Source organism: Leifsonia sp. 563 (genome assembly GCF_040545055.1).
In the GTDB taxonomy this organism is placed as follows: domain Bacteria; phylum Actinomycetota; class Actinomycetes; order Actinomycetales; family Microbacteriaceae; genus Leifsonia.
Window position 1 is genome coordinate 1 of sequence record NZ_JBEPLE010000005.1, and the last position, 115,343, is coordinate 115,343.

Sequence of the window (115,343 nt, forward strand, 5' to 3'; positions counted from 1 at the left end):
GCCCTTCCAGGGCGTGCTTGGCGGTGACGTACGCCGACTTGAACTCGGACGCCCGCAGGCCGTGGACGCTGGAGATGTTGATGTGCGCTTTCGCGGCGCCGAAGCGCACATTCGGCACGAATCTGCGGGCGGCTCAGAGCACGAACGGGAGGAGAGCGCGCCGCTCAGAGGGGTAGTCCGGGAACGTCTCGCGGTACCAGCGGTGGTTCGCGAACGCCCGGGGCGCCAGGTTCGCGAACGTGTACAGCGCGAATGCGGTGCCCGCGAGAGACCAGGTGGCGATCGCCCATCCCGTCCACTCGATCATCTCGCCGAGGTAGTTGGGGCTGGAGACGTACCGGAAGCCGCCGCCCTGAGGGATGCGGTACCCGCCTCCCGACCGTCGCAACAGCCGCAGCGTGCGGTCGGAGCGCGCATTCAGCGTCAGCCCACCCGCGAACAGGACGACGCCCGCCCAGAACCGCCAGTCCCCCAGCCACGACACGGGATAGCTCCCGTACTCCGAGATCCATCGCGCGTTGACCCACGCGTTCAGCAGGTTGAAGCCGATCGCCAGCAGCATCACGAGCACGGGCATGCGCGACCCGGAGCGCATCAGGAACGGGTAGACGAACGCCCGGTAGACGTAGTGCACGAGCCAGAGCGCCAGGAACAGGAGCGGCACGAGATCGAAGCGGTGCGATCCGAGCAGGTAGAACACCACGAAGAGGATGGACGCGGGCGCCTCCATGACGACCCAGCCGACCCGCGCGGGCACCGTGGGGCCCCATCCACCGCGCCCATGGCGCCCGCCGTACGGCGCGACGATGAACAGCAGCGCGACGAACGTCACGACAGCCAGCGCGATCTCGGCGTAGACGAACCAGCGGTAGGGTCCCTCGGGCATGCCGCCAGCCTATCCACGCGGCAGCCCGGCAGGACGATGCCCCGGTCCGCCGAGCTGGACTCGACGGACCGGGGCCGGCGTCACTGCTGCTGCGCGTTCGCGGCGGCGAGCAGCCCGTCGATCATGTCGGGCGTCACCTGGCCACCCGACATCATGCCGACGCGTCCGATCGGGAACGATGCCATCATCCGCTCCATCGACACGCCTTCCGGCATGATCGACGACGCGCCGTCGAACAGTTCCGACATCCCCGCCAGCGCTCCCTGCACCATGGGACCGGCGACGGGATGCGCGAGCACCTCGCCGAGCGACGACTCGCGCGTGAGCGGCAGCCGCACCTCGTCTCCGTCGACCGCCGCAGACACCGTGGCCCGCAGGTCACGAATGGAGGCGCCCACCTCGATCGTGTACTCGCCGCCCTCGACCACCCAGCGGTCGGCGCGAACATCCCAGTACGCCAGGTCCTCTCGCCGGACCGTCACCGCGACCTCACCGGAGGCGCCCGGCTCGAGCTCGATCACCCCGAAGCCCTTGAGTTCCCGCGGTGGACGCTGCACGTGCGACCCCGCCAGTGACGTATACACCTGCACGACCTCGCGACCGGAGCGCTCCCCCGTGTTCGTCACGGTGACGCGAACCTCGATGTCGCCGGATGCGGTCACGGATGCGCTCGCATCGCCGTACGAGAAGGTCGTGTACGAAAGGCCGTGACCGAACGGGTACTCGACCTCCATCCGGCGCGCGTCGTACCAGCGGTAGCCGACGAACAGGCCCTCGCCGTACCGGACGTGTCCCTCCTCGCCCGGGAAGTTGAGGAACGCCGGGGTGTCCTCCAGCCGCAGCGGCACGGTCTCGGTGAGCTTGCCCGACGGGTTGACCGCGCCGAACAGCACGTCCGCGGTCGCGGAGCCGCCTGCCTGGCCGAGCAGCCAGCCCTCCACGATCGCCGGCACGGTCCGCGAGAACGGGAGCGTCACCACGCCGCCGTTGGACAGCACGACGACCGTGCGCGGGTTGGCCGCGACCACTGCATCGATGACGGCCAGCTGGTCCGCCGGCAGGTCGATGTCGTCGCGGTCGTAGCCCTCGGACTCCAGCCGTGCGGGCAGCCCGGCGAAGACAACGGCGACGTCGGCGGTGGATGCGGCCGCGACCGCTTCCTCGCGCAGTCGCGACGACTCGTTCGCATCCACCTCGGCAGCGAGCGAGAACCCGGAGGCGTAGGCGACATCCCCGGCGACCGCGCGGATGGCGGTGAGGGCGTCGTCGAGCCGGGTGGGGCGGATCATCGACGAGCCGGCGCCCTGGTACCGCGGCTTCTCGGCGAACGCGCCGATGACCGCGATCGACCGGTCGGCGGGGAGCGGGAGAAGCGGGCGGTCATCGGATGCCGGGACGTCGTTCTTCAGCAGCACGATGGAGCGGCCGGCTGCCTCCCGGGCCAGCGCGTGGTGGGCGTCCACGTCGAGCGGACCCTCCACGCGCTCCGTGTCGGCCCACCGGGTCGCGAGCTCGGCCACCCGGGCCGCCGACGCATCCAGCACGGACTCGTCGAGCGAGCCGTCGCCCACCGCCGCGACGACCGCGGCATCGCTCAGCCCGGCGTTGCCCGGCATCTCGAGGTCGAGCCCGGCGCGCAGGGCGGCCACGCGGTCGCTGACCGCACCCCAGTCGGAGACGACGAGGCCCTGGAAGCCCCACTCGTCGCGCAGCACGTCGGTGAGCAGCCACCGGTTCTCGGACGCGAACACGCCGTTGATGCGGTTGTACGAACACATCACGGTGTGCGGCTGAGCGTCCTCGACGACGCGCTGGAAGCCGCGGAGGTAGATCTCGCGCAGCGGCCGCGGGTCGACGTCGGAGGAGGAACGCATCCGGTCGTCCTCCTGGTTGTTGGCCGCGAAGTGCTTCAGCGACGCACCGACCCCCTGCGACTGGATGCCGCGCACGAGTGCAGCGCCGAGAACGCCGGAGACGATGGGATCTTCACTGAGGTACTCGAAGTTGCGGCCGCACAGCGGCGACCGCTTGATGTTGATGCCCGGTCCCAGGAGGACGGCGACGTCCTCGATGGACGACTCGACCCCCAGCGCGGTGCCGACGCGCTCGACCAGCTCCACATCCCACGAGGAGCCGAGGGCCACCGCGGGAGGGAAGCAGGTCGCCGGAACGCTGTCGCCGATCCCCAGGTGATCGCCGCCCTCCCGTTGCTTGCGGAGGCCGTGCGGGCCGTCGGTGAGCATGACGGACGGGATGTCGCCGACCGCCTTCGTGCGCCAGAAGCTCTCCCCGCTGGTGAGCGAGGCCTTCTCCTCGACGCTGAGCCCGGAGATGTCGGCGGCGGTGGCCGCCGTGGTCGTGTCTGTCATGTGTTTCCTTCCGTGTGGTGCGTGGAGCAGTGAGACTGAGAAGCGGTGAGGTCGGTCGGGGTCAGCGGGTCGCCTTGATGGGCCAGACGGCCAATGCCCCCAGGATGCCGAGGACGATCCCGATGGGGAAGAGCCCGGCGTATCCGAAGGCGAGCACGATCGCGCCCGCGACACCGGGGGCGAGGGTCTGCGGCAGCGTCGCTGCGATGTTGACGACCCCGAGGTCCTTGGCGAAGGACTTCGCCGACGGCAGCACCTCGCTCATCAGCGCCGTATCCACTGCCTGGAACATCCCGAAGCCGAATCCCGAGATGGCCGTCATGATGAACCAGGCGGTCAGATCGGGCCAGAGCCACGGCAGCAGGAAGGCGACGCTGACGACGGCGGCAGAGGCGAAGACGAAGGGCTTGCGGCGGCCGAAGCGGTCGGAGAGCGGGCCGGAGATCACAGTCGAGATGATGATGCCGGCGAGGCTGATCAGCCCGAGCAGCGGGATGACCTGCTCCGGGTGCGCGACATGGAAGTAGTCGGTGAGCAGGAACAGCTGGTACCCCGTGACGGCGAAGTACCCGGTGTAGAGCAGCAGCCGTCCCGTGAACGCCCAGAAGAAGTCGGGATGCGCGATCGGGTTGACCCAGAACGTCCGGAGGAACTCGCCCAGGGTGAACGGCTCCCGTTCCAGTGCCCGGCTCGAGTAGTCAGGGTTCGCCAGTACGAAGAGGGTCAGGACGACGAGCGAGAACACGGCGAAGAAGACGTACCCGACCGCGATGCTGTTGAAGAACAGCGAACCGACGATCTGGCCGCCGAGCGCGCCGACCATCAGGCCGATTCCGGAGAGGGCGGCGAACGTGCCGCGGCGCTTCAGCGGCACCCGGTCGGGCATGACCGCCGTGAGCGGGCCCTGGGCGAAGTTGTAGCAGATCTGGACGAGGGTCCAAGCGATGATCACGCCGACGAGCGAGTTCGCGAACGCGAGGCCGATCAGCGACAGTCCGCCGGCGAGGGAGCCGAGGAGGATCCACGGTGCTCTGCGCCCGAAGCGCGAACGGGTGCGGTCGGAGATCTGGCCGGCGATCGGCTGCGCGACCATGGCCGCGAACGCGCCGATGGTGGCGACGATCGTGAGGTTGGCGACCTTGTCCTGCTCGCCGAACAGCTGCGTGATCTGCTGCGGGAGGAGGATGCCGGGCAGCGCGCCCCAGATCAGATAGATGCCGAGGTTGGCGGGGATGATCCACACCATCAGCCGGCGGAGGCCCTTGATGGGTGCGGGCGGATCGTCGTTGCCGGAGGCGGTGCCGACGAAGGTGTTGGTCGTGATCGGTGTCGGCTCGGCGGCGGGTTCGCCGAGCGGGACGGAGGTGTCTGACGTCATTGTCGAAGGGGTTCCTCTCACCATCCACCGTGGACGGTGGGAAAACCATACGTCACTCGGTTTTCAGAAAGCAAGCGCTGTTCGGTTTATGGTGGAGGCATGGCACGACGAGGTTCCTACGCGAAAGGCGTGGCGAAGCGGGATGAGATCCTGGAACGCGCGCTCGAGGTGATCGCCCGCGAGGGCATCCGCGGAGCGTCGGTGAAGGAGCTGGCGGATGCGGTGGGCCTCAGCCAGGCCGGCCTCCTCCACTACTTCGACAGCAAAGAGGAGCTGTTCACGGCGATCCTCCGCAAGCGCGACGAGGTCGACAGCCGCCGCTTCGGCGACGTGGACGAGGAGCCCTCGCTCGACCGCATCCGCGACGGGTATGTCGGAATCGTGCGGCACAACGCCGAGGTTCCGGGTCTGGTGCAGCTGTTCTCGCGCCTGGCGGTCGACGCGGGCGACCCGCAGCATCCCGCCCACGACTACTTCGTCGAGCGCAGTGCGGCCCTCCGGCAGACTTTCGCCGCGGCGCTGGCGGACCGGCAGGCCGACGACGCCGTCGGGAGCCGGGTCGACCCGGACACGCTCGCGCGCATCCTGCAGGCGGTCTCCGACGGCATGCAGCTGCAGTGGCTGCAGGACCCATCGGTCGACATGGCCGCGACGGTCGACGCGCTCTTCGAGCTGCTCGCGCCCGCGGCGCCTAAGGCCTAATCACGGGTTGTCGGACGACGACGACCCGGGCAAGGAGCATCACAGCGCCACAAGAGATCAGCGCGAAGACCGCGTTCCAGAGGTCGAGCCCCCAACACATGATCGCGAACGCCGGGAGGAAGACGCACGCAGAGGCCAGGTGGATGCGCCAGCGGGCGATTCGCGTGACCGTCATGCCAGAGGCGCGTGCCAGCGACGGAGTGCGCTCGAACCGGACGACGAGGAGGGAGAGGGCTCCGACCAGAACGGCCGCCGCGATCAGCACCAGCGGTCGGCTCGACCACCAGGCCGGGCTGCCCGGCTGCGGCGTCCAACCCGGCACCAGAAGGCACACCCCGATGATGACCACGATGCAGGTCAGGTGCCAGAGGTACACGGTCATCAGGCGGCTTCCGATGAGGAACGTCACCGCCTGGGCCGCACGCCCACGCATGACAGCCGTGAGTGCGGGATGGAGCAACGCGAGTACGCAGAGCTGCGTGACGCCAAGGAGACCGAGGGCGAACAACGGAGGGTATTGGTTGCGCAGCATGTCCGGTGAATAGATATCCGACGCCATTCCGGCGACGAGGAGCGCGGCCGTGACAGTACCCGCGGCCGCGAGCAGCACACGCGGTGCGCGAAGGAGGCGCCCATCGGCGTAGAAGAACCCCAGCTGCTGGGCGAACAACCAGACGAATGCGGTGTTGAGGAGCCCGATCGCCTCGATCCCTGTCGCCGAACGGGCGGCGTCGACCGTGAGTGCGGCGGCGGCCAGCGCGGCCAGTGTTCGATAGGGCGCCCGTTCGTGCAGTGCGATCATGGCCGGCGCCGCCCACTGACACAGCACGAAGGCCGCCAGGAACCAGAGGGGCGTGCCCACGCCCGCGGCGACCGCCCGGACGAGGGCCGTGGGTGCACCGGCAAGCGCGGCGATCGAGAGCGTTGCCGCGAAGAAGGTGAAGAGCGGCAGGCTGGGCCGGGCGAGGCGGAGGACGCGTGCCCGGACGAACTCCGTCCACTCTCCTCCCCGCATGCGCAGAGACCGCCACCCCGTGTACGCGGTGAACCCCCCGAGCGCGAAGAAGAGCGGCATCACCTGCCCGAGAACGGAGACCACAGGAAACCACGGCTGTTCAGCGAGAGGCTTCGTAATCGTCAGCGAGCCGTCGGCGTCCCGTCCGACACCGATCAGGAGAAGATGGGCGACGACCACGACCACGACGCTGGCAACACGAGCGCCGTCAACGACGAGGTCACGCCCGCGCAGATCGAGTGGGGCGCCCCCGGGGTCCGATTTCATGCGACGAGCATAAGTGGAGAGCGAAAGCCGCCCGGAAGCGATGGCCGCAATGGCTCGACGACCGACGACAGGCTTACAAAGTGTGGGCCCTGCCTTTGGGTACAGCATCGAACCGACGATCAATCAGGAAGTGTGGGCCCTGCCGGGATCGAACCGACGACATCCACGGTGTAAACGTGGCGCTCTACCAGCTGAGCTAAAGGCCCCTAACGCCCCTCCACCCTACCGAACCCGTCGCCTCGCGAGAGATTTGCGCCAAATCTCTGTTATGCGTGTCTCATAACCGAGATTTGCGCCAAATCTTCGCCACGCGGAGGGCGTAAGGCGGGTCAGACGTGGGCGGGGAGGCGGTCGAGCGCGGCGCGGTACGACTCGATCGAGCGGGCCTCGCCCGGCGCCGTGATGAAGGACGCGCGGATGATGCCGCGCTCGTCCACCAGGAAGGTCGCGCGATTGGCGAAGCCCTTCTCGGCCAGGAAGACGCCGTACTCCTTGGCGATGTCGCCGTGCGGCCAGAAGTCCGCGAGCAGCGAGAAGCCGTAGCCCTCCTGCTCCGCCCACGCCCGCAGCGTGAACTTGGAGTCGACCGAGACGCCCAGCAACTCGACCCGGTGGTCCTCGAACAGGGAGATGTTGTCGCGCAGAGCGCACAGCTCGCCGGTGCAGGTGCCCGAGAAGGCGAGCGGGAAGAAGACGATCGCGACGGCCTTCCGGCCACGGAAGTCGCTCAGTCGAACCGTCTCCCCGTACTGGTTGAGCAGTTCGAAATCGGGTGCGAGCGTGTCGTTCTCTAGAGCCACGATGACACAGCCTAGACCTCGGTTCTCGCAGCACCAAGTGACGGTCAACGACGGCGTCGGAGTGAGGCTAGGCTGGACGATGGTGCCCGCGCTTGTCGAAACCCGACAGCGCTCCGGCTTGTCCACGATCCATCCGACACAAGAAAGAGGTCGAGGGTGACTGTAAACGACCAGGACCCGTACTCGATGAATAACATCGATTCGGACCCGGAGGAGACCGCCGAGTGGCGCGAATCCCTCGACCAACTGGTTGCGGCCCATGGCCATGAGCGTGCTCGCGAGATCATGCTCAGCCTGCTCAAGCGCTCGAAGGAACTGCACGTCGGCGTGCCGATGGTTCCGACGACGGACTACATCAACACGATCTCCCCGGAGAACGAGCCCGAGTTCCCCGGCGACGAGGAGATCGAGCGCCGCTACCGCGCGTGGATCCGCTGGAACGCCGCCGTGCTCGTCCACCGTGCGCAGCGCCCCGGCATCGCCGTCGGCGGCCACATCTCGACCTACGCGTCGAGCGCCGCCCTCTACGAGGTCGGCTTCAACCACTTCTTCCGCGGCCAGGACCACCCCGGCGGCGGCGACCAGATCTTCGTCCAGGGCCACGCCTCCCCCGGCACCTACGCCCGCGCGTTCCTCGAGGGGCGCCTGAGCGCCGACCAGCTCGACGGCTTCCGCCAGGAGAAGTCGCACGCCGGCGGCGGCCTCTCCAGCTACCCGCACCCGCGCCTCATGCCGGAGTTCTGGCAGTTCCCGACCGTGTCGATGGGCCTCGGGCCGATCAACGCGATCTACCAGGCACAGCTCAACAAGTACCTCACCAACCGCGGCATCAAGGATGCCTCCGACCAGCACGTCTGGGCGTTCCTCGGCGACGGCGAGATGGATGAGGTCGAGTCGCGCGGTCAGCTCCAGGTCGCGGCGAACGAGAAGCTCGACAACCTCACGTTCGTCATCAACGCGAACCTGCAGCGCCTCGACGGCCCGGTCCGCGGCAACGGCAAGATCATCCAGGAGCTCGAGAGCTTCTTCCGCGGCGCCGGCTGGAACGTCATCAAGGTCATCTGGGGCCGCGAGTGGGACGACCTGCTCGCCCGCGACGCCGACGGCGCGCTCGTCAACCTCATGAACGAGACCCCGGACGGCGACTACCAGACGTACAAGACCGAGAGCGGCGCCTACGTCCGCGAGAACTTCTTCGGCCGCGACCCGCGGACGCTGGAGCTCGTGAAGGACTACAGCGACGACCAGATCTGGAATCTCAAGCGCGGCGGCCACGACTACCGCAAGGTGTACGCGGCCTTCAAGGCGGCCGCAGAGCACAAGGGGCAGCCGACCGTCATCATCGCCAAGACCATCAAGGGCTACGGGCTCGGCCCGTCGTTCGAGGGCCGCAACGCGACCCACCAGATGAAGAAGATGACGCTGGACAACCTGAAGACGTTCCGGGATGCCATGCGCATCCCGATCACGGACGCCCAGCTCGAGGAGAACCCGTACCTCCCGCCGTACTACAACCCCGGCGCGGACGACGAGGCGATCCAGTACCTGCACGACCGCCGCCGCGCACTCGGCGGCTACGTGCCGGAGCGCCGCGCGAAGTACACGCAGCTCAACCTGCCGGACGACTCCGCGTACGCGATCTCGAAGAAGGGCTCCGGAACGCAGGAGGTCGCCACGACCATGGCGTTCGTCCGCCTCCTGAAGGACCTGCTGCGTTCGAAGGACTTCGGCCACCGCATCGTCCCGATCATCCCGGACGAGGCGCGCACCTTCGGTATGGACGCCTTCTTCCCGAACGCGAAGATCTACAACCCGAACGGCCAGCACTACACGTCGGTCGACCGCGAGCTGCTCCTTGCCTACAAGGAGAGCCCGCAGGGCCAGATCATCCACGTCGGCATCAACGAGGCCGGCGCGCTGGCCGCGTTCACCAACGTGGGCACGTCGTACTCGACCCAGGGCGAGCCGCTCATCCCGGTCTACGTCTTCTACTCGATGTTCGGCTTCCAGCGCACGGGCGACGCCCTGTGGGCGGCGGGCGACCAGATGGCGCGCGGCTTCCTCGTCGGCGCCACCGCCGGTCGCACCACGCTGACCGGTGAGGGCCTGCAGCACGCGGACGGCCACTCGCCGCTGCTCGCATCCACCAACCCGGCCGTCGTCCAGTACGACCCGGCGTACGGCTACGAGATCGGCCACATCGTGCGCGCCGGCCTCGAGCGGATGTACGGCGGCAACCACCCGGACCCGAACGTCATGTACTACCTCACGGTGTACAACGAGCCGATCGTCCAGCCGGCCGAGCCGGAGGGCGTGGATGTGGACGGCATCGTCCGCGGCGTCTACAAGCTGCGCGCCGGCGAGGGCGACGGGCCGAAGGCCCAGCTGCTCGCGTCGGGCGTCTCGGTGCCGTGGGCCCTGGAGGCCCAGCACCTGCTCGCGCAGGATTGGGGCGTCTCCGCCGACGTGTGGAGCGTCACCTCGTGGGGCGAGCTGCGCCGCGACGGTCTCGCTGCCGAGGAGCACAACTTCCTCTACCCGCAGCAGGAGAAGCAGGTGCCCTACGTCACCCGCAAGCTGCAGGAGGCGGAGGGCCCGTTCGTCGCCGTCACCGACTACTCGCACGCCGTGCCGGACATGATCCGTCAGTTCGTCCCGGGCGAGTACGCGACCCTCGGAGCCGACAGCTTCGGCTTCTCGGACACCCGCCCCGCGGCTCGACGGTTCTTCAAGATCGACGGACCGTCGATGGTGGTGCGGACGCTGGAGCTCCTCGCCGCGCAGGGCAAGGTCGACCCGAACGCGCCCGCCTGGGCGATCGAGAAGTACCTCCTGCACGACGTCAACGCCGGCACCACGGGCAGCGCGGGCGGCGAGGCGTAACGGCTCCCGTGGCAGGCGGCCAGGTGGAGAGGACGAAGCCCGAGACGCTCGCGTGGCTGCGCAAGATCTCGGGTGAGCTGGCGACGACCACGCTCAAGCGGCTCGAGGACACCCTCCCCTGGTACCGCGACATGCCACCGGGCCGGCGCAGCGCCGTCGGCCTGGTGGCCCAGGCGGGCATCTCGTCGTTCATCTCCTGGTACGACGACCCGCGCTCGACGCCGTGGATCGCCGCCGACGTGTTCGGCGCGGCCCCCCGCGAGCTGCTCCGCAGCGTGAGCCTGCAGCAGACGCTGCAGCTCATCAAGATCACCGTCGAGGTGGTCGAGGAGCGCGTGAAGACGGCGGGAAGCGAGGATCTGCGGGAGGCCATCCTGCTGTACTCCCGCGAGATCGCGTTCGCGGCGGCCGACGTCTACGCGCGTGCCGCTGAGGCCCGCGGCCTGTGGGACGCACGCCTCGAGGCCCTGGTCGTCGACAGCATCCTGACCGGCGAGTACGACGACGAGCTCCCCAGCCGCATCGCCGCGCTCGGCTGGCACGGGCACGGCGAGGTCAGTGTCCTCGTCGGCACCGCGCCGAAGATGCTCGACGTCGACCAGCTGCGCCGCACCGCCCGGCACATGTCGGCCGATGTGCTGATCGGCGTGCAGGGCAGCCGGCTGGTGCTGGTGATCGGCCGCGCCTGGCCGAGCAACAGCACGCCGGAGGAGGCGATCGGCGCCGCCCCTGTCGTCTCGTTCATGGAGATCGCACAGCAGCTGGAGCCCGGCTTCGGCCCCGGCCATCTGGTACTCGGCCACGAGGTCCCGAGCCTGGTGGATGCGTCCAAGAGCGCGAAGGCGGCCCTCGCCGGTTTCGCGGTCGCCCGGGCCTGGCGCAACTGCCCTCGCCCGGTGCACGCGGACGACCTGCTCCCGGAGCGCGCCCTCGCCGGCGACGGCCTCGCCCGCGCGACGCTGATCAGCCGCATCTACCGCCCGCTGCAGGGCTACTCCACCGAGCTGCTCACCACGCTGTGGTGCTACCTCGACAACGGCCGGTCGCTGGAGGCGACGGCGCGCGAGCTGTTCGTGCACCCGAACACCGTCCGCTACCGCCTGAAGCGCGTCTCCGAGGTCATCGGCTGGGATGCGACCGGCGCGCGCGAGGCCCTCATCCTGCAGGCGGCGCTGATCGTCGGCTCCATCAACGAGCCCGACTCGCCCCGCCGCGGCGGCTGAGTTGTAGACAACCACAAAGCATCTTCGAATAGTTCGTATCCATCCGACACATCCGCCTGGCGGAAGATTGGCAGACTGGAAACCGTGATCGTCATCGTGTGCCCGGGTCAGGGATCCCAGACCCCCGGCTTCCTGGAACCCTGGCTCAGCGAGTCCTCGTTCCGCGACCAGCTCACCGGCATCTCCGACGCGGTCGGCATCGACCTGGTGGCGCACGGCACCGTGAGTGACGCCGACACCATCCGTGACACCGCGATCGCTCAGCCGCTCATCGTCTCGGCCGGACTGCTGACTCTGTCCGCACTCTTCGCCGACGGGCGCCGCGACCGGGTCGGCGGCATCGCCGGTCACTCGGTCGGCGAGCTCACCGCGGCCGCCGGAGCCGGTGTCCTCAGCGAGACCGACGCGGTCGCCTTCGTGCGCGAGCGCGGCGCCGCCATGGCCCGCGCGGCCGCCGAGGCGCAGACCGGCATGAGTGCCGTGATCGGCGCCGACGAGCCCGAACTGCTCGCCCGCCTCGACGAGCTGGGCCTCTCCCCCGCCAACTACAACGGTGGTGGCCAGATCGTCGTCGCCGGCGCTCTGGATGCGCTCGCCCAGCTGGCCGAGAACCCGCCGGCCCGCGCGCGTGTCATCCCGCTGCAGGTCGCCGGTGCATTCCACACCCGGTACATGGCGTCCGCCGTCCCGGCGCTCGAGCAGTTCGCCTCCACCCTGACGACGAACGACCCGACTCTGCGCCTCTGGACCAATAACGACGGCTCCGAGGTGACCGACGGTGCCGAGTTCCTGCGACTCCTCGTCGGCCAGGTCTCGTCGCCGGTGCGCTGGGACCTCGACATGAAGGCCTTCGAGGAGGCCGGCGTCACCGGTCTGATCGAGGTCGCCCCTGCCGGCGCGCTCGTCGGCCTCGCCAAGCGCGGCCTGAAGGGCGTGCCGACCGTCGCCATCAAGACCCCCGACGACCTGCCGGCCGCCTTCGACCTCATCGACCAGGCCGCGTAAGGCCGCAAGGAGCTCCCCCGATGACCCACCCCACCCTGCAGCAGTCGCACGGCCCGCAGTACACCCGCATCCTCTCGATCGGCGCCGCCCGCGGCGAGAACGTCGTGCCGAACGACGACCTGGTCGGGCCGATCAACTCCTCCGACGAGTGGATCCGGCAGCGCACCGGCATCATCACCCGGACGCGCGCCGGCCGGGACGTGCTCGCCGTCGACCTCGCCACCGAGGCGTCGAAGGAGGCCATCGCGAAGTCGGGCGTCGACCCGAAGCTGATCGACGCCGTCATCGTCGCGACCGTCTCGAACGTGCAGCAGACGCCATCCATCGCCGCCGTGCTCGCCGACCGCGTCGGCGCCAACCCGGCAGCCGCGTACGACATGAACGCCGCCTGCGCCGGGTACGCCTACGCGGTGGCCCAGGCGGATGCGCTCATCCGCACCGGCGCGGCGCACTACGCGCTCGTCGTCGGCGCCGAGAAGCTCTCCGACGTCGTCGACCCGACCGACCGCACCATCTCGTTCCTGCTCGGCGACGGCGCGGGAGCCGTCGTCATCGGCCCGAGCGACTACCCCGGCATCGCCAAGACGGTGTGGGGCTCGGACGGCTCCAAGGCCGACGCGGTCGGGATGGGCAACACGCTCCTCGAGTTCCGCGACGGCGAGAAGCCGTGGCCGACCCTCCGCCAGGAGGGCCAGACGGTCTTCCGCTGGGCGGTGTGGGAGATGGCCAAGGTCGCCAAGCAGGCGCTCGACGAGGCCGGGGTCTCCCCCGACCAGCTGGCCGCGTTCATCCCGCACCAGGCCAACATGCGCATCGTCGACGAATTCGCCAAGCAGCTGAAGCTTCCGGAGACCGTCGCCATCGCCCGCGACATCGAGACGACGGGCAACACGTCGGCCGCATCCATCCCCCTCGCGACCCACCGACTGCTCCAGGAACACCCGGAGCTGAGCGGCGGCCTGGCGCTCCAGATCGGCTTCGGGGCCGGTCTGGTGTTCGGCGCGCAGGTCGTCGTGCTGCCCTAGACTGTTTCCCGGTCACAACGACACCCCCCTCAAGGAGAGAAAAACCATGGCATTGTCCACCGAAGAAGTTCTTGCCGGCCTGGCCGAGCTCATCAACGACGAGACCGGCATCGCGACCGACACGGTTGAGCTGGACAAGTCGTTCACCGACGACCTCGACATCGACTCGATCTCGATGATGACCATCGTGGTCAACGCCGAGGACAAGTTCGACGTGAAGATCCCCGACGAGGAGGTCAAGAACCTCAAGACCGTCGGAGACGCGGTCGAGTTCATCGTCAAGGCGCAGAACGCCTAGGCGCAGAGCCAGGATTCTTCCGCGCGGGCGGCGCGCGACCGTGTCGCCGCCCGCGCGTGCGGCAGCGCTCTGACCGAGCGCCGCCATCCTCATTCAGGAGAGTTGCCGTTATGACCAAGAAGATCGTCGTCACCGGTATGGGCGCGTCCTCGCCCCTCGGTGGCACCGCCCCCGAGAGCTGGAGTGCCCTGCTCGCCGGCGTCTCCGGCGCCCGCACCCTCGAGCACGACTGGGTCGCCCAGTACGAGCTGCCGGTCACCTTCGCCGCCGAGGCCAAGGTGCGCCCGGAGGAGGTGCTGGAGCGTCCCGTCGCCAAGCGTCTCGACCCGTCCAGCCAGTTCGCCCTCATCTCCGCCATGGAGGCGTGGGAAGACGCCGGCCGTCCGGATGTCGCACCCGAGCGTCTCGGTGTCGACTACGCCACCGGCATCGGCGGCGTGTGGACCCTGCTCGAGGCCTGGGACACGCTGCGCGAGCGCGGCCCGCGCCGTGTCCTCCCCATGACCGTCCCGATGCTCATGCCGAACGCAGCATCGGCCGCGGTCTCCATGCACTTCGAGGCGCGTGCCTACGCCCGCACCGTCGCCTCCGCCTGCGCCTCCAGCACCGAGTCGATCGTCAACGCCTACGAGCACCTGCAGCTGGGTCTCGCGGACGTGGTCATCGCCGGCGGCACGGAGTCCGCCATCCACCCGATCACCGTCGCGTCGTTCTCGTCGATGCAGGCGCTCTCGCGCCGCAACGACGACCCGGCGCACGCCTCCCGCCCGTACAGCGTCGACCGCGACGGCTTCGTGATGGGCGAGGGCGCGGCCAGCCTGGTGCTCGAGACCGAGGAGCACGCCCTCGCGCGCGGCGCCCGGATCTACGCCGAGCTCGCGGGCGGCGGAGTGACCGCCGACTCGTACCACATCACCGCGAACGACCCGGAGGGCCGCGGCGCCAGCCGTGCTCTGCGCATCGCCCTCGACCGGGCCGGTGCGGTGCCGGACGACGTCACCCACATCAACGCGCACGCGACCAGCACGCCGGTGGGCGACCCGTCCGAGTACGTGGCGCTGCGCGAGGTGTTCGGTGAGCGCGTCCACGGCATCCCGGTTTCCGCCACCAAGGCGTCCACCGGACACCTGCTCGGCGGCACGGGTGCGCTGGAGGCCGTGTTCAGCATCCTCGCGATCCGCGACCGTCAGGCCCCGCCGACGATCAACATCACCGAGATGGACCCGGCCATCCCGCTGCAGGTGAAGGGCGAGCCGCAGCCGCTCGGCGACAGCGCACAGCTCGTCATCAGCAACTCCTTCGGCTTCGGTGGCCACAACGCCGTCGCCGCGTTCCGCAGCTACTGAGCCGACGCAGGACACAGGAAGGCCCCGCTCGTCATGAGCGGGGCCTTCTCTGTTTCACCGCAGGCGGGCGGCCGTGCCAGGCCCGCCGCGGGAGTCGGTGCGTCGTTCAGCCGACGTTGTGCAGCCAGATGACCGATGTGTCGTCGTGGGCGTGCCGGAACGGCTCCAGCTCGTCGTCCCACGCCTGACCGAGGGCCAGCCGGAGCTCGCGGTGCAGCTCGAGCGCGTTCGCTCCGGCGATCTCCATGGCGTAACGGATGCGATCCTCCGGCACGACCATGTTGCCGGCCGTGTCGACCTGGGCGAAGAAGATGCCGAGATCGGGCGTGTGCATCCACCGGCCGCCGTCGGTGCCGTGACCGGCGTCCTCCGTCACCTCGTAGCGCAGGTGCTCCCAACCGCGCAGGGCGGACGCGAGGCGCGCGCCGGTGCCGGGCGGGCCGTCCCAGAAGAACTCCGTGCGCTGGGAGCCCTTGAGCACGGGCTGCGACTCCCAGGTGAAGTTCACTGCACGCCCGAGGGCACGACCTGCCGCCCACTCGATGTGGGGGCAGAGCGCGCTGGGAGAGGAGTGCACGTAGAGCACCCCTCGAGCGACGTGTGCCGACATGGTTCTCCTCCGTTCGTTGGTGCGTCTTCCCCTACGACCAGGAACGGATGGAAATCTTCGGCGTGTGAAGTTGCGGTAGCGCTCGCGCGCGTTGCCACGATTATGCCCGAGAACCGCGGGGAGTTACAAGATTGTGATTCGGCGATTCGCTCGCCGGGCGAACACCGGACGGAATAGCATACCGAGTATGTCGGTCCAGAACGGTTTCCTCGCGCTCCTCACCCAGGGCGCTGCCTACGGCTCCCAGCTCCAGAGCGAGTTCCTCTGCCGTGCCGCACACCGACGGCAGCTCAATCCCGGCCAGGTGTATTCGACGCTCGACCGGATGACGGATCAGGGTCTCGTCGCTTCCGCAGGCGCCACCGACGACGGCCTTCCCCTCTACGAGCTGACCGCGGCGGGACGGGAGGCAGCAGCAGCCTGGCTCGGCGGTGCGCCCGCCGACGGCCGCCCGGACTGGGACGAGATGCAGGACCAGGTGCTGATCGCCGCCTCCCTGGAGGGGGTGGATGCGCTGGTCGTCGTCGACGGCTATCGCGCCGCCTACGCCGAGAAGATCCGCTACCTCACCCACGAAGCGGACTCGCGCGCCCTGCTCGCGGCGAACCGCGCGGCCGAACTGGGCGCGAAAGCAGCCATCGAGTGGCTGGACGAGGTCGCGGCCACCCTGCGGTCACATCCCGGCGCGCTGGTGCAACCGCGCTCCCCCGAGCGTCCGCGGCGCGGCCGTCGGCCGGCCTCCGAGGCGGCTGCTCCGTCGGCAGCCGCAGCGCAGGCGGAGAGCCGCAGCGCGACCTAGTGCAGCAGCTCGCCCTGCGTGTTGAGGACGTTCTTCTCGCCGGCCTCGATCGGCACGGCGAAGCGGTTCTGCGCCGGCGGCAGCGGGCAGTTGAAGTTGTAGCTGAACGCGCACGGCGGCAGGACCGCGAGGTTGAAGTCCAGCGTGACCGTGCCGTCCTCGTTCGGCACCACGAAGAGGAACCGGCCGACCGAGTAGGTGCTGTCGCCGTTCGTGGTGTCCGCGAAGACGAGCTGGAGGGCGCGTCCGGCCTTGAACGCGGCGAGGTTGTAGTCGACGCCGTCCTTGGTGAAGGTGATCTCGCCGGGGATGACCATGTCGCGCGTTGCGCCGTCGTCTTTGAGGTGCTCGAAGCCGACGGTCTTGCCGCCCTCGATCGGGGTGAACGCGGCCTGGATGATCCACTCCGGGTTGAACGGGAAGGCGTCGATCGAGCCGAACTCCTGGATCGCCTCGGAGTTCGCATCCCACACGCGGAGCGCGTAGTCGCCGTCCTCGCTGGCGATGACGAATCCGCTGACCGTGTCGCTGAAACGGATCGTGCCGGGGTTGGGGTCATCCTTGCCGCGGACGATCGCCGAGCCGTCGACCAGCACGTCGTCGACGAAGATGTTGTCGGTCGCCGCGGCGGTGACCTTGAGGCCCGACTGGCCCTTCGGCAGCGGAGACCAGAGACCTGGGACGCCCCAGATCGGCTGCTCCGAGTCCGGCTCTCCCGTGATCCACTGGGTGTTCACCAGCGCCAGGTTGCCCTGCGGCGCGGTCACGGCCTGTTCGCGGCGGGCGCGGTAGCGGGCCAGGACGGCGTTCGGGTCGGTGGGAGCGGCAGCGGCGGTGTCGGTCATGGTTTCCATCCTCGGTCAGGTCGGAGGTGACAACCAACTCCGACACTCGGGCATTCCGCGGGCGACGTCATTTCGCCTCAGCGTAGCTGTCGACGATCGCGGCCGTCACCGGGAACTCCACCGGGAATGCGCCGAACAGCAGCCTGCCCGCCTGCTGCGCCGCGGCGTGCACGGCGGCAGCGACCTCGTCCGCCAGCGTCTCCGGGGTGTGGACGATGACCTCGTCGTGCAGGAAGTAGACGAGATGCGGGGATGCGGTGAGCGGTGCATCCGGCGCGAGGGCGGTCAGGCGGTTGCGGAGCTCGGCCATCCAGCACAGCGCCCACTCGGCGGCGCTGGCCTGCACGACGAAGTTGCGGGTGAACCGGCCCCAGTCACGGGACAGGCCGCGGGCGCGCCGTTCGTCGGCCTCGGTCGCGTCGGACGCCGACGCCGCCGATTGAGCCGCAGCCCATCGGCCGCCCGGAACCGGCGAACTGCGGCCGAGCCGGGATGTGACCTTCTCGCCGCGCTCCCCCGCCCGCGCCGCCTCCTCCACGAGCCGGACGGCCCGCGGGAAGGCGCGCGTGAGTCGCGGCATCAAGCGACCGCTCTCCCCCGTCGTCGCCCCGTACATCGCGCCGAGCATGGCGACCTTCGCCTGCGCGCGGGCTTCGACGGCGCCGGACGCGACGATGCCCTCGTAGAGGTCTTTGCCCCGGCCGGCGGCGGCCATCGCCTGGTCGCCGGAGAGCCCAGTGAGGACGCGCGGCTCGAGCTGGGCGGCGTCCGCCACCACCAGCTTCCAGCCCGGGTCGGCCACGACGGCCCGGCGGACCTGCCGCGGCAGCTGCAACGCGCCGCCGCCGCGGGTCGCCCAGCGGCCGGTGACGACGCCGCCGGGAACGTAGTCCGGCCGGAAGCGGCCGTCGTGCACCCAGGCGTCGAGCCACGTCCAGCCGTTCGCGGTCAGCAGCCGCGACAGCTTCTTGTAGCGCAGCAACGGGTCGATGACGGGGTGCTCGATGCGCCGGAGCTCCCACGACCGCGTCGAGGTCGCCATGATGCCGGCGCGCTGCAGGGCCTTGAGCAGGTCCGGCGGACTGTCGGGGTTCAGTTCGGGCGCATCCAACTGGTCGCGGAGTTCCCGTGCGAGGTTCTCCAGCACGGCGGGACGACCGTACACGGGACGGGGGCCGAGCAGTCCGGTCAGCAGTTCGTCGTGCCGCTCGGCGCTGTAGGGCAGGCCGGCGTGCTGCAGCTCCACGCCGATGAGCGCGCCTGCGGACTCGGCCGCGAGCAGCAGCCGCAGGCGGCGCGGGTCGGCGCTCGCGGCGACGGCCTCCTCCTGCGCTGCGAACTCATCGCGAATGGATGGCGTGGTCGCGTTCGCCGGCTCGGCCGGCTCCTCAGAATCAAAGAGGGCCTCGTCGAAGTCGAAGAGGGCCGTGTGCGAGGCCGGGGACTCGGTCTCGGGCTCGACCGCCACATCCCACGCGCCGGGCTCGGCACGCGCCAGAGGTGTGGATGCGGTCAGCGTGGAGTTGCGGAGGATCACGTGGCAGAGCCGCAGGTCGACGCAGCGCTCCACACGCACCCCGGCGGAGAGGAGCGCGGCATACCAGGCCCGCGTGTCATCCCACACCCAGCGCGGCCGATCGCCGCCGCCTCCCGCGCCCGTCTCCTCCGTGCGCACGAACTCCGGCAGGGCGTCGAGCGCGAGCGTCTCGCTCCGCTCGACCTCACCGCCGCGCGACGGATCGAGCCACGTCGCGCGGACGTCGCCGCGCCCGACGCGCTCGAGGAGGATGTGCACCCTCCCATTCTCGCCGCGACCGCCGACACGGACCGACGCCCGAATGCTTGCGTGCGCGCCCGCAGCTGAGGATAATTCACGGAACGACGATGCCGACCCGAAAGGCATGATCGACGATGACCGTCTACCTGCACGACAGCCAGGGGGTCTGGATCGCGTTCCGAAGCGACCTGACCTCCCGCGACCTCTTCAACCCCGATGGCGACTGGATCGGATGGTTCCCCTGGGGCGACGACGACGCCGTCACGCCCGAGGGCGACTATCTGGGAACCGTCCGCGGCGACCGGCTGTTCGCCCGCGCCGACGCCCCGTACCGCGGCCGTCCCGGCTATCCCGGGGCACCGGCGTACCCGGGCACGGTGCCGTATCCCGGTGCCGCGTCGTACACGGGTCTGCCCGACGGCTGCGAGGACGTCGCCGGCGCCCTCCTCTGGCCGCGCGTCGCCTCCTGACCCACGCCCCCAGCCAACAGCTCCTGAGTTTTTCCGGCGCGGACCCGCGTGTCGACCCGAAAAACTCAGGAGCTGTTGGCTGGGGCGTCGGGTTGGCTGGGCGGTCAGTCCGAGAGGGCGGTGAGGCGCGCGCGGAGCTGGGGCCACGACGCCGCGAAGCCCGGATGCAGCGGGAGCGCGTTCACCTCGTCGACCGGCACCCAGCGCAGTTCGATGCTTTCCACGTCCGCCATGTGCGGCTCGAACGGACGCACGGCCTGACCGACGACGGTGGTGTACGACCAGAAGCCGAGGTCGAGCACGCTCTCGAACAGCACGTGCACCGCGTCGGGCGGCACGGCGGCCTCCTCCGCGGCCTCCCGCAGCGCGCCGTCGACAGCACTCTCACCGGCGTGGCGCGCTCCGCCCGGGAGCCCCCAGGTGCCGCCGAAGTGACTCCAGTCGGCCCGGTGCTGCAGCAGGATGCCGCGCCGCAGGTCGTGCACGAGCAGCCCGGCGGCGCCGAACCGACCCCAGAACCGCTGGCCGTCCGGCCCTTCCACCCACGCGTCTCCCGAGTCCACAGCTCCACGTTAGTCGCCGCCGGCCGCCGCTCTCGCCGCGCTGTCATACGGAGACGCGGCGTGGGAGGCTGGACGCATGCCCGTCCGCAGCGCCGCCCTCCTGCTCTACCGCCGTCGCGCCGCCGTCGAGGTGTGGATCGCCCACATGGGCGGCCCGTTCTGGGCGCGCAAGGACGAGGGGGCGTGGTCGCTGCCGAAGGGCATCGTAGAGTCCGACGACCTGGGCGACGAGCTGGCCGCCGCGCGCCGCGAGTTCGCCGAGGAGATGGGCTCCCCCGCGCCGGATGCCGACTACGTCCCGCTCGGCGAGTTCCGTGGTTCGGGCAAGACGATCGTCGTGTTCGCCGCCGAGTCGGAGTTCGAGCCGGACGCGATCGACAGCAACACGTTCGAGCTGGAGTGGCCTCCGCGATCGGGTCGGATGCAGGAGTTCCCGGAGATCGACGACGCCCGGTGGTTCTCGGTGGACGACGCGCGCCTGAAGCTGACGAAAGCCCAGCGGCCCATTCTGGACACGCTGCTCGCCCGCCTGGAGGAAGACGCGGAAATCCACTAGTCCCCACAGCTTCCCCGCACCGTAGGGTAAGCCCCAGCAGGGCGGAACCCGAAGGAGGGGCTGTGGCGAAGAGCAAGGCCGAGAAGGCCGCCGAGAAGGCACTCGACGCGGCGCGGGTCGCCGTCGGCGAAGCGGAGCAGGCGGTCAAGAAGCTCGACAAGAAGACACGGCGCGAGGCGGAGGATCTTGCCGATCGCCTCCAGCAGGCCGCGAAGGATGCGAAGAAGGCGGTGCGCCGGGCCAAGAAGACCGCGGACGACGCACGGACCTCGGCGAAGCAGATCGTCGAGCACGTGGCGGCGCCCGCGTCGAGCACCGGCATCCCGACGTTCCGCGAGCTGCGCGACCGGGCGAAGGCGCGCGGCATCCAGGGGTACTCGCGCATGAACAAGGCCCAGCTGCTGCACGCGCTGGGCGAGGGGTGATCGGGGCGTCCGTTCACCGGCGCTTTACCGGGCACCCGTAGCGTGCGGCCGTGGCCGATGCTCCCCTGACCGATGTGTCCGACGGCGACGTGCCGACAGCCGGCAGCCCGCGCGCCGGTCTGCTGCTGCGGTCGGAGGATGCGCCTCCCGCGCGAACGCTGATCGACATCCTGACGGAGACGGCGCGCCGTTTCCCCGACGCGTCGGCGCTGGAGGACGCCGCGGGAGCGCTGAGCTATCGCGAACTCCTGGCGCGGGTCGCGGCCGGCGCAGGCCGTCTGCGCGAGCACGGCGTGAGCCGGGGCGACCGGGTCGGCGTGCGGATGAGCTCGGGCAGCCGGGAGCTGTACCTGGCGATCCTCAGCGTGCTCGCGGCCGGCGCGGCGTACGTGCCGGTGGACGCCGACGACCCGCAGGAGCGCGCCGACCTCGTCTTCGGCGAGGCCGGCGTCCGTGCGGTCCTGACCGATGCCGGACTGGTCCTGGCGGGCGAGGACGCGCCGCAGCAGGTGCTCCGCGACGCGCCGCATCCCTCAACGGCTGCGCTCCCCGTCGTCGCCCCTCCGGAGCCGGAGGACGACGCGTGGATCATCTTCACGTCCGGCTCGACGGGGACGCCGAAGGGCGTCGCCGTGCGCCACCGGTCCGCGGCCGCGTTCGTGGACGCCGAATCCCGGCTGTTCCTGCAGGAGGAGCCGATGGGCCCGCAGGATCGCGTGCTCGCCGGGCTCTCGGTCGCGTTCGACGCATCCTGTGAGGAGATGTGGCTGGCCTGGGCGCACGGCGCCTGCCTCGTGCCCGCACCGCGCGCGCTCGTCCGTACCGGGATGGACCTCGGTCCCTGGCTCTCCGCTCGACGCATCACAGTGGTCTCCACCGTCCCGACCCTCGCGGCGCTGTGGCCGGTGGATGCGCTGGACAACGTCCGGCTGCTCATCTTCGGCGGGGAGGCGTGCCCGCCGGAGCTGGTGAGCCGGCTCGCCGTACCGGGGCGCGAGGTGTGGAACACGTACGGGCCGACGGAGGCGACCGTCGTCGCGTGCGCGGCACCGCTGGTCGCGGGCGAACCCGTACGCATCGGGTTGCCGCTCGACGGCTGGGATCTGGCGGTGGTGGATGCGGAGGGCCGCCCGGTCGCGGACGGCGAGAGCGGCGAGCTCGTCATCGGAGGCGTCGGCCTCGCCCGCTACCTCGATGCGGCGAAGGACGCGGAGAAGTACGCGCCGATGCCCACGCTCGGCTGGGAGCGCGCGTATCGAAGCGGCGACCTGGTGCGGTTCGACCCGGCCGGGCTGTTCTACCAGGGCCGTGCCGACGACCAGGTGAAGGTCGGCGGCAGGAGGATCGAGCTGGGCGAGGTGGAGTCGGCGCTGCAGCAGCTTCCCGGCGTCTCCGGCGCCGCGGCCGCGGTTCGCCGTTCCGCCGCGGGCAACGACATCCTGGTCGGCTACCTGGCCGTGCCGGATGCCGCATCCTTCGACCGCGCGGCCTCGCTTGCCCAGCTGCGCGAGACGCTGCCCGCCGCGCTCGTTCCGCTGCTCGCCGTGGTCGACGAGCTTCCGGTGCGCACCTCCGGCAAGGTGGACAAGGCCGCGCTGCCGTGGCCGCTGGAGGACACCGCGTCCGACGGCGCGACCACGGACGACCCCGTCGCGGCCGCGTTGGCGGACGACTGGCGCAGTGTTCTCGGGCTGCCGGTCACCGGCCCTGACGACAACTTCTTCGACCTCGGCGGAGGCTCGTTGGCGGCGGCGCAGCTGGTGTCGTTGATCCGCCGGCGGCATCCCGACATCACCGTCGCCGACGTGTACGCGACGCCGCGCTTCGGGGCGATGGCGCAGGCACTGGCGGAGAGCTCGCCGTCGTCGTCGGCCGCGTCCACGCACGTGGTCCCGCCGACCCCGCTCCGGATGCGCGCACTGCAGACCGTTCTCGGCATCCCGCTGTTCATCCTCGGCGGCATCCGGTGGCTGCTCTATCTGCTGACCGCATCCGCGCTGCTGCGGCCCTTCGGCGGGTTCGACGTGCTGCCCGCCGCAGACCCGGTCTGGCTCATCCTCGGACTCGTCGTGTTCGTCACGCCCTGGGGGCGTATGGCGATCGCGGTGGTCGCCGCCCGGTTGCTCCTGCTCGGGGTGCGGGCGGGCGACCATCCCCGTGGCGGCGGCGTGCACCTCCGGCTGTGGCTGGCCGAGCAGGTCGCCCACCAGATCGGCGCCGCCAGCCTCGCGGGAGCCCCGTGGATCCTGTACTACGCCCGCGCGCTCGGTGCGACGATCGACCGCGGCGTCGATCTCCACACCCTGCCGCCGGTGACCGGGATGCTGCGGATCGGCGCCGGCGCATCCATCGAGCCGGAGGTCGACCTGGCCGGCTACTGGATCGACGGCGACGTCGTGCGGATCGGCGAGATCCGCATCGGCGCCGGCAGCTCGGTCGGCGCACGCAGCTCGCTCATGCCCGGCACCAAGATCGGCCGCAACGCGACCGTGGCCCCGGGCTCGGCCGTGTTCGGCCGGGTGCCAGCGGGTCAGAACTGGTCGGGCTCGCCCGCCGTCCGCGTCGGCCGGGCACACGACTGGTGGCCGCAGGAGCGTCCGCAGCGCCGGACCCGCTGGCTCGCCGCGTACGCGCTGTCGTCGATCGTCGTCTCGCTCGTCCCGGTCGTCGCCCTCGCGGCGGGTGCCGCGGTGGTCGCCGCCTTCCTCCGCGGTGCGAACGGCTGGGGCGACGTGATCGCCCGCGCTGCGGCCGGCCTGGTTCCCGGCACGCTCGTCGCCGGAGTCGTGCTCGCCGCGCTGGTCGTCGTGCTGGTCAGGCTGCTCGGCATCGGGATGCGCGAGGGCGTCTACCCGGTCCGCAGCAGGACGGGCTGGCAGGCATGGTCGACGGAGCGTCTGCTCGACCAGGCCCGCACGATGCTCTTCCCGCTGTACTCGAGCCTGTTCACGCCGGTCTGGCTGCGGATGCTCGGTGCCCGGGTGGGCTCCGATGTCGAGGCGTCGACCGTGCTGCTCCTCCCCCGGATGACCCGAATCCGCGACGGCGCGTTCCTCGCCGACGACACGCTCGTGGCGTCGTACGAGCTCGGGGGCGGATACGTCCGCATCGCCGCGGTCGACATCGGGGCGCGCGCCTTCCTCGGAAACTCGGGGATGGCCGGAGCGGGCAACCGCGTCCCGCGCGACGGGCTGGTCGCCGTGCTGTCGTTCGCGCCGCGCAAGGCGAAGGCCGGCACGTCGTGGCTGGGTTCTCCGCCCGTGAAGCTCCGCCGCCAGACGCAGGACGCCGACCTCTCGCGCACTTTCGAGCCGCCGACGCGCCTGCGGGTCGCCCGCACCGCGTGGGAGCTGCTGCGGATCGTGCCCGTGATCGTCACGTGCGCCATCGGCCTGGCCGTCGTCATCGCGCTGGGCGCCGTGAACGTGGCCTGGGGTCCGATCTGGGCGATCATCCTGAGCGGGCCCGTCCTCCTGCTCGCGGGCGCCGTCGCCGCAGCGCTCAGCACCGCCGCCAAGTGGGCGCTGATCGGGAGGCTGAAGCCGGGCGAGCATCCCCTCTGGTCGTCGTTCGTGTGGCGCAGCGAGGTGTCCGACACGTTCACAGAGATGGTCGCGGCGCCCTGGTTCGCCTGGGCGGCCTCCGGGACCCCCGCTCTGGTGTGGTGGCTGCGCAGCCTCGGCGCGCGGATCGGCTCCGGCGTCTGGATCGACAGCTACTGGCTCCCGGAGGCCGATCTGGTCACGCTGGGCGACGCATCCACCGTCAATCGGGGCTGCGTCGTGCAGACGCACCTGTTCCATGATCGAATCATGAGCATGGACCAGGTCACCATCGAACGCGGCGGAACGCTCGGGCCGCACAGCGTCATCCTGCCCGCAGCCGATATCGGCGCCGACGCGACCGTCGGGCCCGCCTCCCTCGTGATGCGCGGCGAGACGGTCCCCGCGGGCAGCCGCTGGAGCGGTAACCCGATCGGTCCGTGGCGCGAGGTTGTCGTGCGCGAGTACCGGGCGCGGGCCGGCGGATGAGCGACGGAGCACCGCACATCTACCTGCCGCGCTCCGGCACCCACGACTTCTCGGTCCTCCGGTACGACCTCGACCTCGACTACCGGGTGACGACGAACCGGTTGGATGCGACGGCGCTGATCCGCGCGCGGGCCGACGTCCCGCTGACGTCGATCATGCTCGACCTGGTGCACCTCAAGGCCAAGAAGGTGCGGGTGGACGGGCAGAAGCGCGCCCGATTCAGCCAGAACGCGACGCACCTCCGCATCCTTCCGGCGTCGCCCATCCCGGCCGGCGAGGAGTTCGTCGTCGAGATCGCTTACGACGGCTCGCCCGTGCCGCGCAGGACCCGCTGGGGCACGCTCGGCTGGGAGGAGCTGACCGACGGGGTCATCGTGGCTTCGCAGCCCTCCGGAGCGCCCACCTGGTTCCCGTGCAACGACCGGCCCTCCGACCGCGCCGCCTACGGCATCCGCGTGACGACCGAGCAGGCGTACACGGTGCTCGCGACCGGCGAGCCCACCGGCCACAGCGTCAGCGGCGGGCGCGGGACGTGGACGTTCGAGCGCGAGGAGCCGACCGCGACCTACCTCGCCTCGGTGCAGATCGGCCGCTACACGCTCGAGCCGCGGCGGACGGCCGGTGTGGAGTGGGTGGTCGCCTATCCGCCCGCTCTCGCACGCCGCGTGCTGCACGACTTCGAACCCGTCGGGCGGATGCTGGAGCGCTTCCAGGCACTGTTCGGGCCGTACCCGTTCCCGTCGTACACGGTCGTCGTCACGGAGGATCCGCTGGAGATCCCGCTCGAATCCCAGGCGATGGCGACCTTCGGGTCGTCGCACGCCGACGGCCGGAGCGGCTCGGAACGCCTGGTCGCCCATGAGCTGGCGCACCAGTGGTTCGGGAACAGCGTCGGGCTCGCCTCCTGGCACGACATCTGGCTGAACGAGGGGTTCGCCTGCTACGCCGAGTGGCTGTGGTCGGAGGTCTCCGGCGGGATGTCCGCGGCGGCGCACGCGCGCATCCACCACGCCGCTCTGCGCGTCACGCCCGGCGACCTGCTGCTCGGCGACCCCGGGCCCGACTCGATGTTCGACGACCGCGTGTACAAGCGGGGCGCGTGCCTGCTGCACGCACTCAGGCTGCGGCTCGGCGACGACGTCTTCTTCGAGTTATTGCGGACCTGGACGCGGGAGAACCGGTTCGGGACGGTCACGAGCGCCGATTTCGAGGCACTCGCGGAACGTTTCTCGGAGGCGCCGCTCGGCGATTTCTTCGATGCCTGGCTGCGGGAGACACGGCTGCCGTCGCTCGGGCACTGAACTCGCGGCGCGGTCACACCGTGCGACGTAAGCCCGTCGCCACGGTGATCACGCAGTCGCCCGCGCGCGTGGTGCGCAGCGTGTAGAGGCGGCCGTCGAGGCGCGCGGAGAGCCGCCCGACACGCACGGCGCCGGGATCCCGTCGCAGCCCCCTCCCGTCGGCTTTGAGCACGGCCTCGACGGCCGTCCACCGTCGTCCGGGGTCACCGTGGCCGGGAGCGAGCTCGTCGATCGCCTGTGCGCGCGTGTGCAGGCCGTCCATCGTCTCCGCGTCGATGCCGACAGGATGCCGGGCAGCGACCGCGAACGCCTGTCCGTCCGCGTGCGAGACAGAGACGGAGAGGCGCCGGGACCCGTCCACGACCACCGGCCGGCCGTGCGACAGTCCGCAGTCCGGGCAGGTCGCGTCGATGCGCGCATCCGGGACTCCCGCATCGCTCAGCGCGCGCTGGAGGGCTGCCCGCCCCGCGACGAAGGCCGCGAGACCGTCGAGGTCGTGGTGCAGCGACGACAGCCGCGCGAGATCGCCCTCCGAGAGACGGGATGCGACGCGCGCGACGAGGGCGGCATCCACTGAGCGATGCGGGACGATGACGAGGGCGGGCATCGAACCTCCGTCCCGTGTGCCGGTCGTGACGATGCTAGCGCGGTGCGCGTCGACGGCAGAGAAGTGCGGGCCGCCGGTCTCGCTTCCGACGGCCCGCAGCTGGGGGCGGGACTCAGCGGGCGGTACCGCCGGTGCCGTCGTCGAAACGGGGCGCCTCGTGACGTGCAGCACGGCGCGGCGAGTCGTCCACCGCCGCGTTCGGGTCCTGCGGCCGGTCGGCGACAGGTGCCGCGTCGGGAGCAGGAGCGGCCGGTGCTGCGGTCGTCCCGGGCGCGGGGGCCGGAGCCGCCGTCGTACCGGGTGCGGCCGCCGGTGCAGCGGTGTCGGCACGCGCGCCGTCGTCGACACGGTTGCCGTGACGGTCGGTGCGCACGTCGGGGTCGACGTGGTCAGCGCGGCGCAGGGCCTCCTCCGACTCGGTGCGGGCATCGGCGGCGGCGCTCTGACGCTCCTCCGCTTCCCGGCGCAGACGTTCGGCGTCGACCTCGGCCTGCTTCGCGTCGGCGGCGGCCCGGGCGGCCTTCGCCTCGCGCTCGCGCGCCTCGAGTTCGGTCTGCGCGGCAGACTGCCGCATCTCCTCCGCCTTACGACGATCCGCCTCGCGCTTGCGGTTGCGGCCCACCGTGGCGGCGATGATGGCGATCACGATGATGACGACCACCACGACGACGATGAGGACGATCCATCCGGTTGTGTTCATGCCGTGTCACGGTACCCCCGGCTCCCGGAATAGCTAGGGGATTGAACCATCCGACCGGACGGATACCGGCGGATGGAGTGGCACGACCCAGTTCTCGTCGCTGTAGTCGTCCTTGTACACGGCCAGTCGGGTGAACCCGACGACCGACCGCCAGGCGTCTCCGAAGCGGAACCGGCTCGAACCGGTCTCGTGCGACTCACTGAGCACGACGGGCACCTCGACGACCCGGAGCCCCTGCTGCTCGGCCGCGAGCACGAGCTCCGTCGTCCACATCAGGCCGGACTCCCGCGACACCACCGCGAGCGAGCGGCACCAGTCGCCGTCGGCCCAGATGGTGCCCTGGCTGTCGCCGACCTTCGACTGCAGCAGCGCCTCACGGAGGAACCGGAAGATGCGCGACTGCACCGAACGCCGCCAGGAGCGGCGCACGCGCGAGTCGGGGTGCGCCTTCGATCCGATGGCGACCACGACGTCGTCCGGCAGCTGCTCGAACTGCTCGTAATCGGACATCCCGAACGGGAGGTCGTCGGCCGTCAGCAGGACGCGGTTCCCACGGCTGTTCATGACTCCGGTGCGCAGGGCCTCGCCCAGGCCCGGCTGGGACTGCCGCAAGACGAGCTGGGGGATGCCGGACCACGACGCCTGCTCACGCTGCAACATCTCCCAGGTGTCGTCGGTGGAGCCGTTCTCGACGACGATGATCTCGTCGCGGGAGGTCAGGGCGGCGCCGAGCGTGGCCAGTGTCCCGCCGAGCACGGCCGAGCCGTTGCGGGTGGGGACGATCACGCTGAGGCGGACGGGCGACTCCGACCGAGGCTCGCCGGGCAGCGCGCGCGTGCTCAGGCGGTTGCGCTCCGAAGCCCGCACGTGTGCCGGCATCGACGTGAGCGACCAGACGAGACCGCCGAGGCTGATCGCGACGAGGATGCTCAGGGCCGCGGTGAGCTCGGAGTAGTAGTACAGCAGCGGCATCACGAGCACCGGTGGGATGAGACCGAGCAAGATCGTGGGGATCGTCACGGCGATCGCCGCCCCCAGCGGCCGGCGTTGCGGCGCCCGTCTCATCAGTGCCAGCACGAGTCCGACGAGGATGAAGGCGAGCATCGCCCCGAAGTGCTTGACCACGTAGAGGAACTTCTGCAGGTAGAGCTTCGCGACCGTGAGCGGGTGCTCCTTGACCTGGTCGAGGTAGAGGTCCTTGATGATCAGGTCGTACTTGTCGCTCGCGATCACGACGTCCGGGTCGACGGCGCGCGCCTTGTCCCAGCCGAACTTGTCCGACCACACGATGCCGAGCGGCGACGGCTGGCCGGTGATCGGCTGCGGGTAGGCGAGGCCGAGGTACAGCGGATGCCACGTGCCGTGCGCGTTCGGGAGATCCGCCATGCTCTGGCCCGTCGTCGCGCTGCGTGCGGCGTTCAGGCCCGTCATCGTCGCCGTCTGCAGCCCGAAGGTGAGGACGACCGCGACCACGGCGGCTCCGAGCCCGGCCAGCCAGCGCCACTTCTTCCGCACGTGCAGCCACCACAGCACGCCCACACCGGCCGCGATGCCCATCCCGGACAGCGAGCGGGAGAGGTCGCCGATCGCCGCAAGCACGACGAATCCGCAGCTCACCGCGATGAGGAGGCTGGTTCGGAGCCGGAAGGTGCAGAAAAGCACCAGCAGAGAGAGCGACAGGAAGGCGATGGACGCGGCGATGCCGTACAAGGCGTAGACCCGCGTGGTGCTCACCGAGTCGGACAGGCCGTACTCCGTGCCCGCGAGGATGGTGCCGTTGTTCAGCAGCCACATCAGCGGAGGCAGCAGCACGACGGCGTACCCGGCCCTGGCTCGCTTGAAGATACGAGCGACGGCGGTCGGAAGCCAGAGCAGCGGCAGGGCGACGAGGAGCGCCTCCGCGATGCCCAGCCCCGGGTAGGCCGAGGCGGAGTGCGTGACGAGGCTCATCAGGCTGGCGACGATATACGCGCCGGGGTCGTCATCCCAGGCGGCGGAGACCCACGGGCCGGGCGCCGGGACCTGCGTGTAGTAGGAGCCGGAGTGCACGGCCTTGATGAGCAGCGTCCCGGTTTCGCGGAACGCGTCGTAGGTCGCCTGCAGCTCGTCCGAGCGCGCCGGGTGCCACGGCAGCGCCGGCATGTTGATGACGACGATGAACGAGAGGACGCTCAGCACCACCCCGACGAGGATGAGGAAGATGCTGGTGGATCGTGGCCACAGACGGTTCGCCGAATCGGCTCTGATCTGGAGAGACATGCTGGAGCGGAAATCCTCGCGGTGGTCGTGCCCGATGGGGCGCCTCGGGTGCCGGCCTGTCCGAACACCCCCGCGGAGTCTAACAGCGGGCCGCACGCGCCCTGGTCATCCGCGCGGCGTCTCCACGAGCCCCTGCGTCTCCGCGCCGGACGCGCGGCCCTTTGTCCTCCGCAACTCCACGACGATCCCGACGACGACGAGGACGGCAGCGATCACCGATGTGCAGATGACGATCGCGGAGACCGATTGATGCGCCCACAGGGAGACGACCACCACCTGGCAGATCAGCGCGCAGCCGGTGAGGATGCCCAGAGCGCGCGCCTCCGACGAAAAACCTGCATAGAGGATCACCTGGACGACGGCGAACAGGCTGCCTTCGAGCGCGAACAGCCACGCGAGCGACGCGAACTCCGCGTACTTGTCGCCTCCGATCAGCCACACGAGCGGACCGGCGAGGACGGCGGCTCCGACGGTCGCCACCGCCCCGATCGCGGCCGACAGACCGGTCGCAAGGGCGAACGCGTGGCGCATCGTCCCCGCCGACATCTTCGGGAAGAACACCGTGATCACGGCATAGGGGAGGAAGAAGGCGATTTTCGCCACAAGGGAGCCCAGCGCGTACTCCCCCGACCCCGTCCCGTCGAGGAAGATGCGAGCGAGCAGGAGGTCGACGTTGGAGAGGGCGTACAGCGCGACGAGCGAACCCGTCGTCGCGGCGAACTCCCGGGCGAGCCGCGGCGTCAGTCGCAGCCGGGGCCGCGATGGCCCCGCGATGATGACGGCGGCGACGGTGCCCGCGATGCTCCCGACCAGGATCCCCGCGCAGGCCGAGGTCACATCCGGGTGGATGAAGAGGGCGACGATTCCTCCGGCGGCACGGAGGCAGCCGATCGCGGCGTACGCGTACCCGTAGTGGCCGTGGCGCTCGTTCCCCTGCACCAGACCGAGCGCTCCGAACCCCATCACCGACGCAGCCACCGAAAGCACAGTGAGGGCGACGGCGGCGAACGGGACGTCGAAGAGCACGGCCAGCGGCCAGCTGAGGGCGAGCCCCACGACAGCGATCAGAGCGGTGAGGCGTAGGCCGAGGGATACGACGGCCGCCCGCTCCTCGTCTTCTCCCGGCCCCGAGCTCGCGATGCGGCGTGCCGCGACCGCCTGAATGCCGAGTGCTGCGGTCCCCCCGATGATCGACACGCTGAGCATCGCCCCGAGCGCCCCGTACTCGGGCACACTCATGAGCCGTGCAGCGAACATCGACAGCAGGTACGACGCCGCGTTCGCGAGCATGGTGGCGACACCGACGAGGAGGATTCCGCCGGCGATGGCACGACGGGTCTGACTCACCCGAGGACTCTACCAGCCCGCCCGTCGTCCCCTCCGCTCACTGCGCCCGACCGTCGTGCCGAGTGCCCGCTCTTGTCAGGCGAGAAGTAGGGCGGACGGGACTTGAACCCGTGACCGAGGAATTATGAGTTCCCTGCTCTGACCAGCTGAGCTACCGCCCCGATCGTGCGCCGGCTCCGGTCACTCGGGAGCGGGCACGCTGGGGGCCGCGTCCGTCACCGGCTCGGCCACCGGCTCCCCACGATACAGGCTTTCGAAGGTGCTGATCGTGGTCTGGATGTCGTGCGCGGCGACGATGCGGAGGGACGCGCGCTTGAGCACATCCAGCTCCTCCTGGGGCAGCCGCAGCACGCTCTCCAGCTTGTCCGCGAGATCCTGCGCGTCGCCCGGACGGAACAGGTGGCCGTTCTCGCCCTCGTGCACCAGGTGCGGCAGCGCCATGGCGTCGGCGGCGACCACCGGCAGGGCGGAGGCCATGGCCTCCATCGTCGCGATCGACTGGAGCTCGGCGATCGACGGCATCGCGAAGACCGTTGCGCGCGTGTACGCCTGGCGCAGCTCCTCGTCGCTCACGTAGCCGAGGAACTCGACGCGGTCGGCGATACCGAGCGTCTCGGCCATCGACTGCAGGTTCTTGAGCTGGTCGCCGCCGCCGACGATCTGCAGGCGCGCGTCCAGGTCGTCGGGCAGCAGCTTGACCGCGTTGAGGAGCACGTCGATGTGCTTCTCGCCGGTGACACGGCCGACGAACAGGATGCGGTTGCCGGTGCGCGGGGTGAAGTCGGGGGTGTAGTTGTGGGCGTCGATGCCGCACGACACGGCGTGAACGCCGCGGAGCCCGGTGGACGCCTCGAGGAACTCGGCCGCCTTGCGGGTGGGCGTCGTCACAGATTCTGCGCGGTCGAAGCTCTTGCGGGCGTCCGCCCAGGCCAGCCGGACGAACGTCTTGCGCAGGAACTTCGGCAGCAGCGTGAACTCGACGATGTTGTCCGCCATGACGTGGTTCGTGGCAACGATGCGGATGCCGCGCTTCTCGGCCTCCGCGGCGAGACCACGACCGACGACGATGTGCGACTGGAAGTGCACGACATCCGGCTTCACCTCGTCGAGCACCCGGCGCGCGTTCGCCTTGCTCATCCACGGAAGGGCGAACCGCAGCCAGTCGTGCGGGTACCAGCGCCAGCTGCGGAGCCGGTGCGCCGTCATCTTCTGGCCTTCGTGCTCCTCGATCCACGTGCCGTGCTTGCGGCTCGCGGCCGGCGCGACGATGTGCACGTCGTGGCCGTGCTCGACCAGGCCGGCGGCGAGGCGCTCGGCGAAACGTGCAGCGCCGTTGACGTCGGGGGCGAAGGTGTCGCACCCCATCACGATGGTCAGCGGCTTCTTCTCAGCCGGGGCGGCAGGGGTGGGATGCGGTCCGCTCGAGTCAGGCACGTGGTTCGTTCCCTCGGTCGTGGGCTTCGGATGGCGAATCCGGCGACGGCGTTCGCGGCCCGGGCGGATGGTCGCGCCCGGTCGTTCAACGGCCTAGTCTAAGCGGGTTTGCTCCGCGGCGTCGGCAATGCGGTCGGCTACCGGCGCGTCCGACGCGCTCTGCGGATGGTACTTCGCCAGCTGGAACACGCCGAGGATGGCGACTGCGCCCGTCAGCGCGAACCCGACCATGGCCCACCAGGGCGCCCCGGCCGCCTCGTTCAGCACCAGGATGCCGATCGTGACGGCGACCAGCGGATCGATGACCGTGAGACCGGCGATGACCAGGTCCGGCGGGCCCGACGAGTAGGCGTTCTGCACGAAGTAGGCGCCGAGCACTGCGGCGAGCAGCAGCGCGACGATGCAGGCGACGAGCAGCCAGTCCCACTCCTGATTCGAGATGCGGTCGATGGCGACCTTGGCGAGCGTTGCGACGAAGCCGTAGAGCACGCCGGCGCCGACGATGTAGATGATCGCCTTGAACTTGTGGCGCAGGAACCAGAACAGGGTGCCGAACGCGATCAGCACGACGGCGAGGATGATCAGGATGACGATCAGCGCGCGACTGGTGACCGGCAGATCCCGCGCGAACACGGCAGCAAGCAGCACGAACGCGCCGACGCCGCTGACGCAGAGGGTGACCGCGATCACGGATTGATGGTTCAGCTTCACCCCGCTGACCCGGGCGTTGAGGATGCTCGTGATCACGAGGCCGACCACGCCGAGCGGCTGCACCAGGATGATCGGCGACAGCTTCAGGCTGACGAGCTGGAAGACGATGGCGAGGCCGAGCAGCAGCGTCCCGATCACCCAGGACGGGCGCGCGAGCAGTCGACCCATCTGGCGGCCGCTGAGTCCGCCGTCCGCGTGGCCCGCTGTCGCCTCGACTTTGGCAACGCCGTGATGCTGCAGCTGAGCGCCGACGGAGAGGAAGCAGGCACCGACGAGCGCGACCGGGATGCCCAGGAGCTGGCTGGGCTGATACGACAGGTCGAACGCGTCCATCAGTTCCGTGCCCACCCCACGACCCTACCGGGAATGATCCGGATAGTCTTGCTGAATGGCCGTCATCCCCATCCGAATCACCGGTGACCCCGTCCTCCACTCCCCCGCCCTCCCCGTCGCCGAGATCGACGACGACGTGCGCACCCTGGTCGCCGACATGTTCGAGACGATGGATGAGGCCCCCGGCGTCGGGCTCGCCGCACCGCAGGTGGGTGTGCCGCTCCGCCTGTTCGTCTACGGCTGGACCGACGACGACGGCGTCTCGCACCGCGGTGTCGCGATCAACCCGACGCTGTGGCTGAGCCCGCTGCGCGTCGGCGAGCTGGACGAGGACACCGAGTCGGAGGGATGCCTGTCGTTCCCGGGCGAGCGCTTCCCTCTGCGGCGGGCCGAGCGCGCCATCCTGCAGGCAACCGACCTCGACGGCGCCGAGTACGAGGTGCAGGCCACAGGCTGGCTCGCACGGATCTTCCAGCACGAGTACGACCACCTCGACGGGGTGCTCTACGTGGACCGGCTGACGCATCCCTTCGGGAAGGCGGCCCTCAAGACGCAGAAGAAGAACAGCTGGGGCGTGCCCGGGCTGAGCTGGCTGCCGGGACGCGACCACCTCGAGGACTGACCCGGCCGCGATCGACGGCCCTGGGACAGCTGCTGCTTCGGCGGATTGCGGTCAACGCCGCAGGTCGACCCCGTGGATGCCGTTGTGATGGCGCAGGGCGGGGAACACCGCAGACAGGGTGAAGCCGACCCCGGCGACGGTCTGCGCATTCAGGGTGCCGCCGAATAGGGCGGCACGATCGCGCATCTCGAGGATGCCCGCTCCCTCGTAGTGCTCGGTGAGCGCCCGGACATCGTCGGCGATCGAGTACGCGGTGGCCTGGTCGACGCCCTCGCGGTCGAGACCCAGTCGACGCGCGGCTGCGCGGATGCCGTCGTCCTCGACGCTCACGGCCAGGCCCTCGGGCGTCCAGGCGAAGGCGACCGCCGCGTTCGTGCCGGGACCCCCGTGCTTCAGCGCGTTCTCCAGGCTCGTCTGCAGGATGCGGAAGACGGCGAGCTCGGCACCGGGCCGGAGTTCGAAGCGCTCCCCGCTCTCGGTGAACGTGACCGCGAGCCCGGCGTCGCGCATGACGCGGAACAGGTCGCGTGCCGAGTGGAGACTGGGCTGCGGTGACGAGGCGTCCTGCGCCTCTCGGGCGACTGCCTGCAGCCGGCGGAGGTCGGCCAGAGCATCGCGGGCGGAGGTTTCGAGCACGCCGGCCGATCGCGCGGCCGCTGCGGGGTCGGCGGCAGCGGAGTACCGCACGCCCTCGGCCTGCGTGACGAGGCGCGAGACCGACTGGATGGCCACATCGCCCAGGTCGCCGATGATGCGGAACCGTCCGGCCTGCTCGGCGAGATCGAGCTCGCGGTCGATGCGATCCCACTCCGATTCCTGACGAGTGTCGCGGAGGCGGATGCGGCGGCTGCGCTCCCACAGCCAGAGGCCCAGGAAGACGAGCGCGACGATGCCGAGCGCGGCGGCCGCGATCACCATGACGTCCATCTTCCGTCTCCTTCCGCCGCACGGCTGTGCGGCCCGGTCAACACTACCGGGCCGCACAGCGAGGCGGACGGGACCGGACGCGGCTGTGGGTGACTCCGCGTCCGGCCGCCCTGTGGAGAAACCGATCAGGCGCTGTCGCGGTTCGCGCGCAGCACCTCCAGGCGCGCCCGGTACTCCTGCTCGTCGATGTCTCCGTTGGCGTACCGCTGCGCGAGCGTCTTCTCGGCGGAGCGGACGCCGCCGTTCGGGCCCCAGCCGTCGTATCCACCGCGTGCTGCGGCAGCGCGGCGCCAACGTCGACCGGCGAATCCGAAGATGGCGACGAAGACGAGGATCCAAAAGATCGGGATGAAGATCCACCACCAGCCGACGAACGGCGGGCCGTACGCGACGGCGCAGGGCGCGGCGGCGACGACGGTGGCCAGTGAGCTGAGCATGATGCGTGTCCAATCGTGAGTGGTCCGCGCCTCTCGCGGACCGACACCCTCAGCCTCGCCACCTCGCCCCTCCACCGAATCCGCCCCCGGGTGCGTTCCGCCCTACTCCCCCGGGAGCACATTCGTGCCGAATGTGCGCGTAGCGGAGCTCAAAGCGCACATTCGGCACGAATCTCGCGACCCCAGCACGAGAAGCGCGCACTGTCGCATGGGCGGTGTGCGGCCGTACGATGCCCGCATGGAGCACGAGGACGGCCGCCACGAGGCCGACGACGAACAGCCGGATGACGCGGTCACCGAGTACGAGAACGACCAGGCGGAGAACCGGGAGTCCCTGGAGCGGGAGGCCGGACTGACGGCGTTCGGCGGCCCGACCTTCGGCCACCTGTTCGGCCAGCAGCAGGACGACGGCGGGTTCGACGCCGAGCACAACCCGTGAGCTCGCCGCACGCCGCCCTCATACTCCCTCGGGAGTAGCCCCGAGACACCCGCCGGGGGACGTGACGCCCAGGTGCCCTGGCTAGCATGAGGAGATGCCCTGGAACGCGCCCCTCGATCAGGGAGCGAACGCGCGCTTCGGAGACACCCCCACCGAGCCGCCGGGCTGGGAGCGAACGCCCTGGACCGAGCGCGGACGCCCGCGCGGCGCCCGCTGGTTCGCCGTCATCGTCGCCGCTCTCATCCAGCTGCCCTTCATCGTCATTGCGGCACGGGATGCGTCGCACGACCCGCTGACCCTCGCCTTCTCGCTGCTCGCCTTCGCCTCCTCGTTCGTCCTTCTCGCGTCCCCCCGGCATCCCGGCCCCACGGTCGTCGCCGTCGCCGCGCTCTGCGCTCCGGCCATCGCGGTGACCAGCGGACCGCCGTTCTCCGCCGTCCCGCTGGCCTTCGCCGTCGTCACGGCGGTGGTCCGAGGCGCGCGCGTGTGGGCGTGGTGGACGCTAGCGGGCTTCGCCATCGCCGCGCCGGTCGCCGCCTACCTGCTGCGCGGGCAGCCGGCCGCCATGCTGCGGCCCCTGATCGTCGCGCTCATCCTCTGCCTCCTGCTGGGCGTCGGCGAGGCCCTGCGCAACCGCCGGGAGCGGTTCCGGGAGGTCGCCCGGCAGGTCGCGGCACGGCGGGAGGCGGCGGCGGAGGCCGAGCGCCTCCGCATCGCCCGCGAACTGCACGACGTGCTCGCGCACTCGCTCTCGCAGATCAGCGTCCAGGCCGGGGTCGGCCTCCACCTGTTCGACTCCCGTCCGGAAAAGGCCCGCGAGAGTCTGGAGGCGATCAAGACCACCAGCAGCCAGGCACTGGAAGAGGTGCGCGGCGTGCTCGGCTTCCTCCGCGGCACCGAGGAACAGGCTGCCCGCTCCCCCGAGCCCGATCTCACGCGCATCCCGGTCCTCGTGGAGACCTACCAGAAGGCCGGCCTGCGCGTCAGCTACGACACCGACCTGACCTCGACCCCGTCGGCCGCGGCGCAGCTGGCGCTGTACCGGATCGTCCAGGAGTCCCTGACCAACGTCGGCCGGCACGCACAGGCGTCGAGCGTTGCGATCCGCCTCACCGAGATCGACGGCTGGTACGTGCTGACCGTGCGCGACGACGGCCGCGGTCTGCCCACCACCGCGAGCGGAGACGGCCGCACCTCGGCCCAATCCGCCGCCGCGGGCATCGGGCGAGGCGGCCGGGGCATGGTCGGGATGCGCGAGCGCGCCGAGCTGCTCGGTGGCCGCTTCGACGTCCGCCCGGCCGATGGCGGAGGGCTCCTCGTCGAGGCGCGCATCCCGTCCTCGGCACCGCGGACGGCACCGAGCAGGGCCGCATCGTGATCCGCGTCCTCCTTGCCGACGACCAGCTCCTGGTCCGCGCCGGCTTCCGTGCTCTCCTGGAGGCGGAGGACGATGTCGAGATCGTCGGCGAGGCCGGGACCGGCCGAGCCGCGGTCGACCTCGTGCGCGAGACGCATCCCGACGTCGTGCTCATGGATATCCGGATGCCCGACGGCGACGGGTTGTGGGCGACCGGCGAGATCGTCGGAGACCCGGCCCTCGCGGGCACCCGCATCGTCATCGTGACGACGTTCGAGCTGGACGAGTACGTCGCCCAGGCGATCATCGCCGGCGCCAGCGGCTTCCTGGTGAAGGACACCGAACCGGTGGAGCTCATCCGCGCCGTGCACGTCGTGGCGGACGGCGACGCGCTGCTCTCCCCCGGTGTGACCCGACGGCTCATCGAGCGCGTGTCGGGGGGCCTCCGACCAGCTCCGGATGCGGCAGCGCTGCAGCACCTCACCGACCGCGAACGCGAGGTGCTGACCCTGGTCGCACACGGCCTGACGAACACGGAGATCGGCGAACAGCTCTTCCTCAGCCCGCTCACCGCGAAGACCCACGTGTCGCGGATCATGACGAAGCTGGATGCGCGCGACCGCGTCCACCTCGTCGTCCTGGCCTACGAGACCGGCCTCGTTCAGCCCGGCTGGCAGTAGCTACGGGCCGCAGATTTGCGCCAAATCGTCGTTCTGCGCGCGCCATAACCGAGATTTGGCGCAAATCGCAGGCCCGAAGGGCACACAACGAAAACCCCCGGCCTTCCGAAGAAGACCGGGGGTTTCACAACGCTCCCCGACTTGGACTCGAACCAAGAACCTGCCGGTTAACAGCCGGCTGCTCTGCCAATTGAGCTATCGAGGAATGCTTGATCAGCGAAGCTACTCTAGCAAGGTTCGCGGCCACGGGAGAAATCGGGCGTGCATCCCGCGCGCGTCCAGCCTCAGTACCCTGCCGACGGGTCGACCACCCCCACGAACCGGCCGTCGTCGAGGAAGGCGTGGACGTTCAGACGGATGCGCTCGGCGAGCAGCGGGGCCGTCATCTCGGGGGTGTCCGCCTGGTGCGGCGTGATGATCACGTTCGGCTCGTCCCAGAGGGGATGGCCGTCCGGCAGCGGTTCCGGGTCCGTCACATCGATGCCCGCGCCCGCGATCGTGCCGGAGCGCAGCGCCTCCAGCAGGGCATCCGTGTCGACGAGTCCGCCGCGCGCGATGTTCACCAGGTACGCGGTGTCCTTCATCGCCGCGAACTTGTCCGCGCCGAACAGGTGCCGCGTTCCACCGGTGAGCGCGGCGGCGACGACCACGAGGTCGGCCGAGGGCAGCACCTCGCTGAGCCGGTCGGCGGTCACGGTGCGGACGGCACCCTCCACCGGTGATGCGGTGCGCCGGACGATGGTGACGCGCACACCGAGCGGCTCCAGCAGCCGCATCAGCTCCAGGGCGATGCCGCCGGCGCCGACGATGACGACGTCGAGGCCGTACAGCGACCGTCCCTCCTGCTCCGTCGCCCACGACCGGGCACGAACGCGCTTCGGGATCACCCGCAGCAGCGCGAGACTCAGCACCAGGGCGTGCTCGGCCACGGGCTGCGCGTAGGCGCCCTTCGCGCTGGTCCAGATCAACCCGGGGCGATCCTCGGTCGCGAGGACGTCGGCGAACGCATCCACTCCGGCCCAGGGCAGCTGCACCCAGCCGATGTCGGGATGCGCGTGCAGCACCGCCGGGAAGTCCGCCGCCTGCGTGTTCGACAGCCAGACGACACCGCGGGTGCGCTCGGAGAGCGGCTCGACCGTCCCGCCGGCCGACTCGACGGCATCCACGAAACGCTGCGACGGCTGCGGCAGCACGGCGATCGGTCCGGGCTCCGGCCGCTGGTCCTCGGGAAGCGCGGTCACCTCGACGGCCAGCACGGCCCGGTGATGCGACGGCGCCCCGGTCTGCTCGGTCTCGTCCATTCCCTCTGCGCTCATCGCGTCTCCACTCCGTGCTGGTCCACCGTTCCCGTGCTCTCCGCCGCCGCGTTCTCGGCAGCGGCGCTCTCCGCTGCCGCGCGCCGGGTCGCCCCGCGCTGGGGTCGCCGCTCCGTGCGCTGCGCCGGCGGCTTCAGCGCTCGCGCGAGGCCCGCGACGAAGGGATGCGTCGGATCGGCGAGCACCTCCTCGATCGGCCCGTAGCCCACCGGTCGACCACCCTGCAGCACGAGCGACACATCCGTCGCCCGGCGCAGCACGGCCAGGTCGTGGCTCACGACGACCGCCGAGAAGTCGGGATGCCCGCGCAGCTGCCCGAGCAGGTCGATCACCGCGTCGCGCACGGTCGCGTCGATCCCGGCGGTCGGCTCGTCGGCGACGAGGATGGTGGGGCCGAGCACGAGCGCCCGCGCCAGCGCGACACGCTGCCGCTGTCCCGAGCTCAGCTCGTACGGGTACTTGTTGAGCACGCTCAGCGGCAGGTGAACGGTGTCGAGCATGGTCGCGGCCCGGGCTCCCGCCGTCCGCCGCGGGTAGTGCTCGTCGCGCTCGAAGATCGGCAGCGTGACGTTGTCCTGCACGCTCAGTGACGGCTCCAGTGTCGCCGCGGCCTCCTGCGGCAGGTAGCCGACGTGGAAGGTCACCTCGGCCAGGTCGCGCTTGCGCGCCTTCCGCAGCGGGTGGCCGAGGACGGACGCCTCTCCCCCACTGATCCGCGGGCCCGGATCGGACGCACGCGGAGGGAGGACCCGCCCGGAGAGCACCTGCGCGAGGGTGCTCTTGCCCGAGCCGGTCTCGCCCAGCACGCCGAGCACCTGGCCCTGCTCGAGGCGGAAACTCACCCCGCGCAGGGCCACGCAGGACGCGCTCGGGCCCCGCGCAGGGTATTCGACGGACAGGTCGCTGACGACGATGGCGGGGACGGAACTCACATCTTCGACCCTAGGCGCTCTCCGCCTGCAACTCCCGCAGCGCCTCGCGCCGGTCGGCCTGTTCGACCGGGTCCGGGACCGGCAGGGAGGCGAGAAGCCGCTGGGTGTACGCCTCCCGCGGGTTGCCGAGCACCTCGGCGCCTGTCCCCTCCTCGACGAGCTTTCCGCGGTGGAGCACCGCGATCCGGTCGGCGAGCAGGTCGACCACAGCGAGATCGTGGCTGATGAACAGCGACGCGAAGCCGAACTCCCTCTGCAGGTCGGCGAACAGCTCCAGCACGCGCGCCTGCACCGACACGTCGAGTGCCGAGGTCGGCTCGTCGGCGATCAGGAGGCTGGGCTCCAGCGCGAGCGCACGCGCCAGGCTGGCGCGCTGCCGCTGACCGCCGGACAGCTCGTGCGGGTACCGGTCGCCGTAGGCGCGCGGCAGCTGAACCGCCTCGAGCAGCTCGTCGACGCGGCGACGGGCATCGGCGGCCGAGCTCGCGCGCCCGTGCACCACGAGAGGCTCGGCAACGCACTCGGCGATCGTGAGCAGCGGATTGAAGCTCGACGCCGGATCCTGGAACACGAACCCGATGTCGCTCCGCACCTTGCGGAACCGCCGCTCGCGGACGCCGTTCATCTCGATCCCGAGCACTTCGAGCGACCCGCCGGTGACCTTGTTGAGGCCCGCGATGGCCCGCCCGATGGTCGTCTTGCCCGAGCCGGACTCGCCGACCAGGCCGAGCACCTCGCCCGGACGGATCTCGAAGGAGACCCCGTCGACGGCCACGAATCCGGGCCGACCGAGCCGACCGGGGTACTGGATGCGCAGGTCGCGCGCCTGGACCACGGGCGCCTCGATCGGGCGCTCGGCCCGGGCGATGGCACGATCCTGCGTGGCGATCAGGCCCTGGCCGATCTTCGGCACCGCGGCGAGCAGCTTGCGCGTGTAGTCGGCCTGCGGGGAGGAGAACAGCGTCCGCACATCCGCCTGCTCGACCAGCTTGCCCTGGTACATGACCGCGACGCGGTCCGCCAGGTCGGCGACGACGCCCATGTTGTGCGTGATGAGCACGATGGCGGCCCCGAACTCGTCGCGGCAACGCCGCAGCAGGTCGAGGATCTCGGCCTGGACCGTCACATCCAGAGCGGTCGTCGGTTCGTCCGCCACGATCAGCCCGGGGTTCAGCACGAGCGCCATCGCGATGACGATGCGCTGCTTCTGGCCGCCGGAGAACTGGTGCGGGTAGTACTTGACCCGCTTCTCGGGCTCCGGGATGCCGACCCGGCCGAGGATCTCGATGGCGCGTTCGCGCGCCTCCTTCTTCGACAGCTTCGCGTGCGCCCGCAGGCCTTCCGCGATCTGCCAGCCGACGGGATAGACCGGGTTCAGCGCCGTCGACGGCTCCTGGAACACCATGGCGACGTCGGTGCCGCGCACCTCGCGCAGCTTGCTCTTGCCGATGGAGACGATGTCCGCCTCGGTCTTGCCGTCGCGGCTGCGCAGGATGACGGCACCGGAAGCGGTCGCCGTCTCGGGCAGCAGCCCGAGGATCGTCTTGGCGGTGACCGTCTTGCCCGACCCGGACTCGCCGACGATGGCGAGCACCTCGCCGGGGGCGACGCTGAGGCTCACCCCGTCGACCGCCTTCACGGCGCCGGCGTCGGTGGAGAAGGAGACCGAGAGGTCCTTGATCTGTACGACGTCGCTCATGGACGCACCTCGATTCCGTGCTCGTCGAACGATTCGCCGCCCTCGAGGCCGTCGACCCCGCCGGGGCCGGCGGTGAGGGTGCCGCCGGGGACCACCGAGGTCTCGGCGACCTCTCCGGACGCCGCAGCCGCACGGCGGCGGCCGCGCAGACGCGGGTCGGCCAGGTCGTTGAGGCTCTCGCCCACCAGGGTGATGCCCAGCACGACCAGCACGATGGCGAGACCCGGGTAGATGGAGGTCCACCAGATCCCGCTGGTCACGTCATCCACGGCCTTGTTCAGGTCGTAGCCCCACTCGGCGGCGGCGGTCGGCTCGATGCCGAAGCCGAGGAAGCCGAGGCCGGCGAGCGTGAGGATGGCCTCCGACGAGTTCAGGGTGAAGATCAGCGGGAGCGTCCTGGTCGAGTTGCGCAGCACGTGCCGGAACATGATCCGGCTGTTGCTCGCGCCGACGACGCGCGCCGACTCGACGTACGCCTCCGCCTTGATCCGGACGACCTCCGAACGGATCACGCGGAAGTACTGCGGGATGTAGACGACGGTGATCGAGATCGCCGCCGCCAGGATGCCGCCCCACAGGCTCGACTGGCCGCCGCTGATCGCGATGGCCATGACGATGGCGAGCAGCAGGGAGGGGAAGGCGTAGATCGCGTCGCAGATGACGACGAGCACGCGGTCGAGCCAGCCGCCGAAGTAGCCGGAGACGAGTCCGAGCAGCACGCCGAGGAAGATCGACAGGAGGACGGCGATGATGATGACGAGGATCGCGGTCTGCGCTCCCCAGATCACCCGCGAGAACACGTCGTATCCACCGGACGTGGTGCCCCAGATGTGCGCGGCGCTCGGCGGCTGCTGCGCGCCGAACGACTTCCCGTCGGCCTTCGACTGTGCGAAGCCGTACGGCGCGATGACCGCGGCGAAGATCGCGGTCAGGATGAACAGGGCGGTGAGCACGAGGCCCACTACGAGCATCCCGCGCTGCAGGCCGACGCTCTGGCGGAGCTGGTGGACGACGGGCAGGCGGTCCCAGAGGGAGCGCTTGCGGGAGGTCAGCGATGCGGTCGACATCTCAGTACCTCACTCTCGGGTCGATGAGGGCCGCGATGACGTCGACCACGAAGTTGGTGAGGGTCACGATGACGGCGAGCAGGACGACCATGCCCTGCACGGCCACGAAGTCGCGCGCCTGCAGGTAGTGGACGAGCTGGAAGCCGAGCCCCTTCCACTCGAACGTGGACTCCGTCAGCACGGCACCGCCGAGGAGCAGGGCGATCTGCAGGCCGATGACCGTGATGATCGGGATGAGCGCCGGACGGTAGGCGTGCTTGCGCAGCAGCCGCGATTCGCCGACACCACGCGATCGTGCCGCGTCGACGTAGTCGGTGGACAGCGTCCCGATCACGTTGGTGCGGACCAGCCGGAGGAAGATGCCGGCGGTCAGCAGACCGAGGGCGAGCCCCGGCAGGATGGCGTGCATCAGCACGTCGCCGACAACGGCCGGGTCGCCGGTCTGGAACGCGTCGATCAGGTAGATGCCGGTCTTGTTGTCGAGCGTCTGCATCTCCAGTTCGGAGCTCGTCGACGCGCGTCCGGCGACCGGGAGCCAGCCCAGCCAGATGGAGAAGATGAGCTTCAGAACGAGGCCGACGAAGAAGACGGGGGTGGCGTAGAACAGGATCGCCATGATCCGCAAGCCCGCATCCGGGGCCTTGTCACGGAAGTAGGCGGCGATCAGGCCGAGCGGGATGCCGACGACGAACGCGACGATGAGCGCGTAGAACGCCAGTTCCAGCGTCGCTGCGCCGTACGTCAGCAGCACCTGCGTGACCGGCTGGTTGTCGGTGAACGTCGTCCCGAAGTCGCCGCGCAGCAGCTGGCCCAGGTACTCGAGGTACTGGACGATGATCGGCCGGTCGTATCCGGCCTCGTGCACGCGCTGGGCGAGCTGCGCCGGAGGCAGCTTCCCGCCGAGGGCCGCGGTGATCGGGTCTCCGGTCGACCGCATCAGGAAGAAGACGACGGTGACCAGGATGAAGATGGTCGGGATGATGAGAAGCGCGCGGACGAGGATGTAGCGGCCGAGGCCGCCTCCGGATCGTCGCTTCGCCTTCGTTCGGTCCGGCCCGGGGGCGGTCCCGGCCGCCGGGGCGCTGACAGTCGCTGTCATGGAAGCCAATCGTGGTGGTTCGTGGAAAGGGGGCGGCTCGCTGCGTGAGCGAGCCACCCCCCGGTTCGGCTCAGAGCTGGTGGCTCAGGGCCGGATTACTTCGAGAGTGCCGCGTAGCGGAACTTGAAGGACGGGTCGAGCGTCTTGTCGGCGCCCGAGACACCCTTCGCGACGACCGCGATCTGCGAGCCCTGCAGCAGCGGAAGCGTGCTGAGGTCCGCCCCGACCTTGGCCTGGATCTCCTCGATCAGCTTGGTGCGCTCGGCCTTGTCGGTCGTGCCCGCCTGCTTCGCGATGAGGTCCTGGACCTCCGGGTTGTCGTAGTGGTTCGCGAGGAAGTTGTCCTTGATGAAGAACGGCGACAGGTAGTTGTCGGCGTCCGAGTAGTCCGGGAACCAGCCGAGCTGGTACGCCGGGTAGACGTCCTTCGTGCGGTCCTTCGAGTACTGCACCCACTCGGTCGACTGCAGGTTGACCTTGAACAGGCCGCCGTTCTCCAGCTGCTCCTTGACCAGCGCGTACTCGTCACCGGAGGACGGGCCGTAGTGATCCGGGTTGTACTGGAGGTTCAGCGAGACCGGGGTGGAGACGCCGGCCGCCTGGAGGGCCTGCTTGGCCTTGTCGAGGCTGGGGCCGCCGTTGCCGTCGCCGTACAGCTCCTTCAGCACCGTGGTGGCGCCGGTCAGGCCGTCCGGGACGAACGAGTACAGCGGGGTGTAGGTGCCCTTGTAGACCTGGTCGGCGATCGCCGAGCGGTCGACGAGGTCGGCCGCCGCCTGACGCACGGCGAGGGCCTTCTTCGCGTCGGCCTCCGGCGTGGTCGCGCCGTACGGCTGGGTGTTGAAGTTGAACACGATGTAGCGGGTCTCGCCACCCGGGCCCTTGACGACCTTGACCTTGTCGTTGTTCTCGAGGCTCGCCACGTCGGTGGCCGAGAGGCTGCGGAAGGCGACGTCGATCGCTGCCTTCTGGATGTCGAGCTTCAGGTTCGAGGACTCGGCGTAGTACTTGACGTTGACCTTGTCCGTCGCGGGCTTTCCGAGCAGACCCTTGTATCCCGGGTACGCCTTGTAGGCGATCAGGTTGTTGAAGTCGTAGCTCGTGATGTCGTACTGACCGGCGAACGGGTGGCCCTTGACGATGGTGTTGTCGGGTGTGACCTTGTCGGCCGAGAAGACCTGCTCATCCACGATCGGACCGGCGGGGCTGGAGAGCACCTGCGGGAAGGTCTGGTCGTTCGGCACCTTGAGCTTGAAGACGACCGTGGTCTTGTCCGGCGCCGAGACGCTGTCCAGGTTGGCCAGCAGCGATGCCGGGCCGTTGGGGTCGTTGATCTTGATCTGGCGGTCGAAGGTGAACTTGACGTCCGAGGAGGTGAGGTCGTGTCCGTTGGCGAACTTCAGTCCCGGCTTGAGCTTGACCGTGTACTCGGTCGGCGAGGTGAAGTCGGCGCTCTCGGCGATGTCCGGCTTGACGTCCGGGCTGCCGTACGGGGTGTTCAGAAGGAACGGGTAGACCTGGTTCATGACGGCGAAAGAGCCGTTGTCGTACGAGCCGGCGGGGTCGATCGACGTGATCTTGTCGGTGGTGCCGACGGTGATGGCGCCACCGCCACCGCCGCCCGAGCCGTTGTTGTTCCCGGAGCAGCCGGCGAGCACCAGTGCCGCGGCCGCGAACGCGGCGGATACGGCGAGCAGGCGCCGTCCGCCGTTGTGTGCGGATGTCATATCCGATTACCTCTTCCTGGTGTGGGATGCGCAAGCGGCGTCGTCACGGGCGTGCGGGATCGCCGTTCGCGTGAGAACTTTCCTAGCACGGAATGCTCGTTGTTCCTGCATTCGGATGCGGATCCGGGCGCGATCTTTACACGGACGCAACAAAAGAGCGCATCTGCAGGCATTCGTCTGCGGATTCCGCAGGCGGAGCTTCCGGCGTGCTATTCGCCGCGCAGACGGCGCCGTTCGCTCTCGATCGCGACCATGGCGAGCGAGATCTGGCGACGCAGCTCCGGGTCCTCCGTGCGGCCGAGGCGTGAGGTGAGTTCCGCCTTCTCGCGGAGCAGGTCGCGGTCGATCAGGCCGTCGACGATCGACCGCGCGTACCGCCCGGGATCGCCGCCCTGCGGGAGTTCCGCCACCGCCAGAGCGTTGACCGTCGGCGCGTACGCCTGCGGGACCTCGGCGAGCACGCGATCCACCCAGCCGGGCTGTTGCAGCGTCGCCAGTTGACTGGCGATCGCGTCGCGGACCACGGCGTGGGTCGGGTTGACGAACGGGACCTGCACGGCGCGCGCCGCCCGCTCCTGACCCACCTCGCCGGGGAGCTGCAGCAGGACCATGAGGCTCTCGCGCTCGGTGCGCTGCGTCGGGTCGGCGAGGTCGGCCTGCGCGAGGGGACGCGGCTGCTCGGCGGAGCCGGATTGGCCGTCGCCGCCCGGGTACGAGCGGCTGCGGCCGTCGTCGCGGGATCCGTCGCGCGAGCCCTCCCGTGAGCCGGAACCCCGCTGTGCGGCGCGGACGGCGCGGATCGCATCCTGCAGGTCGGCGCCGGAGAGCCGCGCGAGCTCGCGGGTGTAGCCGTTCTGCGACGCGGGGTCGCGGATCGTGGCGACGATGGGGGCTCCCGCACGCAGAGCCGCCGCCCGACCCTCGACCGAGTCGAGGTCGAACCGCTCGACGGTCCGGCGGATCATGAACTCGAACATCGGCTTGCGTGCGTCGATCATGCGGCGCACCGCCACATCCCCCTGGGCCAGCCGCAGATCGCACGGGTCGAGGCCGTCTGGTCCGACGGCGACGTAGGTCTGCGCGGAGAACCGCTGCTCCTCGCCGAACGCGCGGGATGCCGCCTTCTGGCCGGCCGCATCCGGGTCGAATGTGAAGATCACCGAACCCTGGCTGTTGTCGTCGCCCATCACCCGGCGGATCACCTTGATGTGGTCGACGCCGAACGAGGTGCCGCAGGTGGCGACGGCGGTCGTGATCCCGGCGAGGTGGCACGCCATGACGTCCGTGTAGCCCTCGACCACGACGACCTGGTCCTGCCGAGAGATGTCGCGCTTGGCCAGATCCAACCCGTAGAGCACCTGCGCCTTCTTGTAGACGGGCGTCTCGGGGGTGTTGAGGTACTTCGGGCCCTTGTCGTCGTCGAGCAGGCGGCGCGCGCCGAAGCCGATGGTCTGGCCGGTGACGTCGCGGATGGGCCAGATCAGGCGGCCCCGGAACCGGTCGTAGACGCCGCGGTCACCCTGGGAGACGAGTCCGGCCGTGAGTAGCTCCTCCTGACTGAAGCCCTTGCCGCGCAGGTGCTTGGTCAGCTCGTCCCAGCTCTTCGGGGCGAACCCGACGCCGAAGTGCGCTGCCGCAGCGGCGTCGAAGCCGCGTTCACCCAGGAACCGGCGCCCGGGGTCGGCGTCGGGAGCGGACAGGCGGTCGCGGAAGAACTCCTCCGCCGCGGCGTTCGCCGCGAGCAGGCGGGCGCGGTTGCCGGAGCTCTCGGAGGGACCGCCACCGCCCTCCTCGTAGTGGAGCTGGTAGCCGATGCGCGCGGCGAGCCGCTCGACCGCGTCGGTGAAGGAGACGTGGTCCATCTTGAGCAGGAACTCGTAGACGTCGCCGCCCTCGCCGCAGCCGAAGCAGTGGTAGCGGCCGACGCCCGGGCGCACGTAGAAGCTGGGGCTCTTCTCGTCATGGAAGGGGCAGAGGCCCTTGAGCGCGCCGACGCCGCCGGTCTTGAGACTGACGTAGTCGCCGACGATGTCGCCGATGTTGGTGCGGGCTTTGACCTCTTCGATGTCGCTCTGTCGAATCCGGCCTGCCATGCTCTCGATTCTAGTGAGCCGGACCGACGCTCCGGCCCGATCGGCGAAACCCGGAGATCCCGGCCGTCGCGGTCACTCCCCCGGCGGACGGCGGCGGCGCGTGTTCTGGGCGATCTCGATGATGGCGCAGAACACCTCGATGCCGACGCGCAGCAGGAGCACGCTCAACATCGCCCCGACGAGCGTGATGAGGACGCCGAACAGGAACACGAACGCACCGATCGGCGCGTGCGTCGCGATCGCCGAGGTGAGCGAGTTGGCGAAGCCGACGATGATGCCGAGCGCGATCAGGACAAGCCCGACGACGTACACGGGACCGGCGAGCTTGCGCGTGACGTAGTTCGTGAACGTGAAGTCGAACAGGGAGGAGAAGAACCGCGAGTCGTCCAGGCGGTCGGCGAGGTCGCCGACCGTGCGGCCGTGTGCGGACTGTGCGCCGGGGCCGGTGGCGGCGCCGGCGGCGGGTGTCGCGCCGGTGGCGGCGGGTGCGCCCCGGGTCGCATCCGGAGCGGTTGCCTCGGGCGCAGCGGCGGCGGGCGGTTCGGTGGCGTCGGTGGGCTGTTCGCCCGTCTCGCGCGCCGTCGTCGAGTCCACAGCGGCCTCCTGGTCGGTGTCGGTCGTGTCGGCAGCGAGCCGCTCGGTCGGAGTGTCTGCGGGCGCGGCGGCAGCTGCACCGACAGGAGGTGTCGTGTCTGTGGATGCGACGGCAGCCGCTACGGCGGCCGCACCGGCGTCGGTGGACGCGGGTGCGGCGTAGAGCTCCTCGGCCGTCGGGAGACGCTTGGTCGCTGCGACGCCGGTGTCGTCGGACGTCTCGGCGGTTCCCGTGCTCTCCTCGATCAGGGGCTCGGCGATCAGGGGCTCGGCGGGCGAGGTGGAGGTGTCACGGGCCGACGCACTGCGGCTCCGGCTCGACCCGCCGCTGGGCGCGAGCGGCTCGCGGGCGCCGAGGGTCGCATCCATGATGTCGGGCGCTTCCCCCTCCGGTGCGATCGGGGTGGTCTTCGCGGTCGTCCGGCGAGTCCGAGGCGTCGTGGTCTTCTTTGCGGCGGGCTTTCGCGCAGACGCAGACGCAGACGTCTCGCCGGTCGGGGCGGCGGTTTCGGTCGCCTGATCCGTCTCAGGGGTCTGCGCGGTGGTGCTCTTCGTCGCCCGCGGCTTCGTCGCCCGCGGCTTCGTCGACCGCGCTGCGGGCGCGCCCTCGGTGGACGAGGCCGTCTTGGCCCCGGTCGTCGAGGCACCTGTCGTCTTGGCCCCTGTCGTCGAAGCACCTGTCGTCTTGGCGGCAGTCGTCTTGGCCGTTCGGGTCGTCGAGGAGCCGGTCGTTCGCGGGGTCCGGGTCGTGCCTGAGCCCGCGGTCGCACCGCCGCCCGCCGCCGGCGTGGCGGCTCCGGTCCCCTCCGGTGGGGCGCCGGCCGTCTCCGTCGACTCCCCCTCTGCGGGGCGGTCGCCGTCGGACGGTGGTAGTGCGGTGCTCATTCGTCTCCTCCCGAAGCCTGACTCCCAGCATTCTGCACTGCGCCGCGGTATACAACCCCGGCGCGCGGAGCATGCGGTGCTTCACAGCGGTTCTGCGCCGAAGCCCCCGACCTTTCCGTGCTCAGTGCTGCACGAGACGCTCGTACCAGCTGAGCGCGGACTGATCGGTGAGGCTGGCGACCTGGTCGACGACGACGCGTCTCCGCGCATCGTCTGTCGCGGCCGCGCGCCAGTCTTCCGCGAATCCCGGGTCCAGCTCGGCCGGACCGCGCTGGTAGAGCAGGTCGGCCAGCGTCGTCAGGATCTGCCGCTGCTGGGCGTAGATCGGCTGCCGTGTGTTCCGTGACATGACGAACGTGGCGACGATGCCCTTCAGCACAGCGATCTCGGCCTGGATCCCGGCCGGCACGACCACGTCGGCGCCGAAGCGGATGAGCTCCACCCGTCCCGCGGCCTCCTTCGTGGCGTGGACGGCCGCGTGTGCGAAGCGCCCGATCAGCTGGCTCGTGAGGTTCTTCAGGCGCGCCTGGGACCGGCGCGAACCGTCCCACCCGTCGAGCCAGATGTCCATGCTGTCGAGCCGGTCGAACGCCTCGATGAGCTCTTGGTGGCTGACTTCGCCGCCGATCCACTCGTGCATGGACTCGACGAGGTCTTCGTGGTCGACCCGGCTTCCGAGGGCCGCGACGTCGATGTAGCCGTTCACCACGGCGTCCTCGAAGTCGTGGACGGAGTAGGCGATGTCGTCGGAGAGGTCCATGACCTGCGCCTCGATGCAGCGCTGGCGCTCGGGGGCGCCCTGGCGCATCCACTCGAACACGGCGCGGTCGTCGGCGTAGAAGCCGAACTTCGCCCGCCCGCTCGGGTCGGCCACCGACGACGCCGCAGGCCACGGGTACTTGCAGCTCGCGTCGAGGCTCGCGCGGGTGAGGTTGAGCCCGTACGGCCGGCCGTCGCGGCCGAACACCTTCGGTTCGAGCCGGCTCAGCAGCCGCAGTGTCTGCGCGTTGCCCTCGAAGCCGCCGATGTCGTCGGCCCAGGTGTTCAGGGCCCGCTCGCCGTTGTGACCGAACGGTGGGTGCCCGATGTCGTGTGCGAGGCAGGCGGTGTCGACGATGTCCGGGTCGAGTCCGAGGCTGTTGGCGAGCTCCCGGCCGACCTGCGCGACCTCCAGCGAGTGCGTCAGCCGGTTGCGCGCGAAGTCGAGCCCCGCAGTGGGGCTGAGCACCTGCGTCTTCGCCGCGAGACGGCGGAGCGCACTGGAGTGCAGCAGCCGTGCCCGGTCGCGGGCGAAGTCGCTGCGCCGGTTCGAGTGCTGCTCGGGGAGCCAGCGCTCCCGGTCGTGCTCGGAGTAGCCGCGCTCGGCGGACGCCTCGGCCGTCTGCACCGCACCGGCACCTGTGCTCGTGGTCGCCGCGATGTCATCCACCACTGTTGTGCACCTCCGCATCGGCGACCTCGGCGCGCTGCACGCCGTCGAGGTCCCGGCTCTCGAGCCAGCCGTCCGGCAGCGCCGGCCGCTTCGGCGAGCCGGCGCGACCGCGCTGACCCTCCGCCGCCTCGCCCGGGTACTCCTGGTCGGGGTCGAGCGTGGCGAGCAGCTCGTCGAGGTGCTCGAGCGTGTCGACGGTCGCGAGGCTCGCCCGCAGGTCGCCGCCGACCGGGTAGCCCTTGAAGTACCAGGCGACGTGCTTGCGGATGTCGCGGCAACCGCGCTCCTCGCTGTCGAAGAACTCGACCAGCAGCTCCGCGTGGCGGCGGAACGTCTGCGCCACCTGCCCGAGCGTCGGATGCGCCTGGGCGGCCTCCGCCTCCGCTGCCGAGATCTCGCCCGCCCGCGCGCGGAAGGCGGCGGCCAGGTCGCCGAACAGCCAGGGACGCCCGAGGCAGCCGCGTCCGACCACGACGCCGTCGCACCCGGTCTCCTCCACCATCCGGATCGCATCGGCGGCCGACCAGATGTCGCCGTTGCCGAGCACGGGAGTCGAAGTCACCGTCTCCTTCAGCTTGGCGATGGCGGACCAGTCGGCGTGACCCGAGTAGAACTCCGCAGCCGTGCGCGCGTGCAGGGCCATCGAGGCGACGCCGGCGCCCTCGGCGATGCGCCCGGCCTCGAGGTAGGTCAGGTGGTCGCCGTCGATGCCCTTGCGCATCTTGATCGTGAGCGGGATGTCGCCGGCCGCCTGCACGGCGCCTTCGACGATCTCGCGGAACAGCCCGAGCTTCCAGGGAAGCGCCGCTCCTCCGCCCTTGCGGGTGACCTTCGGCACCGGACATCCGAAGTTGAGGTCGATGTGGTCGGCGCGGTCTTCGGCGACGAGCATCGTCACGGCCTCGCGCACGGTGACGGGGTCGACCCCGTAGAGCTGGATGGACCGCGGTGTCTCCGACTCGTGGTGCGTGATGAGGCGCAGCGACTCCGGAGTGCGTTCGACGAGGGCGCGGGACGTGATCATCTCGCTGACGTAGAGACCGGCTCCGAACTCACGGCAGAGCCGCCGGAACGCCGTGTTGGTGATCCCGGCCATCGGTGCGAGGACGACCGGCACGTCGAGCCCCAGCGGACCGATGGTCAGCTGAGGCGCGTGGCTTAGGGTGGCAGTGGTAGACATCTCACTCGATTCTCCCAGAAAGCGTGCTGAGCTATGGCCGAGAGCCCGGAATCCGTGGACAACTCCCCTGTTAGCGCACCTGTGAGCACCGGTCGGGAGCGCGTCGCCGCCGACGCGCAGGCCCGCGGCATCGAGGTCGATATCGTGGAGCGTCCCGCCGCGCGGAGCCTCGCGGAGGCCGCCCAGCTGCTCGGCATCCAGCCCGGCGACATCGTCAAGACGCTCGTGGTGAAGCGGAGCGATGACACGTTCGTCTTCGCCCTCGTGCCCGGCGGCCGCAAGATCGCCTGGCCGAAACTGCGCTCGGTGCTGCAGGTCAACAAGCTGCAGCTCCCGGATGCGTCGGTCGCGTTCGCCGCCACCGGCTACGAGCGCGGCACGATCACGCCGTTCGGAAGCACCACCGCGTGGCCGGTCGTCGCCGACGCCACCATCCCGGGCGGTCGCGTATCGATGGGCGCCGGCGAGCACGGCTACTCCCTCTTCGTCGACGCGGACGCCCTCATCACCGCCTTCGACGCGACCGTCGCCGACATCACCGACCCCGAATAGCGCGCCGCTGGGTCGCCCGCCATCGAGTTGACGCAACACGCCGTCGCACCCGGTCGAGCGACGGCGTGTTGCGTCAACTCGTGTGCGAGCTGTGGATAACGGCGGCAGGCAATAGTCACGACTGGCAACCTGTGGCGATGGAACCGCTCAGGATGGGACCCCATTTCACGACGGGCGAGGCCCTGCTGCACGGTGTCTCGCGCTCTCGGCTGCGACGAGGAGACTTGACGCGCCCCCACCACGGCGTCCGTGCCATCGGTCCCGCGCATGATCTCGTCGAGCGTTGCCGGGCATTCCTACCGGCGATGACTGAGGGGATGCTGTTCAGTCACATCACCGCCGCGCGTCTCCATGGGCTTCCCTTAGGACGGGAGGCGGATCTCGACGAACCGCTCCACGTCTCTACACGGGCGCCGGGACGCGCACCGCGCCACCGTGGAATCCACGGCCATCAGACGAGGATCGCCGACGACGCGACCACAACACTCCATGGACTACCGGTCGTGTCCGCGGTCGAGACCTGGTGCCAGCTCGCCAGCATGCTTGCCGAAGATGACCTGGTCGTCTGCGGGGACGCCCTCGTCCGTCGCAAGGAGCCAATCGCAACAATGGAGCAACTGGCTGCCGCCGTCGCGTCCAGCCCGCGACGGCCCGGTGTGCGTCTCTTACGGTGCGCGCTCGCGCGCGTCCGGGCCCGCACCGACTCCCCGATGGAGACTGTGCTTCGCCTAGCCCTTGTACGGGCCGGACTCCCGGAACCGGCGGTGAACTATCGGATCGTCGGTCCCGATGGCGATCTGGTCGCGCATGGCGACCTGGCCTATCCTGCGGCGCACGTCGTGGTCGAGTACGACGGCGATCAACACAGAACGGACACTCACCAGTACTACATCGACGTCGATCGCTTGTGGCGCATCCGGACCATGGGCTGGGAGGTCGTGCGGGTCAATCGCACCCACATGGCCAACGACGCCCGCGAGGCCGTCCGCCGTGTCCGTCTTGCGCTCGCGTTGAGTTGACGCAACGCGCCGCCATGCAACGGAGCGCGACGGCGTGTTGCGTCAACTCGCTCGCTAGAAGGTGCAGGTGTCGCCGTCGCAGACGGCGCCGGCGGCGCCGAGCTGGACGAGCGGCACGACGGGTGCGGGCGTCGCGTCGGCCGCGACGGCAGGCTCCGCGCCGGTCACGCGGTCACCGCCGCGCGCTCCGACCAGACCTGCTCCAGCACCTGGGCGAACGTCTGCGCGTCCTGCGCCCCGGACACGCCGTACTTGCCGTCGATGACGAAGAACGGGACGCCGTTGATGCCGTACTCTCCGGCCGTCGCCTGGTCGGCGCGCACATCCTGGAGGTACTGCTCCGATTCGAGCGCCTGGAGCGCCGCATCCCGGTCGAGCCCCACCTCGGCCGCCAGGTCGGCGAGGTCCTCGACCCGGCCGACGTGACGGCCCTCGATGAAGTAGGCGCGGAACAGGCGCTCGGCCAGTTCCAGCTGCTTGCCGTTCGCCTTCGCGAAGTGCAGGAGCTCGTGCGCCTTGACGGTGTTGGTGTGCTTGAGGTTGTCGAAGTCGTAGTCGAGCCCGACGGACGAGGCGATCCCGGTCACGCGCTCCAGCATCTGCTGCACCTGCTCGGCCGGAAGGCCCTTGTGGCCGGCCAGGAAGTCGATCTCGCTGCCGTCGAAGTCGACGGGGGTGTCCGGGGACAGTTCGAAGGAGTGGTACTCGACCTCGACCCCGCGTCCGTCGCCCGCGCCGGCGAACAGCCCGCTGCCGGCCTCGAACTTCCTCTTCCCGATGTAGCACCACGGGCACGCGATGTCGGACCAGATGTCGATCTTGATGGGTTCGCTCACCTCAGAGGCAACGCGCGGCACGCCGCGGTCTATTCCGAGGTGGATGCCGTCTCGGCCGTCGGCGCGTCCACCGCACCGCCGAACCGGCGGTTGCGGCGCAGATACAGCTCCACCGCATCCCACAGGTCGGTGCGGCTGAAGTCCGGCCACAGCGTATCGAGGAACACCATCTCGGCGTACGCGCTCTGCCACAGCAGGAAGTTGCTGGTGCGCTGCTCCCCCGAGCTGCGCACGAACAGGTCGACGTCCGGCATGTCCGGCAGATAGAGGTGGCGCTGGATGGTCTTCTCGCTCACTGCGGACGGCCGCAGCCGGCCCGCAGCGACGTCGTCGGCGATCGACCGCACGGCGTCGGCGATCTCCGTCCGTCCGCCGTAGTTGACGCACATCGTCAACGTCAGCACGTCGTTCCCGGCCGTGAGCTGCTCGGCATACTGCAGCTCCTTGATGACCGACGACCACAGGCGCGGCTTCCGGCCCGCCCAGCGCACCCGCACGCCCCATTCGTTGAGCTGGTCGCGGCGACGGTGCAGGACGTCCCGGTTGAACCCCATCAGGAACCGCACCTCGTCGGGCGACCGCTTCCAGTTCTCGGTCGAGAACGCGTACACGCTGAGGTGCTTGACCCCGGCCTGGATGGCGCCCGCCACCACGTCGAGAAGCGCGGCCTCCCCCGCCCGATGTCCCTCGATGCGGGTCAGGCCCCGGCGGTTCGCCCACCGGCCGTTGCCGTCCATGACGATCGCCACGTGCGACGGAACGCTCCCCGCCGGGAACGCGGGCGGATACACGCCGGTCCAGTCGAGCGGGCGGTACTCGACCGCATCCTTGTGCGTGTAGGGCTTCGGACTCATCCACTCGCCTTCTGGTCGTGCTGAACGTGCTGGAGCGAGCGCAGCCCGCGCTCGAGATGCCACTGCGTGTACGCCGCCACCACGCCGTTCGCGCGGTTCCGAGTACCGTCGGGTGCGGCCTCGGCCGCCTCCCAGTCGCCGGACAGCAGCGCCCCGAGCAGGGCGATCGTGTCGGCGTCGACCTTCGGGGCGCCCTGCGGTGCGCAGTCCTCGCAGACGACGCCGCCGAGCTGGACGACGACGGAGGTGTGCGGGCCCGGTGCGCCGCACCGCGAGCAGTCCTGGAAGCTGGGCGCCCATCCCGCCAGCGACAGCGCGCGCAGCAGGTACGAGTCGAGCGTCAGGCCGGCCCCGTGCTCGCGCCGCGACAGGGAGCGCAGCGCCCCGACGAGCAGGAGGTACTGCTGGATGGACGGTTCGGCATCCGTCAACCGGTCGGCCGCCTCGACCATCGCGTTGGCCGCGGTGTAGCTGGCGTAGTCATCGGCGATGAGGGCGCCGTACGCGCCGAGCGTCTCGGCCTGCGTGATCACGTCGAGGCTGCGCCCCTCGTACAGCTGGACGTCGGCCACCATGAACGGCTCGAGCCGCGACCCGAACCGGGAGGCCGTCCGCCGCACACCCTTCGCCACCGCACGGATCTTTCCGTGCTGCCTGCTCAGCATGGTGACGATGCGGTCGGCCTCACCCAGCTTGTGGGTTCGGAGCACGACGGCTTCATCACGGTAGACAGGCACACTCCAGTATCGCGCGCCCGGCTGACAGTGCGGCGGATGCGGGGTGCGACACTTACTGTTACCTCGGTCGTCGGCTGTGACCTCGGTCGCAGGCTCTGACCTCGGTCGCAGGCTCCCTCGGCGCTGGGGTCGCGGCATCGCTCCGCGCTGCCCTCAGCTCCACCGCGCGGCGCTGGGGTCGCGGCATCGCTCCGCGCTGCCCTGAGCTCCACCGCGCGGCGCTGGGGTCGCGGCATCGCTTCGCGCTGCTTCCTAGCTCCGCCGCGCGCGCGTGATACACATGGGGGGTGAGCACGACCCCCGTCGACATCGGCGCCCTGTCGATCCCGCTGTGGGGCGACCTCATCGCTGTCGGCGTCGGCAGCCTCCAGGGCGCCATGTTCGCGTCCGGCTTCCGCGACCGGCGGCTCGACCTGCTCGGCGTCGCGATCATCGGCGTCGCAACGGGCGTCGGGGGCGGACTCCTCCGCGACCTGCTGCTCAACGTCACGCCGGTCGCCCTGCAGTCGAACTGGTACCTGCCGATCACCGTCGTCGCCGCACTGCTCGGGATGCTGCTGATCCGGCTGTTCCGCCGTCTCGACCCGGTCATCACCTTCCTCGACGCGCTGACGATCGGGCTGTTCGGCGCGATCGGAGCGAGCAAGGCGCTCGCGCTCGGGCTGCCGGAGGTTCCCGCGGTGTTCGTCGGCGTGGTGGCCGCAGTCGGCGGGTCGATCCTGCGGGACGTGCTGCTGAACCTGCCCATCGCGCTCATGCACGTCGGCTCGCTCTACGCGGTCGCGGCCGGCGCCGGCACGATCGTCCTCGTCGTCATGCTCGACTTCGGCGTGCCGTTGACGGTCGCGGCGGTCGTCTGTGTCGTCGTGACCCTCGTCATCCGGCTCCTCGCCGTGCGCTTCGGGTGGAGCCTGCCGGAGCAGCGGGAGCTGGGCCGCATCCCCCGTCCGCGCTGGCCCCGCTTCACGCGCGCGCCCAGCGCCGCCCGCACCGCCGAGCGCACCGACACCGGGGCGATCCCGCGCTACCGCATCGACAAGCCCGAGTAACCCCGTGCACATTCGTGCCGAATGTGCGGAAAGCCGCGGCGATACCGCACATTCGGCACGAATCACGCCGCCCCGAGACGCAGTGGAGCCGCACATTTGGCGCAAATCTCGGGAATGGCGGCCGCTTTCGCGAGATTTGGCGCAAATCTCGCGCTCCCACACGCAGCGGAGCCCGACATTCGGTACGAATGTCGGGCTCCGCGTGAGCGTTGGTCAGGCCGAGACGAGCTCCTGCGCCGACTGGCCGGCGGCCGAGCGCACGGCCCGGTTCACCGCCGACACGACCGCCTTGAACGACGCCGTGGTGGTGTCCGCGTCGATGCCGACGCCCCAGCGGCGCTGGCCGTCCACATCCACCTCGACGTAGGCGGCGGCGAGAGCAGACTCGCTCGCCGACAGCGTGTGCTGCGAGTAGTCGTAGAGGTGGGCGTCCACCCCGTGCTGGTGCAGGATGTCGAAGAACGCCGCGATCGGACCGTTGCCCTCACCGGTGGCCTTCGAGACGGTGTCCCCATCGCGCAGCGTCACCGTGAGCACGACGTGCTCGCCCGTTTCGTTGGACGTGGTGGTGCTCCCCAGCTCGAAGCGGCCCCACTTGGCGTCCGGGTCGGAGGCGGGAGCCGGCAGGTACTCGTCCTGGAAGACGGCCCAGATCTGGTCGCTGGTGACCTCGCCGCCCTCGGCGTCGGTCTTGGCCTGAACGACCCCGGAGAACTCGATCTGCAGCTTGCGCGGCAGGTCGAGCGAGTGGTCCGTCTTCAGCAGGTAGGCGACGCCGCCCTTGCCCGACTGCGAGTTGACGCGAATGACGGCCTCGTAGCTGCGGCCCAGGTCCTTCGGGTCGACGGGCAGGTACGGGACCGCCCAGACCAGGTCGTCGACCGGGACGCCGGTGCGCTCGGCCTCGGCTTCCATGGCCTCGAAGCCCTTCTTGATGGCGTCCTGGTGCGAGCCGCTGAAGGCCGTGAACACCAGGTCGCCGCCCCACGGGCTGCGCTCACCGACGGGCAGCTGGTTGCAGTGCTCGACGGTGCGCTTGATCTGGTCGATGTCGCTGAAGTCGATCTGGGGGTCGATGCCCTGCGTGAACAGGTTCACGCCCAGCGTGACCAGGTCGACGTTGCCGGTGCGCTCGCCGTTGCCGAACAGGCAGCCCTCGATGCGGTCGGCTCCGGCCATGTACCCGAGCTCGGCGGCGGCGACCGCGGTCCCGCGGTCGTTGTGCGGGTGCAGCGACAGGATGACGTTCTCGCGGTGGTTCAGGTGCCGCGACATCCACTCGATGGAGTCGGCGTAGACGTTGGGCGTCGCCATCTCGACCGTCGCGGGCAGGTTGATGATGACCTTCCGCTCCGGCGTCGGTTCGAACACCTCGAGCACCTGGTTGCAGATGTCGGCGGCGAACTCCAGCTCGGTGCCGGTGTAGCTCTCGGGCGAGTACTCGTAGTAGATCGTGGTCCCGGGGACCAGTTCTTCGAACTTGCGGCACAGCCGCGCGCCGTTCAGCGCGATGTCGACGATGCCCTGCTGGTCGGTGCGGAACACGACGTCCCGCTGCAGGATGCTGGTCGAGTTGTAGAGGTGCACGATCGCCTGCTTGGCGCCGACCAGCGACTCGTACGTGCGCTTGATCAGGTGCTCGCGCGACTGCGTCAGCACCTGGATGGTGACGTCGTCCGGGATGGCGCCCTCTTCGATCAGGCTGCGCACGAAGTCGAAGTCGGTCTGGCTCGCGGACGGGAAGCCGACCTCGATCTCCTTGTAGCCGAGCCGCACCAGCAGGTCGAACATGATGCGCTTGCGCTCGGGGCTCATCGGGTCGATGAGCGCCTGGTTGCCGTCACGCAGGTCGACGGCGCACCAGCGGGGCGCCTGCGTGATGTGCTTCGACGGCCAGGTGCGGTCCGGCAGGTCGACGCGGATCTGCTCGTGGAACGGCCGGTATCGGTGGATCGGCATGGCGCTCGGCGCCTGTGTGTTCTTCATGGTCTTCAGGAATCCTCTGCTCGTGTGGTGTGGAGAGCCGACGACGAACTCCGCGACGAGTGAGGCCCAGAACTAGGACTCGTCGCGGCAGCTAAGGAGGAGCAGACCGTACACAGCACCGAGAGTACCACCTCGGAGTCAGCCGCGCCCCCGCACGAACGTCGCCGCCTGCCGCATGGACAGCCCCGGCAGGTACGCCCGGACCAGCGCGATGCCGATCGCGGGCAGGGCCACCGGGTCCGGGTAGGCCATGATCAGCGGGTGCAGCTCCGGCTGAAACTTCTGCTTGAACTTGAGCAGCGAGCGGAAACCGTACACCGGCTCGAGCGACGAACTGAGGTAGCCGAGCAGCCGGTCCATGGTGTCCTTGCCGCCCTCCTGGGCCGCCGCCGTGTGGGCGAGCGGCGCGGCGGAGAGCGACATGAACTCGATCCCGTCGTCCTTCATCCGCGTCGCGGCCTCGGCGATGAGGAACTCCATCACACCGTTGATGCTGTCAGGCCGTCGACGCATGAAGTCGAGCGTCCAGCCGACGACGATCCCGGCGCGGTAGGTGGGCAGCCAGCTCGTGACGGCCTCGATCCGGCCGTCCTCGTCCACGGCCAGCATCAGGCGCACCTCCGGGTCGCGGAGCTCATCGAGTCCGCCGAGCGTGAACCCCATCTCGGGCAGGTCCTTCTCGGCGACCCACTGCTCGGAGATATCGGACAGCTGCACGGCCGAGGTGAGCGGGAGTGCGGCGTACGTCGTCCACTCCGAGCGGATGCCGGCGCGCTGCGCACGGTTGATGGATGAGCGGACGTCCTGCCACTTCTTGCCTGTCGTCGCCCACAGCTGCGGACGGATGACGGTCTCCTCCGCGACGGTCATGGTCGACCAGCCGAGACGCTCGAACAGCGACGTGTAGCGAGCCTCCACGCTGTAGAACACCGGGATCCAGCCGTTGTCGTCGCAGAACCGGGCGAATCCCTGGATGGCGCCGTCGTGCGGACCGAGGGCACCGAACGGACCGCCGGTGGTCAGCGCGACCCGCCCCTCCACGCGATACGCGATCGCACCGCCGCCGATCGGGTCGAACCAGTACGAGTTGCCGGGCCAGGTCGCCATGAAGGAGATCGCGTCGCCGCCGCCGCGGTGCAGCAGCTCGCGCACGTGCGCATCCTCCGAAGTTCCGCGGCGCCGGAGTCCGCGACCGAGCATCGGCGGGATGGCCCCGATGATCGCGACGAGCCAGAACACCGTTCCGATGTTGTGGTAGACGATCGTCGCCAGCGGCGTCGTCGGGAGGTACTGCAGGGGCTCGCGCCGCAGGAAGCTGACCGGCACGAACCGCTCGAGCACATCCGCGAACAGGTCGCTGATGTCGATCGGGCGCGTGAAGCCCGTGTCGCGCTGCAGCCAGCCGACGAGCACGTAGACCGCGACGAGTCCGACGCCGGTCCCGAGCACTAGGAAGACATACCTCCGAACCGCCTTGGCGGACGGCATCACGGTGAAGTGGCGGCGGAACACGACGAGCAGGATGGCCATCGCGAGCGGCACGAGCGTCGACAGCGCGAGGATGAACGTGACCTCCCAGTACCGCGGGGAGACCGACGGACGGGCCGACGCGATCGGCAGGATGCCGTAGTACAGCGCCGACAGCAGCGCAAGCAGTCCGTTCACGGCCACCGCCAGCCACACCGCGAACCGCCGCCCGCGCAGGAGGCCGTACGCCGCGACCAGCAGGAGGAGCAGCGGGAGGACCGACAGCAGCACCGGTCCGAGCCCGTTGATGCGTTCCAGTGTCAGCTCGCGGAAACAGTTGCGCGTCACGGCGAACGCCTGGCAGCGCTGGATGACCGAGGTCGCGCTGGGCGCCTCGTTGCTGAACAGCAGGCCGACCGGAGAGAGCAGGCCGTACCGCGTCGACCCGAGGAGCCCGATCACCGGCCCGACGGCGGTGATGGTCAGCGCCGAGGCGAGCAGCACCCGGACCTCGTGATGCGAGCTGCGCAGCCATCCGCCCGACACCTTCGCCTGCCGCAGCAGCGGGCCGAGCGCCAGCCCGGTCAGCACGGCGAGCAGCCGGTAGAAATCGGACGGCAGGCCCGAGTACAGCAGGTACATGATCGCGACGAGCAGCGTGATCACGCGGATGCGGCGCCGCCAGAGCGTTCCGGCGAAGGCGCTCGCCGTCATGATCGTGCCGCCGATCGCCGTGAACGCGTCGAGCACGAGCAGCCCATGGACATTGCGCGCCCACAGCTCGCCGATGTCGTTCGCCGCCACCTGGATGACAGCACCCACGACGATGCCGACGACGGCCGTGCCGAAGAACGCCAGCGCCGTGCGCCAGGTGCCCATCAGGCGCTCGGAGGCACCCACCAGCACGACGGTGAGGACCAGGACGACGATCAACTCGAGCAGGTCGTCGGTGAAGAGCACGGCCGTGAACGGCGACCACCAGTGCCCGTCCAGCAGCTGGACGGCGCCCGCGCCCAGCCACCCGCGGAGCGGCCGGTGCGGCCCGCGGATGGGCCCGGTGATGAGCGCGAGCGCCAGGATGAGCAGCGTCACCCCGGTCGTGAACGGGTGGCTCGCGATGAGCCGCGCGGTCCGCTGCGCGAGAGCGGCCGGCTTCACGACCCGAGCCCCAGCTGCCGCGCGATCGTCGGGAAGCCATGCGCGAGCACGTAGCGCACGGTCTTCCAGTCGTGCGCGGTGCCGGGCGAGCTGAGCAGCTCGGCGTGGATGCCGGCGCGCTCGGCGTCGGCGTACAGGGTGCGGGCGAAACCGGAGTACTTCGCGTCGTCGGCGCCCGCCCCGAGGACCATCACCGAATCGCGGTACGGCGCGTTCGCCTTCATCATCGCGGCCGGCTGCGCCTTCTCGTACGCCTGCTTGGACCCGCCGAATCCCGTGCTGATGGTCAGCTCCTCATCCCCCAACGTCGGCCCGAGTTCGCTCGACGACGCGAGCGCGGAGCCGAACAGGTCCGGCCGCCCGCTCGCGAACTGCACAGCGCAGGTAGCCCCCTGCGAGTAGCCGAACACGCTCCATCCTGCCGGGTCGCTGCTCACTCGCAGGTGAGAACGCACCCAATTCCGCACATCCGTCAGGAGATACGTCGCCGAGTCGCCGTAATCGCGGGAATCGACGCACATCGGGTTGCGTCCGGGGCCGCCCAGCTGGTCGGCGGCGACCACGATGGGAGAGTAGCCGTCGTGCTGAGCAGCGAACGCATCCATCGCCGTGGCCACTCCCCCGGCGGTGAACATGTCGGCCGGCGCCCCCGGCTGACCCGAGAGCGCGTACATCACCGGAAGCGCGGGAGGGTTCGCCGTCAGCGCGACCGGCGGGAGGTAGACCACGGCCTCGCGCGCCGGGAACCGGGACTGCGTGGCCGGGATGCGGACGGTGCCGACCTCGCCCTTCGCCGGGAGCTCCCCCGCGACCACCGGCGTCGTCGTCGCCTTCCAGTCGGTGCCGGCCACGACCTCGCCGCGCTCCGCGTGCAGCTGGAGCGCCCCGTACGGCACGACGCCGAGGACATCGTTCAGGTTGCGGTAGGCGCCGAAGTCGGCGTTGATGCCGCAGAACGCCGCCGCGAGGAACACCGGGATGCTCACGATCGCCACGACCTTCCGCCACCAGCGGGAACGGAACAGGTTCGCCACCGCGAGGCTGACCCCGCCGAACCCGAGGGCGGTCCAGAGGGTGGTCACCGGTGTCAGGGCGACGCCGAACACGTCGAAGACGTCGGTGACCAGCCACACCACGAACCAGCCGACCAGACCGCCGACGAGCGCAGCGATCAGCCCGGCGAGCGTCCGGCGCCAGGTGGGACGCACGAGCAGGTAGAGCGCGAGGATCGCGGCCACGACATCCAGCGTGATGAGGAACGGCGGCTTGTCGATCCTCAGCGTGTTCAGCCAGTTCAGGGATGGATCCTCTCGGGGGCGGCCCGGTGGACGGGACGCGACGGACGCCTCATTATTCCGGGCTCAGTTCATCGATAGCTGAAGCTCCGTGAGAGTTCAGCCAACATCCAGAGTCCGTCACTCCACGGCGAGGGCGGCGACAGGCGAGACGCGCGTGGCCCGGCGGGTCGGCGCGAGTGCGGCGACGACGGCGAGAAGGGCGGCACCCAGGACGATCGCGGCCAGGAACGGCCAGGGAAGGACCGGGGCGAGGACGCCTCCGCCGGGGATCATCCCGAGCAGTGACTGCGCGCCGATCCAGCCGTAGAGCGTTCCCAGCACGAGCCCAGTCAGCACAGAGGCGACGGTCAGCTGCGCGCTCTCGGCGAGCACCATCCTCCGCACCTGACTGGCCGTGAAGCCCAGTGCGCGCAGGAGTCCGAGCTCACGGCCGCGCTGCAGCACGCTGAGCGAGAGCGTGTTGACGACGCCGCACGCCGCGATCATCGCCGAGAATCCGACGAGCACCGTGAACACGGCCATCGTTCCGCCGATGATGCCGTCGGCGCCCTCGTACATCCCGGGCTCGCGCGCCTCGGCATCCCGGATAAGCGCCTGCCAGGTGGATGCGGCCACCACGAACATCGTGATCAGCGTGACCCCGATCACCAGGCCGATCGCGGTGCGGGAGCTGCGCTCGGGATTGCGCACGGCGTTGGCAGCGGCCAGCCGGCCCGCGGCGCCCCGGCCGAACAGCAGGCCGACCGCCCGCAGCACGGCGGGCAGGAAGAACGGCGCGGCCAGAACGATCCCCGTGAACGAGAGGATGCCGCCCGGCAGTGCGATGAGCACCCCATAGGACGACAACTGGGCGAGAGTCGCGCTGACCCGCACGAACGCACCCGTGCCGAGGAGGAGTCCGAGGACCAGCAGCGCGGCGCCCGACAGGATGAGAGCGAGCGAGACCGCCAGCCTGCCGCGGCTCCGCACTGCGGCGGCGGGGCGCTCCTGCGCAGCACCGAGCGCCTGCACCGGCGTCACCGTGAGCACGCGTCGGCTGCCCACCCACGAGGCGAGCCAGGTGGTGAGGACGACGATGATCGCCGGCGGCACCATGAGCACGCTGAGGACGGGATACTGCGCCTCCGGGAGGACGCCCGTCATCATCAGGAGCCGCACCGCGAGGAGCGAGAGCGCGGCGGCAGCGGCTCCCCCGACCGCGGCCCCGATCAGACCGACCGCAAGGCCTTCGCCGGCGACCGATCGGCGCTGCGCCCGCGCGCTGGAGCCGATCAGCCGCAGCAGGGCGATCGTGCGGGTTCGGCCGGCGATGACGGTGGCGAAGGTGTTCGTCGTGACGATCGCGCCGACGTAGACCGCGACGACGAAGAAGATGCCGGCGACGATCCCCAGCGCGAGCTGGACGCTGGCGCGCTCTCCCATCGACGATCCGCCGATGAAGGCGGCCATCACATCCACCCCTCCGACCAGGGCGACGCCGAAGGCCGAGCTCAGTGCCGCCACGAGGATCCCAGCGCGGTGGTCGCGCGCGTTCGCTCGGAAGGCCGAGAAGGGGCGGCTCACGCGCGCGCCTCCATCCCGAGCATGAAGGACGAGATCTCCTCGGCCGACGACTGCGGCCGCTCGGCGGCGACCCGCCCGTCGGCGAGGAACACGATGTGGTCGGCGTAGCTCGCCGCCACGGGGTCGTGGGTGACCATGGCGATGCTCTGGCCGAACGTGCGCGCCGCCTCCTGCAGCACACCGAGCACCTCGCGGCCGGTGCGGGAGTCCAGGTTGCCGGTCGGCTCGTCCGCGAAGACGAGGTCGGGCCGGGTGGCGAGCGCACGCACGATCGCTGCGCGCTGCTGCTGTCCGCCGGAGAGCTCGTGCGGGCGGTGGGTCAGGCGGCCGCCGAGGCCGAGCGTGTCGACGAGGTGGTCGATCCACTCGTTCTGCTCGCGGGTCGGCCGGCGGCCGTCCAGCTCGAACGGCAGCAGGATGTTGCCGCGCACGTCGAGCGTCGGCACCAGGTTGAACGACTGGAACACGAAGCCGATGCGACGGCGGCGCAGCAGCGTGAGCTCCGCATCCCCCATGCTGGTGATCTCGGTGTCGCCGAGGAACACGCGACCGCCGGTCACCGAGTCGAGCCCGGCCATGACGTGCATGAGGGTCGACTTGCCCGATCCGCTCGGGCCCATCACGGCCGTGAACCGGCCCGCCGGGATGCCCAGTGTGACGCCGTCGAGCGCGTTCACCCGGCCCGCGCCGGTGCCGTAGGTCTTCGTGGCCGCTTCGACGCGCGCCACCGTTTCTGTGAGAGTCAGCTCCATACCCTCAACGCTAGGGAGACGCCCCCTGCGGCCGAATCGGGCGGTGGGGCTATCCTGTGTCCTCCCTGAGGATGACGCGGGATGACGCGGGATGACGCGGGATGGCACGGGCCGGTCGGCCCCGTCGGGACCGTCGGCCCGCTACTCGGCAGCGGTCAGGCCGTGCTCGAAGGCGTAGACCACCATCTGCACGCGGTCGCGCAACCCCAGCTTCGCGAGGATGCGCGAGATGTGCGTCTTCACAGTCGCCTCGCTGAGGAACTCGGAGCCCGCGATCTCCGCGTTGCTCAGCCCGCGCGCGGCGAGAACGAAGATCTCGCGCTCGCGGGAGGTGAGGGAGGCGAACTCCGGCGGCTCCGGCCGCACCGGCTGCGCGGACGAGAAGTACTCGAACAGCTCGCGCGTGGCTCCTGCCGCGATGACCGCACTGCCCGCGTGCACTGTCCGGATGGCGGCGAGCAGGAACTCGGGCTCCGCGTCCTTCAGCACGAACCCGCTCGCCCCGCCGCGGATCGCGCGGGCGGCCGCCTCGTCCAGGTCGAACGTCGTCAGCACCACGATCCGGGGCGCCGTGCGTCCCGCGCGCTCGGCGTCGGCGATAATCGCACTGGTGGCGGCGATGCCGTCCATCACGGGCATCCGGATGTCCATCAGCACGACGTCCGGACGCGTCTCCGCCGCCAGGCGCACACCCTCCTGCCCGTTGCCGGCCTCCCCCGCGAACTCGAGGTCGTCCTGCGAGCTGAGCAGCATCCGCACGCCCGCGCGGAACAGCGGCTGGTCGTCGACGAGCAGCACCCGGATCGGCGCCGCCTCGACCGTCGCGCCGCTCACGCGACCGCCCCCGGGAGGAAGGCCGTGACCACGAACTCCCCGTTCTGCGGCCCGGCCGTGAGCGATCCCCCGGCGAGGGAGGCGCGCTCGCGCATCCCGGGCAGCCCGTGGCCGATCCGGGGCAGCGAGCCGGTCATGGTGGGTTCGAGGGTGGTGTCTCTCATGGTGTTCCTCACGGTGATGACGATTCCTGGTCCGCGGTGGGTCGGCGCCTCCGCGAGCACGACGCTCGCCGGGCGGCTGGTGTCGCCGTGGCGCAGGGCGTTGGTCAGAGCCTCCTGCACGATGCGGAAGGCGGCGAGCTGCTGCGCAGAGCCCAAGGCGGCGACATCCCCCTGCCGTTCCAGGTCGACGGGGAGACCGGCCGAGCGGATGTGCTCGACCGTCTGATCGAGGTCGGCCAGCGACGGCTGCGGTCCGTCGTGGGCACCCGGTTCGCGGGCGGCGTCGGCGGGATGCGACTGGCGCAGCTCGGCGAGCAGCACACGCACGTCGCCGAGTGCGGACCGGGCGGTGGATGCGATGGTCGCGAGCGCCTCATCCACGGCGTCCGGGTCGGTGCGCCGGGCGTATCGCGCTCCGTCCGCCTGGGCGATGACGACCGCGAGCGAGTGGGCGACCACGTCGTGCATGTCCCGCGCGATGCGGGTGCGCTCCTGCTCGACCACGACGTCCTCGACCGCCCGGTTGCGGTCGAGTTCGGCCTCCGCCCGGGCGCGGCGGGCGACGCGGGCGTTGCGCCAGGTGCGCATGAGCAGGCCGAGCACCCACGAGAGGCCGAGCACCGTGACGCTCACGACGAACAGGAACGCGAACTGCAGCGCGACGCTCGCGATCGCGCTCGACAGGAGGTCGTAGTAGCCCTGCGCGACCGCGGCCGTCACCGTCAGGTACAGGGCGGCGACGAGAGCGCCGATCCCGGCCGAGATGAGGCCGGCGGCACGGACGATCCGGTCGCCGTAGGCGGCGGTCGCGTACAGCACGATGAGCACGGCGAGATTGCTGACCAGGATGCTGTGCCCGGTGGTCATCTGCAGCACGGCCGCCAGCCACGCGACCGAGAGCGCGACCGCCGGCGACATCCGGCGCAGCGCCACGGCCACCGCGAACGCGATGGTCACGAGGAACGCCGAGCGGTCGGCGCCGGCGATGAGCAGGGAGAACACGGCCAGGGCGATGGCGCCGGCGACGTCGGTCGTCAGCTGCGTCCGGGTCAGCCTTCTGACGAGCTCCGGGCGCGACGGGTCGTCCTCGCCGGACTCGGTCCCGCCGTTGGACGCCAGCCAGACCAGGACGGACGGCCCGCGGGAGCCCGAGGCGGTCACGTTCGCCGCGCGCTGCCGGGCGACCAGGAACCCGAGGAGCCAGGCGGCGACGAAGATGACGGCCAGCAGCAGGCTCATCAGCAGGAACCCGATGCCCTGGCTGGTGTAGTACCCGCCGATGACCGGGCCGAACTGCGGGAACTTCAGGTCGCCGCGCACCGTGAACAGGTAGGCGACCGCCGGGGCGAGCAGGATCGCCGACGAGAAGTCCAGCCAGCGGAGCACCCGGCCGCCATGCGCGGCTACGCCGACCAGCGACGCGACGACGGCGACCGCCGAGATCACCCGGAAGGCGCCATCCAGTGACTCCTGCTCGGTCAGCTCCAGCAGTACGGCGACCCACACGAGCCCCAGCGCGACACCGGGGAGGATGCGCGACAGCGCGACGGCGGCGCAGTAGAACACCAGCGCGAGCCCCGCCGCCAGGTCGTACGGCAGGCCGGTCACCAGCCACGCCGCGAACAGCACGACGGCCAGCGCAGGCTCCAGCACCCAGCGGTGCGGAGCGAGCGCGCTCAGCAGTCTGCGGCGGTCGGGCATGCTTCTACCGTACGGTCCGGGTGTGCGCGGCCGGGCATCCAGCGGCCGGAATCATCCTCGGGATGTACGGCCTCCTCCGCCTAGAACCCGAGCCGCCCCAGCTGCTTCGGGTCACGCTGCCAGTCCTTCGCCACCTTCACCCGGATCGACAGGAACACCTGGCGGCCGAGCAGCTTCTCGATCGGCACCCGCGCCGCGGCCCCAACGTCGCGGATGCGGCTGCCACCCTTTCCGATCACGATCGCCTTCTGGCTGTCGCGCTCGACGAAGAGGTTGGCGTAGACCTCGACGAGGTCCTTGTCGTCGCGCTCGATGATGTCGTCGATCGTCACCGCCAGCGAGTGCGGCAGCTCGTCCTCGACACCCTCCAGGACGGCCTCGCGGATGTACTCGGAGATGCGGTCTTCGAGTCCCTCGTCGGTGATGGCCTCATCCGGGTAGAGCGGTGCCGACGACTCCGGCAGCAGCTTCATCAGCTCCGAGGTCAGGGTCTCCAGCTGGATGTGGCTCACCGCGGACACCGGGATGATCGCCTCCCACTCGCGCAGCGCGGACACCGCGAGCAGCTGCTCGGCCACCTGCGTCTTGCCCGCCGCATCCACCTTGGTCACGATCGCGACCTTCTTGGCGCGCGGGTACTCGTCCAGCTGCTCGTTGATGAAGCGGTCGCCGGGGCCGATCTTCTCGTCGGCGGGGACGCAGAAGCCGATCACGTCGACATCGCCCAGGGTGGACTGGACGAGCGTGTTGAGGCGCTCTCCGAGCAGCGTGCGCGGCCGGTGGATGCCCGGCGTGTCGACCAGGATGAGCTGGCCGTCCTTCTGATGGACGATCCCGCGGATCGCGCGCCGGGTGGTCTGCGGCTTCGAACTCGTGATGGCGACCTTCTCGCCCACGAGGGCGTTGGTCAGCGTCGACTTGCCCACGTTGGGGCGGCCGACGAACGAGACGAATCCGGCGTGGTACTCGGTCACGATCTGCTCTCCTGAGTGTGTCGGGTGTCGCGGCGGGAATCGCCGACGTCACCGTGGCGGTTGTCGCCATGCCGCGTGTCGCCGTGGCGGTCGTGCCGCGCGCCACGTCGGTCGTCGTCGCGGGACTCGCGGGAGCCGGCGGTCTCGGCGTCCGCCGCCGGAAGCAGGGCGGCATCCCGCTCGACGATGACCGTCGCGACGTGCTTGTGCCGGCCCTCGATGCGGTCGACCGTGAAGCGCAGGCCGTGCACCGTGACCGCCGAGCCGACCTCGGGCAGGCGCCCGAGCGCCTTGGTGACGAGACCGCCGACGCTGTCGACGTCCTCCTCCTCGATCTCGGTGTCGAACAGTTCGGCCAGGTCGTCGATCGGGAGCCGGGTCGCGATGCGGTAGCGGCCCTCCCCGATCGCCTGGATGAGCGCGACCTCGTGGTCGTACTCGTCCGAGATGTCGCCGACCAGCTCCTCGATGAGGTCTTCGAGGGTGACCAGTCCAGCGATCCCGCCGTACTCGTCCACGACCATCGCGAGGTGGTTCGACTCGCGCTGCATCTGGGCGAGCAGGGCGTCGGCCTTCTGCGACTCCGGCACGAACAGGGCGGGGCGGGCCAGGTCGCGCACGGTGAGCTCGTCCGCGCCGAGGGGACGCTCGAAGCTCAGCTTCGCCGCATCCCTCAGGTAGAGAATGCCCACCACCTCGTCCGGGTCGCCGCCGTCGATGACCGGCATGCGCGAGACGCCGGTGCTGAAGAACAGCCCCATCGCCGTGCCGAGACCGGCGGTGGAGTCGACGGTGATCATGTCCGTGCGCGGGATCATCACCTCGCGCACCACGGTCGCGTTGAACTCGAAGATCGAGTGGATGAGCTCGCGGTCGTCCTCCTCGAGCACGTCGAACTCGGTCGCCTCGTCGACGATCGACAGCAGCTGCTCCTCGCTCGTCACCGGCGCCGAACGGGCGCGTGACGGCGTGACGCGGTTGCCGAGGGCGACCAGTCCGCCGGGGATGGGGCCGAGAACCACCCGGACGAAGCGCACGATCGGCGCCGTGAGGCGGAGCAGCAGCGTGGAGTTGGCCCGGCCGACACTGCGCGGGCTGACGCCGACGAGCACAAACGACACCGCCGTCATGATGAGCGCGGCCAGGATGAGCGAGATCCACCACTGCTCGAAGATCTGCTCGAAGGCGAGGGTGACCAGGACCGCCGCCGTCGTCTCCGCGATGATGCGGGTGAAGCTGATGGCGTTGAAGTAGGCGCCCGGGTCCTCCGCGATCGCACGCAGCGACTTCTTCGCCCGGGACGTCTCGGCGAGGTCGGCGATGTCGGCGCGCGACTGCACCGCGAGAGCCGAGTCGACGGCGGCCATCAGACCGCCGAAAGCCACCAGCAGGAACGCGACGATGAAGAACAGCGCCTGCAGCATCCCGCCCCCTACCGCTGTCGGTCGTAGCGCGAGAAGCCGACGAGGATGTCGCGCTGGATGGCGAACATCTCGCGCTCCTCGGCCGGCTCCGCGTGATCGAAGCCGAGCAGGTGAAGGATGCCGTGCGTGGTGAGCAGCAGCAGCTCGTCCATCAGCGAGTGGCCGGCCGTCTCGGCTTGCACCTGGGCGACCTGCGGGCACAGCACGACGTCACCGAGCAGACCCGCGGGCGACGGCTCCTCCTCGGTTCCCGGGCGCAGCTCGTCCATCGGGAAGCTGAGGACATCGGTCGGGCCGGGCTCGTCCATCCACTGCACGTGCAGCTGCTCCATGGCGGCCTCGTCGACCAGCACGATCGCGAGCTCCGCGTCCGGGTGGACGTGGAGGATGTCGAAGGCGTAGCCGGCGAGGCGCTGCAGGGCGGCCTCATCGACCTCGATGGTCGACTCGTTGTTGATCTCGATGCTCACTGCGGCCCTATCGTCGCTTCGGGAGGTGGTCGCGGGGCCCGCCGGAGCGGCGCTCGGCGCGGTTGGCGAACTCGGCCGCCTGTTCGCGCTCGTAGTGCCGCGCCTGCTGACGTGCGTCGTATTCGGTGTACGCGTCGACGATGCGCCCGACCAGGCTGTGGCGCACCACGTCTTCGCTCGTCAGCCGCGCGAAGTGGATGTCGTCGATGTCGTTGAGCACGCGAGTCACGAGCCGCAGCCCGCTGGCCGAGTTCGGCAGGTCGATCTGCGTGATGTCACCGGTGACGACCATCTTGGAGTTGAAGCCGAGACGGGTCAGGAACATCTTCATCTGCTCGGGCGTGGTGTTCTGCGCCTCGTCGAGCACGATGAAGGAGTCGTTGAGGGTGCGGCCGCGCATGTAGGCGAGCGGGGCGACCTCGATGGTGCCTGCGGCCAGCAGCTTCGGGACGAGCTCCGGGTCCATCATCTCGTTGAGCGCGTCGTACAGCGGGCGCAGGTACGGGTCGATCTTGTCGGTCAGCGTGCCGGGCAGGTAGCCGAGCCGCTCGCCCGCCTCGACGGCCGGACGCGTCAGGATGATCCGGTTGACCTCCTTGCGCTGCAGCGCCTGGACGGCCTTCGCCATCGCGAGGTACGTCTTGCCGGTTCCCGCAGGGCCGATGCCGAAGACGATCGTGTTGTGGTCGATCGCGTCGACGTACTGGCTCTGACCGAGCGTCTTCGGGCGGATGCTCTTGCCGCGCGCCGTCAGGATGGCCTGGCCGAGCACGTCGGACGGGCTCAGGTTGAGGTCGGTGCCGAGCATCCGGGCGGAGCTCGTCACCTCGGCAGGCGACAGGTCTTGGCCGTTCCGCACCATCTGGAGCAGCTCCTCCACGAGCCGTTGCGCCTCGGCCACCTGGCCGGCGTCGCCGCTCAGGGCGATCTCGTTGCCGCGCACGTGGACGCTGACGAGCGGATACTGCCGTTCCAGCGTGGTGAGCAGGCGATCCTGGGGTCCGAGAAGACGGACCATCTGCACGCCGTCGACGCTCAGGCGCACCTCGGCGCCGTCGCCCGGAGTCGCTCCGGAGGCGGTGGATTCGCTAGAGGGCAAGGCTTCCTTCCTCGAGGCCCGGGCCGTCACCCGGCGCGCTCAGTACGTGTGCGTGGACGTGGAACACGGTCTGACCCGCGCGCTCGCCCGTGTTGAAGACAAGACGGAAGTCGCCGTCGCCGAACTCGTCGGCGAGCCGCTTCGACGTCGCGACCAGTTCGGCCAGCAGCTCGGGGTCGCCGGCCGCCAGCTCGGCGACGTCTCGGTACTGCTCCGTCTTGGGCACGACGAGGAGGTGCACGGGGGCCTTCGGGGCGATGTCGCGGAACGCGATCAGGCGCTCCGAGTCGTACACCACGTCGGCCGGGATCTCACCCGCGATGATGCGGGAGAAGATCGAACGCTCCGTCTCTGCCATACCCCTATCCTATTCGCCCCCTCCGACGCTCGGCCGAGTCCGTCCCCTTGGCCGTCCGCCCGCCGTCGAGTCCGCAAACTTTGCACACGAAACCCCCTCAGAGCGTGCAAAGTTGCGGACTCGACGGTGGGGGTGAGTGCGAGGGGTGGGGTCACCAGCGCTGGAGGGACGCGTTGAGGACGGCGAGGGCGGCGGGACCGGCGGTCGAGGTGCGGAGCACCGTGGATCCCAGGCGCACGAGTTCCGCGCCCGCGTCGCGGAAAGCGGCCAGCTCTTGCGGCGCGATCCCGCCCTCCGGACCGACGACGAGCACCAGGTTGCGGCCGTCCGGCTCGACTGCCGTCAGGGGCGCGGTCGCATCCGGCTCGAGGACGAGCACCCGCGCCGACGCCGCTAGCACAGCGATCTGCTTCGTCGTCGCCAGCTCGCCGACCTCGGGCGTCCAGGCCCGGATCGACTGCTTGGCGGCCTCGCGCACGATCGTCGCCCAGCGCTCCCGGCCCTTCGCGACCTTGGCGCCCTCCCAGCGGGAGACCGAACGGGATGCGGCCCACGGCACCACCGCATCCACACCGAGCTCGGTAGCGGCCTGGATCGCGAGCTCATCCCGGTCGCCCTTGGCGAGCGCCTGCACCAGCGTGATCGTGGGGGTCTCGCGCTCGACGCGCGACACCGACTCGACGTCGATCGTCAGCTCGGTGTTCGTCGAGACGAGCACCTCGCCCGACGCGACGAGCCCGCGGCCGTTGCCGATGAGCACCGACTCCCCCGGTCGCGTGCGGTTCACGGTCGCGGCGTGCTTCGCTTCGGCGCCGGTCAGCGACAGCCGGGAGCCGACCTCGACGTCGTCGAGGTCCTCACGCAGGTAGAGGGACGCCATGACCCGCTAGAGGTTCAGGAACCTGTCGCGCAGCTTCGCGAACAGCCCCTGCTGGAACCGGGCCAGCGACGGCTCCGGACCCTTGTGGGCTGCGGCGAACTTCTTGATCAGGTCCTTCTCCTTGTGGTCGAGCTTCGTCGGAGTGACCACCTGGATGCCGACCCGGAGGTCGCCGCGGCCTGTGCCGCGGAGGTGCGTGATCCCGCGGTCCTTCACCGTGATGATGTCGGCGGACTGCGTGCCGGGCTTGAGCTCGAGTCGGATGTCGCCGTCGAGCGCCTTCACCGTCGCGGTCGTTCCGAGGATCGCATCCGTCATCGACAGCTCCAGCGTGCAGAGCAGGTCGTCGCCGTCGCGGCTGAAGACGTCGTGGTGCTTGACCTTGATCTCGAGGTAGAGGTCGCCGTTGGGGCCACCGGCCGGGCCGGCCTCGCCGCTGCCCGGCATCTGCAGGCGCAGGCCCGTGTCGACGCCCGCGGGGATGTCGACCGGGACGGTCCGACGAGCGCGCACACGACCCTGCCCCTGGCAAGTGACGCACGGCGTGGCGATGACGGTGCCGTAACCGCGGCAGGTGCCGCAGGGGCTCGACGTCATCACGTTGCCGAGCAGCGAGCGGACCGAGCGCTGGATGCTCCCCGTGCCGTGACAGATGTCGCAGGTCACCGGCTGCGTGCCCGGCTGGCAGCACGAGCCGTTGCAGGTCTCGCAGACCACGGCCGTGTCGACCTCGAGGTCGCGGTGGGTGCCGAAGATCACCTCGTCGAGGTCGACCTCGACGCGCAGCAGGGCGTCCTGTCCGCGCTCCCGGCGGGACCGCGGACCGCGGCTCGCACCGCCGCCTCCGCCGAAGAACGTCTCGAAGATGTCACTGAAGCCGGCGAAGTCGGCTCCGCCCGCGCCTCCGCCGAAGCCGCCGGAGCCGCCCAGGTCGTACTGCTGCCGCTGCTGCGGGTCGCTGAGCACGTCGTACGCGTGCGTGACGAGCTTGAAGCGCTCCTGCGCCTCGGCGCTGGGATTCACGTCCGGGTGGAGCTCGCGCGCCAGCCGGCGGTACGCCTTCTTGATCTCATCGGGGCTGGCGTCGCGCTCGACGCCGAGGACTTCGTAGTGGTCGGCCACGTGGGGCTGTTCCTTCTTCTTTCGTCGCGTGTGGTGATCGCCGGATGCTGGTGCGGCCTACTGGTCGCCGAGCAGCCGGGAGAGGTAGCGGGCGACCGCGCGGACGGCGGCCATGTTGCCCGAGTAGTCCATGCGGAGCGGTCCGAGGAGCCCGACGCGGGCCACATCCGATCCCGCCGCACTGTAACCGCTGGAGAGCACGGATGCTTCCGTCAGCCCGAAGCCGGCGTTCTCGCGGCCGATGCTGACGGCGACGCCGTGCTGGTCGGTGGCCATCTCGTCGAACAGCCGGAGCAGGACGACCTGCTCCTCGATCGCTTCGAGGACCGGGGTGATGGTTCCGGGGAAGTCGAGCTCGGTGCGCACGAGGTTCGCCGCGCCTGCCATGACCAGCTTCTCCTGCCGGTTGGCCGCGATCTGGTCGAGGAGTGCGCTCGCCACGGGCTCCACCAGGGCGCGCGTGCGCTCGGTGAGAGCGTCGGGCAGTTCGCGCAGCCGGGTGGCGGCCTCTGCCAGGGTCAGGCCCGCCGCAGCGCCGTTGATCGCGCCGCGGATCTCGGCCACATCCTCATCGCTCAGATCGGCCGGGAGCTCGATCACGCGCTGCTCGACGGCGCCGGAATCGGTGATGAGCACGCTCAGCAGGCGGTGCGAGGCAAGAGCGACCAGCTCGATGTGGCGGATACGCGAGCGCGCGACCGACGGATACTGCACCAGCGCGACCTGGTTGGTCAGCTGGGAGAGCAGCCGGACGGTGCGCGAGAGCACATCGTCGAGGTCGACCGACTGGCCGAGGAACGTCTCGATCGCGGTGCGCTGGGCGGAGGTGAGCGGACGCATCTCCGCCAGGTGGTCGACGAAGAGGCGGTAGCCCTTGTCGGTGGGGACGCGCCCGGAGGACGTGTGCGGGGCCGCGATCAGCTCCTCTTCCTCCAGCAGCGCCATGTCGTTGCGGATCGTCGCGGCGGACACTCCGAAGGAGTGGCGCTCGACGATGCTCTTCGAACCGACCGGCTCGCGCGACGCCACGTAGTCCTGGACGATGACGCGCAACACCTCGAGGCTGCGTTCCGAGACCATCTCCGCCTCCCGTCGACCGTTTAGCACTCGCTCTTCCTGAGTGCCAATCCTACCGCGTCGAAACGCGGCGCGGATGATTGCTGCCTGTGACACGGCCGCAGTACCGTATGCTCACCGGTTCGACGCACCGTCGCAGCCGATCACGAAAGGGTTCCGCCGAATGACCGACCCGAACCAGCCGACCGACCCTGCGGGTGGGGTCCCCCCGCAGCAGCCCGGCGGCGTTCCGCCCCAGCAGCCCTACTCCAACGTCCCTCCCCAGCAGCCGTACGGCCAGCCCGCCGGGCAGCAGCCGTACGCAGCCGCACCCGCCGCCCCGCTCGACGCCGCGCAGGACAAGCAGTGGGCCGCCTTCGCCCACCTCGGCGGCATCCTCTGGATCCTCCCGTCGCTGATCATCTGGCTCGTGTTCAAGGACCGCGGCCGCCTCACCAACCAGGAGGCCAAGGAGGCCCTCAACTGGCAGATCACGTGGATCATCGCCTGGGTGGCCTCGCAGATCATCGGCGTGATCATCGGCAGCTTCACGTACGGGATCGGCTACCTGCTGTTCGGCCTGCTCATCCCGTGGGCGCTGTACATCATCAACCTGGTCTTCTCGATCCTCGGCTTCGTCCGCGTGAACAGCGGAGGCACGTACCGCTACCCGGTGAACTTCCGCTTCATCAAGTAGCTCCCGCCAGGCGGCATTCGGCCCCCAGCCGGGCGTCGGCGCGTTCAGGCTCTTTTCAGCCTGCGCCCCCGCGCCCTAGGCTGGGGGCCGAACACGTCCATCCCCAGCTCTTGAGGAGAACCGCGCCATGTCCGCGACACCCCCGCCGCCGCCACCCCAGCAGCCTTACGGAGGCGGCGCGCAGCAGCTCAGCCCCGCCGACGAGAAGCTCTGGGCGACGCTCGTCCAGATCGGCGGCATCCTGTTCAACTGGATCCCGGCGCTCATCGGCTACCTGGTGCTGAAGGACCGCGGGCCGTTCGTCCGCGCCCACACCGCCACCGCGCTGAACTTCCAGATCACCATCTTCATCGCGTACGTCGTCGGCGGACTGCTCTCGATCGTCTTCATCGGGATCTTCGTCATCCTCGCCGCGTGGGTGCTCAACATCGTGTTCAGCATCATCGCAGCCGTGAAGGCCAACCAGGGCGAGTACTACACGTACCCGATCGCCATCCGGTTCGTCAGCTAGACGCGACGCACCTCTCAGGCGGCCTCGTCCGCCAGCAGCCGCCGCACCACCGCGTCGGCCAGGAGCCGCCCCCGCAGGGTCAGAACGATCGATCCGCGGAGGGCGGCTCGTCCGTCCACCAGACCGTCGGCGATCAGACCGGGCACCTCGTGCCGGCCCGCCTCTCCCAGTTCGGCCGTGCGCAGCCCGTCGCGGATGCGCGAGAGCAGCAGCACCCGCTCCACCCGCCGAGTCTCGGCGTCGAGTGTCTCCCGGCCCGCTGCGGGCGACTCCCCCGCCAGCACGCGCTGTGCGTAGGCCGCGGGGTGCTTCACGTTCCACCAGCGGACGCCGCCGACGTGGCTGTGCGCCCCGGGTCCGACGCCCCACCAGTCGTGGCCGAGCCAGTAGGCGAGGTTGTGGCGGGACCGGTGGGACGCGTCGGTCGCCCAGTTGCTGACCTCGTACCACTCGTAGCCGGCGTCGGAGAGGCGCGTGTCCGCCAGCTCGTACATGTCGGCTTCGAGGTCGTCGTCGGGCTCCGGCACCTGCCCGGAGCGGATCTGTCGCGCCAGCTTGGTGCCCTGCTCGACGATCAGCGCGTAGGCGGACAGGTGGTCCGGCTCGCAGGCGAGGGCGGTGTCGAGGCTGCGCGACCAGTCGTCGAGCGACTCCCCCGGCGTCCCGTAGATCAGGTCGAGACTGACCTGCAGGCCGGCTTCACGCGCCCAGCCGACCACCAGCGGAATGCGAGCAGGGTCGTGCGTGCGCTCCAGCGTCTCCAGCACGTGCGGGACGGCGGACTGCATCCCGAACGACACCCGGGTGAACCCGGCGTCGGCGAGTCGCTGCAGGTCGTCCGCATCCACGGAGTCCGGATTCGCCTCGGTGGTGACCTCGGCGCCGTCGGCGAGACCCCACTCGTCGCGCACGGCGCCGAGCATCGCGGCGAGGTCGCCGGGCGGAAGCAGTGTCGGCGTCCCGCCGCCGAAGAACACCGTCGACACTGTGCGGTCGGGCACGCCGCTCGCGCGCAGGGCATCGGCGGCGAACGCCACCTCGCGCACTGCATGACCCGCGTAGTCCGATTGCGAAACTCCGCGGAGCTCAGTCGCCGTGTACGTGTTGAAATCGCAGTAGCCGCAGCGCACCCGGCAGAACGGGACGTGCAGGTAGACGCCGAAGTCGCGTTCGTGCGCGCCGTCGGCGGCGGTCGCGGGCAGCAGGCCGTCGGCCGGCGCGGGGTCGCCGATCGGGATGACGCTCGGCATCAGGCGGACCGGACGGGGTGGAGCGCGCGCAGGTACTTCGCCGTGTAGCGGCGCTGGACCATCGCCAGCACCGGCGCGACCAGACGGTAGAACGCGTTGGAGGGCCGCGACAGCGCGCGGAGCACGAACCAGACCGTGCCGTCGTCGCGCTGTTCGACCAGGAACAGCTCTTCGCCGCTCTCGGGATGCCCGTGCAGCGTCCCGTAGGCGAACCCGCGCCGGTGCGGCTCGTCGACGACGTAGACGACACGGATCGGCGCGGACACCTTGAACGGGCCGAACGGGATCTTGAGCACAGCGGTCATGCCGTTGCGGACGAACGGGGTGCCGTCGTCGGCGAACACGTCCTCCTCCGGACGGTTCTCGCGCATGCGGACGGGCGTGCCGTCCGGACCGAACTCGACGCCCTCATACTGGACGCCGGTTCCCTCGCGCACATCCGTCACCTGGATCCCGCTGCCCTTCTGCACGCCCCACGCCATGAGCGCGGTCGCCGCGGTCTCGAACCGCTCGTCCCCGCTGCCCAGCCGGATGCTGCGCTCCAGCGGCTTGTAGCCCTTCGGCGGGTAGTACAGCAGATCGGCCGCCTGGGTGCCGCCGACCGCCCCGTACGTGACGGGTTGGTCGGTGAACGTCGAGCGGCGCATATATTCATCATCCGCCATGTCGAGCGGGTTCGCGAAACGGGGGTTGCTGCTCACCGCGCGCGTTCCGCCCGGATCGCGGACAGCGACGCTTCCGGGAACGGCGCCCGTATCCACAGGCTCTCGTACTCTTCCGTACCGTGCCTCTTCAGCACGTCCTCGGCGCCATCGACGATGGCGTCCACGAGTTCGCCGGGGGACAGGGTCGTATAGAACACGACGTCGCCGGTGTCGTCCGGCTCGTCGACCTGGTCGTTGAACCAGCGGATCGTGAGCGTCACGAGCCCCTCGCGGTTCTCGAATACCCACCAGAATTCTCCCGGCTCTTCGCTCCAGAAGCACCGCGCCGACGGGGAACCGGCCACGAGGTCCCGGACCGCTCGGAGCAGATCGCCCAGGGCATCGGAGAGGTAGGAGGCAGTCAGCCGCGCGTGCTGGCCATCATGACGGATGTCTGCGTAGGCCCAGCCGGCACCCTCGAGCCGGAAGTCGAAGTCCACGCCGTGATGCTAGCTGGGCTACTGCGTGACGATGAACACGCTTGGTTGGCAACGCGCCGGCGCCCTATCCGCCGTACTCATCGCAGTCGAGTTCCGCTCCAATGTTCGAGAGGAACGCAAGCGTCCGAGCGTCGAGGTGCCAGCCGAGGAGTTGGTGCTGACCGGCCAGCTTCGTGAGCGTGTCTCCGGCTGGAGAGACGCTCACATCGAGGATCTCTCGTTCGCCGTCCTCAGCATCGAAGTTGCGGACGATCTGGAGCACCGCCTCGACGTCAGCGGTGGCGACGAGTTCACGGATTCGAGCGTCGATCGGTTGCAGGCGGCGAACAACTCGTTCAACCTGCTCATCGACGCGAAGCCCGGGCTCGCCGCAACGAAGCTGCCAGGAGTGCGTGACCGGACGCGGTGGATCGACTCGCCTACTGCCCCGCACAGAGACCCTGTCTGGATCGAGGCCGAGCGCTTCCGTGATCGCATCGGCAGTGACCGTCTCACTGAACAGCCTGAAGTAGACATACTGACGAATCCGCACAACCACAGCTTGCTGGGGACTCAGGAACGAATCAAGGACAAGGTTCGTCCCTCCGAGCGCCCCGGGCGGTGCCCTCTTAATAAGACCTAACCCGGCCGCATTGGCTGACTATTCTGTGTCCTGCTTAGGCCAGCGACCCGAACCGAGCAAGGGAGCACCGCCCGGCCCCATATCCGACTCGGGGAGCACAAACTTGCGGCGCGCCATCTCGATCAGTTCCGCCGCGGCCTCGAAGCTGACGCTGACCGTCCCGAAGGAGTTGAAGGTGAGTTCGCCGCCGTTGTCGTCGTCGCGGAAAACCTCCAGGAGGCGCTCTCCGCTGTCGTCAACGAGCTCGATCGCCAAGCCATCCCGTGTGGAGACGTCGCTCGCGACCTGGAAGCGATAGGAGCCCACGTGTCTCACCTTTCAGGCGGCTACTTCTTGTCCTTCTTCTCCGTGTCGCCGGAGAGCGCCGCGATGAAGGCCTCCTGGGGGACCTCGACGCGGCCCACCATCTTCATGCGCTTCTTGCCCTCCTTCTGCTTCTCGAGGAGCTTGCGCTTGCGGGTGATGTCACCGCCGTAGCACTTGGCCAGGACGTCCTTGCGCATCGCGCGGATGTTCTCGCGCGCGATGATACGTGCGCCGATGGCGGCCTGGATGGGGACCTCGAACTGCTGGCGCGGGATCAGCTCGCGCAGGCGGGACGCCATCATCGTGCCGTAGGCGTAGGCCTTGTCGCGGTGGACGATCGCGCTGAACGCATCCACCGTCTCTCCCTGCAGCAGGATGTCGACCTTGACGAGGTCGGACTCCTGCTCGCCGAACGGCTCGTAGTCGAGGGAGGCGTAGCCGGCGGTCTTCGACTTCAGCTGGTCGAAGAAGTCGAAGACGATCTCGCCGAGCGGCATCGTGTAGCGGATCTCGACGCGGTCCTCGCCGAGGTACTCCATGCCCAGCAGCGAGCCGCGGCGGCTCTGGCAGAGCTCCATGATGACGCCGACGTAGTCCTTCGGCGCGAGGATGGCGGCCTTGACGACTGGCTCCTCCACCTTCTCGATCTTGCCGCCTGGGAACTCGCTCGGGTTGGTCACGGTGACGGTCTTCTTGTCTTCGGTCGTGACCTCGTAGATCACGCTCGGGGCGGTGGTGATGAGGTCGAGGCCGAACTCACGCGACAGCCGCTCGGTGATGATCTCCAGGTGCAGGAGGCCGAGGAAGCCGCAGCGGAAGCCGAAACCGAGAGCGACCGAGGTCTCCGGCTCGTAGACGAGGGCGGCGTCCGACAGCTTCAGCTTGTCGAGGGCCTCGCGCAGCTCCGGGTAGTCGCTGCCGTCGATCGGGTAGAGGCCCGAGAACACCATGGGCTTCGGCTCGGTATAGCCGGGGAGCGCATCGGTCGCGGGCTTCGCGGCGGTCGTGATCGTGTCGCCGACCTTCGACTGGCGAACGTCCTTCACACCGGTGATCAGGTAGCCGACCTCGCCGACGCCGAGACCCTTCGACGGGGTGGGCTCTGGAGCGGACACGCCGATCTCGAGGATCTCGTGCGTGGCGCGGGTGGACATCATCTGGATGCGCTCGCGCGGCTGGAGCTTGCCGTCCACCATGCGGACGTAGGTCACGACGCCGCGGTAGCTGTCGTAGACGGAGTCGAAGATCATCGCTCGGGCCGGGGCGTCTGCGTCGCCCACCGGGGCCGGGATCTCGGCGACGACGCGGTCGAGGAGGGCCTCGACGCCCATCCCTGTCTTGCCGGACACGCGGAGCACGTCCTCGGGCTTCCCGCCGATGAGGCTCGCCAGCTCTTGCGCGTACTTGTCCGGGTCGGCCGCGGGCAGGTCGATCTTGTTGAGCACGGGCACGATCGTGAGATCGTTCTCCAGCGCCAGGTACAGGTTCGCGAGCGTCTGCGCCTCGATGCCCTGGGCGGCGTCGACGAGCAGGATGGCTCCCTCGCACGCGGCGAGGGACCGGGAGACCTCGTAGGTGAAGTCGACGTGCCCCGGGGTGTCGATCATGTTCAGCGCGAAGGTGTCGCCGTCGACCTGCCACGGCATGCGGACGGCCTGGCTCTTGATCGTGATGCCGCGCTCACGCTCGATGTCCATGCGGTCGAGGTACTGGGCGCGCATGTCCCGGTCGGACACCACGCCGGTGATCTGCAGCATCCGGTCGGCCAGGGTCGACTTGCCGTGGTCGATGTGCGCGATGATGCAGAAATTGCGGATGGAGGCCGGGTCGGTCGCGGCGGGCTCGAGGGCCTGAAGAGCTCGTGGTGACATCGTCCGGCCATTCTCCCATGAACGTCCGGCCACCGGACGCACCGGTGACCGGACGCACTGCGGGCCGCGTGCTCAGGCGAAGCGCTCAGCGCGCTCCACCACCTGCCCGCGACCGTCTTCGAACCGGTAGACCTCCGCGCCGTTGATGTAGACGCGCTCGGCGCGCGAGTTCACGTCCAGCGGATCGCCCGACCAGACGACGACGTCGCCGTCGAGACCTGGCGTGAGCGAGCCGACCCGGTCGTCGAGGCGGAGGAAAGCGGCCGGGTTGACCGTCAGCGCCTCGAGCGCGGTCTGCCGCGGCAGGCCGTCCTTCACCGCGAGGGCCGCCTGGTATACGAGGAAGTTGATCGGGACGACCGGGTGGTCCGTGGTGATAGCGACACGGACTCCCGCCTTGGCCAGGGTCGCCAGATTGGCGATCGCCCGGTCGCGCAGCTCGACCTTGGACCGCGAGGTGAACATCGGGCCGAAGATGACCGGGATGTCGCGCTCGGCCAGCACGTCGGCGATCTTGTGCGCCTCGGTGCCGTGGTTGACGACCAGTCGGTAGCCGAACTCGTCGGCGAGGCGCAGCGCCGTGGCGATGTCGTCGTGGCGGTGGGTGTGCTGGTCCCAGGCGAGCTCGCCGTCGAGCACGCGCGCCAGGGTCTCCTTCGCCAGGTCGCGCTCGAACGGCTTGCCCTCGAGCTCGGCGTTCTCGCGCTGCACCCGGTAGTTCTGGGCGGCGACGAACGCCTCGCGGATGATCATCGCGACCCCGAGCCGCGTGCTCGGCGTGGCGTTCTTCGCCCCGTAGACCCGTTTCGGGTTCTCTCCCAGAGCGGACTTGACGCTCACCGCCTCGTGGATCACCTGCTCGTCGATGATCCGGCCGCCCCAGGTCTTGATCGCGACGGTCTGACCGCCGATGGGGTTGCCCGACCCGGGCTTCACGACCACCGAGGTCACCCCGCCGGACAGGGCGTCGCGGAAGCCCTCGTCGTCGATGTTGATGGCGTCGATGGCGCGCACCGCGGCCGTGTTCGGCGTTGTCATCTCGTTGGTGTCGTCGCCCGCGGGACCGTTCGCCTCCTCATGGATGCCCACGTGCCCGTGCGACTCGATGAACCCGGGCAGAACCCACTTGCCTGCCGCATCCACCACCGTCGCGCCGTCCGGCACGGTGACGTCTGACGCCGTTCCGACCGCGTCGATGACCCCGTCCGTGACGAGGACGACGCCGTTCTCGATCGGCTCCTGGGAGACGGGGACGACGTAACCGTTGACGATGGCGATGCTGGAGGTGGTCATGGAACGAGCCTACGCGCGCCCTTCCGCCGGGCCGCGCCGAACAGCGGACCTGGGGAATGTTCGAAGGACGGTCGTGTTGTGGACGATATGAACATCCTGCTCACCGGCGCGACCGGCTTCATCGGATCCTCTGTCCTCCCCCGGCTCCTCGACGAGGGCCACAGCGTCACAGCGCTCGTGCGCGACGACCAGAAGGCGGACGTCGTGCGGGCTGCCGGCGCGACAGCACTCGTGGGTGACGCGGCCGACGCCGCCCTGGTGGAGCGCGCGGCACGCGAGAGCGACGGCGTGATCCACCTGGCGTCGTCGAAGGATGTCGATGCGGTGCTCGTGCCGGCGGTCCTCGCCGGACTCGCCGGCACCGGCAAGCCGTTCGTGCACACCGGAGGAATCTGGACGTACGGCGACAACGACGACATCACCGAGGAGTCGCCCGCGCAGCCGCCGGCGCTCACGGCCTGGCGCGCAACCGCCGAGCAGCTCGTCCGCGACGCGGAGGGTGTGCGGGGTACCGTGGTCGTCCCGTCGATCGTCTACGGACACGGCAAGGGCCTCGCAAACGTGATCGTGGATGCGCCCCGCGGCTCCGGCACGGTACCCGCCCTCCGCCTGATCGGCGACGGATCGCAGCACTGGGCGACGGTGCACGTGGACGACCTCGCCGCCCTATACGTGCTCGCACTGGAACAGGGCGCGGCCGGCGCGACCTACATCGGGGCGGGCGGGCAGAACCCGACCGTTCGGGAGCTCGGGGAGGCCGCCGCACAGGCGGCCGGGATCGCCGGAGGGGTCGCCGCCGAGTCGGTCGACGAGTCGCGCGGCCGCCTGGGCGAGGCGCTCACGGACGCGCTGCTGCTCGACCAGCAGGCGCGCGGAACCCGCCCGCGCATCGACCTGGGCTGGGAGCCGAACGGCCCGAGCCTGCTCGAGGAGCTGCTCGTCGGGTCCTACGCGCCGGCTCGCGTCTGACCGCGATCCGCACCGTTTTGCCGCTGGGCGGTCTGCGCTGGTAATGTTGTTTGTTGGCTTGCGTGTGGATGTGTCCGCACGAAACGCCGCAAGGCGCCCTCTCCGCTGAGCGGCACATCCCTAACTCATCCAGAACGAAAGTGACCATTCGTGGCAAACATCAAGTCGCAGATCAAGCGCAACCGCACCAACAAGAAGGCCCAGGAGCGCAACAAGGCCGTCAAGAGCGAGCTCAAGACCGCCATCCGCGCCACCCGTGAGGCCGTCACGTCGGGCGACAAGGACAAGGCGACCGCGGCGCTGCGCGTCGCCGCCAAGAAGATCGACAAGGCGGCCAGCAAGGGCGTCATCCACAAGAACCAGGCGGCGAACCGCAAGTCGGCCATCGCCAAGCAGGTCGCCGCGCTCTAAGCGACGACCGCCAGCGGGACCTGTCCCGCGCCGCGAGAGAGCCCCCTCCTGGACTTCGGTCCGGGCGGGGGCTCTCTGCGTGTGCGGGGCATGCGCGCGCGGGATGTGCGTGCGCGCGGTGTGCGGGTGCGAACCCCGTGGGCGCGACCGGGCGCGCCCACAGCGTCAGCCGCGGCCGCGCGCGCTGATGATGCGGATCATGCGCTCGAGCGCGAACACCGGATCGCGGCCGCCGCCCTTGACGTTGGCATCGGTCTCGGCGAGCAGTTCGATGCAGCGACCGAGCCCGTCCTCCGTCCAGCCCGCCAGGTCGCGGCGGGCGCGGTCCACCTGCCACGGCGCCAGGCCGAACTGCTGCGCCAGTTGACCGGAGCCGCCGCGTGCGCCGGAGATCTTGGCCATGGTGCGGATCTTGCTGGCGAAAGCGGCCACCATCGGGACGGGGTCGGCACCCGACGCAAGCGCGTGCCGCATGGTGACGAGAGCCTCGCCGTGCCGGCCGGCGATCGCGGCGTCGGCGACCTGGAAGGCGTTCGTCTCGACGCGACCTCCGTAGTACTTGTCGACGGTGGCTTCGGTGATCTGCTCCGACGAGTCGGAGAGCAGCTGCTGGCAGGCGGCGGCCAGCTCGGCGAGGTCGTCGGAGAACGCCGATGTGATCGCCCGCAATGCGCCCGGGGTCACCTTGCGACCGGCCGCCGCGAACTCGGCCTGGGCGAAGTCGTACTTCTCGGCGTCCTTCTTGAGCTCGGCGCAGACGATCTCGATTCCGCCGCCGGTGCCGGAGCGGATCGCGTCGAGCAGCTTCTTGCCCCGGACGCCTCCCCCGTGGCGGAGGGTGACGATGGTGCCGTCGGCCGGCGATTCGAGGTAGGCGAGCATGTCCGAGAGGAACGCGTCGTTGAGCTTCTCGACGGCCTCCACTCGGATCAGGCGCGGCTCGCCGAACAGGGAGGGGCTCGCGAGTGTGAGCAGCTCGCCGGGGGCATAGTCGCCCGCGTGGAGGTCGCTGATCTCGAGGCTGGGATCTTCGGCCTTGAGTGCGTCACGGAGCGTGCGGACGGCTCGGTCGGCGAGGAAGGCCTCCGCTCCGGTGACGAGGACGATCGGCGCGGCACGCACCTGGTTCCAGGGAAGCTGCGGGATCGCGCTCGTGGCGGCGCGCGTCTTGCCCGCACCGGTTCTGCTGCTGCTTCGGGTGGCCACATTCCTCCTCGTCCATATCCAGGATACGGGCGGCCACTGTCAGTGCTGTCCGGCGTGCGTTCACTCCAGAGCCGCACCGCCGGACCCGTGCGGGCCGGGGACGTCGCCGACACCAGGAGCATCCCCTGCTCGTCGGTGCGAGCGACGGCCGTTCCGCTGTCTGCCAGCATCCGGAGCGCGGACGCCGTCGGATGCCCGTAGCCGTTGCGGACGCCGACCGACACCAGCCCCAGCCTGGCGTGAAGCCGACGGTACAGGTCCGGACTCTGGTCCGCGGATCCGTGGTGCGCGACCTTCACGACATCCACCGGGTGCAAAGCGCCGGCCGCGATGAGCGCATCCTGCGCTTCCTCGCCGAGGTCGCCCAGGAAGACCGTACGGAGGCCGCGGCCGTCGGTCTCCAGCGTGATGCTTCCCGCATTGCCTGTGTCCTCCTGGCCGCCTGTGGGCTGCGCCGGCGGCCAGAGCACGCGCCAGCTCACGCCTCCTAGCCGTCCCGACAATCCTGCGTAGCCGTGCTCGGTCGGCACTCCCGCCGCCCGGAGGATCGCGAGCGTGCGCTCGTCGGCATCGCGCACCGGGCGCTGAACGATCGCGTGCTCGACGCGACCGGCCACAGCGGACAGCCCGCCGACGTGGTCGGCATCGAAGTGGCTCAGCACGAGGAGGTCGATGCGGGAGATGCCCAGGCGGTCGAGACATGCCGCCGCGGGCTCCGGCTCCCGCCCGACATCGATCATGGCGACGGCGTCGCCGTCGCGGATCAGCAGGGAGTCTCCTTGGCCGACGTCGCAGGCGGCGAGCTGCCAATCGGGCGGAAGTGCGAGCGCGCGCCCGACGAGCCCCCCGCCCAGCGTCGCGAGGTAGACCACCGCTCCCCCGCACAGGACGACGACGGCGACGATCGAGGCCACCCGGGAGGAGTTCCGCCCGAGGACGATCACGGCGACCGCGACGAGGACCGCCGCACTCAACAACACTCCGACCAGCCCCGGCGCCCACGGCGCCGCGACACCAGGAAGTCGGCTCGTGAACACCGCGACCTGGGCGATCCAGGCAGAAGGCAGCCACGCTATCCAGATCACCGCCTGACCGAGTCCTGGCGTCAGCGGAAGCAACGCGCACGCGATGCAGCCGAGCATCGTGGCCACCGGTGCCGCCGGCTCGGCGAGCAGGTTCGCCGGCACCCCGTACAGCGGCAGCGTCGGCGCGAGCAGGAGCAGCACCGGCTGGCAGGCGAGCTGGGCGGCCGTGGGGACCGCCACGGCGATGGCCAGCGACTGCGGCATCCAGCGGGTGAAGAGTCGGCTCAACGGTCCCGCGAGGACCAGCAGCCCAGCCGTGGCGAGTACCGACAGCACGAAGCCGTAGTCGCGCGCCAGCCAGGGATCGTGGACCAACAGAACGACCATCGCGAGAGCGAGGGCAGGAATGCCGTCCGCAGGCCGGCCGCGCGCCAATCCGATCAGCAGCGCCGCCGCCATGACAGCCGCCCGGATGACGCTCGCTCCCGGTCCGACCAGCGCCACGAAGGCGGCCAAGGCTGCGGCGGCTGCCAGGATGCGCGAGCGGCGTCCGAGCCCCGCCAGACGCGCGAGGCCGAAGACCAGGGCGATGACGAGAGCGCAGTTGGCACCCGAGACGGCCGTGAGGTGGCTGAGCGATGCCGCCTTCATCGCCTCGTCGAGGTCGACCGACACAGCGGTCTCGTCACCGATCGCGAGTCCGGGGAGCAGCGCGCCGCCGTCACCCGGTGTCGACGCCGCGGCTCGCGCGAAGGTCTCGCGCGCGGACGCCGCCCAGCCGAGCCACGGCGGCGGAGCAGCGGCCACGGCCACGTCGTCTCGCGAGCTGACCATGTACGTCGTCGGCTCCCCCGGCTCCGCCCGTCGGACGGTGCCGTGGACGCGGACGACTGCTCCGAACGCGCAGGCGCGGGCGTCGTGCTCGCTCGCGCCGAACAACACCGACACCGGGATAGACGCCCCTCCGCCCTCCGTCCGGCCGCGCATACTCCAGCGGGCGCCCCCGTCGAATCCTGCCGCGACCCGCTGCGGGGCCCGCTCGACCCGCACCAGGATCGAGACTGTCTCCGATCGTGACGCCGCAGCTTCCATCTCGGGCGATTCACGCGCCGGAGCCTGTGCAGCCACCGCCACGGAACCGACGGCCACCCCGACGAGCGCCAACGCGACGAGCGGGAGCCCACCACGCGAGGAGCGTGCCGACGACCGACGTGGAGGACCGACCGCCAACCGGACACGCCATGCGAGAGCACCGATGGCGATCGCGCTGGACGCGAGAGCGACGACCGGGGCGAGCTCCGGTACGCCGATGAGCACTGCTACCGCGATCCAGAGCGCACACGCGGGCAGGGCGAGCCGCAGATCAGGCATCGGACGACTTCTCGCCGCCCACGATCAACCGAACCAGCCCGGTTGCGGCGACGTCTGGTACGGAAGCGCCGCGGGGTCGGGAAAGGGAGTCAGGTGGGTGTCGCATCCCTTCACGCTAGGAACCGACTGAGGTGCCCCATCCCGACGACCACTGATCAGTGGATAACTGCCAGAGCCATCGGAGTGTGGACGATACAGCCGCTAAGTGTGCGTGAACGAGAACCTCACACCGTCATCGATCGGCCCCACCGGTGTCTCGATCGTCATCCGGGAGCCGGACCCGTCGATGAGCATCTCTGCCGTTCCCAGTGTCGGTTGCCCGCGGTGAAGGCGCCGTCAGACTCGAGGCGAAGCGTTGCACGTTGATGCCCCGCTCCGATGTCGTCCCAGCGCCCGACACCTCGGACGCTGTGCTCGGTAGTGAGCATATTCGGGTCGTCGATGCGACGCCCGGACCGCATGCGCTTGCTACGCTGACGACGACACGGGGAGGACCATTGGGTTTATTTCGACGCCGCAAGGACGAGCCGCAGCCGCCGGATCGCATCGAATGGGTGACTTCAACAGCCAGACGGATTCTCGCTGAGCGAGGCGTCGAGACGACTATCGAATACGGTGCCGAACCGGAGGACGTCAGGCTGATCGCCGCCGACGGCCAGCTGTATCCGCTCTTCAACGCCTTCGCCAAGACCCACGGTGCGACCGCAGATCAGGCTGTGACGGTGGTCACTCAGCACATCGACAATCTGCTCGACGCACGAAACACCCCGGCAGCCACGCAGCTGTCCGCCGACCAGTTACGACGGCAGGTGCGAACGCGGATCCTCCCCGGCGGCGTGGGCGGCCCGAACGAACCGACGTTCCACTATGCGCGACCGTTCACCGATGATCTGATTCTCGCCCTCTGCGTCGATTTTCCAACCACGGTGAAGTTCATCGACGACTCCGACGTCGACGACCTCGCTCTGAGCGTGGACGAGCTGTACGCGTACGGGCAGCTCAACACCGACCGGGAACCCGTCGACGAGCGCATCGAGCCTGTCGAGGGGATCCACGTCATCGCCGGCGACTCGCTGTTCACAGCGTCGAAGGCCGCGAACCTCCCCGCCGTGCTCGGTGCCGCTCCTCTGGGGACGCTTTTCACCCTGCCACACCGTCACATGATCATCGCTGTCCCCATCACCGGGCCGGAGACGATGGCCGCCGTCGAGCACCTGGTGAGTCTCACCCAGCATGTCCTCAGCGGTGGCCTCCCCCCTGGCGGCGTCATATCCGCCGACGTGCTGTTCTCACGCAACCAGCAGGTCACCCGAGTCTCATCGATGGACGAGAACGGCAAAGTGTCGATCATGGTCGACGACCGCCTTCAGGAAGCGCTGGAGGAAGCCCTCGGCTGACCACGGGCATCAGACGACCACCCGATCCTTGAGGCCGTCGAAGAGCTTCTGACCGATCCCGGAGACCTTCAGGAGGTCCGTGACGGCGCCGAACCGGCCGTTCGCGGCCCGCCAGTCGACGATCCGCTGAGCGAGCGTCGGGCCGATCCGCGGCAGCGTCTCCAACTCCGCCGGCGTCGCCGTGTTGAGATTCACCGGCACGCCAGGCGCACCCGTCGCACCGCCCGCGCCGCCCGTCCCTGCGGCCGGCCCACCGGATGCAGCTCCGCCCACCGGGGGCGGGTCGCCGATCCGCGGCACTACCAGCTGCTCTCCGTCGGCGACGGGCCGGGCGAGGTTCACCGCGGCGATGTCGGCGCCGTCGGCTGCTCCCCCGGCGGCGGCGACCGCATCCACCACCCGGGACCCCGCCGGGAGGTCGACGAGTCCGGGCTCCCGCACCGCGCCCGTGACGTGCAGGAGCAGCCGCCCGCCAGCCGCGGACGGCCCCGACGTCGGCATGCCGCTCGCGCCGGCGGACGGCGGCAGCGTCGCTCCGAGGTCGATCGACGCCCCTTGCTGCGCGGTCGCCGACACCAGCACGGCGACCACCGCTGCGACGATCGCCAGCACGATCGCCGCGCCAACACCGATACGAACCCGCCGCGAACCCCGGCCGTCGGCCGCCTCCATCGGCTCGAGACTCTCGACACCGACGTCCGGCCGCGGCCCCGACTCCGAACCGGACCGCTCGGGCACGCCGGAACCGACGGCTGAGGGCTCGGCACGGTGTCGCATCCCCTCACGCTACGAAGCACCGCCGCCACAGAACCCCACCACCACCGCATCCGTGGAGAGACGACGGAAGCGCCGGGCTGTGAACAACCCGGCGCTTCCGATGACGCGCCCGCTCAGACGGGCGCTGCGCTCAGCCGCGCTGCGCTCAGCCGCGCGGCTTCGTCGCGATGTTGACCAGTCGCGGTGCGCGCACGATCACGTTGACGATCTCGCGGTCGCCGACCGAGCGCACAACGGCCTCGGAACCGCGCGCCAGGGCCTCGAGCTCGTCCGACGCGATCTTCGGCGAGACCTCCAGGCGGTCGCGCACCTTGCCGTCCACCTGCACCACCGCGGTCACCGACTCCTCGATGAGCAGGGTCGGGTCGGGCTTGCGCCACTGCGCCAGCGCCACCGAGGGCTCGTAGCCGAGCTTCGCCCACATGTCCTCCGCGGTGTACGGGGAGAACAGGTTCAGCGCCATCGCGATGACCTCGGCGGCCTCGCGGACGGCGGCGTCGCCCGCACCGGGCCCGGAGTCGATCGTCTTACGCGTGGCGTTGACCAGCTCCATCAGCCGGGCGACGACCACGTTGAACTTGAACGACTCGACCAGTCCGGGCGCGTCGGCCAGGAAGCGGTGGGTGACGCGACGCAGGGCCGGGTCGCCCGTCTTCCAGACGACGTCGGGCGCGCTGGTCACGTCGTCCGCGATCCGCCAGGCGCGCGCCAGGAACTTCGCGCTTCCCGACGGCGAGACGTCCGCCCAGTCGATGTCGTCCTCCGGCGGGCCGGCGAACGCCATGGTCAGGCGCACCGCATCCACACCGTGCTCGTCCAGCTGCTCGGACAGCTTCACCAGGTTGCCGCGCGACTTCGACATCGCCGAGCCGTCCATCAGCACCAGGCCCTGGTTCAGCAGCGCCGTGAACGGCTCCGTGAAGCTGATGTAGCCCAGGTCGAACAGCACCTTCGTGATGAAGCGCGCGTACAGCAGGTGCAGGATGGCGTGGGTCACGCCTCCGACGTACTGGTCGACCGGCGCCCACTTCTCCGCCTCGCGCGGGTCGAACGCCTGGGTGTCGTCGTTCGCCGACAGGAACCGCAGGAAGTACCAGGAACTGTCCACGAACGTGTCCATCGTGTCCGTGTCGCGCTTGGCCGGTCCGCCGCAGTTCGGGCAGGAGACGTTGACCCAGTCGGTCGCTCCGCCCAGCGGGCTCGTGCCCTTCGGCTGCAGGTCGAGGCCGTCTGCCGGCGGCAGCAGCACGGGCAGCTCCGACTCGGGCACGGGCACCTCGCCGCACTGCTCACAGTGGATGATCGGGATGGGCGTGCCCCAGTAGCGCTGCCGCGAGATCAGCCAGTCGCGCAGGCGGAAGTTCTTCGCCGGTGCGCCCAGGTTCGACGCCTGCAGCGCTTCCGTCACGCGACGGATCGCGTTGGACTTGCTCAGGCCGTCGAACGGCCCCGAGTTGATCAGGCGTCCCTCTCCGGTCAGCGCGACGCCCGTCTCGGACGGGTTCTCGAGCGCTGCCTCCTCCGGCAGGATCGGCTCGCCGGTCTCCGGATCCGTGTGGATGACCGGGATCGCACCGGTGATCGGCTGCGTCGTGTCGACGACGACCCGCACCGGCAGGTCGAAGGCGCGCGCGAAGTCGAGGTCGCGCTGGTCGTGCGCGGGCACGGCCATGATCGCGCCGTGACCGTAGTCGCTCAGCACGTAGTCGGCGGCCCAGATCGGGATGCGCTCCCCGGTCAGCGGGTTGATCGCGTGACGCTCCAGGAACACACCGGTCCTCTCGCGCTCCGTGCTCAGGCGGTCCATCTCGGTGGTGCCGCGCACCACATCCAGGTAGTCGTCGAAGCGCTTGCGAACCTCGGGGCGCGCGCCCTCGACCAGCTCGGTGGCCAGGTCGGAGTCGGGCGCGACCACCATGAACGTCACGCCGTACAGCGTGTCCGGACGCGTCGTGTAGACGGTCACCGGCTCGTCACGGCCCTCGATGCGGAACGTGACGTCCGCACCCGTGGACCGCCCGATCCAGTTGCGCTGCATCGAGATCACCTTGGACGGCCAGGCGCCCTCCAGCTGGTTCAGGTCGTCCAGCAGGCGGTCGGCGTAGTCCGTGATCCGGAAGTACCACTGGGTCAGCTTCTTCTTGGTGACCAGGTTGTCGCATCGCTCGCAGCGGCCGCCGACGACCTGCTCGTTCGCCAGAACCGTCTGGTCGAACGGGCACCAGTTGACCTGGCTCGCCTTGCGGTACGCCAGGCCCTTCTCGTACAGCTTCAGGAACAGCCACTGGTTCCAGCGGTAGTACGCCGGGTCGGAGGTCTGCAGCACGCGGTCCCAGTCGAAGCTGGGCGCGTAGCGGCGCATGCTCGCCTTCTGCTGGGCGATGTTGTCGTTGGTCCAGCCGGCCGGGTCGAGGCCGCGCTTGATGGCGGCGTTCTCGGCAGGCAGGCCGAACGAGTCCCAGCCGATGGGATGCAGCACGTTGAAGCCCTGCTGGCGCCAGTAGCGCGCGATCACGTCGCCCAGGGCGTACGCCTCGGCGTGACCCATGTGCAGGTCGCCCGACGGGTAGGGGAACATGTCGAGGATGTACTTGCGCGGGCGGCTGTCGGCGGGGTCGTCGGTCGCGAACGGCCGCAGCTCTTCCCAGACCGGGAGCCACTTGTCCTGGATGGCGGCGAAATCGTAGGCGGCGCGCTCGTCGTGGGCGCGACCGGTCTGCTGGGGGGTGCTCGCTGCCGTGGTGCCGGCTGCGTCGTGCTCGTGTGCCACGTGACTCTCAATCTCGGTTCCGTCGTGCCGCGTCGGGATTTCTGGCGGCACGGAAGAGGACGGGCGGCGCGCGCCCGGTACTCCAGACTACTAAACGTCGGCGACGTCCAGTCCGTTCCCAGCGCGCCCTCAGTTCGCCGTGGGCGTGCTCCGGCCGCTGAGTCCGGCCGCCGCCAGCAACGCCGCCGCCTTCACGCGCACCTCCGCCAGCTCCTCCGCGGGGACGGACAGCGCGGTGATGCCGCCTCCCGCGCCGATCACGACGCCGTCGCCGGTGAAGTGGATACTGCGGATCACCATCGCGAGATGTGCGGTGCCGTCCACGCCCAGATAGCCGAAGCACCCGGCGAACGCCCCACGCGGGCCGCCCTCCAGCCGGTGCAGGATACGCATCGCGCTCAGCTTGGGCGCCCCGGTCATCGAGCCGGCCGGGAAGCACGCGGCCACCGCATCCACCGCGCCGAGCCCGGGGCGCAGCCGGCCCTCGACCGTCGAGACCAGCTGGTGGACCTGCGCGTAGCTCTCCACCGCGAGCAGGTGGGTGACCTCGACGGAGCCGACCTCGCACACCCGCCCGAGGTCGTTGCGCATCAGGTCGACGATCATCACGTTCTCGGCGCGCTCCTTCTCGCTCGCCTCGAGTTCCGCACGTAGTTCGACATCGGCGGCGACGGTGGCTCCGCGCGGCCGCGTGCCCTTGATCGGGCGGGTGCGGACACGACCTCCGTCGACACGCAGGAACTCCTCCGGTGACGAGCTCACGAGCGTCTCCCCGGCGATCCGCACGAAGCCGGCGAACGGTGCCGGGCTCGCCCGCCGCAGCCGCAGGTGCACGGCGAGCGGGGCGGCGGCGCCGCGCGCGGTGACACGGTTGGTGAGGCAGAGCTGGTAGGCATCGCCCGCCCTGATCGCCTCCTGACACGCCTCGATCGCGGCGAGATAGGCGTCGTCGTCGTGGCGCCAGTGAGCGACGGCCGGCGGGATGGGATGCGCGGCCAGGTAGGCGTCAGTGGCACCGGCGGCGGTCGCCAGCGCGCGCACGGTCGCGTCGATCCAGGCCGTTCCGTCGGCGTCGTCCGGGGCGATGATCTCGATCGTCCGGTCGGCGTGGTCGAAGACGACAACACGGTCGACGAACAGAAGGGATGCGTCGGTCGTGCGGCCGTGCTCCGGCACCGCGACCGGCGCACCGGCTGCCGACGCACCGGCCTCGTAGCCGAGACGCCCCCACCAGCCGATCGGGGCGGCGAGGCGCTCGGCCTGCTCGCCGTGCCACAGCCCCAGGTCGGCGCCCAGGGCATCCAGCACGCCTCCGGGCTGCGTCACTCCGTCGACGGTGACCGTGCCGTCGGCGACGGACGCGGTCATCCGCACACGGCCCGTCCCGATGTATGACCGCCCGCTGAGGGCCTCGGCCCCGCTGTCGAGCCAGACCGCGTCCACACCGTCCGCGCCGCCGAACAGCGTCGCGAACGCGTCGGCCGGGTCGACCCAGGTGTCGAGCGGCTGCACGCGGAGCGGGGTGAGCACCGGACTAGCCTAGGCGAGTGGACACGCACAGCACCGGACCGGTCAGCTCCCTCGCCGACTGGGCGGGCGGTGAGCTCCGCGTGCGCGACGACTGCGAGGTGACGGAGACCGAGCTGCTCGGCGCCGACTCGTTCCTGGTCCGCGACGGCCGAGTGCTGGCGCTCGGGCTGCACCGCAGCCGGTTCGCCGAGACCGTGCGCGAGCAGGGCTTCGCCGACCGCGCCGAGGTCGAGGCGTTCTGGGAGGCCGCGATCGGTTCACTGCCGCGCGAGGGCGACTGGTTTCCGCGGTTGGAGCTCGTGCGTGCGCGGGACGCCCTGCGCCTGCGCTTCCGGTTGCGGACGGCGCCGGAACTCACCTCCGAACTGGTGGTCGCGACCGCCGACGCCGACCCCCGCGTCGTCCCGCACCTGAAGGGGCCGGACCTCGATCGGCTCAGCGCACTCCGTCAGCGGGTGCAGCGCCGAGGGGCGCAGGAGGCGATCATCCTCGACCACGGCCGCGTGTCGGACGGCACGACGACCGCACTGCTCTGGTGGCGCGGGGATGCACTGTTCGCGCCGCCCTTCTCGCTCCCGCGGGTCGACAGCGTCGCCGCGCGCACGGTACGCGGTGTGGCCGCTGCGCTCGGCGTCCCGGTCGAGGATGTGGCCGTCCGGCCGTCGGAGTTGGAGGGCGCGGTGCTGTGGGCCGTGAATGCGCTGCACGGCGTCCGCGCCGTCACCGCATGGGTGGGCGGGCCGGCTCTCGCGCAGGATCCCGCGCGGACCGACGCCTGGCGCGCGCGGTTCGCCGCGCTGGCGCGACCGCTGCCCTGATCCGCTCGGCCCGGCAACGACCCCGCTACCCGACCAGCGCGCCGTCCTCCAGCCGCACCACCCGATCCACCAGCTCGGTCGGAACGTCCGTGTGCGAGATCAGGAGCACCGTCCGGCCGTCCTCCGCCGCGGTCCGCAGCACATCCCGCACGATCGCATCGGCGACCGCGCTGTCGACGTTCGCGGTGGGCTCGTCGACGACGAGCACCGGGAAGTGGGCGAGGAGCGCGCGGGCGAGCGCGATCCGCTGGGCCTGACCGCCCGACACCAGGGCGCCGCGCTCGCCGACCGGCTCAGACAGTCCGCCGCGAGCGAGTGCCCAGCCGCGCAGCCCCACCCGGTCGAGCGCATCCAGCAGCTCGTCGTCCGTCGCCGTGTCGCGTGCGAACAGCAGGTTCTGGCGCAGATCGGAGTCGAACAGGTAGGGCCGCTGCTCGACCAGCCCGATCACCCGTCGCACGTCGTCCTGGCGCAAGTCGCGGGCCGGGACGCCGTCGATCGAGTAATCGCCGGTGTGATCGATCAGGCGCGTGAGGACGTGGGCGAGTGCTGTCTTGCCTGCACCGGTCGGGCCGGTGAGCAGGACGCGCTCCCCCGGCCGCAGCCGCAGGTCGAGCTCGCGCAGCACGTCGTGATCGTCGTCCGGCCAGTGCGCCGACACACCGTCGAGCAGCACCTCCGGGACGCCGCCGACGTCACCGCTCACGACCAGCGCCCGGCCGTCCGGCGCATCCACCGGGACGCCGTCCGGTACCTCGATCGGCGCCGCCGACGCGATCCGCTCCGCACTCGCCCGCACCCGTCGCCAGGCGCCGAACGCCAGCGGGACGGTGCCGAAGACCTCGAAGACCGCGAGCGGGAGCAGGGCCACCACGGCGAGTCCCGGGGCGTCGAGCGAGCCGTCGATCACCGCGGGGATGCCTCCCGAGAGCCCGAAGACGGTCGCCGCGCCCGCGAGGAGCGACACCACGCCTGCGGTCAGGCCGAGACCCACCGCCCGCGTGCGCGACGCCGCTGTCAGCCGCTCACCGGCCGCGCGCACGCGCTCCTGCGCCGCGGGAAGCGCCCCGTATGCGGTCAGGACATCGAGGTTCGCGACCAGGTCGTGCAGGGCGTCGTTGAGCTCGGCGCGGAGCGGCGCGATGCGACGCTCGGCGGCCCCCGCGACCCACCGGTTCACCAGCATCCCCGCGACCAGGGCCACCGCCAGCGTGACCAGCAGAGCGACACCTGCCGCCGGGAGGATCAGGAAGGCGGCGACGATGCTGCCGACGGCGACCAGACCCGCGCTCACCAGCGGCTGGATCACGCGCAGCGCGAGGTTCTGAAGCTCGTCCACATCGTCCGCCAGCCGTGCCAGCAGATCGCCCGAGCGCACACCGCGCAGTCCGTCCGGCGCGAGCGGCTCCAGTCGTGCGTAGAGGCGCGATCGCACCGTCCCGAGCTGCCGGAAGGCCGCGTCGTGCCCGGCCAGCCGCTCCAGATAGCGGAAGAACGCGCGCCCGAGGGCGAACGCACGGACGCCGACGACAGCGGCCGACAGGTACATCAGCGCGGGCTGCTCCGAGGCCCGCGTGATCAGCCACGCCGAGACGCCCAACAGCGCGACCGCGCTTCCGCCGCTCAGGAAGCCGAACCCGATGGCGGCCCACAGCCGACCTGCGGAGGGGATGGCCAGCCGGAGGATGCGGCGCACCTCCATGGGGTCCGCGGCACCCTGCGCCTGCGTCTCTCGGAGCCTCGATTCAGCGGACACCGGACACCTCGCTCTCCTCGGACTGCGTGCTCGCGGCGGCCCCGTCCGACGCATCGCGGGCGGGCAGCGTCAGCACGACGTCCGCCGCCTCCGCCACCGCCGGCCGGTGACTCACGACCAGCACCGCCGCGCCGTCGTCGGCCGCACGCCGCACCGCGCGCAGCAGGCGGGCCTCCGTCTCCGCGTCGAGCGCCGAGGTCGGCTCGTCCAGGATCAGCACAGGGCACCGACGCCACCGCAGGCGATACAGCGCCCGGGCGACCGCGACCCGCTGGGCCTGGCCGCCGGACAGCCCCGATCCGCCTGCGCCGAGCTCCAGGGCCGGGTCGAGCTCAGCGGCTGCGGCATCTCGCAGCGCGTCTTCGACACGCGCATCCGTGCCGGCGGCGTCCGGCGCATCGCCCAGCGCGACGTTCGACGCGATGCTCCCGGCGAGCAGCCCGGGCCGCTGCCCGGCCCATGCGATCGCCTCGCGTCGCCCCACCGCGTCGGTCCGGCCGCCCGCGTGGATGCGGCCCTCGAACGCGGTGAAGCCCAGCACCGCGCTCACCAGACTCGACTTGCCGGCCCCGCTCGGCGCCCGGAGCACGGCGAACGTCCCCGGCGGCACCGCAGCACTGAAGCCGTCGACGACGGTCCGCCCGTCGTACGCGATCCGCACATCCTCGAGCACCAGTCCGGTCCCTGCGGCGACATCCGCATCCGGCGTCACAGCGTCCACGGCTTCCGCCGCCTCGATCACCTCGAACGCGTTCGACGCGGCCTCGATGCCCTCCGCGGCCGCGTGGTAGCTCGCGCCCACGTTGCGCAGCGGCAGGAACGCCTCGGGCGCGAGCAGCAGCACGAACAGTCCGACCGAGAGGTCGAGCGAGCCGCCCAGCAGTCGCAGCCCGATCGTGACAGCGATCACCGCGACGGACAGGCTCGCGGCCAGTTCCAGCACGAACCCGGAGAGGAACGACATGCGCAGCACCCGCATGGTGTGAACGCGATACTGCTCGCTCACCTGGCGGATCCGCGCCTCCTGGCGGTGCTGCCGCCCGAACAGCTTCAGCGTCGAGAGCCCGGCGACCACATCCAGGAAGCCGCTCGACAGGGTGGAGAGCGCCCGCCACTGCCGCTTCTGGGCCGCCTGGGTCGCCCAGCCGACCAGAACCATGAACACCGGGATGAGCGGGAGCGTGATCACGAGGATGATCCCGCTGGTGAGGTCGCGCCAGCCGATCGTCAGCACCAGAAGGGGTGTCGCGATGGCGGTGCCGATCAGCTGCGGCAGGTACTTCGCGAAATAGCCGTCGAGCGCATCCATGCCGTGGCCGGCGACGAGGGTGACGTCGGCGGTGCTCCTGCGGGCGACCCACCCCGGGCCGAGCCGTCCGACCGCCGCGACCAGGCGCTCCCGCAGCTGCCCCACGACGCGCGCTCCGCCGCGGGACGACACCGACTCGACCGCCCACAGCAGCCCCGCGCGCACCACCACGACGAGACCCAGCAGGCCGATGGTCGGACTGAGGCTCGCGAGCGGCTCCCCCGCGATCGCGCGCACCACGACATCCGTCAGCAGCCAGGCGAAGGCGATGATGGATGCGGTCTGCAGCACCGCGAGCCCGGCGCCCGCGGCGAGGGTGCCGCGGGTCGCCGAAGCGTACCGCAGGAGTCGGGGGTCGAGCGGGCGCACGTCAGGCCGTCACGGGTTGCTGCGTGTCGTCGGTGCCACCGGCCTCCGGCGCCTCCTGCGGGATGTGGTCGCGCGTCACCCGCTTGCGGAAGATCCAGTAGGTGAAGCCCTGGTAGACGAGGATCAGCGGAAGGAAGATCGCCGCGACCCACGTCATGATCGTCAGCGTGGTCTGCGAGCTGGACGCGTTCGCGATGGTGAGGCTGTTCTCCGGGTTCGGCGAGGAGGGCATCACGTCGGGGAACAGGGCGGCGAACAGCGACACGACGGCGAGGGCGATGGTGGCCGCCATGAACCCGAACGACCATCCCTCGGCCCCGCGCAGGTTGGCGATCCAGGAGGCGACCAGCGCCACCGCCGCGAAGATCGCGAGCGCGAGGAACACCGGCGAGAAGTGCGAGATGGCCGTCCAGCCGAGGAACACCGCCGCGACCACGATGGCCACAGCTCCCGAGCGCGCGGCGAGCCGCCGTGCTCGGACGCGGAGGTCGCCATCGGTCTTCAGCGAGATGAAGACGACGCCGTGGGTGAAGAACAGCAGGAGGGTCGTCAGGCCGCCGACGATCGCGTAGCCGTTCAGGAGGTCGAACAGCGTCCCCGTGTAGTCGTGGTTGGCGTCGAGCGCGACGCCCTGCACGATGTTCGCGAACGCGACGCCCCAGAGGAACGCGGGAACCGCGGAGCCGACGATGATCATCCCGTCGAACCACTTCTTCCACCGGGCGCCGGCGCGCTGGTGCCGGTACTCGAACGACACGCCGCGCACGATCAGCGCGAGCAGGATGAGCAGCAGCGCCAGGTAGAAGCCGCTGAACAGCGTGGCGTACCACTCGGGGAAGGCCGCGAACAGCGCGGCGCCTCCGACGATGACCCACGTCTCGTTGAGGTCCCAGACCGGACCGATCGTGTTGATCATCACGCGGCGGTCGACGTCGTCGCGGCCGAGGAACGGCAGCGCCATCCCCACCCCGAAGTCGAAGCCGTCGAGCACGAAGTAGCCAACGAAGAAGAAGGCGACGATGCCGAACCAGAGAACTGCGAGATCCATTGTCGTGCTCCTCCTAGTAGACCGTGGCGACCGGGATGGGCTCGCCGGCGTCGTCGAGGTGCTTCTCGATCGGCTCGGGGCCCTTCTGGGCGGCGCGCTTGATGAGCTTGAACTCGACGACCGCGAGGGTGCCGTAGATGGCGGTGAAGGCGACGAGAGAGATCAGCACCTCGAGTCCCGTCGTGCCGGGCGAGACGCCGTCGGCCGTCTTCATGAGGCTGAACACGATCCACGGCTGCCGCCCCATCTCGGTGAAGATCCAGCCGACGATCATCGCCAGCAGCGAGAGCGGCATGGCCCAGATCGCGATCTTCCACTGCCAGGCGCGGGTCGGGGTGCGGCCCTTGCGGGTCAGCCAGAGGCCGACGACGGCGATGGCGACGTGGAGCATCCCGAGCCCGATCATCCAGCGGAACGCCCAGTAGGTGATCCAGATGGTCGGCGTGTAGTCGCCGGGGCCGTAGAGCTGCGTGTACTGCGCCTGCAGGTCGTTGATGCCCTCGACGGTGCCGTTCAGGCTGTGCGTCGACAGGAACGACAGCAGGTACGGCACGCGGATCGAGAACAGTTCGTGCACGCCGTCCGGGGTGCCGAGGGTGAAGATCGAGAAGGAGGCGTCGGCTCCGGTCGAGGTCTTGTAGAGCGCTTCCGCGGCCGCCATCTTCATCGGCTGCGTCTCGACCATGGCGAGACCGAGCTGGTCGCCGCTCAGGACCGTGCCGATCCCCGCGCCGACCATCAGCCAGAGGCCGAACGTGAGCGCTGGCCGCATCGTCTCGAGGTGGTTGTTGCGCGAGAGGTGCCAGGCGGCGACGGCGATGATGAGGCCGGCCGAGACCATGAAGCAGCCGAAGATGGTGTGCGGGAAGGCGGCGAGGGCGACCTTGTTCGTGAGCACGGCCCAGAGATCCGTGAGCTCCGCCCGGCCCTTCGCGGCGTTGATGTGATAGCCGACCGGGTTCTGCATGAAGGCGTTCGCCGCGAGGATGAAGTAGGCCGAGAGGATGCTGCCCACCGACACGATCCAGATGGTCGCCAGGTGCAGCCCCTTCGGCAGGCGGTCCCACCCGAAGATCCACAGCCCGATGAACGTCGCCTCCAGGAAGAACGCGAGCAACCCCTCCAGGGCGAGCGGAGCGCCGAAGATGTCGCCGACGAAACGCGAGTAGTCGGACCAGTTCATGCCGAACTGGAACTCCTGCACGATGCCGGTCACCACGCCCATCGCGAAGTTGATCAGGAAGATCTTGCCGAAGAAGTGGGTCAGCTGCAGGTAGTGCGCCTTCCCCGTGCGGTACCAGGCCGTCTGGAAGATCGCGGTGCACGTGACCAGGCCGATCGTCAGCGGCACGAACAGGAAGTGGTAGATCGTGGTGAGCCCGAACTGCCAACGCGAGAGTAGGAGCGGGTCCAGCAGTTCGTTCACGTGAGTTCCCTTCGCCTCTTCTACACATTGTAGAACTGAACTTCTACGAAGTGTAGAACATTCTCAGCCTGTTCGCGCTACTCTGGATTCGTGGCCAATCTCGGAGAACTCGAACGAGCCGTCATGGACGCCCTGTGGGACGGCGACGCCCCCATCACCGCGGGTGAGCTACGCGACAAGCTAGCGGCGGCCCGCGAGACCGGCAAGGCACCGGCGCTCACGACGATCCTCACCGTCCTCTCCCGGCTCGAGGCCAAGGGGTTCGTCGCCCGCGACCGCGACGCCCGGCCGCACCTGTACTACGCCGCCCTGACCCGCGCCGGTCACGTCGCCGATCTGATGCGCGAAGTGCTGGAGTCGTCCTCCGACCGCACCGAGGCGCTCGCCTACTTCGTCGGCTCTGTCGACGAGTCCGAAGCCGAGGTGCTGCGCCGCCTGCTCGACGCCCGCAGCGTGTGAGCAGCGACCCCGCCGCCGGGCTCGCCGGCGCGATCTTCCTGGGCGCGCTCGCCATCGCGCTCGCCTGGCCTGTGCCGCTGCTGCTCGCGCGCGCCAAGTGGCCCTCCGCCGCCCCCGTGCTGGCCGTCGCCCTCTGGCAGTCGATCGCCCTCGCGGGAGGCATCTCGATGATCGGCTCACTGCTGCTGGCGGGACTGCAGCCGTTCGGCGACGACCTGTGGTCGCGCATCGGCGGAGCGGCCGCGTCGCTGTTCCACGGACCCCTGCCGCCGGACGCCAGCCTCCTCAACGCCTTCCTGCTGAGCGCGGCCGTGCTGCTGACGGCCCACCTCCTCCTGAACCTCGCGCTCACCTCCGTTCGCAGCCGCAACCAGCGCCACCGGCACATGGAGCTGCTGCGGCTGCTGTCCTCTCCCCTGCCGGACGCTCCGACCACCCGGGTGATCGACCATCCCGCGCCGGCCGCGTACTGCCTGCCGGGCGCGCGCAGCGTCACAGTGCTCTCCGAGGGCATGATCGCGCTGCTCTCCCCCGACCAGCTGGATGCGGTGGTCGCCCACGAGCGCGCCCATCTGCGGCAGAAGCACCACCTGCTGCTGGATGCGTTCCGCTCCTGGAAGCGCGCCCTCCCCTGGTTCCCCATCGCCACACGGGCGCAGGACGCCGTCGCGCTGCTCCTGGAGATGCTCGCCGACGACACCGCGCGCCACGAGGCGGGAGACCGCGTGCTCGCGGGGGCGATCCGACTCGTCGACGAGACAGGGCAGGCGGGCGCCGTCCTCGGCGCTCCCAAGGATCGCCGGACGCCGGAGCAGCGGCGCGCCGCCCTCGTCGCGCGCGAGGAGCGCCTGGCTGACGGCCGCCGGACGGTCGGGCCCGTGCTGCGCGCGACCGTGGTGGTGACGACGGTGTTGCTCGTCGTCGTGCCGCCGGTGGTCGTGCTCGTCAGCTGATCCGGCCGCTGGTCGCATCCGGCTTCGCAGCAACGAGCCAGGCCGCGCCGCTACGCTTCCGCTATGCCGCAGCCCGGAGGGACGACATGAACGACGCGCTGACCTGGGTGCTCGACCTCGTGCAGAGTGTGGACCCGGTCCTCCGGACGCTGCTGGCCGGGCTCGGCATCCTGCTCGAGACGTCCATCCTGATCGGGCTCATCGTCCCGGGCGACACGATCGTGCTGGTCGCGAGCACCGGCGTGGCCAACCCGGTCGAGTACGTCGCACTGGTCGCCGTCGTCATCGTCGGAGCGCTCTGCGGCGAGTCGCTCGGGTTCGCGCTCGGTCGTTGGTTCGGCCCGCGCATCCGCACCAGCCGGCTCGGCAGCCGCGTCGGCACCCGCAACTTCGACCGCGCGGAAGCGTATCTCGCTCGTCGCGGCGGAATCGCCGTGTTCCTGTCGCGGTTCCTCCCGGTCCTGCACTCGCTCATCCCGCTCACCGTGGGCATGAGTCCGATGCGGTACCGCACCTTCATGGCCTGGACGGCTCCCGCCTGCGTGCTCTGGGCGTTCGCCTACGTGAGCGTCGGCTCGGCCGCGGCCGGCGGCTACCGCGAGCTGTCGCGTGAGCTGCACTGGGCGGGATACGCCTTCGTCGCCGTCATCGCGCTGTTCATCATCGTGGTGTTCGTGGTCAAGAAGGTGCTCGGCAAGCGCGAGAGCCGACACATGGAAGCGGCGGCCCGGGAACCCGAGCCGCCGCTTGATGGAGCCGACCGAACCGTTACTTGATCGGGTGGTCCTGGAGCCACTTCTTGGCGACGGCGTCCGGCTGGGTCTTGCTTGACCCCTGGTTCTCGCCGTTCATGTCGATGAGGTCCTCGGTGGTGAGTTCCTTCGACACCTTGTTCAGCACGTCCTTGACCTTGTCGGACGCCTTCTTGCTGTTGATCAGCGGCACGATGTTCTGCGCGGCGATCAGGTTCTTCGGGTCCTTCAGGGTGACGAATCCGTTGTCCTTGATGGCCGGGGTCGTCGTGTAAATGTCGGCCAGCTGGACGTCGCCGTTCTTGAGGGCGGCGACGGTCAGCGGTCCGCCGGAGTCGCTGATCGGCTTGAGCGTCGCGGTGACGCCGTACGCCGACTTCAGCCCGGGGATGCCATACGGGCGGGTCTGGAACTCCGGGTTGGCGCCGACGGTCAACGGGTCGGTGACCTTCTTGAGGTCATCGAGGCTCTTCACGTCCCATTTCTCCGAGAACTCCTTGGTGACGTTGTACGAGTCGGCGTCCTGCGCCTCCGACTGGTCGAGCACCTCGAAGCCCTTCGGCAGGGCGTCGTTGAGTCCGGCGTAGACGTCGTCGCTGGAGGTGGCGGTGCTGTTCTTGTCGTAGAACTGGAGCAGGTTGCCGCTGTACTCGGGGATGAGGTCGATGGAGCCGTCCTGCAGCGCCTTGAGGTAGACGTCGCGCTGGCCGATGCTCGGCTTGTACGCGACCTTGACGCCGTTGGCCTCGAGCGCCTGGCCGTAGATCTGCATGAGGATCTCGGACTCGCCGAACGCGGCCGAACCGACCGTGACGGTGTCGCTGGAGGACGAGGCGGAGTCGCTGCTGAACGCGCCGCCACCGGACGAGCAGGCGCTGAGGGCGAGCAGCGCCCCGGCGGCGAGCACGCCGGCCGCGAGGCGGCTCTTCTTCGATGCGAACATGATCTTCTCTTCTCTTGGGTGCTCCCGGTCGGGAGGCTGGTGTGCTGGGTTGGACAGGACAGGTCAGGTCGTGGGGGCGCCTTCCGGCACCGGGCGGGCGGCCGAGCGGCCGCCTTCCGCGCTGTCGCGGACGCGTCCGGCGGTGACACCGCGGGGCACGACGAGGCGCTGGACGATGGCGAACAGCCCGTCCGCGACGAGGGCGAGGGCGACCACGATGATGGAGCCGCCCAGGATCTCCGGGTAGTTCTGGACGGCGATGCCGTCGAACAGGAATCGGCCGAGGCCGCCGACCGGCAGGATGGCCGCGACGGTCCAGGTGGCGATCACCTGCAGGCCGCCCGAACGGATGCCGCCGATCACGAGCGGCAGCGACAGCGGCAGCTCGACCTTCGTGAACACCTGCCAGCCGGTCATCCCGATCGCGCGAGCAGCGTCGATCGGAGCGCGGTCCACCGACTCGAGGCCGGAGTACGCGCCGGCCAGGATCGGCGGGATCGCGAGGATGGTGAGCGCGATCAGCGGCGGGACGATGGTCAGGTTGGTCGTGAGCAGCGCCAGGTAGATGACGAGGCCCAGTGTCGGCAGCGCACGCAACGCCCCGGACACGCCGACCGCGAGCCCGCGGAAGCGACCGGAGTGACCGATCGCGAAACCGATCGGCAGGGCGATGATCGCAGCGAGCAGCAGCGTCAGCAGCGAGTAGGCGATGTGCTCGCCCAGACGCGCGGGGATGCCGCTCGGCCCGGACCAGTTGGTCGGGTCGCCGATCCACCCGAAGGCGGCCAGGATGTCGGTCATACGCCGGTCACCGCCCTCATCGCCGCGCGCCTGCTGAGGCGGCCGGCTCGCCGGTTGGATCGCGTCCAGGGCAGCAGCACGCGCCCGAGACCCACGAGGATCAGGTCGAAGACGAGCGCCACCACCATGATGAGGATGATGCCGACCAGGACCTCCTCGGTGTACGACCGGTTGAGGCCGTCCGTGAACAGGTAGCCGAGGTTCGGGACGCCCAGAAGCGCTCCGACGCTCACGAGGCTGACCGTGCTGACCGACACCACCCGGAGGCCCGCGAGAAGAACCGGTCCGGCCAGCGGGAGCTCGACGGACCAGAAGCGGCGCCAGGCCGAGAACCCGACGGCGGTCGCCGACTGCAGCACGTCACCGGGAACGGAGCCCAGTGCGTCCGCTGTCGTGCGGACCATCAGCGCGAGCGCGTAGATGCTCAGCGCCACCACGACGTTGAGCGGCGAAAGGATCTGCGTGCCGATCAGGGCGGGCATCGCGAAGAACAGGGGCAGCGACGGGATCGTGTAGAGGATGCCGCCGATCGTCAGCAGCACACCGCGGCTCCAGCGATAGCGGTTCGCGACCCACCCGATGGGTAGCGACACCACGAACCCGATGATGATCGGGAGAGCGGCGAGCCACACGTGGGTGACCGTGAGATTCCAGACCTGGCCGAGATTCGACCACAAGAAACTCACGACGCGTCCTCACCCTGCGCCGGAGCACCCGCGACCGAGACGGTCGCGGCCTTTGCCTCGGAGGGAGCGGCTGCGCCACGCGGCGAGCCGGAAAGGACGCCCGCGGCGCGGCCGTCGCTGTCGACGAGCACCGAACCGGTCGGCGTCTCCTCGACGTGGAGTGCCCGTCGTCCGCGGTCGGCGCCGACGAAGGACGCGACGAACTCGTCGGCCGGGTCGGCCAGGATCTCGGCGGGCGTGCCCTTCTGCGCGACGATGCCGCCCTTCCGGAAGATGACGACCTGGTCGCCGAGTTTGAAGGCCTCGTCGATGTCGTGCGTGACGAACACGACCGTCTTGTCGAGATCGCGCTGCAAGCGGAGCAGCTCGTTCTGCAGATCGTCGCGGACGATCGGGTCGACGGCGCCGAACGGCTCGTCCATCAGCAGGATGTTCGGGTCGACCGCGAGCCCGCGGGCGACGCCCACACGCTGCTGCTGGCCGCCCGACAACTGGCTCGGGTACCGATCGGCGAGCGAGCGCTCGAGCCCCACGGTGTCCATCAGTTCGAGTGCACGCTCCCGCGCATCCTTCTTCTTCACGCCTTTGAGCAGCGGGACGGTGGCGATGTTGTCGACGACCTTGCGGTGCGGCAGCAGCCCCGAGTTCTGCATCACGTAGCCGATCGAGCGGCGCAGGGCGACGGGCTTGAGCGACAGCACATCCTCGCCGTCGATCTCGATCTGCCCGGAGGTCGGATCGACCATCCGGTTGATCATGCGGAGGATCGTCGTCTTGCCGCTGCCGGACGACCCGACGAGCACCGTGATCTTGCGCGATGGGATCACCAGGGAGAAGTCATCGACGGCCAGCGTCCCGTCCGGGAAGCGCTTCGTGACATCGCGGAACTCGATCACGAGCGCGCTCCCGTCGCCGGGGTCGCTGCGATATCGGTGTCGCGGGATGCGGAAGCTGATGCGGCCATCTCACCCAGCCAAACAGCGTCCGGCCGTTTGCGCAATGGAATGCGTCGAATTGTGGCATTCAGGGTCGGTCGCACTGCCGGCCCCCCTTCTGTCGGTGTCACGGCCGTTCGGCACGTGCGCTCCTTGTTCGGAACGCGCGCCCGTGTGGATGGCAACTTGCCACCGACCACCGACATTCCCGCCGGAAGAGAATCCGGCGAACGGGTCACCGAGTCAGGACTCGGGGCCGAACCGGCGCTCCAGGTACTCGCGGGCGACCGTCCTCGCCTCGGCGATGTAGCGCTCGTCGCCGTTCGGGTCCTCCACGAAAGCGCGCGTGATCAGGGAGTCCATGATCTCGACGACGACCTGGAGGCGGAAGGCCAGATCCTCTCCGGCCGGGAGCCCGTACTCGTCCGCGAGGATCTGCGCGAACTGATTGGCGAAGCCGGTGTCCTGAGCGACGTCCTCCTCGCCGGCACCCGCGCGCTCGGCGCCCGAGAAGCGGATGATGCGGAAGCCGCTCTCGGTGCGGAACATGTCGACGAACGCGTCGATCGCGCACTCCACGGCGTTCCACCAGTGCTCGGGCGACTGGGCGTCGATCGCCTCGACGACCGAGCGGCGGTACCGCAGCAGCGCGCGGTCGCGCAGCGCCTGCAACAGCACGATGCGGTCCGGGAAATACCGGTACACGGTCCCGATGGAGGCACCGGCTCGTTCGGCCACCATCGCGGTGGTGAGCCGATCGAAGCCGATCTCGTCGACCACTTGGGCGGCGGCGTCCAGGAGGGCGTCGATGCGCGCTGCGCTGCGCTCCTGGATCGGTTCCGTGCGCACGAGCGGCGCTCCGACGGTGTTCTGACCGGCGACCAGATCGTTGATGGGCACGAGGGCGGCTCCTTCTTTCTCTCGAACAAGGTGGTGGTGCGGGTCCCCAGCCCGGCGACGGGATCACCGTCGCACTAACGGGATCATATTCGGGGAAACCTCACTTCCGCTGGGGAATACCCTTCGACGCGCCGCAGAAATGTCCCCCAGATCTGGGGGATGCATTCGTGTGCACGTTCACTCCATGAGAAAATGACTCAGATGCCCTCCCCCGAATCGCGCCCCGAGCACGTCTCCGGCGACTCCGTCGTCCGTCGTAGCGCAGCGGTCGAGCCCATCATGCACCGCGCCGCGCGCATCGAGGACGCGTTCCACGAGTTCCGTGCGCGCCGCGCCCGCAAGCGCGGATTCCTCGCGACGATCGTCCCGTACACCGGATACGGCTCGCCGAGCTGGGTGCGCATCCTGGGCCGCGTGGTGCTCGCGAAAGACCCGCGGCCAGGAAGTCGCGCCGAGCGTCTGCACCGCAAGCGCGAGGAGTCGGTGCGCGGCTGGCGCTCGTTCATCAGCGTCCCGCTGGCGGAGACGACGGTGACGGTCGAGATCGAGGGCGACCGGCACGAGGTCGTCACCGACCGTGGCGGCGTCATCGACACGGTCGTCCCGGTTCAGCTCGCGCCCGGCTGGCACACGATCAAGCTCTCGACCTCGGAGTCGGCACGGGTGTTCGAGGCCCCGGTGTTCATCGTCGACCCTAAGGCGACCTTCGGCATCATCTCCGATGTCGACGACACGGTGATGGTCACGGCGCTCCCCCGCCCGCTGCTCGCGGCCTGGAACACGTTCGTGCTGGATGAGCACGCGCGTGTGCCCACGCCGGGCATGGCGGTCCTCCTCGAGCGGCTGGCCGCATCCCATCCGGGCGCACCCGTGATCTACCTCTCGACGGGTGCCTGGAACGTCGCGCCGACGCTCACCCGGTTCCTGAACCGCAACCTCTTCCCCGCCGGTCCGCTGCTGCTGACGGATTGGGGCCCGACGCACGACCGCTGGTTCCGCAGCGGGCGCGAGCACAAGCGCACGAGCCTCGCCCGTCTTGCCGAAGAGTTCCCCGGGCTCAAGTGGCTGCTCATCGGCGACGACGGCCAGCACGACGAGGACCTCTATGGCGAATTCACCACGGAGCATCCGGAGAACGTCGCCGCCGTGGCCATCCGCCAGCTGTCCAGTGGCGAGGCGGTGCTCGCGGGTGGCCGGTCGAAGGCCGACAAGCACGCGGAGCTGTCCGGGACGCCGTGGGTGTACTCGCCGGACGGCGCCGGTCTCAGCGAACAGCTGACCGAGCTCGGCCTGCTCCGCTAGCCGCCCGGAGCGCCCACCGCGCCTCGCCTCGCGCGGGATGCGCGTGTCGGCGGTCCCTGGCAAGCTGACTCCCATGCCCGCCCGCCGCTCCGATCTGCTCCGCCTCCGCCGGCTCGCCCAGGCGATCGACGGTCCGCGGGAGCCCGACGTGACCTCGGTCGCGCGGCGCATGCTGGCCCTGCAGGGTCAGGACTTCGCCGCGGGCTGCTGGGCGCTCGCACTGCGCACCACGGGCGCTCAGCAGAGCGATGTGCTGGCGGCGCTCGATGCCGGCCGCATCATCCGGTCGTGGCCGATGCGCGGAACCCTGCACTTCGTCCCGCCGGAGGACCTGCGCTGGATGCTGTCGGTCACCACCGACCGCATCGTCGCCGGTCTTGCGCGGCGTCAGCAGCAGCTCGAACTCACCGCAGCCGACTTCGCGCGCGCCGCCGACATCGTCACGGCGGCGCTCACCGGCGGCGGGAGCATCGGCCGCGCCGAGGTGATGCAGCTGTGGGAGGACGCAGGCATAGCCACCACGGGCCAGCGCGGCTACCACCTGATCTACTACCTCGCCCAGACCGGGCTGCTGTGCTGGGGTCCCGTCGTCCGGTCGGGCAATGGCAACCCGACGCAGGCGCTGGTGCTCCTCGACGAGTGGGCGCCCGCACCACCGGCCCTCGAACCGGACGAGGCGGTCGCGCAGTTCCTCCTCCGCTACCTGCACGGGCACGGTCCGGCGACGGTGAAGGACTTCGTGTGGTGGACGAAGGGGACGGTCGCGGGCGCGAAGACGGCGCGTGCGGTGCTCGGGGACGCGCTGACGACCCTCGAGGTCGACGGTGTGGAGTACCTGCTGACCGCCGAGCTGGCCGACCGTGCCGCATCCACTCCCCCGACCCGCGGCGAGAAGGACGCGGTGCACCTGCTGCCCGGGTTCGACGAGTACCTGCTCGGATACCAGGATCGCTCTCCGATCCTCGACGAAGGGCACTGGGAGCTGATCGTCCCGGGCAACAACGGCATCTTCCAGCCGATCATCGTGGCCGGAGGCCGGGTCGTCGGAACCTGGCGCCGCGACGGCGGGCACGTCACGCCCCTGCCGTTCGCCCCGCTGAGCACCGCTCGGGAGGCGCAGCTGCAGCGGTCGGTGCGCGCCTACACGGCGTACGCCGCCGGGTAGCGTTGAGGGGTGGCACGCACCAGATCGTCCGGAAGCCGGCTCCCGGCGGGGATCGCCCTCCCCGCCACCATCCGCACCTCGACCCGCGCGCCGTTCCTGCAGGTGGTGAAGACCGCCGTCGCCATGATCCTCGCCTGGGCGGTGGCGAGCATCTTCGTGCACGGCGAACTGCCGATCTTCGCGACGATCGCGGCGCTGCTGGTCGTGCAGCCGAGCGTCAATCAGTCCGTCGGGCGCGCGATCGAGCGCTCGATCGGCGTGATCGTCGGCGTCGTGATCGCCTACCTGATCGGTCTCGCCTTCGGGACGAACAGCTGGATCGTGCTGCTCGCGGTCGTCGTGTCGGTCCTCCTCGCCTGGGCGCTGCGGCTGACGCCCGGAACCGCGAACCAGGTGCCGATCACGGCGATGCTGGTGCTGGCGATCGGCGCATCCGACCCGGAGTACGCGCTCGCCCGGATCGTGGAGACGGTGATCGGCGCGGTCATCGGCGTCGTCGTCAATGTGGCCATCGTGCCGCCGGTGCTGACGGCTCCCGCACGTCAGGCCGTGATCGCGCTCGGGCGCGAGACCGCCTCGACTCTCGAGCGCCTGGCGGACGCCCTGACCACGACGCACACCCGTGGCGAGCTGGATGCGCTCCTCATCGAGGCGCGGCTGCTCCGCCCGATGGAGACCAAGGCGCAGTCGGCGTTGACCGCAGCAGACGAGAGCCTGTCGCTGAATCCGCGGCAACGCAAGCACCGGGTCTTCCTGCAGCACGACCAGGAGCTCTTCGACCGGTTACGTCCGTTGATCAACCGCACGCTCGGGATGACGCGGGCCTACCACGACCACTACGACGACAGCCTCGCGGGCGAGCCGACCATCCACGCGATCGCCGACGAGCTCGATCGCGCTGCCCACGACCTCCGGCTGCTGGCGCGCGACCCCGACGAACCGATCGTCGAGCCCGGGACCGCGACGGCCGGCATCCCGGTGCTCACCGCGCCTCTCACGGTCGCGACGCCCGACCCGCGCCACTGGGTGCTGATCGGCTCCCTGGTGGAGGATCTCCGCCGCATCCACGTGGAGATCGCCGGCGACGACGCGTGACCGGCTGAGCTCCCTCGTCCGCTACGCCGTGAGCTCCGCCACGGCTTCCGCGATGGACAGCGTCCGGCGGTCGCCCGAGCGGCGGTCCCACAACTCGACCTCGCCCTCGGCGGCGCCGCGGCCGACGACGAGAACGCGCGGGATGCCGATCAGCTCGGCGTCGCCGAACTTCACACCGGGCGAGACCTTCGGCCGGTCGTCGTAGAGCACGTCGAGGCGGGCGTCCTCCAGCTGGGCGACGACCTCCTCCGCCACGTCGTAGGCGACCTGCTCACGTCCGGCCGCCACGACGTGCACGTCGAACGGAGAGACCGACTCGGGCCACACCAGGCCGCGGTCGTCGTTGTTCTCCTCCGCGATGATCGCGAGGATGCGCGTCACGCCGATGCCGTAGGACCCCATGGTCACGGTGACCAGCTTGCCGTTCTCGTCGAGCACCTTCAGCCCGAGGGCTTCCGCGTACTTGCGGCCGAGCTGGAAGACGTGGCCGATCTCCATGCCGCGGGCCAGCTCGACGGGTCCGGAGCCGTCGGGCGCCGGATCGCCCGCCTTGACCTCGGCGGCCTCGACCACGCCGTCCCAGCCGAAGTCGCGGCCGGCGACGAGTCCGAAGACGTGCTTGCCCTCGATGTTCGCGCCCGTGATCCAGCCGGAGCCGTCGACCACGCGCGGGTCGACGACGTAGCGGATGCCGGTCGCGGACTCCTCGCCCAGGACGGGGCCTTCGGCAGACCAGGGTCCGATGTACCCCTTCACGAGGCCGGGATGCTTGGCGAAGTCCTCGTCCGTCGCGGCCTCGACCTCGGCGGGCGCGAAGGCCACCTCTGCGCGCTTCATGTCGACCTCGCGGTCGCCGGGCAGCCCGACGATCACCAGGTCGCGCGTGCCGTCGAGGTGCGTCAGCGCGAGCACGACGTTCTTCAGCGTGTCTGCAGCCGTCCACGAGCGGCCGTCGGGCCGCGGGTGCTTCTCGTTGGCAAGCTCGACAAGCGACTGGATGGTCGGCGTTCCGGGGGTGTCCAGCACCTCCTGGGGCGTCAGCTTCTCGTAGGAGCGCGTGGGCGGCGCGAGCGTCGTGAACGCCTCGACGTTCGCCGCATAGCCCCCGGGCGACCGAACGAACGTGTCTTCTCCGACAACGGTCGGGTGGAGGAACTCCTCTGACCGCGACCCTCCCATCGCCCCGGCATCCGCCTGGACGATCACGTACGAGAGACCGAGACGCGTGAAGATGCGCTCGTAGGCGTCGCGCTGCGCCATGTAGCTCGAGTCGAGGCCGGCGTCGGTGTAGTCGAACGAGTAGGCGTCCTTCATCGTGAACTCGCGCCCGCGCAGGAGTCCGGCCCGCGGACGTGCCTCGTCGCGGTACTTGTCCTGGATCTGGAAGATCGTGAGCGGGAGGTCCTTGTACGACGAGTAGAGGTCCTTCACCAGCAGGGTGAAGACCTCCTCGTGGGTCGGAGCCAGCAGGTAGTCGGCGCCCTTCCGGTCTTGGAGCCGGAAGATGCCGTCGCCGTACTCCTCCCAGCGACCGGTGGCCTCGTAGGGCTCGCGAGGCAGCAGCGCGGGGAAGTGCACCTCGTGAGCCCCGGCGGCCGCCATCTCCTCGCGGATGATCCGCTCGATCTTCTCCTTCACGCGCAAGCCCAGCGGCAGCCACGCGAAGATCCCCGGCGCCTGGCGGCGGATGTATCCGGCGCGGACCAGCAGGCGGTGACTGGTGACCTCGGCGTCGGAGGGGTCTTCACGGAGGGTGCGGAGGAAGTAGTTGCTCAAGCGTGTAGGCACCGTTCCATGTTAGAGGGCACGCGACAGCCCGCACGCGCGTGGAGACTACGGTGGGGGCATGCCCGACCGCCGGACCCGCGTCGTCGATTCCGCCTCCGCCGCTCCCCTCGCCGCCTCGCTCGCGGCTTTCCGCCACGAGCTCGGGCTCCCGGACGGCTTCCCCGAGCCGGTCGAGGCGGAGGCGCGCTCGGTCGCCGCCGCGCATCCCCTCCCTGAGGCGGATCTCACCGACGTGCCGTTCCTCACCATCGACCCCGCCGGATCCACCGACCTCGATCAGGCGCTCCACCTCGCCCGCACCGCCGACGGCTTCCGCGTGCTCTATGCGATCGCGGACGTGCCGGCCCTGGTGCGCCCGGAAGGCGCCGTGGATGCGGAGGCCCGCCGCCGCGGGCAGACCCTGTACGCACCGGACGGCCGGGTGCCGCTGCACCCGGCGGCGATCGGCGAGGATGCCGGCTCGCTACTCCCCGATGTGGTCCGGGGGGCGTACGTCTGGGACATCGCGCTCGACGCGACCGGCCATCAGACCTCGGCGCACGTGTCGCGCGCCCGCATCCGATCCCGTCGCCAGTGGAGCTACGAGGAGGCGCAGGCCGCGATCGACGACGGCTCGGCACCGGAGGAGCTGGCACTGCTGAGCGTGGTGGGGCCGCTCCGGATCGCCTGCGAGCGTGAGCGCGGCGGCGCGAGCCTGAACACGCCGGACGAGGAGATCGTCTTCCGCGACGGCGCCTACACCCTCCAACGGCGCGCCACGCTCCCGGTCGAGGAGTGGAACGCCCAGCTCTCCCTGCTGACCGGGATGGCGGCCGCTGCACTGATGCTGGAGGGACGGGTCGGCATCCTGCGCACGATGCCCGCGCCGTCACCCGAGGCGTTCGCCGCGTTCCGTGCCCAGACGATCGCCCTCGGGCTGCCGTGGGCGGAGGGCATTCCGTACGGCGAGTACCTGCGCTCGCTCGACCGCGCGCAGCCGCACGCGGCCGCCGTGCTCCAGGCTGCGACGGCCCTGTTCCGCGGGGCGGGCTACGTCGTCCTCGACGGCGAGCCGCCCGCCGACCCGCAGCAGTCGGCCATCGCTGCCCCGTATGCCCACGTCACGGCGCCGCTCCGCCGGCTCGTCGACCGCTGGGGCCTCGTCGTCTGCGAGGCGCTCTGCGCCGGGCGACCGGTGCCCGACTGGGCGCGGGCGTCGCTCGGTGAGCTGCCGTCGATCATGGGTGCATCGAACCGGCTGGCCGCGCAGCTGGACGCCGGTGCCGTGGACCGGGTGGAGGCTGCGCTCCTCAGCTCGCGCATCGGAGCGGTGCTGGAGACCACGGTGCTCGCCGTTCGCAACGGCACCGTGCTGGTGCAGCTCGACGATCCGGCCGTCACGGCGTCCGTCCCGCGCTGGGACGGCGTCCAGCCCGGCGACCGCGTGCGTCTGCGGGTGACGGCCGCCGACATCCCGAGTGGCCGCATCCACTTCGAGCCGGTGGGCGCTGCGCAGCCGGGTGCTGAGCAGCCGGACGCGACGGCCGCCGGGTGACGGGTAGCCGGCCGGCCGAGATCAGTGCGCGCCGACGCTGACGGTGGGCTCGCCCGACGGGCGGTCCTCCATCTCGTCGGCGAGACGGTTGGCCTCGGCGATGAGCGTCGCAACGATCTCCGACTCGGGGACGGTCTTGATGACCTCGCCCTTGACGAAGATCTGGCCCTTGCCGTTGCCGCTGGCGACGCCGAGGTCGGCCTCGCGGGCCTCGCCCGGACCGTTCACGACGCAGCCCATGACGGCGACGCGGAGCGGAACGCTCATGCCCTGCAGACCCTCGGTGACGCTGTCGGCGAGCGAGTAGACGTCGACCTGGGCGCGACCGCAGCTGGGGCACGACACGATCT

At 70.2% G+C, this 115,343-nt stretch carries 100 protein-coding genes, 3 tRNA genes and 2 pseudogenes (1 of these 105 running past the window's edge); 33 read left to right on the forward strand and 72 right to left on the reverse strand.

Annotated elements, in window-relative coordinates:
- From ABIC47_RS14140 to ABIC47_RS14155, 4 genes and pseudogenes are all read right to left on the reverse strand, one after another.
- Positions 1-82 (reverse strand): annotated as a pseudogene (locus tag ABIC47_RS14140) (3-hydroxybutyrate dehydrogenase); the annotation flags it as partial.
- Between the two features lie 51 nt (positions 83-133).
- A complete protein-coding gene (locus tag ABIC47_RS14145; RefSeq protein ID WP_354481255.1) occupies positions 134-886 on the reverse strand; it encodes a methyltransferase in 753 nt (250 codons plus the stop codon).
- 80 nt (positions 887-966) lie between these two features.
- Positions 967-3,255 (reverse strand): glycoside hydrolase family 3 C-terminal domain-containing protein, encoded by a 2,289-nt coding sequence (locus ABIC47_RS14150; RefSeq protein WP_354481258.1) that lies wholly within the window; start codon positions 3,253-3,255, stop codon positions 967-969.
- A gap of 61 nt (positions 3,256-3,316) precedes the next feature.
- Positions 3,317-4,633: an MFS transporter gene (locus ABIC47_RS14155; RefSeq protein ID WP_354481261.1), complete on the reverse strand. Its 1,317-nt coding sequence runs from the start codon at positions 4,631-4,633 to the stop codon at positions 3,317-3,319.
- Between the two features lie 99 nt (positions 4,634-4,732).
- On the opposite strand from ABIC47_RS14155, the gene ABIC47_RS14160 reads away from it, so the two are divergent.
- Positions 4,733-5,335 (forward strand): TetR/AcrR family transcriptional regulator, encoded by a 603-nt coding sequence (locus tag ABIC47_RS14160; protein WP_354481264.1) that lies wholly within the window; start codon positions 4,733-4,735, stop codon positions 5,333-5,335.
- On the opposite strand, the gene ABIC47_RS14165 is transcribed toward ABIC47_RS14160, so the two are convergent.
- From ABIC47_RS14165 to ABIC47_RS14175, 3 genes are all read right to left on the reverse strand, one after another.
- Complete coding sequence (locus tag ABIC47_RS14165; RefSeq protein ID WP_354481266.1) at positions 5,325-6,617, reverse strand: acyltransferase family protein; 1,293 nt, start codon at positions 6,615-6,617, stop codon at positions 5,325-5,327. The two genes, ABIC47_RS14160 and ABIC47_RS14165, sit on opposite strands and share 11 nt — an antisense overlap.
- Positions 6,618-6,750: 133 nt before the next feature.
- Positions 6,751-6,823 (reverse strand) — tRNA-Val (locus ABIC47_RS14170).
- A 123-nt stretch (positions 6,824-6,946) separates the two neighbouring features.
- Positions 6,947-7,417 (reverse strand): peroxiredoxin, encoded by a 471-nt coding sequence (locus ABIC47_RS14175; protein ID WP_089875762.1) that lies wholly within the window; start codon positions 7,415-7,417, stop codon positions 6,947-6,949.
- A gap of 156 nt (positions 7,418-7,573) precedes the next feature.
- Between ABIC47_RS14175 and aceE the strand changes: the two genes are divergently transcribed.
- The 6 genes from aceE to ABIC47_RS14205 all read left to right on the forward strand — a co-directional run bounded on the left by aceE (position 7,574) and on the right by ABIC47_RS14205 (position 15,197).
- Positions 7,574-10,300 carry a pyruvate dehydrogenase (acetyl-transferring), homodimeric type gene (gene aceE, locus ABIC47_RS14180; protein WP_354481270.1) on the forward strand — a complete coding sequence of 909 codons (2,727 nt, stop codon included), beginning with the start codon at positions 7,574-7,576 and terminating at the stop codon, positions 10,298-10,300.
- Between the two features lie 23 nt (positions 10,301-10,323).
- Positions 10,324-11,523 (forward strand): PucR family transcriptional regulator, encoded by a 1,200-nt coding sequence (locus tag ABIC47_RS14185; RefSeq protein WP_018190966.1) that lies wholly within the window; start codon positions 10,324-10,326, stop codon positions 11,521-11,523.
- A gap of 84 nt (positions 11,524-11,607) precedes the next feature.
- On the forward strand, positions 11,608-12,528 hold the full coding sequence (locus ABIC47_RS14190) for an ACP S-malonyltransferase (protein ID WP_354481273.1): 921 nt from the start codon (positions 11,608-11,610) through the stop codon (positions 12,526-12,528).
- A 20-nt stretch (positions 12,529-12,548) separates the two neighbouring features.
- Complete coding sequence (locus tag ABIC47_RS14195) at positions 12,549-13,553, forward strand: beta-ketoacyl-ACP synthase III (RefSeq protein WP_018190964.1); 1,005 nt, start codon at positions 12,549-12,551, stop codon at positions 13,551-13,553.
- 46 nt (positions 13,554-13,599) lie between these two features.
- A complete protein-coding gene (locus ABIC47_RS14200; RefSeq protein ID WP_018190963.1) occupies positions 13,600-13,851 on the forward strand; it encodes an acyl carrier protein in 252 nt (83 codons plus the stop codon).
- Between the two features lie 110 nt (positions 13,852-13,961).
- Positions 13,962-15,197 (forward strand): beta-ketoacyl-[acyl-carrier-protein] synthase family protein, encoded by a 1,236-nt coding sequence (locus ABIC47_RS14205; RefSeq protein WP_354481276.1) that lies wholly within the window; start codon positions 13,962-13,964, stop codon positions 15,195-15,197.
- Positions 15,198-15,303: 106 nt separating this feature from the next.
- On the opposite strand, the gene ABIC47_RS14210 is transcribed toward ABIC47_RS14205, so the two are convergent.
- Positions 15,304-15,807 carry a DUF3145 domain-containing protein gene (locus ABIC47_RS14210; RefSeq protein WP_026307170.1) on the reverse strand — a complete coding sequence of 168 codons (504 nt, stop codon included), beginning with the start codon at positions 15,805-15,807 and terminating at the stop codon, positions 15,304-15,306.
- Positions 15,808-15,994: 187 nt separating this feature from the next.
- Between ABIC47_RS14210 and ABIC47_RS14215 the strand changes: the two genes are divergently transcribed.
- A complete protein-coding gene (locus ABIC47_RS14215) occupies positions 15,995-16,606 on the forward strand; it encodes a PadR family transcriptional regulator (protein ID WP_354481278.1) in 612 nt (203 codons plus the stop codon).
- Here the strand turns inward: ABIC47_RS14215 and ABIC47_RS14220 are convergent.
- Both ABIC47_RS14220 and ABIC47_RS14225 read right to left on the reverse strand, forming a co-directional pair.
- Entirely contained in the window at positions 16,603-17,451 is an 849-nt protein-coding gene (locus tag ABIC47_RS14220; protein WP_020074797.1) for a DUF1684 domain-containing protein, read from the reverse strand. The genes ABIC47_RS14215 and ABIC47_RS14220 overlap by 4 nt on opposite strands.
- 67 nt (positions 17,452-17,518) lie before the next feature.
- The gene (locus tag ABIC47_RS14225; protein ID WP_354481280.1) at positions 17,519-19,246 is read right to left on the reverse strand and encodes a bifunctional 3'-5' exonuclease/DNA polymerase; all 1,728 of its coding nucleotides are present in this window, start codon (positions 19,244-19,246) and stop codon (positions 17,519-17,521) included.
- Positions 19,247-19,362: 116 nt separating this feature from the next.
- On the opposite strand from ABIC47_RS14225, the gene ABIC47_RS14230 reads away from it, so the two are divergent.
- Positions 19,363-19,698: a hypothetical protein gene (locus ABIC47_RS14230; protein ID WP_354481283.1), complete on the forward strand. Its 336-nt coding sequence runs from the start codon at positions 19,363-19,365 to the stop codon at positions 19,696-19,698.
- Positions 19,699-19,802: 104 nt separating this feature from the next.
- On the opposite strand, the gene ABIC47_RS14235 is transcribed toward ABIC47_RS14230, so the two are convergent.
- Positions 19,803-20,261, reverse strand: a complete 459-nt coding sequence (locus ABIC47_RS14235; RefSeq protein ID WP_020074800.1) for an NUDIX domain-containing protein — start codon at positions 20,259-20,261, stop codon at positions 19,803-19,805.
- 76 nt (positions 20,262-20,337) lie between these two features.
- Between ABIC47_RS14235 and ABIC47_RS14240 the strand changes: the two genes are divergently transcribed.
- From ABIC47_RS14240 to ABIC47_RS14255, 4 genes are all read left to right on the forward strand, one after another.
- Positions 20,338-20,817 (forward strand): NUDIX hydrolase, encoded by a 480-nt coding sequence (locus tag ABIC47_RS14240; RefSeq protein WP_354481286.1) that lies wholly within the window; start codon positions 20,338-20,340, stop codon positions 20,815-20,817.
- Between the two features lie 62 nt (positions 20,818-20,879).
- Complete coding sequence (locus ABIC47_RS14245) at positions 20,880-21,242, forward strand: hypothetical protein (RefSeq protein WP_018190954.1); 363 nt, start codon at positions 20,880-20,882, stop codon at positions 21,240-21,242.
- Between the two features lie 50 nt (positions 21,243-21,292).
- Entirely contained in the window at positions 21,293-25,273 is a 3,981-nt protein-coding gene (locus ABIC47_RS14250) for a Pls/PosA family non-ribosomal peptide synthetase (RefSeq protein ID WP_354481288.1), read from the forward strand.
- Positions 25,270-26,574, forward strand: coding sequence for a M1 family metallopeptidase (locus ABIC47_RS14255; RefSeq protein WP_354481290.1), 1,305 nt, complete (start codon positions 25,270-25,272; stop codon positions 26,572-26,574). The genes ABIC47_RS14250 and ABIC47_RS14255 overlap by 4 nt, the downstream gene beginning before the upstream one ends.
- Before the next feature lie 13 nt (positions 26,575-26,587).
- Here ABIC47_RS14255 and ABIC47_RS14260 read toward each other — a convergent pair whose 3' ends face one another.
- The 7 genes from ABIC47_RS14260 to ABIC47_RS14290 all read right to left on the reverse strand — a co-directional run bounded on the left by ABIC47_RS14260 (position 26,588) and on the right by ABIC47_RS14290 (position 33,980).
- A complete protein-coding gene (locus tag ABIC47_RS14260; protein ID WP_354481292.1) occupies positions 26,588-27,181 on the reverse strand; it encodes a 4'-phosphopantetheinyl transferase family protein in 594 nt (197 codons plus the stop codon).
- Between the two features lie 112 nt (positions 27,182-27,293).
- A complete protein-coding gene (locus ABIC47_RS14265) occupies positions 27,294-27,881 on the reverse strand; it encodes a hypothetical protein (RefSeq protein WP_354481294.1) in 588 nt (195 codons plus the stop codon).
- A gap of 33 nt (positions 27,882-27,914) precedes the next feature.
- Positions 27,915-30,140 (reverse strand): glycosyltransferase, encoded by a 2,226-nt coding sequence (locus ABIC47_RS14270; RefSeq protein ID WP_089875736.1) that lies wholly within the window; start codon positions 30,138-30,140, stop codon positions 27,915-27,917.
- A 105-nt stretch (positions 30,141-30,245) separates the two neighbouring features.
- Entirely contained in the window at positions 30,246-31,487 is a 1,242-nt protein-coding gene (locus ABIC47_RS14275) for an MATE family efflux transporter (protein WP_354481297.1), read from the reverse strand.
- 87 nt (positions 31,488-31,574) lie between these two features.
- Positions 31,575-31,648: transfer RNA gene (locus ABIC47_RS14280), tRNA-Ile, on the reverse strand.
- A gap of 19 nt (positions 31,649-31,667) precedes the next feature.
- On the reverse strand, positions 31,668-32,921 hold the full coding sequence (locus tag ABIC47_RS14285) for a glycosyltransferase (RefSeq protein ID WP_020074808.1): 1,254 nt from the start codon (positions 32,919-32,921) through the stop codon (positions 31,668-31,670).
- Positions 32,922-33,014: 93 nt separating this feature from the next.
- The gene (locus ABIC47_RS14290) at positions 33,015-33,980 is read right to left on the reverse strand and encodes a DMT family protein (RefSeq protein WP_018190947.1); all 966 of its coding nucleotides are present in this window, start codon (positions 33,978-33,980) and stop codon (positions 33,015-33,017) included.
- 40 nt (positions 33,981-34,020) lie between these two features.
- Between ABIC47_RS14290 and def the strand changes: the two genes are divergently transcribed.
- Positions 34,021-34,587: a peptide deformylase gene (gene def / locus ABIC47_RS14295; RefSeq protein WP_018190946.1), complete on the forward strand. Its 567-nt coding sequence runs from the start codon at positions 34,021-34,023 to the stop codon at positions 34,585-34,587.
- Between the two features lie 51 nt (positions 34,588-34,638).
- On the opposite strand, the gene ABIC47_RS14300 is transcribed toward def, so the two are convergent.
- Both ABIC47_RS14300 and ABIC47_RS14305 read right to left on the reverse strand, forming a co-directional pair.
- Positions 34,639-35,514, reverse strand: a complete 876-nt coding sequence (locus ABIC47_RS14300) for a sensor histidine kinase (protein WP_354481298.1) — start codon at positions 35,512-35,514, stop codon at positions 34,639-34,641.
- Between the two features lie 125 nt (positions 35,515-35,639).
- On the reverse strand, positions 35,640-35,951 hold the full coding sequence (locus ABIC47_RS14305; RefSeq protein WP_018190944.1) for an SHOCT domain-containing protein: 312 nt from the start codon (positions 35,949-35,951) through the stop codon (positions 35,640-35,642).
- 238 nt (positions 35,952-36,189) lie between these two features.
- Between ABIC47_RS14305 and ABIC47_RS14310 the strand changes: the two genes are divergently transcribed.
- The 3 genes from ABIC47_RS14310 to ABIC47_RS14320 all read left to right on the forward strand — a co-directional run bounded on the left by ABIC47_RS14310 (position 36,190) and on the right by ABIC47_RS14320 (position 38,427).
- Positions 36,190-36,390: a hypothetical protein gene (locus ABIC47_RS14310; protein ID WP_039731160.1), complete on the forward strand. Its 201-nt coding sequence runs from the start codon at positions 36,190-36,192 to the stop codon at positions 36,388-36,390.
- A gap of 94 nt (positions 36,391-36,484) precedes the next feature.
- A complete protein-coding gene (locus ABIC47_RS14315; RefSeq protein ID WP_354481300.1) occupies positions 36,485-37,768 on the forward strand; it encodes a histidine kinase in 1,284 nt (427 codons plus the stop codon).
- On the forward strand, positions 37,765-38,427 hold the full coding sequence (locus tag ABIC47_RS14320) for a response regulator (RefSeq protein ID WP_354481302.1): 663 nt from the start codon (positions 37,765-37,767) through the stop codon (positions 38,425-38,427). The genes ABIC47_RS14315 and ABIC47_RS14320 overlap by 4 nt, the downstream gene beginning before the upstream one ends.
- Before the next feature lie 132 nt (positions 38,428-38,559).
- On the opposite strand, the gene ABIC47_RS14325 is transcribed toward ABIC47_RS14320, so the two are convergent.
- The 11 genes from ABIC47_RS14325 to dusB all read right to left on the reverse strand — a co-directional run bounded on the left by ABIC47_RS14325 (position 38,560) and on the right by dusB (position 52,451).
- Positions 38,560-38,632, reverse strand: a tRNA-Asn gene (locus ABIC47_RS14325).
- 79 nt (positions 38,633-38,711) lie between these two features.
- Complete coding sequence (locus tag ABIC47_RS14330) at positions 38,712-39,728, reverse strand: D-isomer specific 2-hydroxyacid dehydrogenase family protein (protein WP_502910263.1); 1,017 nt, start codon at positions 39,726-39,728, stop codon at positions 38,712-38,714.
- Between the two features lie 11 nt (positions 39,729-39,739).
- The gene (locus ABIC47_RS14335; protein ID WP_354481306.1) at positions 39,740-40,675 is read right to left on the reverse strand and encodes an ATP-binding cassette domain-containing protein; all 936 of its coding nucleotides are present in this window, start codon (positions 40,673-40,675) and stop codon (positions 39,740-39,742) included.
- A gap of 10 nt (positions 40,676-40,685) precedes the next feature.
- Positions 40,686-42,374 carry an ABC transporter ATP-binding protein gene (locus ABIC47_RS14340; RefSeq protein WP_354481308.1) on the reverse strand — a complete coding sequence of 563 codons (1,689 nt, stop codon included), beginning with the start codon at positions 42,372-42,374 and terminating at the stop codon, positions 40,686-40,688.
- A complete protein-coding gene (locus ABIC47_RS14345; RefSeq protein WP_089875721.1) occupies positions 42,371-43,441 on the reverse strand; it encodes an ABC transporter permease in 1,071 nt (356 codons plus the stop codon). The genes ABIC47_RS14340 and ABIC47_RS14345 overlap by 4 nt, the downstream gene beginning before the upstream one ends.
- A 1-nt stretch (position 43,442) precedes the next feature.
- Positions 43,443-44,540, reverse strand: a complete 1,098-nt coding sequence (locus ABIC47_RS14350; protein WP_354481310.1) for an ABC transporter permease — start codon at positions 44,538-44,540, stop codon at positions 43,443-43,445.
- A gap of 95 nt (positions 44,541-44,635) precedes the next feature.
- Entirely contained in the window at positions 44,636-46,267 is a 1,632-nt protein-coding gene (locus ABIC47_RS14355) for an ABC transporter substrate-binding protein (protein ID WP_018190935.1), read from the reverse strand.
- 209 nt (positions 46,268-46,476) lie between these two features.
- Positions 46,477-48,360, reverse strand: a complete 1,884-nt coding sequence (gene dnaG, locus ABIC47_RS14360) for a DNA primase (protein ID WP_018190934.1) — start codon at positions 48,358-48,360, stop codon at positions 46,477-46,479.
- A 72-nt stretch (positions 48,361-48,432) separates the two neighbouring features.
- Positions 48,433-49,839 carry a DUF4282 domain-containing protein gene (locus tag ABIC47_RS14365; protein WP_354481317.1) on the reverse strand — a complete coding sequence of 469 codons (1,407 nt, stop codon included), beginning with the start codon at positions 49,837-49,839 and terminating at the stop codon, positions 48,433-48,435.
- A 121-nt stretch (positions 49,840-49,960) separates the two neighbouring features.
- On the reverse strand, positions 49,961-51,271 hold the full coding sequence (locus tag ABIC47_RS14370; protein WP_502910254.1) for a deoxyguanosinetriphosphate triphosphohydrolase: 1,311 nt from the start codon (positions 51,269-51,271) through the stop codon (positions 49,961-49,963).
- Positions 51,261-52,451, reverse strand: coding sequence for a tRNA dihydrouridine synthase DusB (gene dusB, locus ABIC47_RS14375; protein ID WP_354481320.1), 1,191 nt, complete (start codon positions 52,449-52,451; stop codon positions 51,261-51,263). The genes ABIC47_RS14370 and dusB overlap by 11 nt, the downstream gene beginning before the upstream one ends.
- Before the next feature lie 33 nt (positions 52,452-52,484).
- On the opposite strand from dusB, the gene ABIC47_RS14380 reads away from it, so the two are divergent.
- Together ABIC47_RS14380 and ABIC47_RS14385 are read left to right on the forward strand one after the other, a co-directional pair.
- Positions 52,485-53,003 carry an aminoacyl-tRNA deacylase gene (locus ABIC47_RS14380; RefSeq protein ID WP_354481322.1) on the forward strand — a complete coding sequence of 173 codons (519 nt, stop codon included), beginning with the start codon at positions 52,485-52,487 and terminating at the stop codon, positions 53,001-53,003.
- Between the two features lie 503 nt (positions 53,004-53,506).
- Positions 53,507-54,022: a putative endonuclease domain-containing protein gene (locus ABIC47_RS14385; RefSeq protein WP_018190929.1), complete on the forward strand. Its 516-nt coding sequence runs from the start codon at positions 53,507-53,509 to the stop codon at positions 54,020-54,022.
- A 164-nt stretch (positions 54,023-54,186) separates the two neighbouring features.
- Here ABIC47_RS14385 and ABIC47_RS14390 read toward each other — a convergent pair whose 3' ends face one another.
- Genes ABIC47_RS14390 through recO form a run of 3 tightly spaced genes read right to left on the reverse strand, consistent with a single transcriptional unit; the run spans position 54,187 to position 56,449 of the window.
- Positions 54,187-54,858 carry a DsbA family oxidoreductase gene (locus tag ABIC47_RS14390; RefSeq protein WP_018190927.1) on the reverse strand — a complete coding sequence of 224 codons (672 nt, stop codon included), beginning with the start codon at positions 54,856-54,858 and terminating at the stop codon, positions 54,187-54,189.
- Positions 54,859-54,887: 29 nt separating this feature from the next.
- A complete protein-coding gene (locus ABIC47_RS14395) occupies positions 54,888-55,712 on the reverse strand; it encodes an isoprenyl transferase (protein ID WP_020074823.1) in 825 nt (274 codons plus the stop codon).
- A complete protein-coding gene (gene recO, locus ABIC47_RS14400; RefSeq protein WP_354481326.1) occupies positions 55,709-56,449 on the reverse strand; it encodes a DNA repair protein RecO in 741 nt (246 codons plus the stop codon). The genes ABIC47_RS14395 and recO overlap by 4 nt, the downstream gene beginning before the upstream one ends.
- A gap of 287 nt (positions 56,450-56,736) precedes the next feature.
- On the opposite strand from recO, the gene ABIC47_RS14405 reads away from it, so the two are divergent.
- Entirely contained in the window at positions 56,737-57,498 is a 762-nt protein-coding gene (locus ABIC47_RS14405; RefSeq protein WP_018190924.1) for a trimeric intracellular cation channel family protein, read from the forward strand.
- A gap of 213 nt (positions 57,499-57,711) precedes the next feature.
- On the opposite strand, the gene leuA is transcribed toward ABIC47_RS14405, so the two are convergent.
- The 15 genes from leuA to hrcA all read right to left on the reverse strand — a co-directional run bounded on the left by leuA (position 57,712) and on the right by hrcA (position 75,828).
- Positions 57,712-59,484: a 2-isopropylmalate synthase gene (gene leuA, locus ABIC47_RS14410; RefSeq protein ID WP_020074825.1), complete on the reverse strand. Its 1,773-nt coding sequence runs from the start codon at positions 59,482-59,484 to the stop codon at positions 57,712-57,714.
- Between the two features lie 138 nt (positions 59,485-59,622).
- A complete protein-coding gene (locus tag ABIC47_RS14415) occupies positions 59,623-62,109 on the reverse strand; it encodes a bifunctional lysylphosphatidylglycerol flippase/synthetase MprF (protein ID WP_354481330.1) in 2,487 nt (828 codons plus the stop codon).
- The gene (locus ABIC47_RS14420) at positions 62,106-63,347 is read right to left on the reverse strand and encodes an alpha/beta hydrolase (RefSeq protein ID WP_354481332.1); all 1,242 of its coding nucleotides are present in this window, start codon (positions 63,345-63,347) and stop codon (positions 62,106-62,108) included. The genes ABIC47_RS14415 and ABIC47_RS14420 overlap by 4 nt, the downstream gene beginning before the upstream one ends.
- 177 nt (positions 63,348-63,524) lie before the next feature.
- Entirely contained in the window at positions 63,525-64,970 is a 1,446-nt protein-coding gene (locus ABIC47_RS14425) for an FtsX-like permease family protein (protein ID WP_354481335.1), read from the reverse strand.
- Entirely contained in the window at positions 64,967-65,722 is a 756-nt protein-coding gene (locus tag ABIC47_RS14430) for an ABC transporter ATP-binding protein (RefSeq protein ID WP_018190919.1), read from the reverse strand. The genes ABIC47_RS14425 and ABIC47_RS14430 overlap by 4 nt, the downstream gene beginning before the upstream one ends.
- A 141-nt stretch (positions 65,723-65,863) precedes the next feature.
- On the reverse strand, positions 65,864-66,556 hold the full coding sequence (locus tag ABIC47_RS14435) for a response regulator (RefSeq protein WP_018190918.1): 693 nt from the start codon (positions 66,554-66,556) through the stop codon (positions 65,864-65,866).
- Positions 66,553-68,421, reverse strand: coding sequence for a sensor histidine kinase (locus tag ABIC47_RS14440; protein WP_354481338.1), 1,869 nt, complete (start codon positions 68,419-68,421; stop codon positions 66,553-66,555). The genes ABIC47_RS14435 and ABIC47_RS14440 overlap by 4 nt, the downstream gene beginning before the upstream one ends.
- Before the next feature lie 80 nt (positions 68,422-68,501).
- Positions 68,502-69,395, reverse strand: a complete 894-nt coding sequence (era, locus tag ABIC47_RS14445; protein ID WP_018190916.1) for a GTPase Era — start codon at positions 69,393-69,395, stop codon at positions 68,502-68,504.
- Positions 69,392-70,819 (reverse strand): hemolysin family protein, encoded by a 1,428-nt coding sequence (locus ABIC47_RS14450; protein ID WP_354481341.1) that lies wholly within the window; start codon positions 70,817-70,819, stop codon positions 69,392-69,394. Before ABIC47_RS14450 ends, era begins: the two co-directional genes overlap by 4 nt.
- Positions 70,820-70,827: 8 nt before the next feature.
- On the reverse strand, positions 70,828-71,289 hold the full coding sequence (gene ybeY / locus ABIC47_RS14455; protein ID WP_018190914.1) for an rRNA maturation RNase YbeY: 462 nt from the start codon (positions 71,287-71,289) through the stop codon (positions 70,828-70,830).
- 7 nt (positions 71,290-71,296) lie between these two features.
- Entirely contained in the window at positions 71,297-72,388 is a 1,092-nt protein-coding gene (locus ABIC47_RS14460; protein ID WP_020074831.1) for a PhoH family protein, read from the reverse strand.
- Positions 72,378-72,746 carry a histidine triad nucleotide-binding protein gene (locus ABIC47_RS14465; protein ID WP_018190912.1) on the reverse strand — a complete coding sequence of 123 codons (369 nt, stop codon included), beginning with the start codon at positions 72,744-72,746 and terminating at the stop codon, positions 72,378-72,380. Before ABIC47_RS14465 ends, ABIC47_RS14460 begins: the two co-directional genes overlap by 11 nt.
- 151 nt (positions 72,747-72,897) lie before the next feature.
- A complete protein-coding gene (locus ABIC47_RS14470) occupies positions 72,898-73,626 on the reverse strand; it encodes a 16S rRNA (uracil(1498)-N(3))-methyltransferase (protein WP_354481345.1) in 729 nt (242 codons plus the stop codon).
- A gap of 6 nt (positions 73,627-73,632) precedes the next feature.
- Positions 73,633-74,748, reverse strand: a complete 1,116-nt coding sequence (dnaJ, locus tag ABIC47_RS14475; protein ID WP_018190910.1) for a molecular chaperone DnaJ — start codon at positions 74,746-74,748, stop codon at positions 73,633-73,635.
- 57 nt (positions 74,749-74,805) lie between these two features.
- Positions 74,806-75,828, reverse strand: coding sequence for a heat-inducible transcriptional repressor HrcA (hrcA, locus tag ABIC47_RS14480; protein WP_018190909.1), 1,023 nt, complete (start codon positions 75,826-75,828; stop codon positions 74,806-74,808).
- A 160-nt stretch (positions 75,829-75,988) separates the two neighbouring features.
- On the opposite strand from hrcA, the gene ABIC47_RS14485 reads away from it, so the two are divergent.
- The gene (locus ABIC47_RS14485) at positions 75,989-76,501 is read left to right on the forward strand and encodes a DUF4870 domain-containing protein (RefSeq protein ID WP_018190908.1); all 513 of its coding nucleotides are present in this window, start codon (positions 75,989-75,991) and stop codon (positions 76,499-76,501) included.
- 127 nt (positions 76,502-76,628) lie between these two features.
- Entirely contained in the window at positions 76,629-77,012 is a 384-nt protein-coding gene (locus ABIC47_RS14490; RefSeq protein WP_018190907.1) for a DUF4870 domain-containing protein, read from the forward strand.
- 14 nt (positions 77,013-77,026) lie between these two features.
- On the opposite strand, the gene hemW is transcribed toward ABIC47_RS14490, so the two are convergent.
- The 7 genes from hemW to ABIC47_RS14525 all read right to left on the reverse strand — a co-directional run bounded on the left by hemW (position 77,027) and on the right by ABIC47_RS14525 (position 83,498).
- Complete coding sequence (gene hemW / locus ABIC47_RS14495; protein ID WP_354481350.1) at positions 77,027-78,262, reverse strand: radical SAM family heme chaperone HemW; 1,236 nt, start codon at positions 78,260-78,262, stop codon at positions 77,027-77,029.
- Positions 78,262-78,963, reverse strand: a complete 702-nt coding sequence (locus ABIC47_RS14500) for a DUF1990 domain-containing protein (protein WP_354481352.1) — start codon at positions 78,961-78,963, stop codon at positions 78,262-78,264. Before ABIC47_RS14500 ends, hemW begins: the two co-directional genes overlap by 1 nt.
- Complete coding sequence (locus tag ABIC47_RS14505; RefSeq protein WP_354481355.1) at positions 78,960-79,406, reverse strand: hypothetical protein; 447 nt, start codon at positions 79,404-79,406, stop codon at positions 78,960-78,962. The genes ABIC47_RS14500 and ABIC47_RS14505 overlap by 4 nt, the downstream gene beginning before the upstream one ends.
- 64 nt (positions 79,407-79,470) lie before the next feature.
- Positions 79,471-79,944: a DUF4279 domain-containing protein gene (locus ABIC47_RS14510; RefSeq protein ID WP_354481358.1), complete on the reverse strand. Its 474-nt coding sequence runs from the start codon at positions 79,942-79,944 to the stop codon at positions 79,471-79,473.
- Between the two features lie 102 nt (positions 79,945-80,046).
- Positions 80,047-80,334 (reverse strand): ubiquitin family protein, encoded by a 288-nt coding sequence (locus ABIC47_RS14515; protein WP_354481361.1) that lies wholly within the window; start codon positions 80,332-80,334, stop codon positions 80,047-80,049.
- 20 nt (positions 80,335-80,354) lie between these two features.
- Entirely contained in the window at positions 80,355-82,205 is a 1,851-nt protein-coding gene (gene lepA, locus ABIC47_RS14520; protein WP_354481364.1) for a translation elongation factor 4, read from the reverse strand.
- A gap of 72 nt (positions 82,206-82,277) precedes the next feature.
- Positions 82,278-83,498 (reverse strand): amidohydrolase, encoded by a 1,221-nt coding sequence (locus ABIC47_RS14525; RefSeq protein WP_354481367.1) that lies wholly within the window; start codon positions 83,496-83,498, stop codon positions 82,278-82,280.
- A gap of 87 nt (positions 83,499-83,585) precedes the next feature.
- Between ABIC47_RS14525 and ABIC47_RS14530 the strand changes: the two genes are divergently transcribed.
- Positions 83,586-84,467 carry an NAD-dependent epimerase/dehydratase family protein gene (locus tag ABIC47_RS14530; RefSeq protein WP_018190902.1) on the forward strand — a complete coding sequence of 294 codons (882 nt, stop codon included), beginning with the start codon at positions 83,586-83,588 and terminating at the stop codon, positions 84,465-84,467.
- A gap of 150 nt (positions 84,468-84,617) precedes the next feature.
- Positions 84,618-84,878, forward strand: coding sequence for a 30S ribosomal protein S20 (gene rpsT, locus ABIC47_RS14535; protein WP_018190901.1), 261 nt, complete (start codon positions 84,618-84,620; stop codon positions 84,876-84,878).
- 165 nt (positions 84,879-85,043) lie between these two features.
- Here the strand turns inward: rpsT and holA are convergent, their stop codons facing one another.
- A complete protein-coding gene (holA, locus tag ABIC47_RS14540; RefSeq protein WP_354481371.1) occupies positions 85,044-86,084 on the reverse strand; it encodes a DNA polymerase III subunit delta in 1,041 nt (346 codons plus the stop codon).
- A 608-nt stretch (positions 86,085-86,692) separates the two neighbouring features.
- Positions 86,693-88,480: pseudogene (locus tag ABIC47_RS14545) on the reverse strand (ComEC/Rec2 family competence protein); the annotation flags it as partial.
- 365 nt (positions 88,481-88,845) lie between these two features.
- Here ABIC47_RS14545 and ABIC47_RS14550 point away from each other — a divergent pair.
- Positions 88,846-89,877, forward strand: coding sequence for a hypothetical protein (locus ABIC47_RS14550; protein WP_354481373.1), 1,032 nt, complete (start codon positions 88,846-88,848; stop codon positions 89,875-89,877).
- A 9-nt stretch (positions 89,878-89,886) separates the two neighbouring features.
- On the opposite strand, the gene ABIC47_RS14555 is transcribed toward ABIC47_RS14550, so the two are convergent.
- From ABIC47_RS14555 to pabB, 3 genes are all read right to left on the reverse strand, one after another.
- On the reverse strand, positions 89,887-90,549 hold the full coding sequence (locus ABIC47_RS14555; protein ID WP_502910264.1) for a ComEA family DNA-binding protein: 663 nt from the start codon (positions 90,547-90,549) through the stop codon (positions 89,887-89,889).
- A 250-nt stretch (positions 90,550-90,799) separates the two neighbouring features.
- Positions 90,800-93,424 (reverse strand): leucine--tRNA ligase, encoded by a 2,625-nt coding sequence (gene leuS / locus ABIC47_RS14560; protein WP_354481379.1) that lies wholly within the window; start codon positions 93,422-93,424, stop codon positions 90,800-90,802.
- Between the two features lie 129 nt (positions 93,425-93,553).
- Complete coding sequence (pabB, locus tag ABIC47_RS14565) at positions 93,554-94,954, reverse strand: aminodeoxychorismate synthase component I (RefSeq protein ID WP_354481382.1); 1,401 nt, start codon at positions 94,952-94,954, stop codon at positions 93,554-93,556.
- Between the two features lie 17 nt (positions 94,955-94,971).
- Between pabB and ABIC47_RS14570 the strand changes: the two genes are divergently transcribed.
- Positions 94,972-95,772, forward strand: coding sequence for an aminotransferase class IV (locus tag ABIC47_RS14570; protein ID WP_354481384.1), 801 nt, complete (start codon positions 94,972-94,974; stop codon positions 95,770-95,772).
- 25 nt (positions 95,773-95,797) lie between these two features.
- On the opposite strand, the gene cydC is transcribed toward ABIC47_RS14570, so the two are convergent.
- The 4 genes from cydC to ABIC47_RS14590 are packed head-to-tail and all read right to left on the reverse strand — an operon-like array spanning position 95,798 to position 101,680.
- Positions 95,798-97,528, reverse strand: coding sequence for a thiol reductant ABC exporter subunit CydC (gene cydC, locus ABIC47_RS14575; RefSeq protein ID WP_354481387.1), 1,731 nt, complete (start codon positions 97,526-97,528; stop codon positions 95,798-95,800).
- Positions 97,518-99,206 (reverse strand): thiol reductant ABC exporter subunit CydD, encoded by a 1,689-nt coding sequence (gene cydD, locus ABIC47_RS14580; RefSeq protein WP_354481390.1) that lies wholly within the window; start codon positions 99,204-99,206, stop codon positions 97,518-97,520. Before cydD ends, cydC begins: the two co-directional genes overlap by 11 nt.
- A gap of 1 nt (position 99,207) precedes the next feature.
- The gene (gene cydB / locus ABIC47_RS14585; RefSeq protein WP_354481393.1) at positions 99,208-100,254 is read right to left on the reverse strand and encodes a cytochrome d ubiquinol oxidase subunit II; all 1,047 of its coding nucleotides are present in this window, start codon (positions 100,252-100,254) and stop codon (positions 99,208-99,210) included.
- Between the two features lie 13 nt (positions 100,255-100,267).
- The gene (locus ABIC47_RS14590; protein ID WP_354481395.1) at positions 100,268-101,680 is read right to left on the reverse strand and encodes a cytochrome ubiquinol oxidase subunit I; all 1,413 of its coding nucleotides are present in this window, start codon (positions 101,678-101,680) and stop codon (positions 100,268-100,270) included.
- A gap of 90 nt (positions 101,681-101,770) precedes the next feature.
- Between ABIC47_RS14590 and ABIC47_RS14595 the strand changes: the two genes are divergently transcribed.
- The 3 genes from ABIC47_RS14595 to ABIC47_RS14605 all read left to right on the forward strand — a co-directional run bounded on the left by ABIC47_RS14595 (position 101,771) and on the right by ABIC47_RS14605 (position 103,868).
- Positions 101,771-102,139, forward strand: a complete 369-nt coding sequence (locus ABIC47_RS14595) for a BlaI/MecI/CopY family transcriptional regulator (protein ID WP_018190888.1) — start codon at positions 101,771-101,773, stop codon at positions 102,137-102,139.
- Complete coding sequence (locus ABIC47_RS14600) at positions 102,136-103,092, forward strand: M56 family metallopeptidase (RefSeq protein WP_018190887.1); 957 nt, start codon at positions 102,136-102,138, stop codon at positions 103,090-103,092. Before ABIC47_RS14595 ends, ABIC47_RS14600 begins: the two co-directional genes overlap by 4 nt.
- An 86-nt stretch (positions 103,093-103,178) precedes the next feature.
- Complete coding sequence (locus tag ABIC47_RS14605; protein ID WP_354481398.1) at positions 103,179-103,868, forward strand: DedA family protein; 690 nt, start codon at positions 103,179-103,181, stop codon at positions 103,866-103,868.
- Here the strand turns inward: ABIC47_RS14605 and ABIC47_RS14610 are convergent.
- The 5 genes from ABIC47_RS14610 to ABIC47_RS14630 form a co-directional block, all read right to left on the reverse strand.
- Positions 103,861-104,787, reverse strand: coding sequence for an ABC transporter substrate-binding protein (locus tag ABIC47_RS14610; RefSeq protein ID WP_018190885.1), 927 nt, complete (start codon positions 104,785-104,787; stop codon positions 103,861-103,863). The genes ABIC47_RS14605 and ABIC47_RS14610 overlap by 8 nt on opposite strands.
- Before the next feature lie 63 nt (positions 104,788-104,850).
- Complete coding sequence (locus tag ABIC47_RS14615; RefSeq protein WP_020074850.1) at positions 104,851-105,588, reverse strand: ABC transporter permease; 738 nt, start codon at positions 105,586-105,588, stop codon at positions 104,851-104,853.
- Positions 105,585-106,274: an ABC transporter permease gene (locus tag ABIC47_RS14620; protein ID WP_354481402.1), complete on the reverse strand. Its 690-nt coding sequence runs from the start codon at positions 106,272-106,274 to the stop codon at positions 105,585-105,587. Before ABIC47_RS14620 ends, ABIC47_RS14615 begins: the two co-directional genes overlap by 4 nt.
- A complete protein-coding gene (locus ABIC47_RS14625; protein ID WP_018190882.1) occupies positions 106,271-107,170 on the reverse strand; it encodes an ABC transporter ATP-binding protein in 900 nt (299 codons plus the stop codon). Before ABIC47_RS14625 ends, ABIC47_RS14620 begins: the two co-directional genes overlap by 4 nt.
- 282 nt (positions 107,171-107,452) lie before the next feature.
- A complete protein-coding gene (locus ABIC47_RS14630) occupies positions 107,453-108,109 on the reverse strand; it encodes a TetR/AcrR family transcriptional regulator (protein ID WP_354481406.1) in 657 nt (218 codons plus the stop codon).
- Positions 108,110-108,310: 201 nt separating this feature from the next.
- On the opposite strand from ABIC47_RS14630, the gene ABIC47_RS14635 reads away from it, so the two are divergent.
- The 3 genes from ABIC47_RS14635 to ABIC47_RS14645 all read left to right on the forward strand — a co-directional run bounded on the left by ABIC47_RS14635 (position 108,311) and on the right by ABIC47_RS14645 (position 111,671).
- Entirely contained in the window at positions 108,311-109,411 is a 1,101-nt protein-coding gene (locus ABIC47_RS14635; RefSeq protein ID WP_018190880.1) for an App1 family protein phosphatidate phosphatase, read from the forward strand.
- A gap of 73 nt (positions 109,412-109,484) precedes the next feature.
- Complete coding sequence (locus tag ABIC47_RS14640; RefSeq protein WP_354481409.1) at positions 109,485-110,576, forward strand: winged helix DNA-binding domain-containing protein; 1,092 nt, start codon at positions 109,485-109,487, stop codon at positions 110,574-110,576.
- Between the two features lie 9 nt (positions 110,577-110,585).
- Positions 110,586-111,671 (forward strand): FUSC family protein, encoded by a 1,086-nt coding sequence (locus ABIC47_RS14645; protein ID WP_354481412.1) that lies wholly within the window; start codon positions 110,586-110,588, stop codon positions 111,669-111,671.
- 21 nt (positions 111,672-111,692) lie between these two features.
- Here the strand turns inward: ABIC47_RS14645 and ABIC47_RS14650 are convergent, their stop codons facing one another.
- Complete coding sequence (locus ABIC47_RS14650; RefSeq protein WP_354481415.1) at positions 111,693-113,459, reverse strand: proline--tRNA ligase; 1,767 nt, start codon at positions 113,457-113,459, stop codon at positions 111,693-111,695.
- A 58-nt stretch (positions 113,460-113,517) separates the two neighbouring features.
- Here ABIC47_RS14650 and ABIC47_RS14655 point away from each other — a divergent pair, with 58 nt between their 5' ends.
- Positions 113,518-114,993, forward strand: a complete 1,476-nt coding sequence (locus ABIC47_RS14655) for an RNB domain-containing ribonuclease (RefSeq protein ID WP_354481418.1) — start codon at positions 113,518-113,520, stop codon at positions 114,991-114,993.
- A gap of 21 nt (positions 114,994-115,014) precedes the next feature.
- Here ABIC47_RS14655 and ispG read toward each other — a convergent pair whose 3' ends face one another.
- Positions 115,015-115,343 carry the 3' portion of a flavodoxin-dependent (E)-4-hydroxy-3-methylbut-2-enyl-diphosphate synthase gene (gene ispG / locus ABIC47_RS14660; protein ID WP_018190875.1) on the reverse strand. It continues 805 nt past the right edge of the window, so 329 of the gene's 1,134 nt are visible here — the last part of the coding sequence; its start codon lies beyond the right edge, outside the window; the stop codon is at positions 115,015-115,017.

Excerpts from the sequence above, each read along its gene's own strand:
- ABIC47_RS14465 (WP_018190912.1), bottom strand. The coding sequence starts at position 72,746 with ATGGCAGAGACGGAGCGTTCGATCTTCTCCCGCATCATCGCGGGTGAG.
- ABIC47_RS14345 (WP_089875721.1), bottom strand. The coding sequence starts at position 43,441 with ATGTCGACCGCATCGCTGACCTCCCGCAAGCGCTCCCTCTGGGACCGC.
- ABIC47_RS14215 (WP_354481278.1), top strand. The coding sequence starts at position 15,995 with ATGTCGGTCCAGAACGGTTTCCTCGCGCTCCTCACCCAGGGCGCTGCC.
- ABIC47_RS14315 (WP_354481300.1), top strand. The coding sequence starts at position 36,485 with ATGCCCTGGAACGCGCCCCTCGATCAGGGAGCGAACGCGCGCTTCGGA.
- ABIC47_RS14605 (WP_354481398.1), top strand. The coding sequence starts at position 103,179 with ATGAACGACGCGCTGACCTGGGTGCTCGACCTCGTGCAGAGTGTGGAC.
- ABIC47_RS14210 (WP_026307170.1), bottom strand. The coding sequence starts at position 15,807 with ATGTCGGCACACGTCGCTCGAGGGGTGCTCTACGTGCACTCCTCTCCC.
- ABIC47_RS14470 (WP_354481345.1), bottom strand. The coding sequence starts at position 73,626 with ATGGCGTCCCTCTACCTGCGTGAGGACCTCGACGACGTCGAGGTCGGC.
- ABIC47_RS14635 (WP_018190880.1), top strand. The coding sequence starts at position 108,311 with ATGCCCTCCCCCGAATCGCGCCCCGAGCACGTCTCCGGCGACTCCGTC.
- ABIC47_RS14395 (WP_020074823.1), bottom strand. The coding sequence starts at position 55,712 with ATGAGTCCGAAGCCCTACACGCACAAGGATGCGGTCGAGTACCGCCCG.
- ABIC47_RS14270 (WP_089875736.1), bottom strand. The coding sequence starts at position 30,140 with ATGTCTCTCCAGATCAGAGCCGATTCGGCGAACCGTCTGTGGCCACGA.
- dusB (WP_354481320.1), bottom strand. The coding sequence starts at position 52,451 with ATGTCTACCACTGCCACCCTAAGCCACGCGCCTCAGCTGACCATCGGT.
- ABIC47_RS14615 (WP_020074850.1), bottom strand. The coding sequence starts at position 105,588 with ATGACCGACATCCTGGCCGCCTTCGGGTGGATCGGCGACCCGACCAAC.
- ABIC47_RS14255 (WP_354481290.1), top strand. The coding sequence starts at position 25,270 with ATGAGCGACGGAGCACCGCACATCTACCTGCCGCGCTCCGGCACCCAC.
- ABIC47_RS14195 (WP_018190964.1), top strand. The coding sequence starts at position 12,549 with ATGACCCACCCCACCCTGCAGCAGTCGCACGGCCCGCAGTACACCCGC.
- ABIC47_RS14145 (WP_354481255.1), bottom strand. The coding sequence starts at position 886 with ATGCCCGAGGGACCCTACCGCTGGTTCGTCTACGCCGAGATCGCGCTG.
- hemW (WP_354481350.1), bottom strand. The coding sequence starts at position 78,262 with ATGCCGAGCGTCATCCCGATCGGCGACCCCGCGCCGGCCGACGGCCTG.
- ABIC47_RS14200 (WP_018190963.1), top strand. The coding sequence starts at position 13,600 with ATGGCATTGTCCACCGAAGAAGTTCTTGCCGGCCTGGCCGAGCTCATC.
- ABIC47_RS14230 (WP_354481283.1), top strand. The coding sequence starts at position 19,363 with ATGACCGTCTACCTGCACGACAGCCAGGGGGTCTGGATCGCGTTCCGA.
- ABIC47_RS14525 (WP_354481367.1), bottom strand. The coding sequence starts at position 83,498 with ATGACCACCTCCAGCATCGCCATCGTCAACGGTTACGTCGTCCCCGTC.
- ABIC47_RS14610 (WP_018190885.1), bottom strand. The coding sequence starts at position 104,787 with ATGTTCGCATCGAAGAAGAGCCGCCTCGCGGCCGGCGTGCTCGCCGCC.
- ABIC47_RS14350 (WP_354481310.1), bottom strand. The coding sequence starts at position 44,540 with ATGACAGCGACTGTCAGCGCCCCGGCGGCCGGGACCGCCCCCGGGCCG.
- ABIC47_RS14490 (WP_018190907.1), top strand. The coding sequence starts at position 76,629 with ATGTCCGCGACACCCCCGCCGCCGCCACCCCAGCAGCCTTACGGAGGC.
- ABIC47_RS14530 (WP_018190902.1), top strand. The coding sequence starts at position 83,586 with ATGAACATCCTGCTCACCGGCGCGACCGGCTTCATCGGATCCTCTGTC.
- ABIC47_RS14300 (WP_354481298.1), bottom strand. The coding sequence starts at position 35,514 with ATGGACGTCATGGTGATCGCGGCCGCCGCGCTCGGCATCGTCGCGCTC.
- ABIC47_RS14440 (WP_354481338.1), bottom strand. The coding sequence starts at position 68,421 with ATGCCCGACCGCCGCAGACTGCTGAGCGCGCTCGCTCCGCACCGCTGG.
- ABIC47_RS14310 (WP_039731160.1), top strand. The coding sequence starts at position 36,190 with ATGGAGCACGAGGACGGCCGCCACGAGGCCGACGACGAACAGCCGGAT.
- ABIC47_RS14430 (WP_018190919.1), bottom strand. The coding sequence starts at position 65,722 with ATGGAGCTGACTCTCACAGAAACGGTGGCGCGCGTCGAAGCGGCCACG.
- ABIC47_RS14380 (WP_354481322.1), top strand. The coding sequence starts at position 52,485 with ATGGCCGAGAGCCCGGAATCCGTGGACAACTCCCCTGTTAGCGCACCT.
- ABIC47_RS14655 (WP_354481418.1), top strand. The coding sequence starts at position 113,518 with ATGCCCGACCGCCGGACCCGCGTCGTCGATTCCGCCTCCGCCGCTCCC.
- ABIC47_RS14155 (WP_354481261.1), bottom strand. The coding sequence starts at position 4,633 with ATGACGTCAGACACCTCCGTCCCGCTCGGCGAACCCGCCGCCGAGCCG.
- ABIC47_RS14265 (WP_354481294.1), bottom strand. The coding sequence starts at position 27,881 with ATGAACACAACCGGATGGATCGTCCTCATCGTCGTCGTGGTGGTCGTC.
- hrcA (WP_018190909.1), bottom strand. The coding sequence starts at position 75,828 with ATGGTCTCGGAACGCAGCCTCGAGGTGTTGCGCGTCATCGTCCAGGAC.
- ABIC47_RS14640 (WP_354481409.1), top strand. The coding sequence starts at position 109,485 with ATGCCCGCCCGCCGCTCCGATCTGCTCCGCCTCCGCCGGCTCGCCCAG.
- ABIC47_RS14355 (WP_018190935.1), bottom strand. The coding sequence starts at position 46,267 with ATGACATCCGCACACAACGGCGGACGGCGCCTGCTCGCCGTATCCGCC.
- def (WP_018190946.1), top strand. The coding sequence starts at position 34,021 with ATGGCCGTCATCCCCATCCGAATCACCGGTGACCCCGTCCTCCACTCC.
- leuA (WP_020074825.1), bottom strand. The coding sequence starts at position 59,484 with ATGAAGAACACACAGGCGCCGAGCGCCATGCCGATCCACCGATACCGG.
- dnaG (WP_018190934.1), bottom strand. The coding sequence starts at position 48,360 with ATGGCAGGCCGGATTCGACAGAGCGACATCGAAGAGGTCAAAGCCCGC.
- ABIC47_RS14450 (WP_354481341.1), bottom strand. The coding sequence starts at position 70,819 with ATGCTGCAGGCGCTGTTCTTCATCGTCGCGTTCCTGCTGGTGGCTTTC.
- ABIC47_RS14165 (WP_354481266.1), bottom strand. The coding sequence starts at position 6,617 with ATGAAATCGGACCCCGGGGGCGCCCCACTCGATCTGCGCGGGCGTGAC.
- ABIC47_RS14555 (WP_502910264.1), bottom strand. The coding sequence starts at position 90,549 with ATGGAGGCGGCCGACGGCCGGGGTTCGCGGCGGGTTCGTATCGGTGTT.
- ABIC47_RS14340 (WP_354481308.1), bottom strand. The coding sequence starts at position 42,374 with ATGAGCGACGTCGTACAGATCAAGGACCTCTCGGTCTCCTTCTCCACC.
- ABIC47_RS14220 (WP_020074797.1), bottom strand. The coding sequence starts at position 17,451 with ATGACCGACACCGCCGCTGCCGCTCCCACCGACCCGAACGCCGTCCTG.
- ABIC47_RS14330 (WP_502910263.1), bottom strand. The coding sequence starts at position 39,728 with ATGGACGAGACCGAGCAGACCGGGGCGCCGTCGCATCACCGGGCCGTG.
- ABIC47_RS14485 (WP_018190908.1), top strand. The coding sequence starts at position 75,989 with ATGACCGACCCGAACCAGCCGACCGACCCTGCGGGTGGGGTCCCCCCG.
- ABIC47_RS14365 (WP_354481317.1), bottom strand. The coding sequence starts at position 49,839 with ATGAGCACCGCACTACCACCGTCCGACGGCGACCGCCCCGCAGAGGGG.
- ABIC47_RS14550 (WP_354481373.1), top strand. The coding sequence starts at position 88,846 with ATGCCCCGCTCCGATGTCGTCCCAGCGCCCGACACCTCGGACGCTGTG.
- ABIC47_RS14160 (WP_354481264.1), top strand. The coding sequence starts at position 4,733 with ATGGCACGACGAGGTTCCTACGCGAAAGGCGTGGCGAAGCGGGATGAG.
- ABIC47_RS14150 (WP_354481258.1), bottom strand. The coding sequence starts at position 3,255 with ATGACAGACACGACCACGGCGGCCACCGCCGCCGACATCTCCGGGCTC.
- lepA (WP_354481364.1), bottom strand. The coding sequence starts at position 82,205 with ATGTCACCACGAGCTCTTCAGGCCCTCGAGCCCGCCGCGACCGACCCG.
- ABIC47_RS14260 (WP_354481292.1), bottom strand. The coding sequence starts at position 27,181 with ATGCCCGCCCTCGTCATCGTCCCGCATCGCTCAGTGGATGCCGCCCTC.
- ABIC47_RS14205 (WP_354481276.1), top strand. The coding sequence starts at position 13,962 with ATGACCAAGAAGATCGTCGTCACCGGTATGGGCGCGTCCTCGCCCCTC.
- ABIC47_RS14240 (WP_354481286.1), top strand. The coding sequence starts at position 20,338 with ATGCCCGTCCGCAGCGCCGCCCTCCTGCTCTACCGCCGTCGCGCCGCC.
- cydB (WP_354481393.1), bottom strand. The coding sequence starts at position 100,254 with ATGGATCTCGCAGTTCTCTGGTTCGGCATCGTCGCCTTCTTCTTCGTT.
- ABIC47_RS14305 (WP_018190944.1), bottom strand. The coding sequence starts at position 35,951 with ATGCTCAGCTCACTGGCCACCGTCGTCGCCGCCGCGCCCTGCGCCGTC.